At 43.2% G+C, this 99121-nt stretch carries 86 protein-coding genes; 18 read left to right on the forward strand and 68 right to left on the reverse strand.

From position 1 onward, the window contains the following. Positions 1-399 precede the first annotated feature (399 nt). From radA to PGZ10_RS09645, 16 genes are all read right to left on the reverse strand, one after another. Positions 400-1758, reverse strand: a complete 1359-nt coding sequence (gene radA / locus PGZ10_RS09570; protein ID WP_117557034.1) for a DNA repair protein RadA — start codon at positions 1756-1758, stop codon at positions 400-402. Between the two features lie 157 nt (positions 1759-1915). Further along, positions 1916-2326, reverse strand: a complete 411-nt coding sequence (locus tag PGZ10_RS09575) for a hypothetical protein (protein WP_008368562.1) — start codon at positions 2324-2326, stop codon at positions 1916-1918. Positions 2327-2427: 101 nt separating this feature from the next. Then, the gene (locus PGZ10_RS09580) at positions 2428-4875 is read right to left on the reverse strand and encodes an ATP-dependent Clp protease ATP-binding subunit (protein WP_195250850.1); all 2448 of its coding nucleotides are present in this window, start codon (positions 4873-4875) and stop codon (positions 2428-2430) included. 25 nt (positions 4876-4900) lie between these two features. Continuing rightward, positions 4901-5275, reverse strand: coding sequence for a GntR family transcriptional regulator (locus PGZ10_RS09585; RefSeq protein ID WP_008368566.1), 375 nt, complete (start codon positions 5273-5275; stop codon positions 4901-4903). A gap of 196 nt (positions 5276-5471) precedes the next feature. Next, positions 5472-7022, reverse strand: coding sequence for a hydroxylamine reductase (hcp, locus tag PGZ10_RS09590; protein WP_442872546.1), 1551 nt, complete (start codon positions 7020-7022; stop codon positions 5472-5474). A 197-nt stretch (positions 7023-7219) separates the two neighbouring features. Then, entirely contained in the window at positions 7220-8566 is a 1347-nt protein-coding gene (gene glmM / locus PGZ10_RS09595) for a phosphoglucosamine mutase (RefSeq protein ID WP_270541246.1), read from the reverse strand. Positions 8567-8600: 34 nt separating this feature from the next. Next, complete coding sequence (gene trpS / locus PGZ10_RS09600) at positions 8601-9686, reverse strand: tryptophan--tRNA ligase (RefSeq protein ID WP_008368572.1); 1086 nt, start codon at positions 9684-9686, stop codon at positions 8601-8603. Positions 9687-9728: 42 nt separating this feature from the next. Further along, the gene (gene mscL, locus PGZ10_RS09605; protein ID WP_022220518.1) at positions 9729-10193 is read right to left on the reverse strand and encodes a large conductance mechanosensitive channel protein MscL; all 465 of its coding nucleotides are present in this window, start codon (positions 10191-10193) and stop codon (positions 9729-9731) included. A gap of 56 nt (positions 10194-10249) precedes the next feature. Then, positions 10250-11113: a putative manganese transporter gene (locus PGZ10_RS09610; protein ID WP_117557042.1), complete on the reverse strand. Its 864-nt coding sequence runs from the start codon at positions 11111-11113 to the stop codon at positions 10250-10252. 166 nt (positions 11114-11279) lie between these two features. Then, positions 11280-13160: a heavy metal translocating P-type ATPase gene (locus PGZ10_RS09615; RefSeq protein ID WP_270205748.1), complete on the reverse strand. Its 1881-nt coding sequence runs from the start codon at positions 13158-13160 to the stop codon at positions 11280-11282. Positions 13161-13192: 32 nt separating this feature from the next. Beyond that, complete coding sequence (locus tag PGZ10_RS09620; RefSeq protein ID WP_117557045.1) at positions 13193-13411, reverse strand: cation transporter; 219 nt, start codon at positions 13409-13411, stop codon at positions 13193-13195. 182 nt (positions 13412-13593) lie between these two features. Then, a complete protein-coding gene (locus PGZ10_RS09625; protein ID WP_117557046.1) occupies positions 13594-14157 on the reverse strand; it encodes a TetR family transcriptional regulator in 564 nt (187 codons plus the stop codon). An 80-nt stretch (positions 14158-14237) separates the two neighbouring features. Then, the gene (locus PGZ10_RS09630) at positions 14238-15644 is read right to left on the reverse strand and encodes a radical SAM protein (protein WP_270541247.1); all 1407 of its coding nucleotides are present in this window, start codon (positions 15642-15644) and stop codon (positions 14238-14240) included. A 20-nt stretch (positions 15645-15664) separates the two neighbouring features. Continuing rightward, on the reverse strand, positions 15665-16255 hold the full coding sequence (locus PGZ10_RS09635) for a manganese efflux pump MntP (RefSeq protein ID WP_117824543.1): 591 nt from the start codon (positions 16253-16255) through the stop codon (positions 15665-15667). A 275-nt stretch (positions 16256-16530) separates the two neighbouring features. Next, a complete protein-coding gene (locus PGZ10_RS09640) occupies positions 16531-17709 on the reverse strand; it encodes a phosphoribosylaminoimidazolecarboxamide formyltransferase (RefSeq protein ID WP_173688748.1) in 1179 nt (392 codons plus the stop codon). Positions 17710-17738: 29 nt separating this feature from the next. Continuing rightward, entirely contained in the window at positions 17739-18452 is a 714-nt protein-coding gene (locus PGZ10_RS09645; RefSeq protein WP_008373293.1) for an IMP cyclohydrolase, read from the reverse strand. A gap of 214 nt (positions 18453-18666) precedes the next feature. Between PGZ10_RS09645 and PGZ10_RS09650 the strand changes: the two genes are divergently transcribed. The 5 genes from PGZ10_RS09650 (at position 18667) to PGZ10_RS09670 (ending at position 23183) form a co-directional block, all read left to right on the forward strand. Then, the gene (locus tag PGZ10_RS09650; protein WP_270541249.1) at positions 18667-19413 is read left to right on the forward strand and encodes an AzlC family ABC transporter permease; all 747 of its coding nucleotides are present in this window, start codon (positions 18667-18669) and stop codon (positions 19411-19413) included. Beyond that, entirely contained in the window at positions 19403-19714 is a 312-nt protein-coding gene (locus tag PGZ10_RS09655; protein ID WP_022220771.1) for an AzlD domain-containing protein, read from the forward strand. Before PGZ10_RS09650 ends, PGZ10_RS09655 begins: the two co-directional genes overlap by 11 nt. 38 nt (positions 19715-19752) lie before the next feature. Further along, positions 19753-21015, forward strand: coding sequence for a sensor histidine kinase (locus PGZ10_RS09660; RefSeq protein WP_243002787.1), 1263 nt, complete (start codon positions 19753-19755; stop codon positions 21013-21015). After that, positions 21016-21873, forward strand: coding sequence for a response regulator (locus PGZ10_RS09665; RefSeq protein ID WP_270541250.1), 858 nt, complete (start codon positions 21016-21018; stop codon positions 21871-21873). It begins immediately after the preceding gene. Between the two features lie 245 nt (positions 21874-22118). Then, positions 22119-23183: a PTS sugar transporter subunit IIC gene (locus PGZ10_RS09670; RefSeq protein ID WP_270541251.1), complete on the forward strand. Its 1065-nt coding sequence runs from the start codon at positions 22119-22121 to the stop codon at positions 23181-23183. 149 nt (positions 23184-23332) lie between these two features. On the opposite strand, the gene PGZ10_RS09675 is transcribed toward PGZ10_RS09670, so the two are convergent. After that, the gene (locus PGZ10_RS09675) at positions 23333-23467 is read right to left on the reverse strand and encodes an AsnC family transcriptional regulator (RefSeq protein WP_270541253.1); all 135 of its coding nucleotides are present in this window, start codon (positions 23465-23467) and stop codon (positions 23333-23335) included. Positions 23468-23880: 413 nt separating this feature from the next. Between PGZ10_RS09675 and PGZ10_RS09680 the strand changes: the two genes are divergently transcribed. Beyond that, on the forward strand, positions 23881-24084 hold the full coding sequence (locus PGZ10_RS09680) for a cold-shock protein (RefSeq protein WP_008373270.1): 204 nt from the start codon (positions 23881-23883) through the stop codon (positions 24082-24084). A gap of 88 nt (positions 24085-24172) precedes the next feature. Here PGZ10_RS09680 and PGZ10_RS09685 read toward each other — a convergent pair whose 3' ends face one another. From PGZ10_RS09685 to PGZ10_RS09725, 9 genes are all read right to left on the reverse strand, one after another. Then, positions 24173-25174 (reverse strand): dipeptidase, encoded by a 1002-nt coding sequence (locus PGZ10_RS09685; protein ID WP_270541256.1) that lies wholly within the window; start codon positions 25172-25174, stop codon positions 24173-24175. Continuing rightward, positions 25149-25973 (reverse strand): class I SAM-dependent methyltransferase, encoded by an 825-nt coding sequence (locus PGZ10_RS09690; RefSeq protein ID WP_008373267.1) that lies wholly within the window; start codon positions 25971-25973, stop codon positions 25149-25151. The genes PGZ10_RS09685 and PGZ10_RS09690 overlap by 26 nt, the downstream gene beginning before the upstream one ends. A 22-nt stretch (positions 25974-25995) precedes the next feature. Beyond that, the gene (locus PGZ10_RS09695; protein WP_270541258.1) at positions 25996-27228 is read right to left on the reverse strand and encodes an MFS transporter; all 1233 of its coding nucleotides are present in this window, start codon (positions 27226-27228) and stop codon (positions 25996-25998) included. After that, positions 27182-28048 (reverse strand): zinc dependent phospholipase C family protein, encoded by an 867-nt coding sequence (locus PGZ10_RS09700; protein ID WP_118198701.1) that lies wholly within the window; start codon positions 28046-28048, stop codon positions 27182-27184. Before PGZ10_RS09700 ends, PGZ10_RS09695 begins: the two co-directional genes overlap by 47 nt. Before the next feature lie 326 nt (positions 28049-28374). Then, positions 28375-29931: an ABC-F family ATP-binding cassette domain-containing protein gene (locus tag PGZ10_RS09705; RefSeq protein ID WP_117557064.1), complete on the reverse strand. Its 1557-nt coding sequence runs from the start codon at positions 29929-29931 to the stop codon at positions 28375-28377. Positions 29932-30054: 123 nt separating this feature from the next. Continuing rightward, on the reverse strand, positions 30055-32553 hold the full coding sequence (locus PGZ10_RS09710; protein ID WP_270541260.1) for an ABC transporter permease: 2499 nt from the start codon (positions 32551-32553) through the stop codon (positions 30055-30057). Beyond that, positions 32546-33247: an ABC transporter ATP-binding protein gene (locus PGZ10_RS09715; protein ID WP_117557068.1), complete on the reverse strand. Its 702-nt coding sequence runs from the start codon at positions 33245-33247 to the stop codon at positions 32546-32548. The genes PGZ10_RS09710 and PGZ10_RS09715 overlap by 8 nt, the downstream gene beginning before the upstream one ends. A gap of 106 nt (positions 33248-33353) precedes the next feature. Further along, positions 33354-34283, reverse strand: coding sequence for a sensor histidine kinase (locus tag PGZ10_RS09720; RefSeq protein WP_270541262.1), 930 nt, complete (start codon positions 34281-34283; stop codon positions 33354-33356). After that, the gene (locus PGZ10_RS09725) at positions 34271-34939 is read right to left on the reverse strand and encodes a response regulator transcription factor (RefSeq protein WP_270541263.1); all 669 of its coding nucleotides are present in this window, start codon (positions 34937-34939) and stop codon (positions 34271-34273) included. The genes PGZ10_RS09720 and PGZ10_RS09725 overlap by 13 nt, the downstream gene beginning before the upstream one ends. 363 nt (positions 34940-35302) lie before the next feature. On the opposite strand from PGZ10_RS09725, the gene PGZ10_RS09730 reads away from it, so the two are divergent. The 5 genes from PGZ10_RS09730 (at position 35303) to PGZ10_RS09750 (ending at position 40249) form a co-directional block, all read left to right on the forward strand. Next, entirely contained in the window at positions 35303-35623 is a 321-nt protein-coding gene (locus PGZ10_RS09730) for a hypothetical protein (RefSeq protein ID WP_330674263.1), read from the forward strand. 77 nt (positions 35624-35700) lie between these two features. Further along, complete coding sequence (locus PGZ10_RS09735) at positions 35701-36468, forward strand: ABC transporter ATP-binding protein (protein ID WP_118219508.1); 768 nt, start codon at positions 35701-35703, stop codon at positions 36466-36468. Positions 36469-36583: 115 nt separating this feature from the next. Further along, positions 36584-38530 (forward strand): ABC transporter permease, encoded by a 1947-nt coding sequence (locus tag PGZ10_RS09740; RefSeq protein WP_334304122.1) that lies wholly within the window; start codon positions 36584-36586, stop codon positions 38528-38530. Between the two features lie 19 nt (positions 38531-38549). Beyond that, positions 38550-39227 carry a response regulator transcription factor gene (locus PGZ10_RS09745; protein ID WP_117824760.1) on the forward strand — a complete coding sequence of 226 codons (678 nt, stop codon included), beginning with the start codon at positions 38550-38552 and terminating at the stop codon, positions 39225-39227. Next, positions 39224-40249 (forward strand): sensor histidine kinase, encoded by a 1026-nt coding sequence (locus tag PGZ10_RS09750; protein ID WP_270541266.1) that lies wholly within the window; start codon positions 39224-39226, stop codon positions 40247-40249. Before PGZ10_RS09745 ends, PGZ10_RS09750 begins: the two co-directional genes overlap by 4 nt. A 48-nt stretch (positions 40250-40297) precedes the next feature. Here the strand turns inward: PGZ10_RS09750 and PGZ10_RS09755 are convergent, their stop codons facing one another. The 6 genes from PGZ10_RS09755 to PGZ10_RS09780 form a co-directional block, all read right to left on the reverse strand. Then, positions 40298-40525, reverse strand: a complete 228-nt coding sequence (locus PGZ10_RS09755; RefSeq protein ID WP_270541267.1) for a DUF6061 family protein — start codon at positions 40523-40525, stop codon at positions 40298-40300. Positions 40526-40731: 206 nt separating this feature from the next. Beyond that, positions 40732-41124, reverse strand: coding sequence for a 30S ribosomal protein S9 (gene rpsI / locus PGZ10_RS09760; protein ID WP_008373223.1), 393 nt, complete (start codon positions 41122-41124; stop codon positions 40732-40734). A 27-nt stretch (positions 41125-41151) separates the two neighbouring features. Next, positions 41152-41580 carry a 50S ribosomal protein L13 gene (gene rplM / locus PGZ10_RS09765; protein WP_022220779.1) on the reverse strand — a complete coding sequence of 143 codons (429 nt, stop codon included), beginning with the start codon at positions 41578-41580 and terminating at the stop codon, positions 41152-41154. Between the two features lie 185 nt (positions 41581-41765). Next, a complete protein-coding gene (locus PGZ10_RS09770; RefSeq protein ID WP_270541268.1) occupies positions 41766-44309 on the reverse strand; it encodes an HD domain-containing phosphohydrolase in 2544 nt (847 codons plus the stop codon). A 9-nt stretch (positions 44310-44318) separates the two neighbouring features. Continuing rightward, positions 44319-45935 (reverse strand): GH3 family domain-containing protein, encoded by a 1617-nt coding sequence (locus PGZ10_RS09775; RefSeq protein ID WP_270541271.1) that lies wholly within the window; start codon positions 45933-45935, stop codon positions 44319-44321. 17 nt (positions 45936-45952) lie between these two features. Continuing rightward, positions 45953-46525, reverse strand: coding sequence for a hypothetical protein (locus PGZ10_RS09780; RefSeq protein WP_118198709.1), 573 nt, complete (start codon positions 46523-46525; stop codon positions 45953-45955). A 253-nt stretch (positions 46526-46778) separates the two neighbouring features. Here PGZ10_RS09780 and PGZ10_RS09785 point away from each other — a divergent pair, with 253 nt between their 5' ends. Next, positions 46779-48083, forward strand: a complete 1305-nt coding sequence (locus PGZ10_RS09785) for an alpha-amylase family glycosyl hydrolase (protein WP_270541274.1) — start codon at positions 46779-46781, stop codon at positions 48081-48083. A gap of 67 nt (positions 48084-48150) precedes the next feature. Here the strand turns inward: PGZ10_RS09785 and PGZ10_RS09790 are convergent, their stop codons facing one another. From PGZ10_RS09790 to PGZ10_RS09930, 29 genes are all read right to left on the reverse strand, one after another. Further along, complete coding sequence (locus PGZ10_RS09790) at positions 48151-48753, reverse strand: Maf family protein (protein WP_117557080.1); 603 nt, start codon at positions 48751-48753, stop codon at positions 48151-48153. Between the two features lie 3 nt (positions 48754-48756). After that, a complete protein-coding gene (locus PGZ10_RS09795) occupies positions 48757-49266 on the reverse strand; it encodes a flavin reductase family protein (RefSeq protein WP_055156082.1) in 510 nt (169 codons plus the stop codon). A gap of 12 nt (positions 49267-49278) precedes the next feature. Next, positions 49279-50502 (reverse strand): tyrosine--tRNA ligase, encoded by a 1224-nt coding sequence (tyrS, locus tag PGZ10_RS09800; protein WP_008373203.1) that lies wholly within the window; start codon positions 50500-50502, stop codon positions 49279-49281. A gap of 770 nt (positions 50503-51272) precedes the next feature. Further along, positions 51273-52676 (reverse strand): alanine/glycine:cation symporter family protein, encoded by a 1404-nt coding sequence (locus PGZ10_RS09805; RefSeq protein WP_270245919.1) that lies wholly within the window; start codon positions 52674-52676, stop codon positions 51273-51275. A gap of 202 nt (positions 52677-52878) precedes the next feature. Then, positions 52879-53721, reverse strand: coding sequence for a carbohydrate ABC transporter permease (locus PGZ10_RS09810; protein WP_270245920.1), 843 nt, complete (start codon positions 53719-53721; stop codon positions 52879-52881). Further along, complete coding sequence (locus tag PGZ10_RS09815; RefSeq protein ID WP_117557088.1) at positions 53721-54572, reverse strand: carbohydrate ABC transporter permease; 852 nt, start codon at positions 54570-54572, stop codon at positions 53721-53723. Before PGZ10_RS09815 ends, PGZ10_RS09810 begins: the two co-directional genes overlap by 1 nt. A 190-nt stretch (positions 54573-54762) precedes the next feature. Beyond that, complete coding sequence (locus tag PGZ10_RS09820) at positions 54763-56082, reverse strand: ABC transporter substrate-binding protein (RefSeq protein ID WP_270245921.1); 1320 nt, start codon at positions 56080-56082, stop codon at positions 54763-54765. A gap of 165 nt (positions 56083-56247) precedes the next feature. Next, positions 56248-57537 carry an ABC transporter substrate-binding protein gene (locus PGZ10_RS09825; RefSeq protein ID WP_243006427.1) on the reverse strand — a complete coding sequence of 430 codons (1290 nt, stop codon included), beginning with the start codon at positions 57535-57537 and terminating at the stop codon, positions 56248-56250. Next, on the reverse strand, positions 57527-59308 hold the full coding sequence (locus PGZ10_RS09830) for a sensor histidine kinase (protein WP_117557092.1): 1782 nt from the start codon (positions 59306-59308) through the stop codon (positions 57527-57529). Before PGZ10_RS09830 ends, PGZ10_RS09825 begins: the two co-directional genes overlap by 11 nt. Further along, positions 59305-60903, reverse strand: coding sequence for a response regulator (locus PGZ10_RS09835; RefSeq protein WP_270245922.1), 1599 nt, complete (start codon positions 60901-60903; stop codon positions 59305-59307). Before PGZ10_RS09835 ends, PGZ10_RS09830 begins: the two co-directional genes overlap by 4 nt. A gap of 221 nt (positions 60904-61124) precedes the next feature. Beyond that, the gene (locus PGZ10_RS09840) at positions 61125-66236 is read right to left on the reverse strand and encodes a penicillin-binding Tp47 domain C-containing protein (RefSeq protein WP_270245923.1); all 5112 of its coding nucleotides are present in this window, start codon (positions 66234-66236) and stop codon (positions 61125-61127) included. A gap of 67 nt (positions 66237-66303) precedes the next feature. Next, positions 66304-66819: a Gx transporter family protein gene (locus tag PGZ10_RS09845; protein WP_270245924.1), complete on the reverse strand. Its 516-nt coding sequence runs from the start codon at positions 66817-66819 to the stop codon at positions 66304-66306. A gap of 15 nt (positions 66820-66834) precedes the next feature. After that, positions 66835-67233 carry a NusG domain II-containing protein gene (locus tag PGZ10_RS09850; RefSeq protein ID WP_270541276.1) on the reverse strand — a complete coding sequence of 133 codons (399 nt, stop codon included), beginning with the start codon at positions 67231-67233 and terminating at the stop codon, positions 66835-66837. 3 nt (positions 67234-67236) lie between these two features. Next, the gene (locus tag PGZ10_RS09855) at positions 67237-68100 is read right to left on the reverse strand and encodes a 4Fe-4S binding protein (protein WP_270541305.1); all 864 of its coding nucleotides are present in this window, start codon (positions 68098-68100) and stop codon (positions 67237-67239) included. 10 nt (positions 68101-68110) lie between these two features. After that, the gene (locus PGZ10_RS09860) at positions 68111-68545 is read right to left on the reverse strand and encodes an FMN-binding protein (RefSeq protein WP_270245926.1); all 435 of its coding nucleotides are present in this window, start codon (positions 68543-68545) and stop codon (positions 68111-68113) included. Positions 68546-68547: 2 nt separating this feature from the next. Beyond that, positions 68548-70317 carry an FMN-binding protein gene (locus tag PGZ10_RS09865; RefSeq protein WP_270245927.1) on the reverse strand — a complete coding sequence of 590 codons (1770 nt, stop codon included), beginning with the start codon at positions 70315-70317 and terminating at the stop codon, positions 68548-68550. 28 nt (positions 70318-70345) lie between these two features. Next, positions 70346-71437: an FAD:protein FMN transferase gene (locus PGZ10_RS09870; protein ID WP_270541278.1), complete on the reverse strand. Its 1092-nt coding sequence runs from the start codon at positions 71435-71437 to the stop codon at positions 70346-70348. A gap of 177 nt (positions 71438-71614) precedes the next feature. Next, entirely contained in the window at positions 71615-72139 is a 525-nt protein-coding gene (locus tag PGZ10_RS09875) for a GNAT family N-acetyltransferase (RefSeq protein ID WP_270541279.1), read from the reverse strand. A gap of 9 nt (positions 72140-72148) precedes the next feature. Continuing rightward, positions 72149-73300, reverse strand: coding sequence for a double-cubane-cluster-containing anaerobic reductase (locus PGZ10_RS09880; RefSeq protein WP_117557104.1), 1152 nt, complete (start codon positions 73298-73300; stop codon positions 72149-72151). 5 nt (positions 73301-73305) lie between these two features. Continuing rightward, positions 73306-74076, reverse strand: coding sequence for an acyl-CoA dehydratase activase (locus tag PGZ10_RS09885; protein WP_117557240.1), 771 nt, complete (start codon positions 74074-74076; stop codon positions 73306-73308). A 248-nt stretch (positions 74077-74324) separates the two neighbouring features. Continuing rightward, positions 74325-75071, reverse strand: a complete 747-nt coding sequence (gene truA, locus PGZ10_RS09890; protein WP_118198722.1) for a tRNA pseudouridine(38-40) synthase TruA — start codon at positions 75069-75071, stop codon at positions 74325-74327. An 11-nt stretch (positions 75072-75082) separates the two neighbouring features. Further along, positions 75083-75907, reverse strand: coding sequence for an energy-coupling factor transporter transmembrane component T family protein (locus PGZ10_RS09895; RefSeq protein ID WP_270541281.1), 825 nt, complete (start codon positions 75905-75907; stop codon positions 75083-75085). Continuing rightward, positions 75904-76767, reverse strand: a complete 864-nt coding sequence (locus tag PGZ10_RS09900) for an energy-coupling factor transporter ATPase (RefSeq protein WP_022220797.1) — start codon at positions 76765-76767, stop codon at positions 75904-75906. The genes PGZ10_RS09895 and PGZ10_RS09900 overlap by 4 nt, the downstream gene beginning before the upstream one ends. After that, positions 76752-77603, reverse strand: a complete 852-nt coding sequence (locus PGZ10_RS09905) for an energy-coupling factor transporter ATPase (protein WP_118217488.1) — start codon at positions 77601-77603, stop codon at positions 76752-76754. The genes PGZ10_RS09900 and PGZ10_RS09905 overlap by 16 nt, the downstream gene beginning before the upstream one ends. A gap of 140 nt (positions 77604-77743) precedes the next feature. Beyond that, positions 77744-78433, reverse strand: a complete 690-nt coding sequence (locus tag PGZ10_RS09910; protein ID WP_270541282.1) for a GTP pyrophosphokinase — start codon at positions 78431-78433, stop codon at positions 77744-77746. An 89-nt stretch (positions 78434-78522) separates the two neighbouring features. Continuing rightward, positions 78523-80166, reverse strand: a complete 1644-nt coding sequence (locus PGZ10_RS09915) for a PucR family transcriptional regulator (RefSeq protein WP_270541284.1) — start codon at positions 80164-80166, stop codon at positions 78523-78525. 178 nt (positions 80167-80344) lie between these two features. After that, on the reverse strand, positions 80345-80752 hold the full coding sequence (locus PGZ10_RS09920) for a hypothetical protein (RefSeq protein WP_270541286.1): 408 nt from the start codon (positions 80750-80752) through the stop codon (positions 80345-80347). A 16-nt stretch (positions 80753-80768) separates the two neighbouring features. Then, complete coding sequence (locus tag PGZ10_RS09925) at positions 80769-82622, reverse strand: ATP-dependent helicase (RefSeq protein ID WP_270541287.1); 1854 nt, start codon at positions 82620-82622, stop codon at positions 80769-80771. Next, a complete protein-coding gene (locus PGZ10_RS09930; protein WP_270541288.1) occupies positions 82543-85251 on the reverse strand; it encodes a DEAD/DEAH box helicase in 2709 nt (902 codons plus the stop codon). The genes PGZ10_RS09925 and PGZ10_RS09930 overlap by 80 nt, the downstream gene beginning before the upstream one ends. A 276-nt stretch (positions 85252-85527) precedes the next feature. Between PGZ10_RS09930 and PGZ10_RS09935 the strand changes: the two genes are divergently transcribed. The 4 genes from PGZ10_RS09935 to PGZ10_RS09950 all read left to right on the forward strand — a co-directional run bounded on the left by PGZ10_RS09935 (position 85528) and on the right by PGZ10_RS09950 (position 89034). Continuing rightward, positions 85528-86466, forward strand: coding sequence for a phosphate ABC transporter substrate-binding protein (locus tag PGZ10_RS09935; RefSeq protein ID WP_022220803.1), 939 nt, complete (start codon positions 85528-85530; stop codon positions 86464-86466). Positions 86467-86602: 136 nt separating this feature from the next. After that, the gene (pstC, locus tag PGZ10_RS09940; RefSeq protein ID WP_118198729.1) at positions 86603-87478 is read left to right on the forward strand and encodes a phosphate ABC transporter permease subunit PstC; all 876 of its coding nucleotides are present in this window, start codon (positions 86603-86605) and stop codon (positions 87476-87478) included. After that, entirely contained in the window at positions 87468-88301 is an 834-nt protein-coding gene (locus PGZ10_RS09945; protein ID WP_117557124.1) for a PstA family ABC transporter permease, read from the forward strand. The genes pstC and PGZ10_RS09945 overlap by 11 nt, the downstream gene beginning before the upstream one ends. 1 nt (position 88302) lies before the next feature. Continuing rightward, entirely contained in the window at positions 88303-89034 is a 732-nt protein-coding gene (locus PGZ10_RS09950) for a phosphate ABC transporter ATP-binding protein (RefSeq protein ID WP_270541290.1), read from the forward strand. A gap of 83 nt (positions 89035-89117) precedes the next feature. Here PGZ10_RS09950 and gatB read toward each other — a convergent pair whose 3' ends face one another. The 7 genes from gatB to PGZ10_RS09985 all read right to left on the reverse strand — a co-directional run bounded on the left by gatB (position 89118) and on the right by PGZ10_RS09985 (position 97425). Continuing rightward, the gene (gatB, locus tag PGZ10_RS09955; RefSeq protein WP_270541291.1) at positions 89118-90551 is read right to left on the reverse strand and encodes an Asp-tRNA(Asn)/Glu-tRNA(Gln) amidotransferase subunit GatB; all 1434 of its coding nucleotides are present in this window, start codon (positions 90549-90551) and stop codon (positions 89118-89120) included. Further along, positions 90552-92042, reverse strand: coding sequence for an Asp-tRNA(Asn)/Glu-tRNA(Gln) amidotransferase subunit GatA (gene gatA / locus PGZ10_RS09960; RefSeq protein ID WP_270541294.1), 1491 nt, complete (start codon positions 92040-92042; stop codon positions 90552-90554). Between the two features lie 14 nt (positions 92043-92056). Beyond that, positions 92057-92350, reverse strand: a complete 294-nt coding sequence (gene gatC / locus PGZ10_RS09965; RefSeq protein ID WP_117823839.1) for an Asp-tRNA(Asn)/Glu-tRNA(Gln) amidotransferase subunit GatC — start codon at positions 92348-92350, stop codon at positions 92057-92059. 14 nt (positions 92351-92364) lie between these two features. Continuing rightward, positions 92365-93549, reverse strand: a complete 1185-nt coding sequence (locus tag PGZ10_RS09970) for a hypothetical protein (protein ID WP_270541296.1) — start codon at positions 93547-93549, stop codon at positions 92365-92367. Positions 93550-93613: 64 nt separating this feature from the next. Then, on the reverse strand, positions 93614-94945 hold the full coding sequence (aspS, locus tag PGZ10_RS09975) for an aspartate--tRNA(Asn) ligase (RefSeq protein WP_270541298.1): 1332 nt from the start codon (positions 94943-94945) through the stop codon (positions 93614-93616). A gap of 473 nt (positions 94946-95418) precedes the next feature. Beyond that, positions 95419-96687, reverse strand: coding sequence for a chloride channel protein (locus tag PGZ10_RS09980; protein WP_270541300.1), 1269 nt, complete (start codon positions 96685-96687; stop codon positions 95419-95421). Positions 96688-96984: 297 nt separating this feature from the next. Further along, positions 96985-97425: an Rrf2 family transcriptional regulator gene (locus tag PGZ10_RS09985; protein ID WP_117823835.1), complete on the reverse strand. Its 441-nt coding sequence runs from the start codon at positions 97423-97425 to the stop codon at positions 96985-96987. Between the two features lie 127 nt (positions 97426-97552). Here PGZ10_RS09985 and PGZ10_RS09990 point away from each other — a divergent pair, with 127 nt between their 5' ends. Then, positions 97553-98329 (forward strand): 4Fe-4S binding protein, encoded by a 777-nt coding sequence (locus PGZ10_RS09990; protein WP_270541302.1) that lies wholly within the window; start codon positions 97553-97555, stop codon positions 98327-98329. Positions 98330-98436: 107 nt separating this feature from the next. Beyond that, on the forward strand, positions 98437-99051 hold the full coding sequence (locus tag PGZ10_RS09995; protein ID WP_270541303.1) for a hypothetical protein: 615 nt from the start codon (positions 98437-98439) through the stop codon (positions 99049-99051). Positions 99052-99121: the final 70 nt, after the last annotated feature.

The following is a 99121-nucleotide window of genomic DNA, read 5'->3' on the forward strand; positions in this document are numbered from 1 at the left end:
TTTTGCGCAATTCAGAATATTCTGACATTTTTGTGCTTCAGTTCAGTCTTCCGTTTAAGTAAGCTATTTCCTTACTCGCCAGAATCGGAATCTTTAAAGACCTTTAACTTTTATAATTTCGTAATTGCTATGATACCAGGGTCAAAAGGTCAGAAAGCCGATGCAAGCTTGCTTGCAAGAGGATTTTTGACCTCTTGACCCGCCAAAAACATGAGTAAGTAGGCATTTTTCAAAGAAAAATGAGCGGATTACGAATGTTTTTGAGGATTGCGAGAGTGCAAAGCACGTAGCAATCTGGTATCAAAGGGGGCAAAATACCTTTTGGCTCCAACATCATTGCTATGTAAAAGAGGGAACAGAAATTATCACATCTATTCTGTTTCCTCTTTACATGTTCTCCTACTCAATCAGTCCGATTGCCTCGTTAATGCTTTTCACTCCAATGATTTTGATCCCACCAATACTCTTCACGCTATCCAGAGATACTTCTGGCACAATACACGTCTCAAATCCAAGCTTCTTCGCCTCTGCCACCCGCTGTTCCGGCATATTTACCGCACGGACTTCTCCACTTAATCCAACTTCTCCAAACACAATCGTCCGTTCATCAAATGGTCTGTTCTTATAGCTTGATACGATCGCCATCACGATTCCAAGGTCTATCGCGGGTTCATTGATCTTGATACCTCCGGCAATATTCACATAGGCATCATAATTTCCAAGATGATATCCAATCCTTTTTTCCAAAACCGCCATCAGAAGGTTCACCCTGTTGTAATCTGTTCCTGCTGCTGTTCTTCTTGGCATTCCAAAATTGCTTTCGCATACCAGCGCCTGGATTTCCAGCAAGATCGGACGTGTTCCTTCCATAGAACATGCCACAACAGATCCAGATGCATTTTCCGGGCGCCCATTCAGCATAAATTCTGATGGATTTTCCACCTCCCGAAGACCATCTCTTCGCATTTCAAATACACCAATCTCATTCGTCGAACCAAAACGATTTTTCACTCCTCGAAGAATCCGGTAAGATGCATGCCTGTCTCCTTCAAAATACAGAACCGTATCTACCATATGTTCCAATACTCTTGGACCGGCGACAGTTCCTTCTTTTGTAACATGTCCGACAATAAAAATCGAAATCCCAAGCCCTTTTGCAAGCTGCATCAGCGTATTTGTTGCCTCTCTGACCTGCGACACACTTCCCGGTGCGGAACCGACTTCTTCACTGTACATTGTCTGAATCGAATCAATGATCACGGTATCTGGTTTTTCCTTTTCAATCACATTGCGGATCAGTTCCAGATTAGTCTCACAAAGCAAAAGCAGATGATCATTAAATTCTCCCATCCTCTGTGCACGCAATTTAATCTGGCGAAGCGATTCTTCCCCTGATATATACAAAACCTTTCGTTCTTTTTTTGCCAGTTTCTGACACACCTGCAGGAGCAGCGTTGATTTACCGATTCCCGGATCACCACCTACTAAAATAAGGGAGCCCGGTACGATTCCGCCTCCCAGTACACGGTCCAGTTCTTTAATCTCGGTTGTCACCCGCTCTTCATTCTCTGTCTTTACTTCGGACAATGGTACAATATGAATCTCTTTTGCCGCTTTAACCGCTGCCGTTTTCGACGTTGTCACACGCTCTTCCACGAAAGAGTTCCATTCCTTGCACATCGGGCACTGTCCCAGCCATTTTGATTCTTCATGCCCACAATTCTGGCAGAAAAAAACCGACTTTTTTGCCTTCGCCATACTCCATCTCCTTATCTATCTTAAAAAATTACCAACTGCTTCTCTTGCCTGTTCCCAGTTTATATACTTTCGGTAAAGAAAGAGCCTGCCGAAGCAGACTCTTTTACTTTTCTTAAATACCTATGTACTTCAGACAACCCTTGTTATAATCATTGTCCTACTTTCTTACGACCTTGATCTCAACGCTTTCTTTTCCAAGTTCTGCACTTACACTAAGCTTTGCGCTTAAGTTTGTCTTCATATCACCAACATTCATATCATTCATATATACGATATAGTCTGTATCCGGTTCAAGTTCCAGTGTGATCTGTGCATCTCCTGTCCCTGATACCTTGAATGAGATCACATCTTCTGATACTTCAAAATGCTCTACTGCAGTTCCCGGAACAGATTCATATACGAACATTCCATTCTTTTCAAGCTTTGTAATCTCTTTAAATGTCTTTACTTTATATATATCTCCCTGAAATTCAAATCCATCCTTTTTTGTCTTTGTATCCAGAGTGTAATCGCCGAAACTGAGTGTTCCGTCTAATTCACTTCTGATAAGTTCTTTGACTACTGTCATTGTTCAAATCCTCCTAATGGTCTTTCTCTTTCGACTTGTGGACTGTGAATTTTCCACATCCGAACCGTTTTTCTTATTATATAATAAAACTTCTTCTTTTGCTAGCTGTTTATCTCTCTGACTGTAAATTTTATTTCCTTTTTAGAAATACCGGCTTCCACATGGTCTCCACGTTTGATCTCACCATTCAAAAGTGCTTCCGCAAGTTTGTCTTCCAACTGGCTCTGTACTGCCCTTCTCAGCGGTCTTGCACCATACTTCTTGTCACTTCCGGTCTCAACGATATGCTTCTTCACAGAATCACGCACAACCAGTATAATTTCAAGCTGCTCTTTTGCTCTCTGCACAACTTCTTTACACATCAGCCCTACGATCTTCTTCATATTGTCCTCATTCAGCGGATGGAATACGATGATCTCATCAATACGGTTCAGGAACTCTGGGCGGAATAACTGCTTTACTTCATCCATCACATTTGCTTTCATACGCTTGTAATCCGCCTTCTGGTCTTCCTGCTGGGTAAATCCAAGCTTCTTCGGTTCAATGATTGCCTTGGCACCTGCATTGGACGTCATAATGATAACCGTATTGCGGAAATCTACTTTTCTTCCCTGCGAATCCGTAATATGTCCGTCATCCAGTACCTGAAGTAAAATATTAAACACATCCGGATGTGCTTTCTCAATCTCATCAAACAAAATGACAGAATATGGATTTCTGCGTACTTTTTCGCTGAGCTGTCCGCCATCCTCATGTCCCACATACCCCGGAGGCGATCCGATCATCTTGGATACACTGTGCTTCTCCATATATTCGGACATATCTACCCGGATCATATCCTCTTCATTGCCAAAGAGTGCTTCTGCAAGAGCTTTGGAAAGCTCTGTCTTTCCGACACCTGTAGGACCAAGGAATAAGAATGAACCAATCGGACGTGCCGGATCTTTCAATCCCACTCTTCCTCGTTTTACCGCTTTGGAAAGTGCCTGGATTGCCTCTTCCTGACCAATCACACGCTTCTCCAGTGTTTTATCCAGCTTTTTCAGGCGTTCGCTCTCAGATTCATTCAGTCTTGTTACCGGGATTCGTGTCCACATGGAAATTACATCCGCAACATCTTCTTCAGTTACCGGAACTTTTTTCTTTTCATTCTTTTTATTGAAACGCTTTTTCGCCTGCTCTAATTTCTTTTCTGCTTCCTTCTGTTCTCTATGGAGCTCCGATGCTTTTTCAATATCTCCTGCTTTCAGTGCCACTTCTTTTTCCTGCTCCAGCTTTCCACAGCGGATTTCTGTCCCAACAATATTCTCCGGCACTTTAAATCCACGAAGTTTTACTTTTGAACAGCTTTCATCCAACACATCAATTGCCTTATCCGGAAGGAAACGGTCATTGATATAACGGCATGACATATGTACTGCCGCTTTCAACGCATCCTCTTCGATCTCTACATCATGATGAGCCTCATATTTTTCTTTCAGGCCTTCCAGGATCCGGATACACTCATCTTCTGTCGGTTCTTCAACCGTAACCGGCTGGAATCTTCTTTCCAGAGCCGCATCCTTCTCAATATACTTGCGGTATTCCGTAAGAGTTGTTGCACCGATCAGCTGCATCTCCCCTCTTGCCAGAGATGGTTTCAGAATATTGGATGCATCAATCGCGCCCTCTGCACCACCGGCACCGATAATGGTATGAAGTTCATCTAAGAAAAGGATAATATTGCCCGCCGTCTTTACCTCACGGATCAGTTTTTTCATGCGCTCTTCAAATTCACCACGATACTTGGAGCCTGCAATCATCCCCGGAAGATCCAGCACCATGATCCGCTTATCTTTCATGCTTTCCGGAACAATTCCTTCCGCGATCTGTCTTGCAAGTCCTTCCACGATTGCTGTCTTACCGACTCCCGGCTCTCCCACAAGACACGGATTATTCTTGGTCCGTCTGCTCAGGATCTCCATGATACGTGCAATTTCTTTTTCACGTCCAATAACCGGATCCAGCTTTCCTTCTCTTGCTTCCTGTGTCAGATCCGTACTGTACTGGTCTATAATTCCGCCAACAGTTTCCCCATCCTTCTGATTTTCCATATACTCTTTCGGATCGATTCCCGCCGCAAGCAGAAGATCCTGAAAAAGTTTTTGAATATTTACATTCAGGGTCATCAACATACGGGTAGCCACACAATCTCCATCTTTGAGCATTGTAAGCAGAAGATGTTCGGTTCCGACTTTTTCAGATGCAAGCTGCACTGCCTCATTCTGGCTTTCTTCCAGAATATATCGAAGTCTCGGACTGTACTCCAGATGCTTTCTTTCCTTCTTAGCTGCCTCAGGAGCAGATACAAGGATATCCATTGCTTTTTCCATCTGTTCTTCATCGACTTTATTCTTATCAAGCACCTGCCCTGCAACTCCGGTAAAAACCCTCTTAAGCCCGAAAAGAAGATGTTCTGTCCCAACATATGGATGCTTCAGTTCGGCTGCAATCTTCCGTGCCATATTCAGCGCTTCCTGCGCCTGCCTTGTATATTGCTTTTCTGCCATATAATTTTAGTCTCCTTTTTTCAATCTATCTCTGTTCATAATCTGCATAGATCTCGTCTACCAGTTCATGAACTTCTTCTTTCGTAATGTTTTTGCAACTTCCTTTTGCCAGAAGTACCCGAAGCTGCTCTTTCAGATCCTGCAAAGCTTCCAGCTTATCTTCATCAATACAGATCACCGCACCTCTTCGTCTGTCAAGCTGAAGAAAACCTTCCTGCCGCAGGACATTGTATGCCTTATTCACTGTATGCATATTGATTCCGATATTATCTGCCAGCTGTCTCACAGACGGCAAAGTATCTCCTTCATGAATCGTCGAAGTGGCAATTCCCATAATGATCTGATTCCTGAGCTGTATATAAATCGCCTCATCACTGTTAAAATCAATTTCAATCAGCATAAAACGCACTCCTTTTTCTATTGTACCGGCATCGCCATTGTTATATTTATGTTAGCACAGACGACACTTTTTGTAAAGGAAACAGTATGTAAAAAAGCACTACCTCTTCTTACTCACACTTTTTTGTGCTTTCCGTTTCAGAAGTAATGCTTTTCATTTCTTATTTCCGCTTTCTTTCTCTCACGTTCAAACCTCTTCAACCTAAAATTTTCTTCAGATCCTCATCTACTGTACTGATCGGGGTAATCTGATACTCTTGTACCAGGTAATTTAGAACATTCGGTGACACAAACGCCGGAAGCGTCGGACCCAGGTAAATATTTTTGATTCCGAGCGCCATAAGTGTCAGCAGAATCGCAACCGCTTTCTGTTCATACCATGACAGAATCATAGACAGTGGAAGTTCATTTACCTCACACCCAAACGCTTCTGCAAGAGCAATTGCAACTTTAATCGCACTGTACGCATCATTACACTGTCCCATATCCAAAATTCTTGGAATTCCCTCAATTTCTCCGAGCCTCAGATCATTCAATCTGTATTTTCCACATGCCAGCGTCAGGATGATCGTATCCATCGGTGTCTTTTTCGCAAATTCCGTATAGTAGCTCCGGCCTGGTGCTGCGCCATCACAGCCTCCGATCAGAAAGAAATGCCTGATTTTCCCCTGCTTTACCAAATCCACGATCTTTCCTGCATTTTCCAGAACTGCGTTGTGTGCAAATCCGGTCATCACGGTTGTTCCTCCATTAATCCCTGTCATCGGATGATCTTCCGGATATCCACCGCATTCCAATGCTTTTGCAATAACCGGTGTAAAATCTTTGTCCGCACCAATATGAACCATCTCCGGATAAGACACCACCGAAGTTGTAAACACCCGGTCTGCATAGCTCTGTCTGACCGGCATCAGACAATTTGTCGTAAATAAAATTGGCGCAGGAATATTATGGAACTCAAATTGTTGACTCTGCCAGGCCGTTCCGAAATTGCCTTTCAAATGCGGATATTCCTTTAATTTTGGATATCCGTGTGCCGGAAGCATTTCACTGTGCGTATAAATATTGATGCCTTTATCTTTGGTCTGCTCCAGAAGCAGCTTCATATCATGCAGATCATGGCCACTGACTACAATAAACGGTCCCTTTTCTATCGTAAGTGGAACTTCTGTCGGAACTGGATCTCCATAGCTTTCCGTGTTTGCTTTATCCAGAAGTTCCATGCAGCGCAGGTTGACTTTACCGGTTTCTATGACTACCGGAAGCAGTTCTTCCATCCCTTTTTCTTCTCCCAGAATCCGCATTCCCTTATAAAAGAAATTCATAATCTCCGCATCCACATATCCCAGTGCCCATGCATGATAAGCATATGCTGCAGTTCCCCGCAAGCCAAACAAGATCAATGACTTTAACGAACGGATATCTTCCGGTGCCTCCCAGATCTTCTGTACATTATAAGCTTCTTTTCCTGGTTTTCTGTTTTCTGCTTCTTCTCTGATCTCATCTGACAGTTTTTTCACTGTATCACTGTTGAAATTTACATTTGTAATCGTGGTAAACAGACCTTTTAACATCAGTTCATCCGAAGATCTGCTTCTTTCATTTTCAGCAACTGCCCTTGCCAGCCGGATCAGTTCACCAGTCAGTTCATCTTGAAGATTTGCTGTGTCCGACTTTTTTCCACATACACCTGCATGTCCTTCGCAGCCCGTGTTATGAGCGGTCTGCTGACATTGAAAACAAAACATTTCATCCATTTCTTTTTCCTCCATGCTTTTTTAATAGCATGTCAGAATATAGAAAATCTATACAGGCAGAACATTTTTCTTTTTTATTCAAATAATATTTTTCAAACATCCAGACTATGGTTCACAAACTAAAAAGGATGGCCCACAGACTTTCATCTGCAAGCTATCCTTTTCTGCACGATTCTATTTCAGATTTTTTATTCTACGATGAGCCCTTCTTTTTCAATCACATCGATTACCTGAGTCACATACTTTTCGCAAAGCTCGTCCGTCGCCGCTTCAACCATGACACGGATTACCGGTTCCGTTCCACTTTCACGGACAAGGATTCTTCCGTCATCTCCAAGTGCTTCTGCAACTGCATCGACTGCTTTGACCACTTCCGGATTCTCCCTTGCTGTCTTCTTATCTGCCACACGCACATTTTTCAGAAGCTGTGGATAGATCTTCACTTCTTCTGTCAGCTGTCCGAGGGACTGTTTGGTCTCCATGATAACTTCCATCAGCATCAGAGAAGTCAGAATACCATCTCCTGTCGTCGCATGCTTACTGAAAATAATATGTCCGGACTGTTCACCGCCCAGCATGAATCCATTCTTAACCATGTTCTCATAGACATATTTGTCGCCGACCTGTGTCTTTTCGTACTTCATGCCAATCTTGTCGCATGCTTTATAAAGTCCAAGATTTGACATGATAGTAGTAACGATGGTATCGTCTTTTAACTGACCATGTTCTTTCATATATTTGCCACACACATAAAGGATCAGATCCCCGTCAACAACATTTCCATTCTCATCAACAGCGATGCAGCGGTCCGCATCTCCATCGTATGCAAATCCGACATCCAGTCCTTTTTCTTTTACATATTCCTGAAGAACATTAATATGTGTAGAACCGCAATTTGTGTTGATGTTGGTTCCATCCGGCTCATTATTGATCACATAAGTCTTTGCTCCCAGTGCATCAAATACGCTTTTGGCAATACTTGAAGAACTTCCGTTGGAACAATCTAGTCCGACTTTCACATCTTTAAAAGAACGGGTTGCCAGACTGATCAAATGTCCGATATAACGGTTTCTTCCTGCTGCATAATCTACGGTTCTTCCGATCGCCTCTTTCTTAGCAAGCGGAATTTCTCCGGATTCCCCATCAATATAAGCTTCCACTTTGGCTTCTACTTCTGCTTCCAGCTTCTGACCTTTACTGTTGATCACTTTGATTCCATTATCATAGTACGGGTTATGGCTTGCGGAAATCATGATTCCGCAGTCAAAATCTTCGGTTCTTACCACGTAAGACACGCTTGGAGTTGTTGTCACATGAAGAAGATATGCATCTGCTCCGGACGCAGTAAGCCCTGCTGCCAGCGCATATTCAAACATATAGCTGCTTCTTCTGGTATCTTTACCGATCACGATTCTTGCCTTGTGTTCCTGTCCGTAATACCAGCCAAGATAACGTCCTACCTTAAACGCATGCTCTACCGTCAGTACTACATTGGCTTCTCCACGGAATCCATCTGTTCCGAAATATTTACCCATAATTATTATCTCTCCTCCGGCTTAAAGCCTTTCTTTATTCTGCAAATCTTGCTGTCTGTTCCCGGATCAGCTGCTGATCTTCAAAATAGTTGATCTTCATCGCATCTTTTACTTCTTTTAAAGTCTGTGCTGCCACTTTTTCAGCTTCAATACTTCCTTTATGAAGGATCTCGTAGATCTCCGGAATCTTCTTCTCCAGTTCTTTTCTTCTTGCACGGATCGGTGCAAGCTCTTCCTGCATAACCGCATTCAGGAACTTCTTAACCTTAACGTCACCAAGTCCACCACGTCTGTAATGATCCTTCAATTCATCCAGATTCTTATAATCCGGCAGATATTTTTCAAAATGTTCATCTGTACAGAATGCATCCAGATAAGTGAAAACGGAATTCCCTTCTACCTGTCCCGGATCAGATACCTTCAAATGATTCGGATCTGTATACATTCCCATGATCTTCTGTCTTACTTCTTCCTCGGAATCAGACAGATAAATACAGTTACCAAGGGATTTACTCATCTTTGCTTTTCCATCCGTTCCAGGAAGACGGCAACAGCTTTCGTTCTCCGGAATCAGCGCTTTCGGCATAACCAATGCTTCTCCATATACACTGTTGAATTTGTGTACGATCTCACGGCACTGTTCGATCATCGGAAGCTGATCCTCACCTACCGGTACAGTCGTTGCCTTAAACGCTGTGATATCTGCTGCCTGGCTGATCGGATAAGTAAAGAATCCTACCGGAATACTTGCTTCAAAATTACGCATCTGGATCTCCGATTTAACTGTTGGGTTTCTCTGAAGACGGGATACCGTAACCAGATTCATATAATAAAAAGAAAGTTCTGTCAGTTCCGGTACCTGTGACTGGATGAAAATCGTGGATTTCTCCGGATCCAGTCCGCATGACAGATAATCCAGTGCAACCTCAATAATATTCTGACGTACCTTTTCCGGGTTATCTGCATTATCAGTCAGTGCCTGTGCATCTGCGATCATGATAAAGATCTTGTCATATTCTCCGGAATTCTGCAGTTCTACTCTTCGCTTTAAGGATCCAACATAATGTCCGACATGAAGCCGTCCGGTTGGTCTGTCACCTGTTAAAATAATTTTCTCCATTGTTTTTATGTTCCTCTCTGTCGTATTATTCCTGTCTTTTCTTTATTCTTCCTTGTCCGTATCCTCAGCCGGAAGCTCAGATGTACAGTATGCACATCTGGTTGCTGCGATCGGGATTTCTGACATGCAGTACGGGCAGATCTTCGTAGCCGGTGCTGCCGGTGCTTCTTCCTCCTTCTTAAGCAGTTTTTCTGTTCTTGAAGCAAGATTGTTCATCACTTTTACAAAACAAAAAATAACAAGTGCCATCAGAAGAAAGTTGATTACCGCTGTAATAAAATTGCCATATTTGATCGTGTCATTCTCACCAGATCCGATTCGGATCACCCAGTTGGAAAAATTGACCCCACCAGTCAGAAGACTGATCACCGGCATGATCATATCATTTACAAGAGAATTCACAATCGACTGGAATGCACCACCAATAATAACGCCGACTGCAAGATCCATTACATTTCCCCTTGCAATAAACTCTTTGAATTCTGCAATAAATCCTTTTTTAGCCATCTCAACTCCTCTTCTTGCGTTCCTTTTAGTCTTCTGCGCCATATAAGGATATTGTACTACATTCCAAACAGGATTTCCACTATAATTCCGCACACTACACTGATTCCGTAAAGTGTTGCGACGATCATCACATTCTTCTTCCAACTATGGTTCGTCTTAAAAAGCACGATCAGTCCGATTCCGGCACATGACAAAAGTCCGGCAAACATACTGCCGACATTTAAGACTCCCTCAAGATAAAATTTCGTAATTGTAATAGAAGCTGCGCAGTTCGGAATCAGGCCGACAAGACCAGCCAGAAAAATTCCGGCAATTGGATAATGCGTCACCACGTTCATGACCTCTTCCATTCCAATCCACTCCACAACTGCATTTAACGCAAAAGAAATTACATATATAAATACCAGAATCTGTACCGAATGGATGAGTGCTGATTTTACAATGCTTCCCTCTTCACAGTGACAGTGGTCATGCTCACAGATATCATGAATGTGCAGTCCTCTCTGGTATCCTTTGCCTAGCACCCGCACTCCGATATCAACCAAAATCCCTGCAACAATACCAACGATGATCTTTCCGATTAAAATTGCCATGATCTTACGGACATCCGCCTGCTCTGAGATCAGGATCGGAAGCATCTCATCTGATGTAGACAGAAAAACAGCGATCATCGTTCCAACTGTGATGACTCCGCCGGAATACAGATTTGCTGCTGCTGCCGAAAATCCGCACTGCGGAACAACGCCCAGGATTCCACCGATCACAGGTCCTTTTTTCCCTGCTCCAAGAAGCATCCGCACCGTCTTCTGACCGGCTTTATTCTCCAGATATTCCATCGCAAGGTATGTCAGGAAAAGGAAAGGTATCAGTTTCACAGTGTCAATTGTTGTATCTTTTAGTATATCTATAAACAGTTCCATCTTGTATCTCCCTTCTTGGTTTCACTATTCTAATCCGTTTTGTCATTTTACACTGTCGCTGACAAAAATGCAAGTAGAATAAATTAGTGTGGCAAAGCAACAAAAAAGAATTATCCCCATCACGTTAAGGATAATTCTTTCTTGTTTTACATTATGCTTTTGACATCTATTTTACTTTCAGTGTTCTCATGGAGTTCAGGATTGCGATTACGGATACTCCTACATCGGCAAAGACGGCTTCCCACATATTGGCCATGCCGAGGGCTCCCAGGATGAGGACCAGAACTTTGACACCGAGGGCAAAGACGATATTCTGATGTACGATCTGGAGAGTTTTTCCTGCAATTCTCATAATGGAGGATATCTTAAGGATATTATCATCCATCAGAACAACATCTGCGGCTTCGATTGCTGCGTCGGATCCCATGCTTCCCATTGCGATTCCGATATCAGCTCTGGAGAGTACCGGTGCATCATTGATACCATCACCAACAAAACCGAGCTTTTCTTTCTCACCGAGTTCTCCGAGAAGTGCTTCAACCTTATCTACCTTATCCCCCGGAAGGAGATCTGTGTAGACTTCATCGATTCCAAGGCTTTCTGCTACTGCTTCACCGACATCTTTTCTGTCACCGGTAAGCATAACTGTCTTTTTGACACCGCTTTGTCTGAGCTGCGCGATCGCACGTTTGGCTTCCGGTTTGACCGTATCAGAAATTACGATGGTCCCGAGGAATTCTTTTTCAGCTGCCAGATATACGACCGTACCAGGGACTGTGCATGGCTCATATTCCACGCCTTTTTCTTCCATCAGCTTTGCATTTCCGGCATAGACAACTCTTCCGTCGATCTTTGCCTTGATTCCGTGGCCGGCGATTTCTTCAGCCTGTTCCACCCTGTCCATAGACAACTCACCAAGCTCCGCTTCTTCGTACGCTTTCTTGAGTGCTGCTGAGATTGGATGATCGGAATAGCCTTCCGCAAGGGCTGCCACTTCAAGAAGTCCTTCTTTTTCCCATCCGTTCGGAATAACTTCTGATACAACGAATTCACCTTTTGTCAGTGTACCAGTCTTATCAAATACAATCGTTTTCATCTCAGAGAGTGCTTCCAGATAATTGCTTCCCTTTACCAGAACGCCCTGTTTGGATGCTGCTCCGATTCCTCCAAAAAAACCAAGTGGAACAGAGATCACCAGTGCACATGGGCAGGAGATTACAAGGAAAATACATGCTCTCTGAATCCATTCTGCAAATCCACCGCCAAGAATGATTGGTGGAAGGAATGCAAGTACAACTGCCGCACAAACCACGATCGGCGTATAGTATTTTGCAAACTTTGTAATGAAGTTCTCTACATGTGCCTTTTTGCTGCTGGCATTTTCAACCAGTTCCAGAATCTTCGCAACTGTAGAATCATCAAACTCTTTCGTTGTGCGCACCTTAAGAAGTCCGCTTCCATTTACACAACCACTGATAATCTCGGAACCTTCTGTTACTTCTCGCGGAACCGACTCTCCGGTCAGTGCAGAAGTATCTACAAAGGATGTTCCCGATACAACCACACCATCGAGAGGAACTCTCTCTCCTGCTTTGATGACGATCTCTGTACCAATCTCTACATCATCCGGATCAACCTGTTTGAGCTTTCCGTCTTCTTCAATATTCGCATATTCCGGACAGATATCCATCATTGCACTGATTGACTGGCGGGAACGGTTGACTGCATAACTCTGGAATAACTCCCCGATCTGATAGAACAACATAACCGCTACCGCTTCCGAATATTCCTTTACTCCAAGTGCACCAAACGTTGCTATACACATCAGAAAGTTCTCATCAAATACCTGACCATGACTGATATTGCGCACAGCCCGGTAAATGATGTCCCATCCCACGATCAGATAAGGTATCATAAATAACAAAAACTGCACCGGAATTTCGGACTTAAATTCCAGTTTTCCCATATGTTCCAGTACAAAAAGAGGAACATAAATAACTGCCGCTGCGATAATACGGTACAGCATTATTTTCTGTTTTTTCATCATAGAAGACTCTCCCCTTTCATACCTTTCCGATTTTACAGCTGAATCTGGCAATCCGGCTCTACCTTCTTGCATACAGCAACGACTTCCTGCATAATTTCATCAAACCTTACATCATCTGCATCGATCGTAAGCTTCTGCATCATAAAACTTACCGTTGCATCATTTACACCATCAATTTTTTTGATTGCATCTTCCATTTTTGCTGCACAGTTTGCGCAATCAAGGTCTACCATTTTAAATTTTTTCTTCATCTCTTTTTCCTCCTGAAAAATATTTTTCTCACTGAACATATGAGCAACTGTTCATATGTTCATAATAACTCTGTAATAGAAATCCGTCAAGCAATTTAAATAACATTTTTTATTTTTTGACAGTAAAACAAAAAGAAGAACCCGGAATATCCCAGATTCTTCTCAAATTTATATTTTGTTCTTTACTTTTCAAGTAGCTCCAAAATAGGATGCGACATCAGAAACAGATAATACTCCATCGCTTCATCCGCTGTCAGGTGAATCTCCCGGCTGGTCAGCCAGTATTTAAGCCCGTTTACAACGGTAATCGTATGAAACTCCAGAAAGATCTTTTTATCTTTGATACCCTGAAGCTTTTCGATCTTGATCTTATGCCTGCTTACCAGTTCTTCAATCAGCTGGCGAATCTTTTTTTCAAGAATCTCTTCAAATCCATTCTGACCGGTAACTTCAAACGCTTTCAGATAATAGATCCGGTCTTTTTCCATCTTCCGGAACAGCAGATAGATCGCTTCTTTTTCCATCCCGTCTTCCATCATCTCACGGGCATGCCGGAATACCTCTGTCTCCAGAAGCCACTCCATCACTTCATATTTATCCTGAAAGTAATTATAAAATGTCGGTCTGATAACTCCCGCCTGATCTGTGATCATCTTAATTGTTATCTTATCAAAAGATCCTTTGATTAGAAGCTCCTTGAAGCTCTCTGCAAGCAGGTTCTTTGTCAATTCTCTTTTTCTCTCCATGTATCGTCCTCTTTTTCCTGCCCATTTCTCTTGACGAACATTCTATCACAACCGAAACGCTTTTTCAAACCGATTTTCTTTTAGTTTTCTGTGCGTTTTTTATAGTTTGTGTAGCCTTTCTGCTGATGCGGATGCTCTTTCCAAAGTCTGTCTGCCGTTTCTTTCCATTCACAGGCATATGCTTCACATTTGCTGCATAAATGCTCTGCACTCTCCGGTGACTGCAGATCTGTTGATTTTGCACCAGTCTCCTTTATCATCTCCTGAAGGATTTCCGGATTCTCAAGCATCGGACATGGCCGCAGATGATTATCATTAAATGGCTGCCGGTCTCTGTATGCCATAAAGAGTGGCTGTTTGAGAGCTTCCAGGAGCGTAACTTCCCGGATATTTGCAGAAGAGTAATGAATAAATACACATGGTTCTACATCTCCATTTGCATTGATATGGCAATAATTTCTTCCTCCTGCGATACATCCTCCGACAAACTCTCCATCATTCTGGAAATCCATCGCATAAATTGGCTTTCCGCCTGTCATACTGCGGATCTCTCTTACCCGGTGGTACATATATTCTCTCTGTTCTTTTGTCGGCAGCAGATCCGGTGCTGCATCATTTCCAACCGGCATATAATGGAAATACCAGGTGAAACGACATCCCTTTCCGATGATCATATCCAGGAATTCATCCGATGTAACCGTTTCAATGTTCTTTCTGGTATAACAGATAGACGTACCAAAGATCAGACCATATTTCTTTAACCGATCCATGGTTGCCATAACCTTGTTGAATACACCCTCTCCACGGCGCATGTCATTGACCTCTTCAAATCCTTCCAGACTAATTGAAAGGGACAGGTTGCCGACTCTTCTCATCTCTTCGCAAAATTCATCATCTACCAGTGTTCCATTTGTAAATGCATGAAATTCGCAGTCATAATGCTTTTCACAAAGTCTGATAATATCTTTTTTTCTTACTAACGGCTCCCCGCCTGTATACATATAGAAATAAATTCCAAGTTCTTTTCCTTGTGTAATGATGCTGTCCATCTCTTCATATGTAAGATTCAGTTTATGCCCATATTCTGCCGCCCAGCATCCGGTACAATGAAGATTACATGCACTTGTCGGATCCATCAGGATCAGCCACGGAATATTGCACTGATGTACCTTTCTCATACTGCGGATTGTTTTCGTTCCATGGAACGCCGCTTCAAATCCAAGGTTTAATGCTGTCTGTTTAATAACATGCGGGTCAATTTCATCCAATGCACGATTCACATAACTCATCCACTTCGAATCCGGATCCTGTATCATCTTTCTTGCGCCTTCATAGGAGCTCTTCTGGAAATTGTCTCCCATGAAACGCTCGGTCAGATCAACAAGATCAAGCAGACCTTTTTCTCTGTCTTTATCCATTTTTCGCATTGCCAAATCAATTGCTCCGCCAAATGCTGCCCTTGCTGCTTTATGTGTCAATTCGCCCATACTCTTTTCCTCCTGCTATTTTAAAATAAAAAATGCGTAACCACCATATCTGCCCCGGCGATCAGGAATAATATCCCACCGATCCAGTAAGCTTTGCAGTTATATTCACAGCCCAGTCTGTATCCAACCTCCACGCCAAGAAAACACTGAATGATCGTAACCGGAAGCAGTACCATCCCCTGTTCCAGAATCTCTACACTCCAAAAGCCGATTCCCATTCCGGCAAAAAGCGCATCTACGCTGGTAAGTACTGCCAGTTTTCTAAGCCGTTTCCAATTTATCTCATCGTTTCTACGCTCAAAGATCTGTTTATTATTTCTTGCTTTACAGATCATATAGATACCAAGTCCGATAAATATCAGCACCGACAAAATTTCCCAACCGCTTGCCGCTGTTGAAATCGTTTCATTCATCTTCCTGTCCGGCTTCAGAATATCTGCAACAACATTTCCCAGGATCAATGCAAGGAGTTGTGCCCCTCCAAAAAGCAAACTGGATAAGAGTATGTCTTTTCCGTGCTTTCTTGAAAATCCTGCTCCGACACAGATATGTACGACAAATACGTCAAACGAAAGCCCGATTGAAATTAAAAGAATTTCAAGAATCCCCATAGATTCGCCTCCTCATGCTGGCTGTTATATATATATTATGTAATTTCCTTCCGAATAATAAATCTTCAGATTACCGGTTCTGTTTATTTTTTAACGACATTTTTCCACATTTGTCGCATATCTTTTTATTTTTTCAATAGATTCGTGCGAGTGCGCATCTCCGGCACGCAGTGCCTTTTATTTCCTAGGAAGTTCTTTCGGAATTTCCTAGGAAATAAAAAATTCCCGCAAAGGTAGATCTTCTACCTCTGCAGGAACTTTGCTTTTTTATTATCTTAGTGATGGAATAAACGGATTCCGGTAAATGCCATCGCCATGTTGTATTTGTTGCAGGTATCAATTACATTGTCATCACGGATTGATCCACCCGGTTCTGCAATATATGTAACACCGCTCTTATGTGCACGTTCGATGTTATCTCCAAACGGAAAGAATGCGTCTGATCCAAGTGCCACACCCGTCAGCTTATCAAGCCATGCTCTCTTTTCTTCTCTGGTAAATACTTCCGGTTTTTCAGTGAAAATATTTTCCCAGGTTCCGTCAGCCAGTACGTCCATATATTCTTCACCAATGTACAGATCAATTGCATTATCCCGGTCTGCACGCTTAATTCCTTCTTTAAATGGAAGAGCAAGTACTTTCGGGCACTGTCTCAGCCACCAGTTATCTGCCTTCTGTCCGGCAAGACGGGTACAGTGGATACGGGACTGCTGTCCGGCTCCGATTCCGATTGCCTGTCCGTCTTTTACATAGCATACAGAGTTTGACTGTGTATATTTTAAAGTAATCATGGAAATTGCAAGATCTCTCTTTGCGTGATCCGGAATTTCTTTGTTCTCAGTCACTACATTTGAGAAGAAATCATCATCAATCTTCAGTTCATTTCTTCCCTGCTCAAAAGTAATACCAAATACATCCTTGTGTTCAGTCGGTGCCGGAACATAATTCGGATCGATCTGGATCACATTGTAATTACCTTTCTTTTTCTGTGCAAGAATCTCCAGTGCTTCCGGTTCATATCCAGGTGCGATCACTCCATCCGATACTTCTCTCTTGATCAGTCTTGCCGTATCAACATCACAGACATCAGAAAGCGCAATAAAATCACCGAATGAAGACATACGGTCTGCACCTCTTGCACGTGCATAAGCGCTTGCAAGCGGAGAAAGTTCTCCAAGGTCATCTACCCAGTAAATTTTTGCAAGAGTTTCATCCAGCGGCAGTCCGACTGCAGCACCTGCCGGTGACACATGCTTAAAGGAAGTTGCTGCCGGAAGTCCGGTTGCTTTTTTTAATTCCGATACCAGCTGCCATCCGTTAAATGCATCCAGAAAGTTGATATATCCCGGACGGCCCATCAGAACTTTGATCGGGAGATCACTTCCGTCTTTCATATAGATACGTGACGGCTTCTGATTTGGGTTACATCCATATTTGAGTTCTAATTCATTCATGATTCCTGCTCCTTCTTCACCTTTGTATACTATTTATTCTTATTGATGATCTTGCTTTCGTATGTTCCTGTCTCAATATCAATATATCTTACAAACAGAGATACTTTATTATCTGCATTCAGACTGTTCCAGAGTGTGTCTGCAAATGTGTCCATATCATCCGGAATTGCAACAAGCTTTGGTTCTCCTTCAAAACTCGGAAGCGGATTTCCATCACACTTGTATGTGTGGATAAAATGTCCTTCTCCGGCTACCGGATTCTCATATGCAAAGGTGTAACGGTTGCATGCATCCGGATTTCCGTTATTGCTCTTCAAAATGGACATTGCATAGTTATATTTTCCGTTCTCAATGTGCATGATACCGGAAATACGAGGTGTGTAGTTTGGTCCATCCGGTTCAAATTCACGGCTTCGAAGGGACTGTTCAAACGTCATCTGTCTGTCCATACCTTCATAAATTGTATCAGTCTGATCTCCGTTTGTAACGATCGTCTTATTGCCGAGTACACGCACCGGTGCGTAGATAATTAAGCTTGGGTCTGTCAGCTTTGACTCGTCAAATGCCTGTGTGCGGATTCCTTCTCCTTCTTCTACAAAGACACGATTACGGCTGTTCTCACTTCTTCCCATGATAAAATAAGCTGTGACCGCTTTGCTTCCGTCGGCAGACTTTCCGATGATGATCCCTCTTCCAGGATAAGAATTGCTCTGCAGTTCTTTTTCAATAGATAACATTTCCATGCTTCAATCTCCTTTTATAACTTGTACTTATGTTTGCACATTTATTTATCACTATTTATTATAACTCATAATACCACTATATTTCCAGTCTTTCTGTAAATTTTTTTTCAAGTTCTTTTAAAACATCATTTTCAAGACCACCGTTCCATGGTAAAATGTTAGTAAAATAACAATTCAAATTTGGGGATTATTTACAAAAGAGAGGTTTTACTTCATGAGTAGAAACAGAAAAATGGATTTTGCAGCCGGGATACAGGATGGCATTCCCATCTGTCTCGGCTATATTGCGGTATCATTTACCTTTGGTATCATGGCAAAAAATGCAGGACTTTCCACCTGGGAAGCCGTTCTGATTTCCCTTACAAACCTGACCAGCGCCGGGCAATTTGCTGGTCTGTCACTGATTACGGCATCCGCATCCTATTTTGAAATGGCATTCACCCAGCTCATCATCAATCTCAGGTATTCGCTGATGTCCTGTGCCCTTTCACAGAAAATTGATAACCACTATCCTTCTTTCCACCGTTTTCTTATCGCATACGGTGTAACGGATGAAGTCTTCGGCGTATCCGTATCCCGCCCCGGAAGGATTACTCCATGGTATTCTTACGGTGTGATGGCACTTGCCGCACCTGGCTGGACACTTGGCACTTTCCTCGGAGTAGTATCAGGAAGTATCCTGCCTGACCGGATCGTCAGCGCACTGAGCGTTGCATTATATGGAATGTTTATCGCAATCATTATTCCTCCGGCACGTGATAACAGGATCATCGGAACCATTGTCGTGATTTCCATGGCAACAAGCTTCCTTTTCACAAAGGCTCCTGTACTATGCCAGATTTCTTCTGGCTTCAGAATCATTATCCTTACGATTCTGATTGCCGGAATCGCAGCGTATTTCTTCCCTGTAAAAGAAGAAACAAATCCAGAAGATAAGGAGGATTCTTCCGTTGAAGCATAATCTATATATGTATATCTTTGTCATGGCAGCCGTCACCTATCTGATCCGTATGCTGCCACTGACGCTGATCAGGAAAGAGATCAAAAATACTTTTATAAAATCTTTTTTATATTATGTACCTTATGTAACTCTGGCTGTTATGACCTTTCCGGCCATTCTGACAGCCACCGCCAATATCTGGTCTGCCGCCATTGGTTTTGCAATCGCACTGATCCTTGCATGGAACAGAAAAAGTCTGATCTGTGTTTCCCTTTTTTCATGTGCCGGCGTATTTCTTGTTGAATTATTAACCGGACTGTAGACTGTAAGACAGATGATCTGAATAAAGGAGGCTTTCTTATGTGGACTAAAAGTTTTTCACGTTATACCCGCATTTTGCTGGTCAGCGCTGCTGTTATCATTGGCGCACAGATCAGCATCTCACTTTTTGAAAGCGATTTTCGTGTTTCCATCGGAATTTTTGGCATTTTCATGTCTCTGATCCTTTTTGGGAAATATCCGGTTCTTCCGGTCACAGTGATAAGTGCCCTCTGTGTTTTCTTTTCCCGTACACTGATGCACTGGCTTCGCTTTGGCAGTTGGAATCCACAGAGCTATTTTCCGGAAATGTTTTTCTATCTGGTCTACGGAATCCTTTTTTTCCTCTACTGCCGTAAAAATGACTATGAACTTTCGACGTATTCCCTACCCTGGATGTTTCTTTTTGACTATCTGGCAAATATAACAGAACTGCTGTCCCGTATGGGTATGGACGCTTTTTCTTTTCAGTCCCAGGCAGGTGTCCTTCTGGTTGCGCTTCTGCGTACTGCACTTGCAGGTCTTCTCCTGTTCTGTCTCAGCCATTACAAGTTCAGTCTTCTGAGTGCTGAACATGCACGGAGATACCAGAATCTTCTTCTTTTGATCTCTGAGCTTAACGGCGAAGTTGTTCTGATGCAGAAAGGCACACATATGATAGAGGACACCATGAGCACCGCATACCGCCTTTACCACGATATGAGTGAACGGAATATAGACGAATCCCTCACCCGCACTGCACTTCAGATCGCACGGGATGTCCACGAGATCAAAAAAGACTACAATTTGATCGTAAGAGGACTTTCCTCTTCAATGAAAGTAAATTCTGAAAATGACGGAATGAGCCTGGATGATATCCTCACCATTCTGAAAAGCAGCCTGGATGCATCCCTTCCAAAAGGGAAACGACTTTCTTTTAATATACAGCTGGAAGAAAATCTTTATACACAGAACCATTATCTTCTGCTCTCAATCTTCCGCAATCTTTTCAACAATGCAATTGAAGCAACAAACGGAAATCTGGTCGAGCTTTCTGTCCGTCAATCCTCCACGGATTCTTCTTATGTTATTGAAGTTGAAGATCATGGGCCCGGAATCGATCCGGAGGATATGGAACAAATTTTTGAACCTGGTTTTTCCACAAAGATCAATTACGAAACCGGCGAAGTCAATCGGGGACTTGGCCTTAGCCTGGTAAAGGATTTTATCGAATTCCGCCTAGGCGGAACCATCCGGGTAACTTCCGTTCCCGGAAAAACAGTTTTCACACTTACTATACCAAAAGAGAAATGGAGCGGTTTATAAATGAAATTCTATCTCATTGATGATGATAAAAATGTACTGCATATATTAAAACGTATTATACGGGACCGGGGACTTGGAGAGATTGCCGGAACTGCAGAAAACGGTGTGGATGCACTCACGGATCTTCCTCTTATAAATCCAGACATCGTAATTGTTGATCTTCTGATGCCGGAAATAGACGGAATCACTTTCGTAAAACGTGCCCGCTCTTATGCACCGAATCTTACTTTTATTATGCTTTCCCAGGTTGCATCCAAAGATATGATCGCAGACGCCTATTCTGCGGGCATTGAATTTTATATTCATAAGCCGATCAACAGTATCGAAGTAGAATCCATCCTCCGGAAGGTCAGTGAATCCCTGACCGCCCGCCGGACATTGCAGCAGGTACAGACGATTTTCCAAGCCCAGCAGAATTTTGTACAGCCACAGGGATTTATAAATGATACAGCTGAAAAACCTTATATTATCCGGTTAAAAGGAATTCTCCAAAAGCTTGGCATCACCGGCGAACGTGGCAGCAAGGATATCATTTCCCTTGTCGATTATCTGATCCAGCATAACCAGAAAGTTGACAATGTCACTTTAAGCGAACTTTGCAGCCGGTTCAGTGACAATCCGAAATCCATGGAACAAAGGATCCGTCGGACAGCCAACATGGGAATGGTCAACCTTGCCAACCTTGGTCTTGAGGATTACGCCAATGACACGTTTACAACCTACTCCAACTCCCTGTATAACTTTGAACAAGTCCGAAGGGAAATGGATTTCATCCGTGGAAAAAGTGTACGGCACGGCAATGTGAAAATTAAAAATTTCCTGAATGCACTGATTCAGGAATGCACCGAGAGGGCCTGATTTTCAGGTCCCCTCCTGCTTCTTATTTCATCTCTTTACGTAATTTTTTTATTTATATATTTTCCCTATAATTCATTATCACTTATAGTTACCGTCATTATATACAATAAATCCTTCCCGTATTTGTAGTTTTTTCCAAAAATAAATTTCATTTTGATACTTTTTGTATCTTTTTGTAACTTCCATTTTATTATGTTATCACGATAACTGATGCGAATAAATATAAATTTTAAGGAGGATATCATATGTTAACAATCGTAAAAGGTATTGGTTTACTGCTTCTCACTTTAGCCTGCTTCTCTGTATTCAGCCTGAAGTTTCCAAAAGGATCAGAAGCAATGTCTGGAATGGCTAATGCAGCTGTTGCTTCGTTCCTGGTTGAAGCTGTTCACCATTACATCACAGGTGATTTATTAGGAATTGCATTTTTCTCAGAACTCGGAACCGTATCCGGCAGCTTCGGGGGAATCGCTGCAGCTACTTTAGTTCCGATCAGTATGGGATGTAATCCGGTACTTGCAGTCGTTGCAGGTGTCGCAGTTGGAGGATACGGAATCCTTCCTGGTTTTGTAGCAGGTTATATTGTAGGCTTTGTAGCTCCGTTCCTGGAAAAGAAACTTCCAGAGGGTCTGAATCTGATCGTTGGTGCTCTTGCAATCGCACCGCTCGCAAGAATTATCGCCATCGCAGTTGATCCGGTCGTTAATTCAACACTGCTCAACATCGGACGTATGATTTCTGCCGCTGCTGAACAGTCTCCAATTATCATGGGATTCCTGCTCGGTGGTATTATGAAGATGATCTGTACCTCACCACTCAGTTCTATGGCCCTGACTGCTATGCTCGGACTTGATGGACTTGCAATGGGTATTGCAGCAATTGCATGTGTTGGTGGTTCTTTCACAAACGGTATCATTTTCGACCGTTTAAAACTTGGCGAACGCAGTAATGTTATCGCGGTAATGCTTGAACCTCTTACACAGGCTGATATTATTACACAGAATCCGATCCCGATTTACGGATCAAACTTCTTTGGCGGCGGACTTGCCGGACTTGCAGCAGCTATGCTCGGCATCATCAATAACGCCCCTGGAACAGCATCTCCGATTCCTGGGCTTTTAGCTCCATTCGGATTCAACCCACCGCTTAAGGTTGTAGCTGCAATCGTACTTGCTGCGATTGGTGGATCTTTAGCTGGATTTGTTGGTTCTATCGTATTTAAAGGTTTTGCAAAAACACCTGCAGATATCAACGCATCTGAAAGAGTTACTGAAACAATTGCTCCAGAAGTTGCTATCGCTGCTGAATAATCAAAATGACTATTTCAAACTGCTTGTTTATATAGCCCTTAAAGAAGAAAAAGACTCGAAAACTTTTGTTTCCGGGTCTTTTTCGATTTACGGAAAATTATATTTCTCACTCCAGTGTTTCTTCTATATCTGCGTTGATTCCTCTGTGTTCAATCGGAGTTGAAAATACGATCAGTGTCTTTGTCCTTCCAAATCGCTGCAATCTCTTTCAATGGGCATTTGGCATTTCTCTGTAAAATATTCAAAATTATACGATCCACTGCATCCAGTTCATGATTTTTCATTTGCACTACCTCTTTCTGACATCCCATTTATACTTTTGACACTCACATCAAAGAATGCACCTCACAAAGTATTTTCGTTTTACAAAAAACACTCCTGCAAGTCAAAAAAAGAGGTACTCTCTGCGTTCTTCTCCGCAGTAAAGTACCTCTTTGTACAAATATTTTCACTCTTTAAATATGTTAAAAATAATAGCATTCCTTTTTCTTCCTGTCAATAAAAAGACATTTATTTTTTCCTATTTTTCCTATTTTGATTTGACATTTGTCCTACCACGTGATATTCTGAAATTGTGTTTTAGATAAGATTTAGATTTCACATATTTTTGTAAATCATTAACATCTGTCTGATGACTTACAAAAATATGTGATTTTTATTTTTATCGGCATCATCAATTTTTTAGGAGGTACTACTAATGAACAAGGGTACAGTTAAGTGGTTCAACGCACAGAAAGGCTACGGATTCATCACAAACGAAAGCACCGGAGAAGATGTATTCGTACATTTTTCAGGAATCGCAGGAGAAGGATACAAATCTCTTGAAGAAGGACAGAACGTTACTTTCGATATCACAGAAGGAAACCGCGGACTTCAGGCTGTTAATGTAACAGTTGCGTAATCACTGCAAAAGATGCTAGAGTAAAAAGCCCGGCTTGTGGATCACTCCACAGCCGGGTTTTCTATGTTATAAATGTGCTTTGCTGGAATTACCCAAGCATTTCTCTATATATCCGCATTACATTCTTATAGAAGATTTTCTCAATCTCGCTCTCTGTAAATCCATTCTTTTTAAATACCTCTTCCAGCTTTTCCATATCTGCCGGGGATGCGATCTCCAGTTCTCCATTCATACCATCAAAGTCTGAACCAAGTCCTAAAGCCTCTATTCCCGCCATATCACGGATATATTTTGCATGTGCCACAATATCCTCCGCTCTGCTCACAACCGTCTCTCCGTCTTTCCAGTCGCGCAGGAAATATGCATAATAATTCAGCCCGATCACACCGCCTCTTTCCCCGATCGCTTTCAGAAGTTCATCATTCAGGTTTCTCGGATGACTGCACAAATGTCGCGCGTTGGAATGGCTCGCTACAAAAGGCTTCTTTGTGAACTTTAATACATCCCGGATTCCTGCATCGTTTAAATGTGCCACATCGATGATCATTCCCAGTTTCTCCATCTCTTCCAGAAACTCAATCCCACGCGCTGTAAGCCCATATCCGGCTTCTGAAAAGGCTTTTCCGGCAAATTCTCCGCCAGTCGCTTTTGCCGGATATCCAAGCTGATTCGGATAGTTCCAGGTCAGAGTCATCATCCTTGCCCCCATCCGGTAAAAGTCTCTTAAAAGGGAAGGATCGCCCTCACAGATTTCTCCTTCTTCCAATGTCAGCAACGCTGACATCTTTCCATTTTTCCGGTTTTCTTCAATCTCTTCATACTTCGTGACCGGTCGGATCCAGTCTTTATTTTTCTCCATTTCCTGATAAAATACATCCGCCATTTTCATTGCATAACGGAATGGACTTCCTGCAAGTATCGGATCCTCCAGATCCAGAAAAAGGGCAAAATTCTGAATCAGATAATCCCCCTTTTTCATCTGTTCAAGATCCACATTTAAATTATTTTTACGAAGTGAAATCTCTTTTCCCTGTTCCTTTCCTCTCAGAATCGCTAAAATCGTATCACAATGCATATCTGCTACTTTCATTTTCTATTCCTCCATCTTTTTTCTTTCTTATAATATCTACCGTATGTGATCCCGCACCAACCAGTTCCGGGCGTTCACACGTAGTCAGATGATAGTCAATAAACGTCTGGAAGGTCTTTTCATCCATCGTATTTAACACCTGACGCATATAATCGGATGGTCCATCCGCCGAAATAATCTGGATCCGTTCCATTCCTGCTGCTTCATTGTAGCTGTCAATATCCTCCAGGCGCACATAATCATACAAATCCTCCGGTGAAGGACATACCCGGTAATTCGCATCCAGCTTGCCATTTTCCAGGCACTCCTGAATATGGTTCTCCCGGAATCCATACACCAGAACACTATACTCATTCATTGTATAAGCCACCAGGATCGTGCCCTCATCTTTCAGAACACGCTTTGCCTCCATCAGCGCCTTTACCTTATCTTCCTTTGTATAAAGGTGATACATCGGTCCGAACAGGATGATCAGGTCAAATTCCTTATCCGGAAAACGTGACAGCTTCAGTGCATTTCCCTGATATGCTTTCACAGAGCTGTTCTTCTTTTTCAGAATTCCCAGATTGTATTTTACCAACTCTACCGCCGTCACATCGTACCCTTCTTCGGCAAGCGCAACACTGTAGCGCCCGGTTCCGGCTCCTACATCCAGAATCTTTACCTGTCCATGCTCCCGCTTAGGAAGATATTTGTGAATGTACTTCATTGAGGTGATAAATTCTACCTGTCCGTGGCGGCTCTTAAGCCGCTTCTCTTCGTTGAATTTGTTATAATATTTTTCAAGCTCTGTCATCATAAATCTATTGTATCCTTTATTTTTATTCTAGCGCTGCCGCTCTCCGGAATAAAATAATTCCGATCACGAACAAGACAGCGATCATCCCCACACCAATATTGATATTGCCGGTAAGCTGCGAGATCAGGCTCACGATCGTTGTTCCCATAAAGGACGCGCCTTTTCCGCAAATATCCATTAAGCCGAAAAATTCACCTGACTGGTTCGCCGGTATAATTTTCGTAAAGTAAGATCTTGAAAGCGCCTGCACACCTCCCTGGAACATGCCTACCCAGACAGCAAGAACCCAGAACTGCCACTGGTAATGCAGAAAAATCGCAAAAATTGCCACTCCAAGGTATGCCACGATGCATACTGTGATCAACTTTTCTGCAGAATATTTCTGCGCCAGTCTTCCGAAAATAATCGCAAACGGAAAAGCTACGATCTGCGTAAGCAATAATGCAAGAAGAAGTCCTGTGCTGCTAAGCCCAAGTGCAGATCCGTATGCAGTTGCCATATCAATAATCGTATAAACCCCATCAATATAAAAGAAAAACGCCAGAAGGAACAGAAAAACCTTCTTCTCCTTCTTTACATTTTTCAGTGTAATGCCGATTCTTTTGAAGCTTTCTGAAAAAGCATGCTGCTTCTTTTCTACATAATACTTCTGGTGATAAGTTTTCAGAAGTGGTAATGTCATAATTACCCACCATACCGTGATGATCACAAAGGAAACCATCATTGCTGTTTCCATTGTAATCCCAATCTTCCCTGCATTTAACACAACCAGAAGACAGATTACAAACGGTACACAGCTTCCGATATATCCCCACGCATACCCCTGGGAAGAGACTTCATCCATCCGGTCTTCCGATGTCACATCGACAAGCATGGAATCATAAAATACCAGTGTTACGGAATATCCGACCTTTGCAATGACAAAAACTACCAGAAAGGCCAGCCAGTACTTCGCAAATCCCAGAGCAACTGAAGCAATTGTCCCGATTCCAAGTGCAATTGTAAAAACTGGTTTTTTATAGCCTTTTGTATCTGCAACGGTTCCAAATACCGGTCCTGCAAGTGCCGTAAGCAAGGTTGCAATGGATACTGCATATCCCCAGTATGCCAGATACTGTACATCCGAAAGTCCCTGCTTTCCTGCGATATAGTTGAAATAAATCGGTAAAATGGTTGCTGCCAGAAGTGTAAATGCAGAATTTCCGACATCATAAAGTATCCAGTTTTTCTCCTGTTTTGTCAGTTTTGTTTTCATTCAACGTATCCTCCTTGCCCGGAAGCTGAGAACCAAATGTGTAGGCATATACAGAATCTAATGTAGCGCTTCCTTCCAAAAACGGTTTGTATTCACAGATCAATTTGTCTGCCAGTGGAACTGCTTTTTCATAAAGATGAAGCAGTCTTCTTATCTGTTCCCTGCAGGATCCATTCTCATGATACTTGATAATAAACCCATGAAAATCATAATAAAGTCCTGCCACTTTAAGTGCTGCATAAAGTGCCATCCGCTTTATTTTAGATGGACAGACAAGAATCCTGTCATAAAATACCATTCCATTCAGTGCTTTTTTGACTTCCTTTGCTGTAATTCCGCGATAAAAATCTTTTATAATTACCGCATTTTTCATAGAAGGAACAATATGTCCGGTCAGCCTCCTGCTCACTGGATTTTCTCCATTCATAATCATCAGCTTACGGTCCAGCTCGCCCTCCACTGCAATATGTGCAAGACCAGTCTCTTTTACTGTCTGTTCCACGTAACCATGGCAGGTCACATCCAGCGCAAAATGGCAGAGCACTCCATATACATAAGCCAGATGCTTCTCATACTGGTCGTGTGTATGTAAAACCTTTGCTGCATGAACGAAGAACTTTGCTCCGCTCTCGCTATGCATACGGCTTCCCAACTGATTGACCTTGTTCTTGCAGAGTGGTCTGTAATAAAAAAGAATATCCGGTCCATGAAGTCCAATATTAAAAAGCTCCGGGTATTTATCAATAACTTTTCTCTCATATCCGCTTAATCTGCCTCTGATCTGCTGTCCGAAAATGTAATGTGCATAGGTTGACGGCATATTATCCCATCCTTTCTTTTCTGAAACACGTTTTATTATAGACGTTGCACTTTACAGGCTCTATCTTACTTCTGTAAAGCTTATATAACGGCTTTGTAAAAAAGAATGTACCTCGGTACATTCTCGCGCCGAGCGCAGTCGCTTGCGACATTCTTCATCTTCGTGCGAGTGCGCATCTCCGGCACGTAGTGCCTTTTATTTCATAGGAAGTTCCTTCGGAATTTCCTATAAAATAAAAAGTAATAACTAAAATGATACGCTCTAAATAAATAGTAACACAAAAAGGCCTTTCAGGATAGTCCCGAAAGGTCTTCTGCACAACACTTTTAAAATACTTTCATTGTCCACTTGCTCATATCCCACACTTCATTTACCACATCCTGATAAAATTCCGGCTCATGGCAAATCAGAAGAATACTTCCTTTGTATTCCTGAAGCGCTTTTTTCAGAGATTCCTTTGCATCCACGTCAAGATGATTGGTCGGCTCATCCAGGATCAGCAGATTCGTGTCCCTGTTGACCAGCTTACAAAGTCTTACCTTTGCCTGTTCACCACCACTCAGTACCCTTACCTGGCTCTCAATATGCTTGGTAGTGAGTCCGCATTTTGCAAGGGCGGAACGCACTTCATACTGGGTAAATGACGGGAATTCCTGCCACAGTTCTTCAATACAGGTTGTCTTGTTCTCTCCTTTAACTTCCTGTTCAAAATAGCCGATCTGAAGATTTTCCCCAAGCTCACACTCGCCGGAAATTGCCGGGATCAGACCAAGTACACTCTTCAAAAATGTAGTCTTTCCAATACCATTGGTTCCGACAATCGCAATCTTGTGTCCTCTTTCCATCTGGAAATTCAGCGGCTTGGAAAGTGGTTCATCATAACCGATTACAAGATCCTTTGTTTCAAATAACATTTTTCCCGGAGTCCGTCCGTAACGGAACTTAAATTCCGGTTTCGGCTTTTCCGCTGCCAGCTCAATTACATCCATTTTATCCAGCTTCTTCTGTCTGGACATCGCCATATTTCTTGTAGAAACACGGGCTTTATTTCTCGCCACAAAGTCCTTCAGTTCACTGATCTCCTGCTGCTGTCTGCGGTATGCTGCCTCAAGCTGTGCTTTCTTAACTGCATAGACCTCCTGGAAATGTTCATAGTCTCCCACGTAGCGGTTCAGTTCCTGATTCTCCATATGATAGATGATATTTACCACTTCATTCAGGAACGGAATATCATGGGAAATCAGAATGAATGCATTCTCATAATCCTGCAGATACCGCTTCAGCCACGTAATATGTTCTTCATCCAGATAGTTTGTCGGTTCGTCCAGAAGCAGGATATCCGGCTTCTCAAGCAGAAGCTTTGCCAGAAGAACCTTTGTTCTCTGACCTCCGCTTAGATCTGTAACATCACGGTCAAGTCCCAGATCCAGAAGTCCCAGTGCTCTTGCGACCTCTTCTACCTTTGCATCGATCGTGTAAAAATCATGCAGTGTCAACTCGTCCTGGATCGTTCCAAGCTCTTCCATCAGAAGATTCATCTCATCCTCATCTACTTCGCCAAGCTTCTCACAGATCTCGTTCATCCGCTGCTCCTTCTGTAAAAGCGGATCAAATGCACTTTTCAGCACGTCCTGGATCGTCATTCCACTCTGAAGGACTGCATGCTGGTCCAGATAACCTGCGCGCACATTCTTTGCCCATTCTACCTTTCCCTCATCTGGCGTAAGTTTCCCGGTAACAATACTCATAAAGGTGGATTTCCCCTCTCCGTTTGCTCCTACAAGACCAATGTGCTCCCCTTTTAAAAGGCGGAACGATACATCATCAAAAATGGCACGGTCACCAAAACCGTGTGTCAGATGTTCTACATTTAATATACTCATATTTTATTATTCTCCCTGCTTCATTTTTTTACACATTGTCTTTTATTATATGTGGAAATTGGGGTTCTTTCAATATAAACAGACAAAAAACCCCAGTTCTATATCTATATCTAAAATCCAAAATCACTCAACTCCTTTAATCCTCTCGACAACAGTTCCATTCTTTTCCAAAACGATCCAGGTAAGCACTGGAACCATAGTACAAACTAGCAAACTGATTCCCACTGCAAATAAAAGTGGAAGTAATGGCACTGAAAACGCAATCCCACGATAATTCATTGATTCATAAAGAAGATACGTAGCTCCCATTCCTACTGTTAGCGTAACAAGCCATGCGCCGCCTGCATAGAGAACTCCTTCCCTGACCAGCATTCCAAGAATCTGCTTCGGAGTCATCCCGATACTCTCCATAATCGAAAGCTCCATCATCCGGCTCTGCACATTTACTACAAAGGTGTTCATGTAGTTCATGATTCCGATAAAAGCCAGAATCAGCACAATCCCGATTCCCAGTTGCGGCATATTACCTTGTGCTTTTTCAATCTCATCTGCATCTTCGATTTTGGATTCCCAGGAAAAGTCTTTTGCATTGTCATTTTCTTCTAATAACGCCATGATTTCTTGTTCTGTATCTCTATCATATTCTTTGTGATATTTTATGCTGGTCTTTAATATAATTGGATGATTGGCAAATGTTTTCACTACCTGATCACTGGCTATAATCGTCGGTGGGTATCCAAGGAGTGCCGTATAATAATTCTCGTCCGTAACTCCTTCTATGGTAAAAGTTTTTGTCATTTGTTGATCTTCATACAAAGCACAGGTCACATTTTTTCCTATTATATCAGCATCTGAGAGATCCAAACCATTTCGATAAACAATACATGCTTTTCCCGAAAGGAAGTCCTCTTTATTGATCGGATGCTCAAGACTGTTATTTAAATAATCAAATTCCTGTTCATCAATTCCGATCAGAGAGGATCCAAAATTCTCAGGATGATTCTGATACTCGTCCTTGTCCTTACTATATGGAGTACTCATCCACTTTGCATAAAATTCTTTCATCCACATCTCAGCAAAATCCGGTTCCCATGGAACTGTAATCTCGGCAAATATCATAGAATGTACTTCAGAGACTCCGGCATTTTCTTTGATTGACTTCACGAAAGAATCATCCAGAATGTCTCTTCTGTCTTCTGATTTTTCTTTACATGCCGTATCATTTTTAATGACCATATCCGTATCCATATAATTTGACACTATGGTTCTTGCTGCCTGACTGTCCAGCATGGTCACAATACAAAGGTACACAGACAGACTGGCTGCCAAGGACAACAGTACCACCGCAGTTCTTTTCTTATCCTTTGTAAACTGCTCCATAGAAAGTCTTGCTATTACTTTCCCCTTTCCTGCTCTTCTTACTTTTACGGTTTTGTGGGTCGGACAATAACCAAGCGCTTCTATTGGAGAGATATCTGCTGCCATTTTTGCTGGTTTTCGGCTGGCCAGAAAAATAGTAACTCCAACCAGTAAGATGGTTGCCAGCAGAACTACCGGATGAAAACGAACCATATCTGCTCCTACATAACCACTTTTGATTCCAAGTGATTTTACTACAACAGGAATCAGGAAAAAGGATACCATCCCACCTGACAGACATCCAAGTACTGTCCCTGCAGATCCGATCAGAAGCATCTGTTTTTTCATCATCCTTTTTATCTGCTTTTCCGTCATTCCGACCGTCTGAAGCAAACCATAATAACGAACTTTTCCAGCTACGGAAAGATACATAATATTATAAATAAGCAGATATGCACACAAACAGGTAACTGCAATCAAGCCAATAAGACCTGCCAATATCTGAACCGATGCGCCAAGATCTTCCATAAAGAAAAGATTCTGCTGCTTTCCAAGGTTCATACTTTCGATAAAAGCATTCTGCTCTGTTTTTGTCATTATTTTTTGCTTAAAATCCATAAGGTAACGACCTGAAGCTGCCTGCGAAAGCTTCCACCCCGATTGATCATAGAATTCTTTCGAAACATAAAACTGCTTCTTGGGTCCATATCCGTCCCAGATCCCACAGATTCGAAAAGTCCCTGTAAAGATTCCCTCATTTGTTCCATAAGACATAGCAAGGGTATCGCCTACATCAAGATCTTCGTAACCACATTCTTTTAAAGCGGATTGTGTTACCATTATCTCATCCAAAGCTGTCGGATATCTTCCTTCCAGCTTTTCTCTGACCGGCTCCATCATCTGTGTCCAATATCCATCATCTGCCCAGATCAGTCCCACATTCGGGGTGGAATCCTGATCTGTTTTTTCTATCCATCCACAGACTCCCACTGTACCTGTCAGAACGATATCCGGGTTGTTCTCACACATTTGCCTCTGTTCATCCGTCACTCCATACATGATTGCATCAAATTCTGCTCCTGACATACGGATGTTCTGAATTTTCTGAAGCCTAAAATAAGAATCTCCAACTGTGAATATTGTAAATACCAAAAAGGAAGAAAGAAGAACCGCAAGGAGCAAAGTAATGGTCTTTCTCCTGTTTACTTTTAAAGCGTTCCATGCCATCCTTTTGATCACTTTCTGATTCGGATTCTTAAGCATAGGAATCACTTCCCTTCCCGGTATCTCCTACAATCTTTCCGTCCTCAATATGTACGATACGATCTGCAAGCTGTGCAATGTCTCTGTCATGCGTGATAAGAATCAAGGTCTGGCTGAACTGTTTTGCTGCCATTTTCAAAAGTCCAAGTACATCATGGCTGGTAACCGAATCCAGATTTCCCGTCGGTTCATCAGCCAAAATAATGGCAGGCTTCGACGCAAGCGCCCTGGCAATCGCAGCCCTCTGCTGCTGTCCACCAGATAATGTCCCAGGAAGAGCTTCCCTCTTCTCTGACAGCCCTAAAAGTTCGAGTATCCCATCCACATACTCCACATCAACCTTTCTTCCATCCAGTTCCACCGGAAGAATGACATTCTCATATACATTAAGATCCGGGACAAGATTATAATTCTGAAAAATAAACCCGATCTTTCTTCTGCGGAATATGGCAAGCTGTTCTTTTTTCAATCCCAGAAGGCACTTCCCCTCTACCAACACTTCCCCTTCTGTTGGCACATCCAGTCCACCCAGCATATGCAAAAGTGTACTTTTCCCGGATCCGCTTTTTCCGATAATGGCAACAAATTCCTGATCTTTCACACGAAAATCTACGCCATCCAATGCCTTTACCGTATTTTCACCCATTTGATAGTATTTTTTTAAGCTTCTTGTCTCTACAATGTATTCTTTCATTGGTTTGCCTCCTTCTTTTGATATTCTATAGAATATCTCCTAAAAATCACAAACCTGTCTCAATTTTCAATTATCACAAGATTGTGACAATCCCCGATCGGTTATGTTACGATTCATTCACCGGTAAATACAAGCGAAAACACGCTCCTTTTCCCACTTCAGACTGTACTTCTATGTAGCCCTTCTGAAGTTCCATGATTGTTCTTGCAAGATATAATCCGATCCCAACCCCTGGTTTATCATGCACCTCCGGCTCACGGTAAAATCTTGTAAAGATCTCTGCCTGCCTCTCCGGGGCAATCCCTTTTCCAGTATCAGAAATGCTGATCTTTAAAAATAATTCCTGTCTTTCTGTCTGAATATGGATCTTTCCACCTGGTTCAGTATACTTGAGTGCATTATCCAGAATATTATAAATTGCTTCCTCCGTCCATTTGCTGTCATGACGAATCATCATATTTTCTTCGCAGTTCACATATAGATCAATACCCTTCAACGCCGCCTCCGGAACCACACCGGCAACTGCGTGGCGGATTGTTTCGTATAGATTTTTGTCTTCCTTATGTATTTGCAGAATTCCCGTTTCAAGCCTTGACATTTTTACCATGCTCTGCATTAAAAAATCAATTTTTTCCATCTGCCCTTTGATTTTTCCCAAAAACTCCTGACCGCTTTGCGAAAACTCCTCGTCCTCAAGAAGTTCCAGGTATAGTTTAATATTGGCAATGGGCGTCCTTGTCTGATGGGATATATCAGAAATCAAGCCCTTTACTCTTTCTTTCTCACGAAAACCGTCTTCTTCTTTTTTCCGAAATACATGCTCGGCTTTCTCTAATTGTGTTCCTGTTCTTCCCCAGAGGCTATCCTCCAATTCCTCTTCCATATTCCATTCTTTTCCTGTTACGATAGCATCCAGAGCATCTTCCACCTTTTCAGCAAACAACTTCGCTTCTTTTTTTATCCGGTAGTTTTTCCATAACAATACCAGTACTGCTGCAAATAAAATTATCATCATGATACACATCAGCCAATCCATTGATATCCCATCCCATATACATTTGAAATATACCTGTGATTCTTATCTTCAATCTTTCCTCTCAGACGATTCACATTTACCGCCAGTGTGTGCTTGTCCACAAACTGTCCTCCACTGTCCCACAACCGCTCCAATAACAGATCATAAGTCAGAAGCTGTCCTCGGTTCATAAGAAATTGACGAAGCAGACGGCACTCTGTCGGTGTGACGGGGCATTCCTGACCTTTTACCGTTACTCGTGCATTATCCAAATCTATATATAAATACTCATCTGCAAAAATCAGACGATTGACCGAAGCAGTTCTTTTTAAAATGACTTCTATTTTTCTAAGTAAAATCTTCATTGAAAATGGTTTAGTAACGTAATCTTCTGCCCCGGATTCATATCCTGCCAGAGCATCCTCCTCCATATCCCTGGCTGTCAGGTAAATGACCGGAACTTCTCTTTGCTTTTTTACCCACTGGCAAAAAGAGAAGCCCTCGCCATCTGGAAGATTCACATCCAAAAGGACCATATCTATCTGATTCTCAAAAAAAATCTGCTTCCCTTTTTCCATAAAAGTCACACCATAAACTCCATATCCTGACTTTTTCAAAGAATAACAGATCGCCTGATTCAAATCAAAATCATCTTCTACAACTAATATATACTGCATATCCTAATTCCTCCGATACAGATTCTCACAAAGAAATCTCTGCATAGCAATGATACCTTTCAATATTGTACCACAGACTTTTCCTGGGTATGGGAAAAAAAGAAAGAATCTCAATTTTGTGATTATTCAGTGCACAAAAAAAGAAAATATTTTATAAGTCTTTTCATATATCGTTTGTTTTTTTGTTTACCTTATTAATTTCCTCTCTGAAATTCTTTTTTGCCATGAAAGTTTTCTGTCTTTCTTCTGCCACCTGATTCAAAGCGTCATCTCTTTCTCTTCTCATCTTTTCGTATGCAGTTACGTTCGACATATTTGTTTTCCTTTTGTCTCAATCACTTATAAAAAGTTGCTCTACACTGTATGACCTGCAGGCGAGTTGGCTCATGGAAGAACCGCCCTACTTTTGAGGAACTGGCAGTTATGTTCGAGGGCAGTACTGCCAGCGGTGCAGAGCGAGCCTACCGCAGAGCAGTAGACAAACTGACGGAATTGTTAGTTGCCGAGGGCGCAATTCATGCTGATTTTGAGAACGGCACAGCCGAAATCATTCGGCTTGCTGATTGGGATACAATTAAAACGAACTGGTTTGCCAATGAGGCGATCCGATATATTTTATCATTGTTGCCTAATGCTCTCACAAAATATATGCTCGTCCCCCTTGAGCCGCCACTTATATCTTGAATCCTTACAACAACTGTAAGTGGTATTTGCTGTGTTCTCATGCTATCATTTTATTACAAATGATAGGAGGTATTCACATGAAACCCATTTTGAATATTGAAAATTTAACAAAAATCTATGGCAATGTGCCAAGTCAAACAAAGGCACTGAATGGGATCACCTTCCAGGTGATGCCGGGAGAGTTTCTTGGCATTATGGGAAGCAGCGGTTCTGGTAAATCCACACTGCTCAATTGTATTGCGACTGTGATTCAACCCACAGGTGGAAGCATTCAGGTGGAGGGCGTTAATCTGCAAGCACTCAAGGGAAGGGCTCTTGCAGATTACCGTGGAAAAAAAGTTGGTTATCTATTTCAGAATTTTGAGCTGCTGGATAATCTGACCGGACGTGAAAATATACTGCTTCCAACTTCTCTGCATGGTATACCCGAAAAGGAGAGCAGCCAGCGTCTAAGCCAGTTGGCGAAGTATCTGGAAATCAACGATGTTCTGGACAAATTTCCCTCCAAGATGTCTGGAGGGCAGCGCCAGCGTGTAGCAGCAGCAAGGGCGCTAATCCTGAACCCCAGAATGATTCTTGCCGATGAGCCTACCGGTGCTTTAGATTCCAAGAACGCAAGAAACATCATGGAAAAACTGTCCGGCTTGAACCGTGACGAACAGGCAACGATCTTGATGGTGACCCATGATTCCAATGCCGCCAGCTTTTGCAAGCGTATTCTGTTCATCCAGGACGGTGTGATCTTCCATGAGCTTCGCCGTGGAGATGAAAGCCGGCAGGAGTTCTACGGACGCATCCTGAAGGTGATGGCACAACTGGGAGGGGGGAGTTCCAATGTTCTCTAATCTGGTTTTTCGAAACAGCCGCCGCAGCCGAAAGGAAAACGGTCTGTTTTTCAGTTCCTTGGTGATTTCTATTATTGCTTTTTATATGATTCTTTCCATCTCTACTCAGGATGTTATGATCTTTTTGCAGAAGATAGAGAGCGATGCAGTGAACAGGCTCTTGCTTCTGATTCCTGTGTTTTACGGAATGACCCTGGGTATTCTTTTCTTTTTGATTTACTTCGCCTGCAAGTATCAGTTTGAACGCAGACGTCATGAGTTTGGTGTCTACTTGATGCTGGGAATGCGCAGAAGCAAACTGTTCGGTATGCTTTTGGCGGAAGATTTGTTAAGCAGTATCCTGGCACTGCTCATTGGTTTACCTACGGCTATAGTGCTTTCGGAAATCGTTAGCCTTGTCACCGCTAAGCTTGTGGGTATGGGGATCATCGACCATCATTTTTCTTTATCTTGGTCTGCAATGAAATGGACACTGGCAGGATTCTTGGGTATTAAACTGCTGGCACTTCTGATTTTGAGCGGAAAGATTAGCCGACAGGAGATTGGAACTTTATTATCCCAGCCGACGAACCGCTCAAAAAAGCAAATGCCCTCTGCTATCTATGGGCTGGCTGCTGTATGCGGAAGTGTGATGTTGGCAGCGACTTACTACATGGCGATTCAGGGAATTGCATGGACGAAGGTAATTATGATGGGGCTGACTTTACTGTTAGGTTCGGCTGGTACGATGCTGCTGTTCTACGGAATGCGGGCACTGATTGCACTGATTGTTAAAAAAGGCAAGGGAAATAAGCAGCTTCATGTATTTACCTTCCGTCAAATTCAGGAGGATGTCATTCATCAGTCAAGCTCCATGGCAATCAGCTCCCTGCTGATTCTGGCAGCACTGTGTTGCTTTGGTGCAGGCGTGGGAATCGCAGGAACAAACAATCTATCCACTGGTCATGTAATCGACTATACCTTTGAAGATTATACCGTTGAAGATTCGGCGCAGGTTCTTCCAAATATACAGGCAGCACTGAAAGAAAACGGTTTGGAAAATCAATTTTCAGAGCTTTTTGAAATGAAGGTTGGGCATATTCGCACCACAGAAGATTATGAGAATGCCTACAGCATGGACGCTGTTATGGACTCTCTTCGGAGCCTGCCCCAGTCGGAAGATCGGGATGTCCTTCTGAACAATCTTGGTTATGCCACATACCCGTATTTGATTTGTCTGTCGGACTATAATCGTTTACTGGAATTGTCTGGCAGGCCTGTCATTAAATTAAGTGAAGATGAAGCCGCTGTTTATATAGGTTCCGACTATACTACTGTAAATCGTACCGCAATGCTGAACGGCATACTTACTGAACAGCCTGAAACGGAACTGGTTGGCAGTCCGATTTATCTTACTGGAGAGGTTCAGTCTGTAAATTTGATTACGGATCGTTCTATTACTTTGTCCTTTGCATTGATTCTTCCGGATGAAGCCTTCCTCTATCATACCCAAGGAATGTATGATACGTATGTGAATGCGGTACTCAGTGAGCAGGCTATGGAAGGAAATAGCCTTATGACTGCCTATTCTGGTCTGAACGAGGAGCTGGACGAAATAGGTATCGAATATGAAAGCTATCTTCAGAACATGGGACGCCAACTTTTCTACACCGTAGCATCCAGCTATATTACCCTCTATCTGGCGATTGTGTTCCTGGTGGTTGCCAACACCATTGTGGGTGTTCAGTTCCTGATGAGCCAGCAGAAAGCCGGGCGTAGATACCAGACCCTGATCCGCCTGGGAGCCACTTACGAAAGCCTTTGCCAGTCTGCCGGAAAGCAGATTGCGTGGTTTATGGGACTTCCTGTATTGGTTGCAGCTGTCAGCAGTCTGTTTGGAGTCAGAGCGTTGTTTACAGGGATACTCTCGTCCCGAACCCGTGGGACAGTGTCTGAAATGCTGCTTGTATCTGCTGCTATGATTTTGCTGCTTTGCGTGATAGAATATATTTATATGAGAGTGGTCAAGCACTCCAGTGATCGGTATTTGCTGACACTGATGCAGCCGCAGAGAGAAGAATAATTGGGAAGGAGGTGCTGTCGTGAAAAGAATTGCTGTTGTGGAAGATGAAGTCTATATGCGGGAAGAACTCTGCAATATGCTCCAAAAGGACGGGTATCTTGTGGAGGCAATCACTGAGTTTGAAGATGCCGCTCGGCTCTTGGCAGCCCTCCGTCCTGACCTTGTGATCTTAGACCTGAATTTGCCGGAGATTAGTGGCTTTCAAATCTGCCAGGAGCTAAAGAATAAAACCGCTATCCCCGTCCTGGTGCTGACTTCCAGAGACCAGGTAAAGGATGAACTGCAAGCGTTCCAGTTGGGTGCAGATGAATATTTGACGAAGCCGTGCAGAAAAGACCGGCTTCTTGCCAGGGTATCCAATATTCTCAAAAGGTATGAAGGCCGTACCAATCTCATAGAGGGATTGGATTTCTTGTTGGACCAGCAGACTTACACACTTTATATTCATAACACCTCTGTGGTGCTTCCCAAAAATCAAGGAAAACTGTTGGTTGCTCTTTTGGCCAGTGGTGATGCTCTGGTCACGACGGAGCAGCTTTGCTTAGCACTATGGGGAACCACAGAATACATAGACGAAAATGCCTTGCAGGTTAACCTGACCCGGTTGAAAAAGACGATGTCCGGTCTGGCGATGAAGCAACGAATCGTTGCGGTTCGTGGGATGGGCTATCGTTTGGAAGCGGAGGTATCTCCATGAAGCAGTTTTGGCGCATAATAGAACGGTACTACCCTTGGCTGCTGTTGCTGCTGGGTGTGGATTGCTTTTGTTCTATCATTCTTTGGATTTCTGACATTCAGGCATTTCAGACCTTGATTGGGTTAGTGGTTCTGACAAGCATCCTTCTGTTTTCAGTGATCCTGTTTGTACTAAACAAGCGGGAGACCACCCGCCGGGAGCTGTTCCGGGATTTCCTCAGTGATCCTACCATCTGCAACGAGGAAAGGCTGCTCAGTGTCATCAGCCGGGAAGAAGGAGAATCTATCCGGTTTCTGGCCTCAGTTTTACAGGAACACAAAAATGAGAACAGCAGTATGGCAGATGCCCTACGGGACTATGAAGAATATGTGGAAGGCTGGGCACATGAAGCGAAAACGCCCCTGTCGTTGCTGACCATGCTTTTGGATAACCGAATCGACGAAATATCGCCTTCCCTGCAAGCTAAGTTGGATTATGTCCGTAGTCAACTTCAGGAGAATGTCACGCAGATGCTTTACTATGCCCGGTTAAAGAGCAGTACAAAGGATTATCGGTTTGAAGATGTCAATTTGAATGACTGCTTGGGGGAAGTTCTGGAGGACTATGCCCCACTTCTGGAAGAAAAGCAGTTTGTAATTCTCAACAAACTGCAATCTGAAACAGTTTATACAGACCGTAGAGGGCTTCAGTTTATGTTGGGACAAATCGTGAGCAATTCCATCAAATATAGCAGCGATAGTCCCATGCTAACGATTTCCATGATACATTCGGAGACCGCAGATGTCCTTTCTGTTGAGGATAACGGCATTGGTGTAAAAAAATATGATCTGCCGTATATTTTTCAAAAGGGCTTTACCGGGGATTCTACTGACAGCCGAAAGAAAGCTACTGGTATAGGGCTTTACCTGGTTAAGAAGATGGCTGACGATCTAAACCTTCGTCTGGAAGCTACTTCCCAGTGGGGAAAGGGCTTTAAGATAGTCGTTTTCTTTCCAAAACTGGGATCCAACGGTGGAAAATAATATAAACATAAAAACGCCGCAGGATTTTCTCCTGCGGGCAGCATGTTGTCAGCTATCCAAAGGATTGTATTCTGTTACAGTTTTCAAATAGGTTTCGGGATCGCCGTTCAAGATAAGGTCTGCATATCCAATTGGGTCATTGTACCGTTGATACATATTGTCGGCAACCTCGTTCTCCACTGAAATGGTATCAATCGCATTCATGATGCCATCGGCGAATTTTAGTTCTACACAGCAGTTATCCATATTGTAGGCACAAGATATTAAGGTTTTCATGGTATGTCTTCCATAATTCGTAATATAAAGCGAAAATCCCGTCTGACTTCCTGTTAGAAATCAGACGGGATTTGTCCGTATGCACCCCGGAAACCGTCAGCTAACAGTTGATAAGTAAATTAGTTCCTTATCACTGTTAAGCCAAGGTTTCTGAGGTTTTGTATGCATTTTCTCGTTCCAAACGATTATCGCTTTGTGAACAGAAATTAACGTTTGCTGAACTGTGGTGCTCTACGAGCTGCTTTGAGACCGTATTTCTTACGTTCTTTCATACGTGGGTCACGTGTAAGGTATCCGGCTTTCTTAAGTACCGGTCTGTAATCAGAATCTGCTTCAAGAAGTGCTCTTGCGATTCCGTGACGGATTGCTCCTGCCTGTCCTGTGTATCCACCACCACGTACGTTAACGAGAACGTCAAATTTATCAACTGTTTCAGTTGCAACTAATGGCTGACGAACTACAACTTTAAGAGTTTCAAGTCCTAAATATTCGTCGATATCTCTTTTATTGATTGTGATCTTACCTGTACCTGGTACAAGGTATACTCTTGCGATAGATTTTTTTCTTCTTCCTGTTCCGTAGAATTTAGCTGTTGCCACTTTTATTTCCTCCTTTCAAACCTCTGACTAAAATGTTAAAACTTCTGGTTTCTGTGCCTGATGAGCATGTTCTGCTCCAGCATATACGTGAAGCTTCTTGATCATTGTTCTTCCCAAAGGTCCTTTTGGAAGCATACCTTTAACAGCAAGTTCGATAACCTGTTCCGGTTTCTTTGCCATCATTTCTCTTAATGTAGTTTCTTTCATTCCTCCTACATAATCTGAGTGATGATAGTATACTTTCTGATCTAATTTCTTTCCTGTAACTTTGATCTTTTCAGCGTTGATAACAATTACGTTGTCACCTGTATCAATGTGCGGTGTAAATTCCGGTTTATTTTTTCCTCTTAAAACTTTAGCGACTTCTGCTGCAAGACGTCCAAGTGTCTGTCCTTCAGCGTCAACTACATACCATTTTCTTTCAATCTTATCTGGATTAGCCATGTAAGTTTTCATTGGTTGACCTCCTATGAATTTCAGTTTACTAATTATTTTCATTGTAGATTCTATAGAAAACAAGTTCACTCCGGGGCTTTGGTGCAAACTGTTTCTTCTCACGTCATACTTGCATATTATATTATACCAACAGGCTTTTGTCAACTGTTTCTTGCTGATTTTCATCACTTTTTTGTAGGAATTTTCTACAGTATTTCTTTCAGATTGTCCACAGTTTCTTCTGCCTTCACCAGTGTAATACTGCCATTATCCAGGCATTCAACAAACTTATATACCAGGTCAGGATCAAACTGTCTGCCTGCATCCTGAAGAAGCTTCTCCCGTGCCACTTCAATAGGAAATGCTTTTTTATAACATCGTTTGGATGTCATGGCATCAAAAGAATCTGCCACGCACAAAATCCGCGCAGTCAGTGGAATATCTTCTCCTGCGATCCGGCGTGGATATCCTTTTCCATCATACCGCTCATGATGACCGATGACTGCCGGAATTACATAATCCAGCGATGGAAGGTGACGGATAATATCGATCGATGCCTCTACATGCCCTTTGATGATCTCATATTCTTCATCTGTCAGTTTTCCCTCTTTATTGAGTATATACTCCGGAATACCGATTTTACCGACATCATGCAGAAGTGCTGCCTGCCGGATAATCTCTATCATATCTTCGTTCATTCCAAGGGTCGTCGCCAGTGACGTTGCATAATAAGCTACGTTGTTGGAATGGCTGAACGTATAGTGATCCTTCGCATCAATTGCCGCCGTCAGCGCATAAATCGTAGACTCATACTCCTGATAAATATGGGTGTGATTCCTTGTATTGTTCCCCTCACTGTTGTTCCGAAACATCATATCAAAGACCTGGATCCCATTTTTTCCATTATGTTTCACATGATAAACTGCCAGATCTACATTTTCCATCAGCTCTTTCACGTTCCTTGCCGCATAAGGAGCCGCACTGATACCGGCACTCACAGTTACCGCTTTCAGCTTCATATCCGTTCTGCGGTTATTCATAACATAAATCTGTTTTGCAATAGATTCCACCATATTTCTGGCGGAAAAAAGATCATATCCCGGTAAAAGAACCGCAAATTCCTTTCCTCCATAGCGGGCCGTGTATCCACTTTCTCCGACACTGCTTCTGATAATATCTGCAATCCGCTGCAGACACAGATCTCCTTCTTTCACCCCATACAACTGATTATACAATTTAAAATCATCTACATTGATGATCGCAAGTGCCAGCGATGCCTCCTTGTTTTTCTCAAGCTCTTCATTCAGCACTTCATAGAAATATTTCCGGTTCAGTAATCCGGTCATCTCATCTGTTCTGGCTTCCTGGCGGGCTCTCTCGTACAATCTTGAATTCTTAATCGCAATCGATGCAACCGACGTAACAGATGAGATCAGCTGCACCTCATCATATACCAGCCGTTTTTTTGCCGAAGCATCTGTGATCAGAATCACACCAACCAGACATTCTCCATCTTTCAGCCCTGCACAGTAACGGATATGCGTCTTATCCAGCCGGTGTTTTTCACTCTCCCACATCGACTTATACTCCACGGTATAACGGAAATCCCGGTAAATGATCGGCTCTTCATGTTCTTTCAGCCACTGGATCATCGGGTTTTCTTCTTCCATCGTAAATGTCAGATCATTCAGTGGCTGATCACTTGCCACTCCCCGATATGGCTGTCCCGGTGCATCCTGCATACAAATATAGATATTTCCAACATCCATCAGTTCTTTCATGACACTGATTGTTTTGTCCAGAATTTCATTTAAATCCAGCGTCTTCGAAATCGCAGAGCTGAACTCCCTGATTTTTTCTGTCTGATAATTTTCTTCCCGGACAAACACACTGCGTACCAGAAGCTTCCACAAAAAAGTAAACAGCGCATAAATCACCAGAAACACAATTGCAAAAGCAAGGGCATAAAGCGTTGTATTCTTATTCATCTGTATATGGAAGATTTTCTGCAGATATGGAATTACATTCAAAAATACAATAACAGAAAACAAAAATCCCACACCGTAACACAGACTGGGCGATGCCAGCATCTGCAGCCGGAACAGACGTCTGCGGATCAGTGCATAAAACAGGAAAAATACATTTACAACACCACTTAAAATATCAATCGGAAATCCACTGAAAAATGGTATTCCAAGCAACATATTCCCTGCAAACAACACCAGAACCCCTGCCATGACCGGTTCATACTGTACTTTCATATTGGGATTTGCTTTGCAGATCCGCACAAGGATAAGGAAAAGATAAATCAAAAAAATCCCAGCCGGGAAAAAGAGTACTAATATAGTAGGTTTAATCTCATACACAAAAGTAGGAAGCCCATTCTTTTCCACCACATTCGGGCATCCCAGGAATACCCCATGCCGGATATTTACCACAAAACAGATCAGCATAACAGCCAGATATATTTTCCCTGGCAGACCTTTTTTCACCCCGCCAAATGCCAGAATAAAACAATAATATGCATACGGCAGTAGTAAAATTCCAAGCAGGGAAACCTGATACCAGAATTCATAACTTGGCCACAGATGAACACGCATAAATGCCGATCCTCCAGCCCAGAAAAGCAGTCCAACCAACACTACCAGAAAGCTATTTACAATTTTATTTCGCTTCGCTGTCAGAAACATCAGCAGCATAAATCCATAGCACACCATTGCTATGATTGAAATATATCCATAGGTTCCCATAATTCCCTCTTATCTCACTTTGTTCAAACATTCCTGCACTTCCAGCAACGCCTTCAAATCATAATAAGAAGGATTCATCTGATGCAGTTTTTTTCCAGTCTGTTTTTCATAAGTTTCAAATGTTCCGCACGTAAAAATTGTAACCTGTAAAGGATCCATTCCCAATATTTTCTTCAAGTCACGGTAATCCTGATCAATATATTTGAAATATGTACTCAGTAACTCTTTTAAAATATCGGCGCTCATGGCACTGTTCAGCAAGGATTCCCGTTCCAGTTCTACATACATATGCAGATATGGGCGCTTCTGTTCATTATATTCCTTTGCCGCAACCCAGTTTGTGATCGGAAGCTTTGACAGACGAATCACATTTCGGATCCCATTTTCTGAAATCCTTGTAAATCCTGCAATATCAATGATCCATGGTACCCGGTCCACATATTCAAAACGGGGGATCTGCGTTTCGTCTTCCCTGTTTTGCAGTCCAACGCACCGGTACATATCACCACAGCGATATCTCGCGAATGCACCGCCTTTCAAAATTGTAAATACGAGCTCATATTTTTCTCCTGGCCGGACTTCATCCATCAGATATGTCGGTGGAATATAAGACGGATCCTCATGATTTTTCAACATATCCTTCTCTGTGATAAATTCATAAAATGCCGTATCCGGGAAGAAATACATTCCTTTTCTCGTCCAGGTCTCTGTCCCCATTATAGATGGTTCCGTACCGGCAAACAATTCCATCGGCCGGATTCCCCAGAGTTCTTCCAGATCATCTTTATAGCACTGATTATCCGTACCCGCTACCATGAACCCTTTTAAATGGAATAAATCCTTTGGAAGTAATTTCCGATTCTCCTTTTTGCAGCGGTACTTTGCCTGTATCAGGCGGAAAATCATATGCGGTCTGCATTTCAGAAGACTTGATAGTTGGATACCACCGCCACCGGTCAGCGAAGAAAGGCTCAGGCTTACTGCATAAGCCACACTTCCAAGGCCAAAGAAAAATCCCAGATCTTTTTTCATCGCCATTTTAAATCCCAGCTTGTTTCGTTCGCTGAAACTCATATTCACAGCATCTTTTACTGCCGGAAGGAACTCGATATCGATTTCTTCCCCGAGTGCCAGTGGAAAAAGTCCGGTAGCATACGGAAGCGGTGCCAGCGCATACAGAAATTTGTCCGTAGATGCAACATCAAAAGATCCCTTTTTCCTGCTGGTCGATAAAATCAGACATGCTGTCACATTATTCCGGTAGGTATCCAGCATACTTCTTGTATACGGCGCAACCTTAATCGGATGTTTCCCGCCTTCCCAGGTTGTCTGAATCCAGATCACCGGATTCCCAGGAAGCATATCAGGCTGCTTGGTCAAAAGAATATCTGCATAATCTTCATACTCTGTCAGTGGTACCATTTTACGGAATTCATCCAGATTTCGGGGATGTTTTCCTTTCAAAATCGACTGTCCAAGTCCACAGTTACTCCACAGCTGGATCTGTTCTTCCATCAGCCGCCGCTGGATTTTCATGTAGCCGTCCATCGACAGATCCAGAAATCCACAGTATTGCTGCCATATTTCATTATACTGTTGTTTTTTTAATTTTTCTTTTAAATTCATAGACTGTCCGCTCCAGATCAATCATTTTTTCTGATAGTACGCAGGCACACCAGTATGCTTTTTCTGTTCGGTATCAGAAACGGCGTACTTTGCTGATATTCTTTATAGTTAAAAAATGTCCGTGGGAATGTCCACAGATCCTGAAAAATAATATACAGATAATTCCAGAAAATCATAAGTAAAAAATAAATCCCATGCTTCCATCCACCGACCATTCCCCACATGCACAGATACGCTCCCGCAAACCATAAAACACCAGGATGGCGGCACAATCCATACATACCTTCCGTATAAGCCGCACGCAGTTTATTTTCTTCACAATAGGTTTCTTCAAAGGGAAGCGCAAAAAACAACGTATAAATGAGCAGACAAAAGAAAAGGAGTCCTCCTAATCCAAATCCGGTCATTGTTCCGATCTTCCGATGGCAGCTCCCCCATGCTGCATAAAGCTCTGCAATCAGCGATACTACAACGAGAATACTCCCAACTGCAAAAAATTTTTGTAATACGGCATTCTTCATACGAACACTGTTAATATCATAAATAAAATACAGAATAAATCCTGTACTTCCTAGTATAAACTGCCACATTTTTCTCTCCATGATTTGTGCATTATTATGCACAAATACCTTTTCACGCACTATAAATTATAATAAAAGCAACTATAAATTGCAACAAAAAAAATAGCTTCCCTTTCTCCTTTTTTCAAAAACATTACCATATCATTACATTTTTACAAATTCCACTTTTGCTTTAAATAGTATACCATCATTTGACTCTATCTGATACAATAGATATATGGGATTTTTATCCAAATTTTGACTAAAAGGCAGGTACTAGAATATGTGGGCTTATGAAGGAATTTTTTATCAGATCTATCCAATTGGATTCTGTGGCGCTCCGACCGCAAATGACGGCAAAACCGTATCCCGGATTTTAAAATTAAAGGACTGGAGCAGTTATCTGGAATCCTTAGGTATCTCTTCTATATTATTAAATCCAATTTTCGAATCAGACAATCATGGTTATGACACCAGGGATTATAAAAAAATCGACTGCCGTCTCGGAACCAATGAAGATTTCGAAGAAGTATGCAAAGATCTCCATGCACACAATGTAAAAATCGTTCTTGACGGTGTGTTTAATCACGTAGGACGTGGCTTCTGGGCATTTAAAGATGTACTGGAAAAGAAATGGGATTCTCCATACAAAGACTGGTTCTGCATCAATTTTGACGGCGATTCCTGCTACAATGACGGATTCTGGTATGAAGGATGGGAAGGACATTTTGAACTGGTCAAACTGAATCTTGCCAATCCTGCTGTTGTAGATTATCTTCTGGAATGTGTAAAGGGCTGGATCGATGAATTTGACATCGACGGTCTCCGGCTTGATGTTGCATACTGCCTGGACCGCAATTTCATGAAACGTCTGCGCAGTTTCTGTCAGGAATTAAAACCTGACTTTGCACTGATCGGAGAGGTTCTCTTCGGGGATTACAATCAGATCGTCAATGACGAAATGTTGCACAGCTGCACCAACTATGAATGCTATAAAGGCATTTATTCCAGCTTCAACAGCATGAACATGTTTGAGATCGCGCACTCTCTGAACCGTCAGTACGGACCGGAACAGTGGTGCATTTACCGTGGAAAACATCTGATGTCTTTTGTTGACAACCACGATGTGACCCGAATTGCAAGCATCCTGACCAACAAGAACCACCTGCCGCTGACTTACGGTCTTCTTCTTGGTATGCCGGGTGTTCCTTGCATTTATTATGGAAGTGAATGGGGTGAGGAAGGAGTAAAAGCTCCGGACAATGACTATGCTCTCCGCCCATGCTTCGATGCGCCAAAACCGAATGCACTGACTGAACAGATCAAAAAAATGATCCATGTCAGAACCGGAAGCAATGCTCTTTGCCATGGAAGTTATCGCAATGTTGTCCTTACTAATCATCAGCTCATCTTTGAGCGCAAAACAGATGATGAACGGATGCTGGTTGCAATTAACGCATCGGATACACCATTTACCGCACACAACGGCGAACTCGGGGGAACTATGACTGATCTGCTCACCGGAAATGAAATCCAGATGAACGGCCAGCTCGAAATGCCACCATACAGTGTGCAGTATCTGAAATAAAACTTTTTCTTCCTAAAAAACCGGGAGAGATGACTTTTCCAACAAGTCATCTCTCCCAGTTTCTTTTTTAATAAATATATTCCTTCATTTCCTGATAAACTCTCGCAAGAGGAAGACCCACGATCGTATTATAATCGCCTTCAATCCCACGGATATACATGCCAAATGCACCCTGGATCCCGTAGGCTCCTGCCTTGTCCATCGGCTCTCCTGTTGCAATATATTCCCGGATTTCTTCCTTGCACATCGGATATACATGCACATCACTGCATTCATGAAATGTCTTCCGGATCTTTTTCCCATCCTTCTTTATCAGAAGCGTAACACCGGTGTAAACCTGATGCGCTTTTCCCTGAAGCATGGAAATCATCTGATATGCCTCTTCTTTATCCTTTGGCTTTCCGAGAATCTTTCCATCTGCTGCAACCACCGTATCCGAACCGATCACCAGAAAATCCCCTGCATTTTTCTTTTCATACTGCTGGTAGACATCTTCTGCTTTCTGCGCAGAAAGTTCTTCCACAACCTGGCTTGGAACCTGGGATGTAATTACTTCCTCACAGTGTGACGGCATGACTACATGCTTTATATTTCCCTGTTCCAGCAGTTCTGTCCTGCGCGGTGATGCAGAGGCCAGAACTACAGTCAGCTTCTGTATTCTACTACACATAGCTTAATCCTCTTTCACAAGAATCTTCTTAATTTCTCCCATATACATGTTATGCATATCTTTGTCAGCATACCATTTGTCAAGATTTGCTTTCTCAACAAAATTTTCTTCTCCCATGCGCTGTACATAAACCTTCTTGCATACAAAGATCATTTTTGCTTCTTCAAACGCAACTGTTCCATCTACATAATATGGTGTCAGACCGGCTTCTTTGATCTTATCTTCGTCCCTTCCGGAAACTCTTCCACAGAGATTTAACGCTTCTCTATGCTCTTCTCCAAAGAATGCCAGCGTAAAATAATCTTCTCTGTCCACAAATTCTTTGGTATAACGGGAATCACGGATATAAGCTGTCGCAGTCGGCTTGCCCCACATAATTCCAACACCACCCCAGCTTGCTGTCATGGTGTTACATTTTTCTTCATTTCCTGCTGTGATCAGCATCCACTGTTTTCCGATCAGGTCAAATGGATTATCCTTTAATTCTTCTGCTTTTATTTCTGTAAAACTCATTTTTTTGTCCTCTTATTTTGCGATTACTTTACGGAAATTCTTCTTTCCTTTTCTTACAACTTTTCCTTCACCTTCAAAGTCTGCTTTTGCAAATGTTGTCGCAATATCGGAAACCTTTTCTCCGTCAACGGCAACTCCACCCTGCTGTACGGCACGGCGTGCTTCTGACTTGGAAGCAACCAGTCCACTCTTGTGAAGCAGTGTCAGGATATCGACAGACCCGTCTGCAAAATCTTCATCAGAAAGCTCTGCTGTCGGCATATCTGCTGCATTTCCTGAACTGAACAGTGCACGTGCGCCTTCCTGTGCCTTTGTAGCTTCTTCTTCGCCGTGAACCAGTTTTGTCAGTTCGAATGCAAGGATTTCTTTTGCTGTGTTAAGCTGTGCGCCTTCCCATTTGTCCATCTCATCAATCTGCTCAAGCGGAAGGAATGTCAGCATACGTAAACATTTAAGAACATCTGCATCTGCCACATTTCTCCAATACTGGTAGAATTCAAACGGAGAAGTTTTTTCCGGATCAAGCCATACAGCTCCAGACTGTGTCTTACCCATCTTCTTTCCTTCTGAATTCAGAAGCAGTGTGATTGTCATCGCACTTGCATCCTTGCCGAGCTTACGACGAATCAGCTCTGTACCACCAAGCATGTTACTCCACTGATCATCTCCACCAAACTGAAGATTACATCCGTATTTCTGGTATAACATATAGAAGTCATAGCTCTGCATGATCATGTAGTTAAACTCAAGGAAGCTCAGTCCCTTTTCCATACGCTGTTTGTAGCATTCTGCTGTCAGCATACGGTTTACGGAGAAGTGTGCTCCAACTTCACGAAGTACTTCCACATAATTCAGATCCATCAACCAGTCTGCATTATTAACCATCAGTGCTTTTCCGTCTGAAAAATCAATAAAACGGCTCATCTGCTTCTTAAAGCAGTCACAGTTGTGCTGAATTGTCTCAGGAGTCATCATCTGACGCATATCCGTTCTGCCAGACGGATCCCCGATCATGGCAGTACCGCCCCCGATCAGAGCGATCGGCTTATTTCCAGCCTCCTGCAGTCTCTTCATCAGGCACAGTGCCATAAAATGTCCAACATGCAGACTGTCTGCCGTCGGATCAAACCCAATATAAAACGTAGCCTTCCCATTATTCACCAGATCCCGGATAAGCGGCTCATCCGTAACCTGCGCAATCAATCCTCTGGCCTTAAGCTCTTCATAAATACCCATTTCTAATCTTTCCTTTCTTTTTTCAAAACCTATATCTTAGTCACAGCCAATCTTCTCCCCCGGAGAAGGAGGCGTCCCGTCTGGAACTCTTTGAAGTCTTCAAGGATGTCAGCCATCCGGAAACCATTTCTATTTGACTGCATGTGCAGGCGGATGCTCATACTTCTTAGGTTTTGGGAATTTGTGTTATGATTGAAAATCCATCTGTCTGAGCGCAGCGAGTTATGGATTTTCAATCATGCCCTTAACAAATTTACAAAACCTTAGAAGTATCAGCCGCCGAACCCGCAGACAAATAGAAATAGATTCCGGATAGCGTCCGTCCTGAACCCCTTCAATTTTTCCAATAAAAAAACCTCGTCCTCCGGCCAATCAGCCTTTAAGGACGAGGTATATTCTCTCGTGGTACCACCTTAATTCACATCCGGCTCGCACCGAATGCCTCAGTCAGTAACTAACATTACCGTAGCAGGTATAACGTCCGCCACTCCGTCACAGCTTACTTGCGCTTCCGCGCGTTCGGTGTGAAGCTCCAAGATGTATTCACATCTGACTCTTCGTGCACCTCTCATCAACCGGTTACTTTCTGTCTGAGCCTTGTCATCTGCTACTTGTTCTCTTCATAGCCTGTAATTTTCTCTTCTTTTGTCATACTACCGTATCCTTCAAAATTTGTCAAGCCGGATTTCACGCCAAATTATCACAAAACAACTTTTGTCAAATCCAATTCACAGCCTTCCATCATTTTCCGAACCACTCTCGCAGATTCCCTAATTCCAGAAATCCGTCTTCTGCTCCAGCTCAATATCTGCACTTTTAAACACCGGATTAACTCCCCGCTTCAACTGATCCTCATAATCCCGGATTGCCTTAAATGCCGTCCCGGACAGGATCAGGATCACCGGAATATTGATCAGTGCCATCACGCCCATCAGTACATCGGAAAGATCCCACAAAAGCGACATTTCCATACCTGCTCCCAGAAATACAACAAATGCCGATACCAGGCGGAATCCGCGCATAAATTTTTTCCCCGGTTCCTTTTTATGGATATAGGTCAGAAGATTGTCGCAATAGAAACAATTTCCAAGCAATGTTGTAAACGCAAAAAATACCATAGCCACCGTGATAAATACCGGGCCAAAGGTTCCCAGGGATTCCTGAAGAGATGCCTGAACCCACGGTGCCCCCTGCATCTCCCTGGTTGGATCAATGCCAGACGACATACACATCATCGCCGTTGCCGTGCAAAGAAGAAGTGTGTCGATAAAGACAGACAGCATCTGAACCAGTCCCTGTTTGACCGGATGACTAACATTTGCAGAAGCAGATGCATTCGGTGCCGAACCAATTCCGGCTTCGTTGGAATAAAGCCCCCGGCGGATTCCCTGCATCATAGCAGAACCCGCAAACGCTCCGAAAATTGCCTTGAAATCAAACGCTTCCTCAAAAATGCGTAGGAACATTTCCGGCACATTGCGGATATTGATGATAACCACAATCAGCGCAATCCCGATATATGCAAGTCCCATCACCGGCACAATCATCGATGTCACCTTTACAATACGGCTACCGCCGCCAAGCAGACACCATCCGGTCAGAACTGCCAGAATCCCGCCAATGATCCATGGGCTTACCTTCGGATCATAAAAAGAAAATCCGGAAAATGTAGACTGCAGATTATAGGATGCCAGCATATTGAATCCAAATGCATACGTCATGATCATGGCAATACAGAACACGATTGCCAGTGGTCTGCAATGCAGCGCCGCCTCGATATAATAAGCCGGACCACCATAGCATTTCCCATCCTCTCCCTTTTTCTTATAAATCTGTGCCAGCGTACTTTCAATCAGTGCTGACGCACTTCCGATGATCGCAATCACCCACATCCAGAATACAGAACCAAATCCCCCAATACAGATTGCTGATGACACCCCGACAATATTTCCTGTTCCTACTCTCGATGCCGTTGAAACCATCAATGCCTGGAATGATGAGATTGCCTCTTTATCGTCCGGCTTCTCCATCACGGACTCACAGGCTCTCTTAAATAAACGCGCCTGTGGAAATCTTGTCCGGATTGTAAAATATAAACCTGCTCCGATCAGCATAATCACCAGAAGTTTGCTGTACATAAATGAGCTGACCGCCCCAATAATTGTCTGAAACATACCCTTTTTCCTTTCTCAATGTTTTCTACCATTTTCGCAATATCTTAACGGAAACTCTCAAAATTTGCAAGCTTTTTCTATTTATTTCCTGTCATTTCGTCCCCAATCACTTTGTAAAAATATTACTTTTTTCAATCAAAATGTCAAACCTGAAAAAAAGCGGACAAGCAACACCTGTCCGCCAAATTTATACTATATTTTTCTAACCCTTTACAGCTCCTGCAGCAACACCCTTGATGATGTACTTCTGTCCTGCCAGATATACAATGATGATCGGGATTACTGTAAGCATGATGCTTGCCATCATCGGTCCCATTTCAACTCTTCCGTAACTTCCGCGGAAATACTGGATCAGCATCGGGATTGTTTTATATTTCTTAATATCAAGTACAAGAGTTGGAAGCAGGTAGTCATTCCATACCCACATTGCCTCCAGAATACCTACGGATATCATAGTAGGCTTCAGGATATGGATATCGATCAAAAAGAAAGTCTGCAGCGGATTACATCCGTCGATCATGGCAGCTTCTTCGATTTCTACAGGAATCGATTTTACAAATCCGCAGAACATAAATACCGCAAGACCTGCGCCAAATCCGAGATAGATCACCCAGATATTCCATGGCATATTCAGATGTAAGGTATCTGCTGTCTGTGACAAGGTGAACATAACCATCTGGAAAGGAACAACCATGGAAAATACAAACAGATAATACAAAATCTTTGAAATCACACTATTTACACGGGTTATATACCATGCACACATGGAGCAACATACAAGAATAGCAACTACAGAAGTAATCGTAATAAATGTACTGTATCCAAGACTGCTTAAAAATCCTTTTGAAGCAACGGCATCTACATAGTTTGCGATTCCTGCAAATGCATCTGCAGTCGGAAGTTTAAATGCAGTTCCTGTACTGATCGCTGATTCTTTTTTCAAAGAGTTCATCAGGATCATGATGATCGGATAAACCCAGGCGAGCGCCGCAATTGTTAAAATGACTGTCCATATTGTATTTGCAATACTTTTCTTCTTTTTCATTACTGCTGCACCTCCTTAGATCTTGTTGCTTTCAGCTGTACCAGTGAAATAATGATAACCAGAGCACAGAAGATCACTGCTTTTGCCTGCCCATAACCTTTCCACTGCATTCCGGCACGTGCGTAGAATGTCTGGTAAATATTCAGTGCCAGCATTTCTGTCGCATGGTTCGGATCTCCACCTGTAAGAGCCAGGTTCTGGTCAAACAGTTTAAATGAATTGGTAAGTGTCAGGAATACACAAATCGTGATGGAAGACATTACCATCGGAACTCTGATCTTCCAGAGGATATCCCACTTTGCTGCTCCATCAATCTCTGCTGCTTCGATCAGATCATCCGGTACATTCTGAAGACCTGCGATATAAATGATCATCATATATCCGATCTGCTGCCAGCACATCAAAATGATAAGTCCCCAGTAACCGGCTGAAGAATTCAGTGCCAGGAGCGGCTGACCGATGATCGTAAGCAGACAGTTGATCAGAATCTGCCAGATATATCCAAGTACGATTCCACCGATCAGGTTCGGCATAAAGAAAACAGTTCTGAAAATATTGGTGCCCTTTAACTTCTGTGTCAGAAGCAGTGCCAAGCCAAATGCCAGTACGTTAATCAGTAAGATCGATACAATCGCAAATAATACTGTAAATTTAAATGAACTCGTAAAGGATGTATCCTTGATCGCTGCTGTATAATTTGATATTCCAACAAATGTTGCATTTCCTACTGTTGTAAATTTACAGAAAGAAAGATAAAATCCCTGTGCAAACGGAATGATAAATCCGATCACAAATGCAAGAAATGTTGGGAGAACAAATATTGGTGCATGTTTTTTCAGTGCCTTTTCCATAGAAATCCTCCTCTTTTCCTTTTGCCCGGAAGGATCTTCCTACCAGGTGGCTCTCATTTCACTTTTTATTTTTATATGGAAAAACGTAGTTTCCCATATCCAGAAAACCCGCTTCGTACAGGCTCTCCTCTCACTTAAAAGGGGCAGGCAAGCCGCCTGCCCCTAGGTCAGTTCTTTTTATGCAACTTATTTATTCATTTGCAAGCTTGTATTCAGATGCCCATCCATCTACGAATGCACTTACTACTGCATCCCAGTTAGCATCTGTCTGATCTGCCGCATAAGCTGTCAGTGCAGATCCAACACCATTTTTCCACTCTTCTGAAGGCATTGTTGAGAAGTTCCATGCTACCGGAGTCTTTCCGTCTTCGGTCATCTGTTTGTCTTCTTTGATAAAGAGATTCTGAGATTCCTGAGCTTTCTTAAACGGAATGTTGAATCCCATATCGTCTGCCATACATTTTGTTCCTTCATCTGAAGTTACACACCAGTCCATAAAATCTAATGTAGCCTGAATATCAGCTTCGTCTGCGTCTTTATTTACGCACCAGTAATTTTCTGTACCTGTGCAGAGTCCCTGGTTTGCTTCATCGCCTACACCAAAGTAAACCGGAAGCATGGTCATGTCATCATCTGTCAGGCCGCCATCGATCAGCTGTGTATATTCCCATGTACCATTTTGATAGAATACAGCTTTTTTATTCAGGAATTCATTTCTTGCATCGTCACCTGTCTTTGCAGCAAGATCCTTTGGATCGCATGTGCTGTTGTTGATGTACAGATCCCACATATCGCGATAATTGTCAAGATATGTGCCTTTGATTGCATCTGTTGTGTTAATTCCTTCATCCTGATATTCAAAGTAGATCGGAAGGTTTGCAAGGTGTGTCTTGAATCTCCAGTCAGAAGATCCGTCCATACCTGCTGAAGTAAATGCAGAAAATCCAAGTTCAGAAGTTCTATTTGTAATGTCTTCTGCTACTTTTTTCAGATCTGCAAAAGATTTGATGTCATCCGGTGTATATCCTGCTTCTTTTAATAATGTCTTATTTGTGATAATTCCGTATGTTTCAATAACATATCCAATACCCGCTACAGAATCTCCGTCTTTCAGTGCATAATCATCACTTGTGAGTTCTTTGTAAACATCAGTGTCAGATAAGTCGTAGCAGTAATCTTTCCAGTTTGCAAGTCCTACCGGTCCGTTTACCTGGAATAATGTTGGTGCTCCGCTCTTTCCCATTTCACTCATCAGAGTGGTTTCATAGTTTCCGGAAGCTGCTGTAACAACCGTTACATCTACACCCGTCTCTTTTGTGTAATCCTTTGCCAGCTGCTGCCACTGTTCATCCTGCTCCGGTTTGAAGTTCAGATAATATACAGATCCTTTGCTGCTGTCCCCTTTACCGTCTGCACTCTTGCCATCGCTCTTGCTTCCACATCCTGCAAAGCATCCAAGTGTCATGATTCCTACCAGCCCCAGTGCCAGCCATCTTTTTTTGTTTTTCATAATTTCCGTTCCTCCTCGTCTGGATTTCTTTTCTATGCTTAAATAATAGCAAGAATCCAATCAAAGGCTGTAACAAATCGCAAACCTCCTTTAACAAAAAATATACTTTTCGAAATGTAAAAAATTTGTTATTGATAAAATGACACCAACAGCCTTCTCCTCCCATCATCTCTCTTTCTCATACTCCCGGATACTTTCATCGGCAGTCTCCACCATCTGCGCAAGCGTCATTTTCCCGGCGGCAAGCTGTGGCAGGCACTCCCCGATCGTCTCTTCCTGAAGGATGGAGTTCCATTTCACCTGATAGTTCGGAACGATCTGCGGATTGTTATTGTAGGCATTTACATAATCCTGAAGGAGCTGGCTGATTTCAGTGCGTCCGTTCTTGTCCATCAGCTCTTTCTTCTCTTCCAGATTGAATTTCGTGCGAAATTTCAAAAATTCAACCGCTCCTTCTTTGACCTCCTCGCTGTAAGTGGAAACCACCGCCCAGCCAAAGGTTTCCGGTGAGGCGATCAGTTTATTTCCCGGAAATGCGGAAAATCTTACCTTTTCTTTCCATTCTTCCGGCAACTGGTCGATCATCCAGTATCCGTTCGGAATCATTGCCACCTTTCCTGTGACAAAATTATTGTATGCCACATCGTAGTCAGCATGAATTGCATCTTCTGTTGTATACCGAAACAATTTCTGCAAGGTTTCTGCAATTTCAAGACCGGTATCATTGGAATAGCTTTCTGGGAGAAGCTCTTTCATAAATGCATAGCCTTCTTCCGTGTGTGCTGCCTCTGCTGTTGCAATCAGCATCGGCGCCCAGCCGGTTCCTTCAGTGTGAAGTCCAAGCGGTGTGATTCCGTTTGCCTGCAGCCGGTCACAGCAGTCCCAGAATTCTTCCCATGTCTCCGGGAATTTCTCAATCCCTGCTTCCGCAAAAAGCTCCGGATTCCAAAACATGCCGGCGCACGCAAATGCCGCCGTACTGATCGGTCCAAGATAGATATTGCCATCCTCATCCGTACAGCCTTCCATCACCGCCGGTTCGATCATATTCCTCCACTCTTCATCCTCTTCCAGATACGGACTCAGATTCTCGATCCGTCCATCCGCAACCATCATCTGATAAAAGGACGGCAGGGTGCGCACATCATAGATCACAGCCGGAAGCTCGTCTGTGACATTTAACCGTTTCAGATTTTTTCGGTATTCCTCTTCCGTCTCCATGATCCATTCCACTTGCATATGATATGTACCGGCATATTCTTCATTAAATGCATCAACGACATCCTGTTCCGTTTTCTTGCCGGAAGTCGGATCTACCGTCAGAATGATCGGAATATCAATCTCCTTTTTTTCTGTGCTCCGGCTTGTCTGCCCCGTATTTTTACCACATCCGGTCAGCACTGTCAGAACCAGTGCGATACAAAACACCGATTGCAAATATTTTCTATAAATCACGTTTCTCCTTTCCGTCATCCGGAATTTGGATTGTACACCGGGTTCCATTTTCTTCTGCCTCATAGTAAAACAGCACATCCTCTCCATATTTCAGCCGCAGTCTGGTCAGTACATTCACCACTCCATATCCGTGTTCCTTATCCTGGAAGCATTTTTTCGCCTCCAGAATCGGATGCCCGTTTAAGGCATTGATCTTTTCCATCATTTCCCGGTCAATCGGCTTCCCATTATTGAATACCACGATTTTCAGTTGGCTATCCTCCCTCGCAATCTCAATCCGGATTAGACCATTCTCATAAATTTCGCAGAATCCGTGCTTGATCGCGTTCTCGACAAGTGGCTGCAAGATCAGCTTCAGCATCCACGTACTCTTCTCTTCCACCTTACACTCAATCTCATACCGGAACAGATTTGCATTCCGGATCTGTTGGATTTCCATATAACTCTTTACATTTTCCAGTTCGTCCTCCACCGTCACGATATCACTGCCCTTGCTGAGTGACAGACGCAGATATTTGGAAAGTGCCTGAATCATCTTCATGGTTGTCTCTTCTCCGTTTATCCGCGCAAGCATGTAAATTGTATCCAGCGTATTATAAAGGAAATGTGGGTTGATTTGTGCCAGAAGCATGTTCAACTCCGTCCGTCTGAGCACCCCTTCCTGTTCTTTGATCTCTGCCAGAAGATTCTCAATATTTTTTAGCATCTTATTGTAGGAATGTCCGATCTGATCCAGTTCTGTATTGGTATTCAGTTCAATCAGGCGACTGAAATCATTTCCGTCAAACTGTGTCATCTCTTCACTGATCTCCCGGATCGGACTGGTGAACCGCTTGGAAAAATAGATACTGAGCACAACCGCTACCACTGCCACAAACAGATAAATCCCGATCAGCACCGTAAGTACCCTCATCGTTCCCTGTGTCATTACACTCGACGGAACGACTGTGAACACCGTCATTTCAGAGCTGCTTTCTTTGTAAATGGAGCAGACACCACCGCTCACTCTCCGGCTTTTTGCAAGAATACCACTTGTTTCCTGTGCGCTGATCTTATAGACTTCCTGTTTTACCGCATCCGAAATCTTCGTCCCTTTCGGGCACCAATCAGCACATAAATTCCCCTTCTTATCCAGAATTCCGATCTGCACTTCATCTGTCATACTCCGATCCTTTCCAAGTATCGTTTCCAGAAAGCTGTCATTCATCTTGATGAGCAGCAGTCCTGGTTTGCTGGCGTATTCCATGCTGTGTACATATCTTCCGATAAACAATGCTTCTTTCTCCGTCCCAAACAGAGTATCCTTCGCCCAGAACCATTGCGTTTTCGCATAAGAATCTCCCATGTAATCTTCCAGATGACTGTCTGAAAAATCTTCATAATCAATATGCGAGTAGGATCTGGCATAAACATTATTTTTATTATCCACATAGCAGTATTCTGCCACATGATCCAGATTCATATAGGCAAAATATTTCTGAAGAGAGTTCTTTTCCACATCTGCAAATGAAGCTTTTTTCAGACTTTCCTGAACCTGATCGTAAGTAATACATTCTGCTGTCCCTTCATCCGCCTCTTTTGACAGTGTATCCAGAGCCAGCCCCATCTTCTCATTTAAAAATTCATATTTATCTGTAACCTCTGTGGTCAGACTCTGCCTTACATAAATCCAAACACCGATGCTTGACAGCAAAATTGCCAGCAACAACAGCCCCATTATATATCGAAGGTATTTTCTCTGTATTCCGGATTTAATCACCCATTTCTTCATTCTTCGTAATCCTTTTTGTATTCACTCGGTAATTTTCCTGTATATTCTTTAAATAAATGTGAAAAATAGGATGCATTGCTGATTCCCACCTGCTCACATACCGTTCCTATACTCTCACATCCATCCTGGATCAGCCTCTTTGCTTTCTCCATTCTCTGCTGTAAGAGATACTTTTTAAAGGTTATATGAAATGTATTTTTAAATACACGCCCGAAATATACCGGATTCAGATAAATCTGCGTTGCCACCTGAACAATAGAAAGTTCTTCCTCCTGCAAATGCTCATCGATATAAGAAAGTGCCACTGTCATATATTCCTTTGCACATTTATTTTCTCCGCTTTCTGCGTATTTTTCCCGTTCCTCAATTGCTTCTCCGAGGATCCTATAACTGACATCTACCGCCTGTGCCGCTGTCAGGCTCTCCATATTCGAATAATAATTCCGGAACTGTTTCTGCAGTTTTTCCGTCATTCCGTAAGTATCGTTCAGCATCATCTCTGCTTGCAGCATAATCTTATGTATATAACGAATCTGTAGCTCTTCCTCATGCGGAAGTGCGTAGATCAACGCAATAAAAGCCTGTTTTAACTCTTTAAACGCATTCTTCCGAACAGCATTGACGATCGTAAGTCCTGCCTCTTCACAATCACTTTTTGCCGCTTTTTCTTCCTTTTTCACAGGTATGGAAAAAGTATTCTCATTTGTGGCACTGCTGCAGATTGGCTCGAAAAGTCCCTGCGCCTCTTCGTAACTCCGGCGGATTCCATCCAGTCCTTTATACGGTTTGGAAATCGATGCAGTAACCGGACTTTTCTGTTCCCTTTTAACCTGTTCCAGAATCTGCGCAATCTCGCGCACTGACGCATTTTCCTTTGTCTTGATCAGAAATACATGACAGCCTTCTGCCTTTTCAAAATGCCAGAAAAAATACCGCTCTGAAAACATTTCTTCCAGAGATTGTATCAATTCCAGCCTGGCTGCTTCGTAATTCAGTGCATCCGTAATCTTATATGTAAGATCAAGATCCACACACATTGCAATAAAACGGTCGCCCTCTTCGATCACATCTTTCAAGATTGCAAATACTTCCTGCATTTTTTCATAGGAAATTTTATTCTGTAAATATTTCTGTACAACAACCTGGAGAAAACTGGTGGAATCTTTTCGAACCATATTTTCCCAGCTTTCATAACGCTCTTCGCTCTCCAGTTTCTCCATACAGGTCTGGTATGCGCCCTGCATGGTCTCCTGCAGTTTATCTTCCTCGATTGGTTTCAGCAGATATGCATATGCACCAAGATCACACGCCTGCTGTGCATAATTAAAATCACGGTACGCACTGAGCACAATAAAAACCGGATCCAGCTCTGTCTTCTGGATCTCTTCCATCACCATCAGACCGGAAACCTGTTTCATCCGGATATCCGTCAGTACGACATGGGGCTTCACTTTTTTGATCACTTCGATTGCCTGCTCCCCACTCTGTGCCTGACCGGCAACTTCAAATCCCATCTCATTCCAGTTGTACGTCTTAACCAGTCCCTGCAGAAGGATTGGTTCGTCATCTACAATCACAAGTTTTAATAATTTCATACCATTTTCCCCATTCCTGATAATCTTCCTACTTCTTATTTTAGATAAGACATGATAAAGAATTTATCAAAAACTATACTTCTGATGCAAAAAATCATACTTTTACCAAAAATTATACATTCTCGTTCGGTAAATAGCAAGAAAAGCCGGCAGAACTGGCTTTTTCTTGCCGTCTGCCGACTTTCCGGATCCTATGATTTGTTAAAAATCATATCTTTTTATTATTTTCTTTTTCTGCGTTTCCAAGCAAATCCACCCATACCAGCTCCGAGTGAAGAAACTGCAAGTCCTAACCATCCAAATACGCTTGCCGGATCTCCGGTCTTCACGGAATCACTTCCGCTTGTCTTGGATTTATTTGTTGTACCATCTGTCTTTTTTACAGATGAGCTGTTTTTCTTTACAAGTGCCTTGATTGCTTTGTTCAGGCTGTTTGTTGCATTATCTACTGCTTCCTGGCTTTCTTTTGCTTCCAGTGCTTTCTGGGCATCTGAAAGTGCGCTCTGCAGTGCTTTCCAGCTATCTGCTGTGTAATCTGCTTCTTTAAGCGCTTTTGCATCTGCAATTGCTTTTTCAAGAGAAGCAGTATTGATTGTAACCGGTTCTTCTTCAGCTTTAACCAGTGCATCTTTTGCTGCATTTAAAGCAGCAAGTGCCTGATCAACTGCATCCTGACTTTCCTTTGCTTCCAGTGCAGTACGTGCGCTCTGCAGTGCTGCCTGGTATACACTCCAGCTTTCTGCTGTGTAGTCTGCTTCTTTAAGGTTATCAGCTTCTGCAATTGCAGCTTCCAGTGCTGTTGTATCAACCTCTGCCGGTGCCGGAGTCTCTGCTATCTTGTAAGTAAATGTAAGAGGAGTTGTATAACCTGTTGAAGCTACTGTAATCTGGAATTCTGTTCCAGCTACCGCATCTTTAAACGGATCTGCATCTGTCTTGATCGTACCATCCTTATTGATAATAACTACGGAGCCTCTTCCACTTGCTGCATAATCTTTACCATTTACATTTACAGAAGTAATATTTCCAAGATAAGCTTTAAGCGCATCTGTGTCAAATCCTTCTGCCTCTACAAGTTTCTTATTCTCTGCATCATATGCTGCAGGCATATCTTTTGTTGTCAATGTAAATGTTGTAACAACATCTGCATATTTTTTCTTCTTATCTTTAATAGTAAGTGTATATTTTCCAGGTTTTACAGAAGCTGCTGCTCTGCTCTCTGTCACTGCTTTAAAACTCAGTACATTACCTTCTACCGACACATCCAGTCCATCCACACTGTATTCCGGTTCAAATTCATCTGGAAGCTGTACATTGATTGTAGTTTTGCCTGCTGTAATGTCTGCATCTGCAACTTCTACTTTTGTAGTTTCTGATTTTACAGGAACATAGATATCTGCAATGTCCATTGTGTACACGCCATTTGTTGTATAGTACTCAATGCTGTCAATCGTCTTACCCATCATAGTTTTATAATGTTCAGATGATGTCGGGCAACCATGCACTTCTCTTGTAAATCCGGTGCTCCATGCGAGCTCATTACCCCTCCAGATATTTTCCAGATGACGCATACCATAAGCGGTTCCGTCTGTTGTCTTTACTACAACTGCATTTACATTCGAAGCAGTAATTTTATCTTCCGGAAGTCCATCAAGGTTCAATTGATAATCCCCGTAAGAAGACTTGGTTAATAATTCTGCTTTGACACCTGTCAGTGCCTCCGCTTCCTTTCCTTTTACTTCACCGAATACAAGCTTTCCATTTTCATCAGCAGAAACTTCTTTGTAGTTTGCCGGTTCTTCTGTAAGTGGATAGTATGCATAAGATGCATTCTCAAATAATGTGTCTTTTCCAGTCAGAGTTGTAGTACTTGTCTTTCCTCTGTTTGTAACTGTAATCTCCACCGAATCGCTGTCTTTTACTTCTTTGTATTTTGAAAAATCTACCGAAGGATCTACTTTTACAGCATAAGTGATACCATCAATCTTGGATCCATCCGCGTTTTCATGGTATGATCCACCTGCAAGACCTGTTGTTCTGGTTTTGTTCTTTGTTGCAGAAGTAAATGCATCTACGGCAATATCATTATTTGTTGTCTCAGCTTTGTAGAATTCTGCGTATGGGATGTTCATGAGAACATATTCTTCAGCTTTCACAAGAGCTTTAATTGCTTCTGTCATATGGAGCGTTTGCTCTTTCACAGCTGACTGTAACGGATTCTCCTGTGCAAGAAGCTCTTTCGATTCTTCCAGTTCACTCCTCATCTTATTCCAGCTGTCTTTTGTATAATCAGATTCGTTTAATGCGTTTGCTTCGTCAATTTTGTCCTGTAATGCTTTGATATCTTCTTTGGTTGCAGTTTTTGGTGCCGCAAGATTTTCTGTTCCGATCTGGAAACTATAGCTGTAATCTGCATAACCAAGTCCATAGACTGTCAGTTTCCAGTAACCTGTTCCATCCGTTCCCTCCGGAAGCTGGCATCTGAGAGAGTCTGTCAGTCCAAGCTGGATTCCCATAGATTTATGCATCCAGTTATCTGCCGCAAATTTTGTTCCAAATGTTCTTACCGGTGTTGTATAGCTTGCATCATCTCCATAATAGGTCCATTCAACAGCCTGCATCGCAGAACCAAGCCCACCATAGTTTCCATTTAAATCTACACGGATGAATTCTCCATAGCTTCCCACATCTTTTGTCTCTCTGACATTCGGTGTGATATCAGATGCCACTGTCAGCTGTGTGTCTTTTAAGCCTGAATAGGAACCTGTTGTTCTTTCAGAGAATGCAAAGCTTCCATCTTCCTGTTTTTCAGCACTCTTAAGACCATTCGTATTCGCTGTTACATCTGCAATTGCTGTATATGATTTAAGCTGGTTTTCAGAAAATCCGCCAATCAATGTGCCTCCATTTTCTACAACCACATATTTTTCTTTCAATGCACTTAAATCTGCTGTTTTCACTTTAACAGGAACATATTTTATACCAGTCACTTTGTAATCTGCCTGAATAAATGAGCTTCCATCTTCTGAAGTAAATACAGCCTTCTTTTCTGCATTTGTAGTTCTTGTATAAATGCTGCCATCTGTCATCACTGCTTTTCCATTTTTGTCCCAGTAAGACAGGTTATATTGATTACCATCTGTATCTTTAATCACTGCCGTACACTGAAAACTTCCTCTATGTAAGCCATGATTTGCAGTTGCTCTTGTAACGGTATCAAAAGCGCCTTTATCATATTCATTACGAGAATCAGTAACACCAGATGCTTCGGCATTTCCGGCTGCATACACACCTTCATTTGCCCAGTATTCTGACCAGTTCATTCCTACATAAACATAGGAATACGCTCTGTCCTCTCCTGCTACTTTATAAGTAAATGTGTATGCTTGATATCCATTTGCTGCAATTGTTACAGTAAATGCGTCTCCTGCCTTTGCATCTTTAAACGCATCTTGTGTAAGATCAAGTTTTCCATCTTTTGTAATTAGTTTTACTGCTTTCTCTCCAGATGCTGCATATTCCTTTCCGTTCACTGTAACAGAATTAATACTTTTTAAATATGTCTGGAATTCTTCTTCATTAACATCGTCATTCTTTACAACTGCCGGTGCTTTATTATCTTCATTATATTTCACCGGCATTGTCTCTGTATAAGCATTAAAAGTAGTTGAAATCGGTACATAAGTGCCACTCCTATCGCTAAGTGTAACGGTATATCGACCTTTTGTAAGAGCTTTTTTGAATTTAATTGTTCTTGTAGTAGTCTTACCTTCTGTTTTAATTTCCACAGAATATGCATCTTCATCGATTCCGATTCCATCAACTTTGTATTCTTCTTCAAAATCACTTGGAAGTCCACTTACCACAACAGATGTTGTATCTGATTTGGTAGAAATATCTGCCACTGATACTTCGCCATCAAATTTCTTCGCTACTTTCTGGTCCATCTGGATTTCATAAATACCATCATTTGTGTAGTAAGTTACTTTATTAATCGTCTGTCCCATCATGGTAGCATAATCTTTGGAATCAAGTTTGTTTCCATGTGATTCTGTTACAAATCCAGTGCTCCATGCGAGCTTCTGCTTCTGCTCCTTAAGCTTCCAGATATTTTCCACATGGCGAAGTCCATAACTGCTTTCTTCTTTTGTGCTAATTACTACACCATATACTGTTTTAATACTTTCTGGAAGACCATTTATATTTAACTGGTAATCACCATAATTAGACGAGGTTTTAAATTCTGTTGTAGCATCGGACAGAGGCTTTACTTTGGAAGCTTCTCCTTTTACCTCACTGAAGTTAAATGTTCCATCTGCATTTACCGTTGCTTCTTTATAATAAGATGGTGTATCACTTAATGTGTAATAAGAATAGCTTGCGCTTTCAAATAATGCATCTTGTCCTTTATATGTAACAGTATTTTCTTTTCCTTTAATATTTGTTGTAATCGTAACTTCACTGTCATCTGTAATCTGTGTATATTTTTTTAATGCAGATACATCACTAATCTTAACCGGAAATGTCACACCAGTAATATCGGAACCATCACTGTTTACATGATAAGAGCCTGACGCCAGCGAAGCTCTGGTTTTCTGCTTTGTTGCTGATGAAACGGCATCTGCACCTGTCACTCCTTCTGCTTTATAAAAATCAGCATATGGGATATTCATCAATACATACACGTCTTTTTGTACTTCCGGAGTTTTTTTCACCAGTGCACCTGCTGCATCTGTCAGAGCTTTTGCTGCCTGATCCACTGCATCCTGTGATTCTTTCGCTGCAAGCGCTTCTTTTGCCGCCGTCAGTTTATCCTGCATATTTTCCCAGCTTTCTGCTGTGTAATCTGCTTCTTTCAGTGCTTCTGCCGACGCGATTGCCTCACTTAATGCTGTTGTATCTACCGTTTTTTCCTCTTTTTTTGTTGCATTTTCCAACGCATTATTTACTGCATTAACAATTGCCTTTGATGAGCAGGTTGCTTCTGACACTGCATCGATTCCATCTGTTCCATTAATTGCTACGATTTTCGGTACAACTCCATCCACCGCATCCTCAATATAGCTTATATTTTTTTTGCTGCCGTCACCGACAATATCCGTGATCGATTCTATTTTTCCGTCCTTTATGGTAACAGATAAAGATAAATTATATTCATCAAAATCTGCATCCGCATCCGGTGTACACTCTGCAGTCCCTGTATATGTTCCATCCTGAACCTTCGCTACATCCTCACTGTTTGCCGCAAACACCGTCGATGGACAAAGTCCAGCTACCATCGACATCGCCACAGCCATTGTCATAGCTTTTGTCTTAATTGTTCCCTTTCCCATAATTACCTCCTTGTTGTTGATAAAATTTATTATTAAGTTAGTTTCTGCTAACCCATAATCAAAAAAATTATCCTATCTGTGCCACTCTCTCCGATTCTCTTTTTACGATCGGAAGCAGCTTTTTACTTATCATTCCCATCACAAATCCGGTCACTGTACCGGCGATCAGAAGTGCCGGCAGATAATAAATCAGTTTCAGATTCTCTACTACAACGGATGCCACGATAATCTGACCGATATTGTGCGACACGCCTCCCGCGATACTGACTCCGGCTATGGAAAATCCTTTCAGCCTCTTCATCAATGCCATAACCAGAAAGCTTAAGATTCCTCCTGCCAGACTGTAGATGACCGACATTCCATTTCCAAATAAAAAGCCGGTCAGCAGGATCCGCATAACTACCACCAGAAATACTTCCGGAAGCTCCAGGAAATACAGCCCGGTCACAGTCACCAGATTGGCAACTCCGAGCTTCATTCCCGGTATCCCGAAATTGATCGGTATTAAGCTTTCCACATAACTGAATATCATTGCCAGTGCAACCAGCATTGCCATATTGGCAAGTTTTCTGTTTTTATTCATCTGCTGTTTCCTTTATCATTTTGCGATCGTGTCAGGGACTATATCTTCGGAATCCGAAGTTTCCAATCCCTGATCATTCTCATTTTCCAGAACCTCTACTACAAGCTTATGTGGCAGACAGACGATCGTCTGTGTATGTCCACTGATTTTTCCCTGTTCCTCGCAGTAACCATCCGGACAATTCGCCTCTTCCATATACGCCTTTCCATCTTCGATCCGGATCCGGTTATAGAAATCGCCATCCTTTACTTCGATGGTCTGATCCTTCGACAAGGAATAGGTTCCATAGATTTTGCCATTCAGCGTAATCTGGATCTGGTTTCCTTCTTCCCCTCTCGTCAGCTGCATCACAAGCAGCATCGCAAGCGCAATCACAATAATTCCTGCTCCAAGTATCAGATCTTTCTTCTTCATCTTCTATACACCCAGCCAGAGCAGAAGAATCAGTAAGATTACTGCCCGCAAAATCGTAAACCAGAATTCATTTCCACGAAGTCCTTTTACTCCGGTATGAATATTTCCTTTCGGACAGGTATCGATGCATTTCTGACACTGGAAACAGTCCCCTTCTATCTTCGGCGATCCATCTTCCGGAAGTCCGATGTTAGAAGGACATTTCTTCGTACATGCCTTGCATCCTTTGATGCAGTTTTCCCGGTCTCTGTGAAGTGCGAAAAACGGAAGCACCGGAAGCAGGGAAAACACAGCTCCCATCGGGCAGAAATTTCTGCAGAAAAACCGTTCTTCAAAACACATTCCCACAAGGATCAGAACCAGAAGAACGAGTCCCACCAGATATCCGCCAAGCTTAAAGTTGCCGGCATGGAGCATGGAAAATACATCCCACGGGCTGGTTCCTTTTGCCTTGCTGTAGACGCCGGCAAAGCACAAGATTGAAATCAGTGCCAGTACAATATATTTCAGATAACAGAGCTTTTCTGTCCACGCTTCTGCAATCTGAAACGGTTTCTTTTTCATTTTTTTACAGATCCACACATAGAGTGCATGCACGCCGTCTCCCATCGTACCGAACGCACAGGCAAATCCGCAGAAGAATCTTCCGAACAGGATCGTATAAATGCAGATCACAACCAGCACTGTCACGAAAGTGGTCATGGCAACCTTTCCCCCTGCACCGATCTGTGTAAATATGTATTTCACTCCGGCAAATGCCGCTGTATACACAGATGGGATAAACAGGAAATACAGTATCTGGATCAATGCTCTCAGCCATATATGTAATTTTTTTATATCTTTCGCCGTTAAATTATGAATATCCATCTTTTTCACGTTACTTTACCGCCTTTTCCAGAGCCTGTTCCGATGCATTTTTGATTCCGGTCGAGCTAAATGTCGCACCACTGATCGTATCTATATCTGCGCTCTGTGCATCGATGATTTGGGGAATAATATCCTTTGCCATGGAAAGGTATGCTCCGTCTTCTTTCTCTGCAGATATCACATTGATTTCCGCGATCTTGCTTTTCTCAATCTTTACTTCTACCTGGATCGTTCCGCCAAATCCATCAGCTTCCCCGGTATAGGTTCCGTCCTTGTAGTTTGTGGAACCTCCATTTTCGCTGTCTGATTGTCCGTTTCCGGCAACCTGTGCGGAAAGCCGGGCGATCTCGTCTTCTTTTGCACGGGCATCCAGCACCGAATTGTATCCAAGAAGAATCCCCACGATCGCGAGCATACTTACCAGTCTTACCCAGAATTCTCTCATTGTTATTCAGCCTCCGTATCTGTCGGTCTTTCTGCTGCTTCCAGTACTTTTTTGCATCCTTCCAGGATCGCATTTGAAGAGCAGGTTGCACGGGAAACAGTATCAATATCCTCCGGCATTCCTTTATCTATGATCTGGGATACCACACCTTTTATGCTTGAAGTACCATTTGCAGCTTTCGTGATATATCTGTCATTACTGCTGTCCCCATCGCCCGTGATATCCGTGATTGCCATAATCTTGTCGTCGCGGATCGTCACCGTCATCGTCAGATTATATTCTTCAAAATCTTCGTCATCATCCGGCTTACAAGGAACGGTCACCTCATAGATTCCACTGATATACTTTGTATTTTCCTCATCTTTTCCGTCTTTCGACTCAAGCTGTGCGATTGCTGTTTTCAGCTTTTCCACCGCTTTATCAACCGCAGTCTGTTTCGTTTCCTCAAGTGCATCTTTTGCGTCCGCAAGTCTGGTCTGCAGAACTGCCCAGCTTGTTTCTGTGTATTTATCTTCTTCCAACTTTTCTGCTCTCTCGATCAGCTCTTTCAGATCAGTCAGATCCGGCTTCTCATCAATGGGTTCTCCATTTGTCACTTTCTCTGCCTGTTTCAGTGCATTCTTGATTGCATTTAACAGTCCTTTGGAACTGTAGGTTGCTCCTGACACAGTATCTACATCGTCTGTCTTCTGTGTCCTTATCACCTTTTTCACAATATCCATTGCCCGATTGAAGAACGCCTCATCATCGGAATTTTCTGTGATCAGGATTGCTTTGATCGTCTTTTCCTGGATCACGACTGCAACGGATACATCGCCGCTGTAGCCTTCTGCTGTTCCGTAATAGATTCCTTCCTTGTACGGAACGGTTCCGGTCACAGTAGAATTATTGTCGTCTGACGAACTATTGTTATTGCTGTTATTACTATTGTTATCCTGTGTGCCATCCGATGTCCCGTTTACCGCCGCCTGGCTCAGCGCATCCCGCACTGCCTGAATAATTCCGACCGAACTGTAGGTTGCCCCGGACACCGTATCCACATTGGTGCTCTGCTTCGCGATAATAGAATCGATCAGAGAAGCTGCTTTGGAAATGTAATCGCTTCCGTCACTGTTCTCCACGATCTGGATGGATGCGATCTTTCCTCCGCTGATTTCTACCATAACCTTCAGTGGACCACCAAATCCGGTTCCTGAACCGTAGTAGGTTCCATCCTTATATGCTGCCGCATCCTCTACTTTTGCCACACTGGTCGAACTTCTTGCTGCCGCCGCTGTCTGGCCGGACTGTGCCTGTCCTGTCGTGCTGTTATCCTTTTCCCCGGTCAGCGCATTTTTCACCGCACTGATGATTCCCCTGGAACTGAAAGTTGCTCCCGATACAGTATCCACATCCAGTGTCTGTCCTTCGATAATCTTGTCGATCACTGCTTTTGCCCGTGAAAAAAATGCCTCATCATCGGAAGAACTCAAAATGTCAATCGAAACAATCTGCTTATCCTTGATCTGTACCGATACGGTAATGTCTCCTGCATACCCGGTTCCGGTTCCTTTATATACGCCATCCTCCAGATCAAACGAACCTTTGGCTGCTGTCTTTTTTTCTTCTTTCTTCTCTTTTGTCTCTTCTTTTATCGGTGTTTCTTCCTGCGTCGCTGCATAGACCGGCGCTTCATATCCGCTTAAGGAGCCTGCCACGCACGCCGTAACCAGTGCAACTGAAAGAACGGGTGCAAACGGTTTTAATTTTTTACCGGTTTCTTTGATGTCCATCTCTCATTATCCTCTCATTTCACGCAAATTATTTCGTAATAACCTTCATGTCAAGATCCGTTGTAAAGCTGTCTTTCAGACCTTCTGTCACATAAATCGTTCCGTCATCTGTCTCAAGGATCGCCTCAAACTCATCACTGTGCGCCTTCCAGAACTCTGCCGCTTTTTCTTCTCCCATGATAAAAAGCGAGGTAGAAAGTCCGTCTGCAAGGGTTCCGTCCGAGCTTACAATCGTGACAGATACTAGTCCGTTCTCTGCCGGATATCCGGTCTTTGGATCAATAATGTGATGATAGGTCACACCATCCTGTTCAAAATAGCGTTCATATCCACCAGATGTGATCACCGCTTTATCCCGAATGGATAAAACTCCCAGATAATCCTCTGTGTCGTCCGGACTCTGTACCGCAACCCGCCAGTTGCTTCCGTCTGTCTTGGTTCCAAGTGCCTGTACATTTCCACCCAGATTTACCAGACCGCTTGTAATCCCGTTTTCTTTGAAAATATCCATAATCCGCGAAGAAGTATAGCCTTTTGCAATTCCTCCAAGGTCGATTTTCATCTGGTCATCTTCAAAAGAGATTTCTCTTGTATCCTTATCGTATGAGATCTTCGCTGCATCCACATGCTTCAGAAGCCCTGTCAGTTCGTCAGCTGACGGGACACGGAAATTCTGTGTCGGAAATCCCCACGCCTCCATAACCGGATAAATTGCGATATCAAATGCCCCATCCGTTTCCTTATTCAGTTCCAGTGCGCGCTTCACAAGATATCCGCCATCTTCTGAAAGTGCTGCACTTTTCTGTTCATTCAGTTTCGCAATCTCACTGTCTGCATTTCCCGTTGATAAAAGTGTATCTAATCTTTCAATCTCTGCTTCAGCGGCATCCACCGCATCCTGTGCTTTTTCTCCATATGCTGTCACTGTCATATAGGTATCCATTGCAAAAATGTCTTTTGATGCCTCGGTATCCGAAGAAGCCTGCTCCATACTCTTTTTCGAACTGCCTGTACTTTCACTTTTTTTACTCTTTGTCGTATCCTGTCCACTTTGACCGCATCCGCCTGCAAATACAGATGCACACAAACAGACCGCAATGATCTTATTTATGAATTTCATTTTGTTTCCTCTTTGTTTGTATATTCTAACTTATAGTAGTTTATATTATCACTAGTTAGCATGTCAATATTAAAGTTATCAGTTAAGAAACTTTCTCATTTTAGCTCTTTTTGCTGTACACAAAAAGAGCTTACAAAAAATGTTTCATTACACTTTCTGCAAGCTCTTTCACTTTTTCTAATATTCTAATGTTTTACTCATAACATATCTTCGTTGCCCGTCATACTTCTTTGTCTCGAGAACTGCCTTCATCCCAAGCTTTTCCATATTGCGAAAACTATATATATTATCCGGATGAACTGTTGCCATCAGATACCGCATCTGCTTATTTTTTACGATTTCTTCTGCCCGACAGAAAAGCTCATATTGCAGTCCGTATCCCTGATACCCCGGTTCCACAACAGTAATCTCCAGATGCGCAACCCTCTTCATTTCTTCCCTGGAAATCTTCAGATATTCTCCCAGGTTGTCCTCTGCCATTCCGGGAATACGGACAATCATGATCGCTGCAGTCTGTCCATTCTTCTTTGCCATAAGGGTAAATCCTTCCTCGCGGATATGCTTTGCAAGAAATTCTTCATTCTCTGCCTCAAACCATTCTTTCACGGGAACAATTTCTCCGGCAAGCTTTACCATACGACAAATTTCAGGAAGATCCTCCTCATTCGCCCTGCGGAACTGAAACTCATTTTTCTTCGTCATACTCTCCATTTACAGCATCTCAACAAACGCAGCAAGTCTGGTGTTCAGCTGTCCGATGTCTGCCTGAGAGTAATCGGTTTCCACACTGATATACGGAATTCCCTTTTCACCTGTCACAAACTTGCGGATCGTATTGGTCTCCACATTGTAAGTATGACATGCCTGAAGGATCATATCCACTACACCGTCTACCTGATATTCATCGATCAGTCTTCCAAGAAGCTCCAGACGGTTCGGGTTCGGTGTCATAACCGAACATCCGATGTTGAGATATCTTCTTGCGATTGCATCATAAATATCCTCTGCATCTTCATCCACCATCTTATCGATTGATTTGGCACCGCTGCAGTTCTCAAAAGTCACAACAATACCGCCATTGTCTTCTACTGCTCGGATCACTTTTTCTGTTGCTCCTCCGATCGGACATCCTGTGATCAGAATACGCGGTTTCTTCTCTTCCATCTTGCCTTCTGCATATTCTTTTTCAATCTTCGCAGTAAGAGCATCCACTTCGCCCGGGATCAGGGAACGGTCAAATTTGAAGGTGCTTCCGTACAGAACTTTGAACAGATCCTGTCCTTTGATCGGAGCCGGATCATGTTTCATCACTTCATAAAGTTTCTTTAAGGACTGGCGTGCCTGATTCTCTGTCTTTACAGCTTCACGGATCTGCTCTTCCGTGATCGTCACGCCAAATTTCTGTTCCAGATATTCCTTGAAACGGATGATCTCGCCTTTCCAGAGCTGAAGTCCCGGTTCTCTCTGGCTATTCGGAAGTTCCATGATAAATACATCTTTGAATTCTGACATATATTCATACATCTTCTTCTTTCCATCACAGGTTGTTTCCCCAACTACTACGTCTGAGAAATAGAAGAATGGACATTTGTCTGTCTTTGCAAATCCATAACTTGATTTGATCAGCGGACAGAGATTCTTCGGAAGATCCTTTTCTGCCTCCGGAATCGTCTCGTCCGAAGTCGAGCAAAGGCTTACACATCCTGCTCCCATCGCCATTGCAATCTCTTTCGGGAAATATGTACAGTAAGATCCCACAACTGGAACACCTTTTTCTTTCAGTTCCTTAACAGCCAGAAATGATTTCTGTCTCTGCTCCGCAAATTCTTCAAATACCTCTGGCAAATCTTTAATCAGTTCCATCTTCATTATCTCCTTTTGTCTTTCTTTTCTCTGGCAAGAAGTGCTGCTCCGTATGCCCCCGCAAAACGGCCAAACTCTTCTGATTCCACTTTCTGATCCAGCTTGTCTGACAGGATTCCTGTGAAATAAATGCTGTGACTGAGTCCTCCGGTCAGGATCACTCTGTCTCCAAGTTCCTTTTTCTGCGCAAGCTGCACTACTTTATTGGCAACAGAATCTACAACTCCGGCTGCAATATCTTCACGCTTTTTTCCTTCTCCGATATAATTGATCACCTCAGATTCGGCAAATACCGTACAAAGTGAGCTGATCGGAATAACTTCTCCTGCTGCCGCCATATCAAATAATTCATTGATCGTAACACCCAGGCGGTTCGCCATGATCTCCAGAAACTTTCCGGTTCCCGCCGAACATTTATCATTCATCTGGAAATCGGCTACCATTCCATTCTGTACAACGATCACCTTCGTATCCTGTCCTCCCACATCAATGATCGAACAGTCCCCCCCTGCAAGCTCACGACCACCTCTGGCATGGCAGGTAATCTCTGTAATTACATGATCTGCAAAATCAACTGCGATTCTTCCATATCCTGTAGCAACTACCTTTGTATCATCTGAGGTAACATCTATCCCCATCTCAAGCAGTTTATTCTTGATCTTTTCGCACGTCTCTTTGCTGCTCCATCCTGTCGGCAGTACGAAATGTTCTTTCTTATCTCCTTCAACAACAACCTTGGATGCTGTTGATCCGATATCAATTCCTACATAATTCATATTTTTTCCCTTTTCTCTCTTTAATGACATCCTGTTTCTATGCTGTTTTTCCAAAATGCCTCTGATTATTAGGATAACATTTTCACAATATTTCTTCAATAAAACTGCCTGTTTTACTTATTGTTTATCCGAATAGGTTAACTTCTCTATAGTTTTTTTCTATCGCAAAAATTTCTCCGATATGTAGTACCTTCTATTCGGAATTTCCTGTTAAAAAAATGAGCCTGCCTAAAAAGCAGACTCATGCACTATTCTTCATTCTGATAGCTGATTTCCATCAGGCAGAGTCCTTGCGGCGGTGCCGTGACCGCTTCCCTGGTTCTTTCTCCGCCTTCCAAAAGTTCCTTTACCTTTTCCGGTTCGTAAAATCCTCTTCCGACACGCACCAGTACCCCGGCTATGATGCGCACCATGTTATACAAAAATCCATTTCCCGTAATCCGGATCGTAATATGCTCTCCGCTTTGCAGAATCTGCAAATCCGTGATTGTCCGCACCGTTGTCTTTGCATTAGTACGGATACAGCAAAATGGTGCAAAATCGTGTTCTCCTACCAGATAAGCCGCTCCCCGCCTCATCTGCTCCACGTCCAGATCAAAACTTACAAAGTAATTATAAAGCCTCTCTGTCGGAATCGGCACTTTTGTATTGATGATGTGATATTCATAGGTTTTCAGAGTATCCTGATAACGCGGATGCCAGTTAAGATCCACCTCATCTGATTTTACAACTACAATATCTTTCGGAAGACGCTGATTCAGGGCATAAGAAAAACGTTCTGCCGGTATCCTGCTTTCCGTGTCAAACACAGCAATATTTCCTCTTGCATGAACCCCGGAATCCGTCCGGCTCGCCCCTATCACCTGAATCTCTTCTCCGGTGAGCTTACAGATTGCCTTATTCAGCACTTCCTCAATCGTAATTCCATTTGGCTGGATCTGCCAGCCACAATAATTTGTTCCATCATAAGCCACTGTTAATCTGATTCTTCTCATCTTCTGACTCCTTAAAAGATCCACAGCTTGAATGGAACATATCTTCCAACAACAAATGTGATCACCACATACAGGATCGTAATCAGGTATGCCATGTGGTCAGCACTTTTATAAATCAGAGGTTTCATCTTGGTTCTGCCATTGCCGCCGCGATAACATCTTGCTTCCATTGCCATTGCAAGATCATTGGCACGGCGGAATGCGGATACAAAAAGCGGAACCAGGATCGGAATCATTGCCTTTGCCTTCTGGATCAGATTTCCACTTTCCATATCCGCACCCCTGGCAATCTGTGCCTTCATGATCTTATCCGTTTCCTCCAGAAGGATCGGAATAAAACGAAGTGCGATCGACATCATCATCGAAATCTCATGTACCGGTACATGGATCTTATTCAATGGGTGAAGAAGCTTCTCCAGACCATCTGTCAGTGAATTCGGTGTAGTTGTCAGTGTCATAAGTGAGGATCCCATAATCAGATAGATCAGCCGGATCGCCATATAAACCGCTGTGCTTAAGCCGTACTCCGTGATCTTGATAAAGCCCACATGGACCAGTGTCTTTCCGCCCGGTGTCAGAAATAAGTTGAAACCTACTGTGATCAGAAGCAGAATGATAATTGGCTTCAGTCCTCTGACAATGAATTTAAACGGTACCTTCGCCAGCTTAATGCATCCAAACAGGAACACAGTCGCAAGTACATATCCCAAAATACTTTTAAATGTAAAAAGAGAAATCAGATACAGCAGTGTGCATACAATCTTCACACGCGGATCCAGCTTATGGATACGGCTGTCAGCCGGATAATATTGTCCAATCGTTATGTCTCGAATCATTTGGCTGCCCTCTCCTTCTTCAGTGCTTTCATAATGCCATCCGCTGCTTCTTCTATCGTGGTTGCATCTGTCGGAACATCCATTCCCTTTTCCTTCAGCGCATGCATGATGTACGTTACCTGTGGTGCCGCAAGTCCCACACTCTCCAGTTCTTTGTAGTGTGCAAACACTTTCTTTGGCACATCATTAAACATGACGCTGCCTTTATTCATCACAATAATACGATCCACATATTTTGCAATATCTTCCATACTGTGGGAAACTAAAATGACAGTCATGTCTGCTTTTTCGTGCAGATAGGCAATCTGATCCAGGATCTCATCTCTTCCCTTCGGATCCAGTCCTGCAGTCGGTTCATCCAGAACCAGTACCTTCGGACGCATTGCCAGTACACCTGCGATCGCTGCACGTCTTTTCTGCCCGCCTGACAGATCAAACGGGGAATGATCGAAATATTTTTCTTTGAGACCAACAAGCTGCAACGCCTCTCTTGCCCGCTTTTCACATTCTTCCGGTGAAAGTCCCTGATTCTTCGGTCCAAAACAGACATCCTGAAGTACATTGACCTCAAAAAGCTGATGCTCCGGATACTGAAAGACCAGCCCGACCTGATTTCGCAGCTCACGTAAGTTATAGTTTTCTCCGTAAATATTCTCTCCGTTGTAATAAAGTGCTCCGCTTGTCGCCTTGATCAGTCCGTTCAGGTGCTGGATCAGTGTCGATTTACCGGAGCCGGTGTGACCAATGATCCCGACAAATTCACCGTGTGGAATTTCCAGGGATACATCCTTCAGCGCATGCTTTTCATATGCAGTTCCTTCACTGTATACATAATTGATATGTTCTAATTTAATCGACATAATATCTCCACCAATTCTTCCTTCTTCAAAACTCCCGCCGGAATATCAAGTCCTCTTTTTCTCAGTTCATCAGCAAGGATCGTCACCTGCGGCACATCCAGTCTGTAGTGCTTTAAAGTATCCACCTGTGAAAAGATTTCTCTCGGTGTTCCCTGCATTACCACATGACCGTGATCCATTACGAATACGTGGTCTGCATCTACAACCTCTTCCATATAATGGGTGATCAGAATCACCGTAATGTGTTCTCTTTTTCTCAGCTCCATCACACTTCGAAGTACTTCTTTTCTTCCATTCGGATCCAGCATCGCAGTTGGCTCATCCAGTACAATACACTTTGGACGCATTGCCATGACACCGGCGATCGCAACCCTCTGCTTTTGCCCCCCGGACAATTTATTCGGTGAATGGTGACGGTATTCAATCATCCCAACCGCTTTCAGGCTGTCTTCCACTCTCTGCCAGATCTCCTCTGTCGGCACGCCCAGGTTCTCCGGACCAAATCCCACGTCTTCCTCAACGACCGTTCCTATGATCTGATTATCCGGATTCTGGAATACCATTCCGGCGCTCTGACGTACATCCCACAGATGCTCTTCTTCCTTCGTGTCCATTCCGTCTACCCACATGGTTCCGTCAGACGGAACCAGCAGGGCATTCATATGCTTTGCAAGTGTAGACTTCCCAGAGCCATTATGCCCCAGGATCGCAATAAACTGTCCCGGCTCGATATCCAGCGATACCTCATCAATAGCGCGGCTTTTCCCTATAATATTGCCTTCTTCGTCACGCTTTGCATATTCAAATACAAGTTTATCTGTCTTAATCATTTTCATAGTATTTCCTCATATCCATTCTGTAATATATCTGTCCATACTGTACTAGATTATAACCTAACTGCAATGCCTATGCAATTGATTTCCTGATTGTATCAAAAAAAGAATGCGCCTTCGCACATTCTTTCCCTGTGTTTCTACTACATTTTTTCAATCTTATCCCTGAGTTTCAGCATTTTTGCATCCAGCTCAGAAATTTCATCTGCATAGGTTTTTAATTCCTTTGCAACCTCTTCATTCTCTGTCTTCTTATAAAATATCTGGTACTCGAGCACAGACCAGTAATCCATTGCCACCGTACGGAGTTGGATCTCCACCTTTTCCTTCAGTGGTCCTTTGGATGAATAAATTGGGACCTCCACGATCATGTGAAGACTCTTGTATCCGTTCTTTTTGGGATTCTTAATATAATCTTTCTCACGGATGATCTGTACATCTCCCTGCGCTTTCAGACGGTCTGCGACCTCGTACACTTCATCTTCAAATGGACAGACCACACGGATCCCGATCAGATCCTTCAGTTCTGCTCTTGCCGTGTCAAAATCCGGCTTCAGACCTTTCCGGATCAGTTTTGTATAAATACTCTCTGCCGTCTTCACTCTGCTGCTGATCTGATTGATCACAACATGGCGTTTCTTGCGTGAAAGATCTGCATTTATCATATTCAGCTTTGCTGTAAGAAGATCGATTGCAGCTCTGCATCTGAGCTGATACTTCTGATTCTGAAGCGAACGGTCTATCTCTGCAATCTCTTTTGCAGCTTCTGTCCGGATCAGCTTTTCAGGGCACTTATTTTTCTGCTTTATCTTTGCCTTCTGTTTCTTTGGCATAGGCATCTCCCACTTTGTCTTTTTTTTCACACAATATACATTGTATCATATTTTACCCTGAAAATCATCAATTCCTGATCAAAGAAATGTTAAATTTTTTCTTCCAGATTCAAAAAGCGCAGTAAAAGCTCTGCATTCATCCGTGCAATATTGTCGCTCCAGTCAATCTGCAGAAGTTCGTTTACCTTGTCGATCCTCTTCCTGATCGTATTGATATGTACATATAATTTCTCAGCTGTTGCGCTGTAGTTCATATTATTTTCCAGATATACTTTTAAAGTCTTTAAAAGCTCGATATTCTTTTCATCTTTCAGGAGTACACTGTAAGTCGAGAGCATATGAGTAAGCTCTTCTTCCGGGATATCCAGCCATGCAAGTGCACCAAGCTGAGAATACTCCCATGCAAAAAGGCTTGGATAAATCATTTTCCCCATATTCAGTGCTTTCTGGCATTTTTCTATGCTCTGACGGATACGTCCAAGAGAAGCGGCATCCAGTGAATAACCAAATTCCAGTGCCGTCTCCGGACAGCTCTTCAGAACTCTTCTCCGGAATTCTTCCAGAAGTGCAAGGATATGACCTTTCTCCCAGTCTTCTTCTCTGTCTTCCAAAAAAAGAATTCCCACATTTTCTCCGATCATTGCGATTCTGGCATATTTGATCAGACTGCTTTTCCTGTAAGCCTCAAGGATCTCTTTTCTCCGGTTTGGAAGTTCTTCCTGATTGTCCGCGCTCCGGAACAATACATACCTGTATTTTGTACTCATAGAAATCCCCTGTACATTCGCCTGAAACATCATCTTCTGTGTATCATCTTCCGTTGCACTCAAAGCGTATAACACAAAGTTCTCAAATCCGATATTTCCCATGTTCTGTGCCGCTACGATCTGCTCATATAATCCCTGCAGCATCAGATAGGCAATCCGGATACTGTACTCATCATAATAATCCAGGAATTCCCGCGCTTCCATCACGGCAAAATACGCCTGTACACTTCCATTTACAGAAATCGGAACCCGTATCCAGCTGATTCTCGGTCCCTCCTGGTGACTCGGATTCACAAGACGGTACCTCACCATGTCCATGTAATCACAAAGCGTATGCCGGGTATACGGCATTGACGGCTCCCAGAAATCCTCTGTTTCAAGTCCGAATCCTTTCGCTATCTTCTGAAAATTCGTCGAACTGTAATACGCCTCTTCTTCTACAAAATCATATAAAAATGCCGGGAAGCCCATCTCAGACTCCATCGCCTGCAGGATCCGTTTGATTTTCTGCTCTTTATATGAAAAATTCGACATCTGAAATGTCATATGACTGGTATTGATCCGCAGCCTGCGTATGGTCCGGTTCAGCACAGCAGTATTAATCTGGCTCATCACTTCCATCCATGGGGCTGAAAACGGCATGGAGATAAGGGGTACCTCATATTGATCATAAAGCCTCAGTATCTCCTCTGGTATCTTCTCCAGATACCGTTCTCTTTTGATCATCATTCCCGCCGATTTCTGGATACTTCCTTCCCGGAACGCTTTTTCAATACAATCTGGTTCCTTTGCAATAACGTACCCTGATGAAAGTACCAGTTCCTTCCCTTTGGTCCAGTGAAATGCATCCGGTGCCTCCATAACTGTGATCCCCTGGATCTCACGGTGCAGTCCCTTTGCCCCCGCCAGAACGTAAAAATCTTTAAAATATTCCTGCGATAATAATTCCTGTATTGCAATACCCATTTTTGTCTCCTGCCTGACTGCACTTATCCCCCTCGCACAGTCCGTTTTTCTCCTATTTTTCTAGTGTAACATTCATGAAAATCCTTGTCAAATCCAGTCACACACTTACTTTTTTTCCTCATAAAAATCCCGGAAACCTTACGGCTCCGGGACCTTTTTTCTTTACTTTTTCTTGTTCCTATTCACCATCATACATCGGTGCATATGGTTCTCTATCCTGTGCATCGAATTCGTCCTGAATTTCTTTTCGCAGTTCCGGCTGTGTATACAGGTCATATGCTGTTGCTGCAATGACTTTCGCTGCGTAGAATGCACCTTTCTGTCCAATCGTGCTTCCGGCAGATGCACAGCTCTGCCAGGTATGCGGTGCAACACCAACAGGCCAGCAAACTGCGGTAAAGAGGTTCATCGGCATCATCTGGCTCACATCTCCACTGTCCGAAGAAGCAGTAAGCGGTGCTTTTTCCCAGGCATTTCTGGAAACAACACCATCTGCTAATGCCTTTTCTTTTGCTTCATACATTCTCTGATCTCTATCTTTGATAGCCGGATCAACGGTAGCCTGCAACTGTCTTGCAAATTCCATTTCCTCTTCCGTTTTTCTATAAGTCTTTCAAAACTTCCACTTCGCCAAATGCTTTCAGAAATTGTTTTTTCCCATATCCCGGAAATTCCAGTTCGATCATCATCTCGTCCTCAGAAATAATCTCCCCTTCCCCGTACTTCGGATGTCTGCCTTTTCGCTTTGGCTTCCGTGTTTCTTTCTGTTCTTCTTCCTCCTGCTTTTTCTCCCTGATCAGCTCCCGCGTATCTTTCCGCAGTTTCTGCAGATTCGCTTTCCGCGACTCACTTCCCGGCTTTTCTTCCCATTCAAGCAGCTCCTCCGGCAGCATCCGCAGATAATTGCTTGGTGTCTCATATGTCCCCGGGATCGTCGGATTTGTATAATAGGAAAGTTCCAGATTCTTCCTTGCACGGGTCAGTCCTACGAAGAACAGACGGCGCTCCTCTTCTTCCTGTTCTATGCTTTTGCAGCGAAGCGGAATCAGTCCCTGATTCATTCCGATGATGAATACATAGTCAAATTCCAGACCTTTTGAGGCGTGCAGTGTCATAAGATGAACTGCGTCTTCTTCCTCCGTCTGTCGTTCTGTATCTGCCGCTTTTTCCATCGTATGTTCGCCTGAAACCGCATTCAGCTTCCCTTCTGCAACATACTCCCGGATCATATGAGGTCTTTCCGGAACCGGATCCTCATCCTCTTTCTGTTTTGCCGGAAGAACATAAGAAAGTTCTGCTCTTTCAAATACTTTTTCCAGAATCTCTGCCTGCTTCTGCACCCGGTAGAAAACCGCAATCTCCCGGTAAGGAAGTCCCTGCTCATGAAGCTCACGGATCCGCTCTGTCAGATACTCTGCCTCGATAAATGGATCATAATGATTCCTTACCAGAATCTTCTCCCCTCTTTCGCCTCTTCCCTCAATCTTTCCTCCAAACTGAAGAAAACGGTTCGCCGCTTCCAGGATCACTTCATCGGACCGGTAGTTAACCGGCAGAGTCAGTTCTTTTGCGCCAAATCTGTGCTTGATCAGGAAGAACATATTCGGTCCGGTTCCTCTCCAGCTGTAGATCACCTGATTCGGATCCCCCACCGCAAAAAAGTGGGTCTGTGTGCCTTTTAACGCCTCCAGAAATTTCAGCTGTTTTTCGTCACTGTCCTGTACCTCATCGACAATGATCCACTTAAGATCCAGCACCTCTTCCTGCTCTTTTGCCACCTGCGTTCCTTCTTCCAGAAGATCTGCAAAAGACATTTTATTCTGCTGTCTTTTTGCCTTCTCAAGAAGCGGAAAGATCTGAAACAGATCATCTTTGTATTTTCCCTGTGTTCTTCCTTTCCGATATGCCGCGTAATCCTCTTCCATCCGCTTTTTCAGACGGTTCTGGTATTTGATCTTATAACTGCCTTCTTTTGCGATGGCAAGCACCATTTCCATTTCATCTTCCGGTGTGATAACGGTAAATTCCCGGTTCCATTCTTCCAATTTTGTTCCGTCTTCTGCCTTTTCCGGAAGAAATCTTCGCAGAATCCTTAAGGCAACACTGTGAAAGGTTCCAAATCCCCACAGTTCTTCTTCCGTAAGCTCTGCTTCCTTTCTGGATAGACGTTCTGCGATCTCATCTGCCGCCTTGTTGGTAAAGGTAAGCACTGCCATTTTCTCATACGAAACCTGCTTTTTCTCATGCAGATGCCGCACTTTCTCGATCAGCACTGTTGTCTTTCCGCTCCCTACATTTGCATTTACCAGACATGCCGGGCTTTCATCCAGCACCGCCTCCTGCTGGTAAGGATTTAAAGTTTTTATTTCTTCTATATTATTCATTTCCAAGCTGTTCATCATATCGCCTTTGCAAACGGTCTCTCTTCTTCTGTCGTTCTTTTTTCTCCTGCTCATCCATTTTCGCTTCATACCGTACCCGGATCTGCATATCCGCCGGACAGATCACATGATACCGCAAGGTATTGGTCAGACTTTGGAGGTTATCCGGCTCCATCAGCCATTTTGCATAAAATTCATTTTCCATCGTCAGGATCAGCTTGTGTCCTTCTGTACTGACTTTTTTAATGGTCTTCAAGAACTGCCCGCCTGCCTCGCCATTTTTGACCACGGCATAACAGACCTTCTCCCACTCATCCGGCAGATTGAAGAAAGAAAATTCTTTCCGGATCACAGGCTGTGGCTCTTTGATATTTTTTTTCAGATATACCGGCGGTTCGCTCTCTTCCAGAAGATTATCAAGTCCCCACAGAACCGTCTTCTTATCCAGATTGTAGTCACCTACGCATGCCGGACAGCCATCCTCACACGGACAGCCGCTGACCATTTTAATCGCACTTTCCAGAATTTCCGGAATCAGATCATAGATCTTCTCCGAATAACCAAGTCCGCCCTCATATTTGTCATAAATGAAGAGGGACACCTTTTCCTCCCGAAACTCATCCGGAATGGTCGCATTGTTGGACATGGTCACATCGATATCATCCCGTTCCGTCATCGTCACCATCATTACCGCATTCTTGATCGCATACTGCATTCCGTCAAAATGATTGTTCAGCACCAGCTCTCCCATCCGATTTGGCAAAAGAAGACTCCGGTAGACTCTGACAACATTCTCCGGCATTGTAAGCCAGGTGCTTTCCGTGCCATAATCCTTCTGAAGCGGCTGTGTCAGCGTCACATAGCCCAGATTCTGATGGTTATGGAACTGCAGTTTCTTGTACATGGCAATGATTTCGTTTACATTGATATCTCCAAAACGGATTTCCGTCCTCTGGTAAGCGTCCTCCTGAAATACATGCAGGATACGCGTCTCTTCCTGTCCTGCCGGTACCGTATAATAATCCCCTGTAAACGGAATGGCGTAAGCTGTCCGGCTGACCAGATCCATCTTCGTGATCTCATAGGATGCACCATCATGCATATATACAGCACCCGGATGGATCTCATGGTATGCCTGGGATTCGTCCATCTCCGTGATCTCATGTCCATCCTCCTGCGCGAGCAGCTTGAACCTGGTCTTGTCCATATTACGCAGGCTGTAATCCCCTGCCGGAAATGCAGGTCCCGCCCAGGCAAATCTTCCGGCAAGGCTTTTTACTTCTCCGGCGCTTAAAAGCACCGGGATCATTTCTCCAAGATCCGGAAAAAGCGCAATATCATCCAGTGAAAGTGGCATCTCAGCAGCCGCTGCGCGCAGATGTGCAAGCTCGATCAGAAGATTGTCCGGATCCACGATCGCATTTTCACTTTCTCTTGAGAACAGCCATTCCGGATCGATGGCAATGTACTGGTCAAACGGTTCATTTTCCAGGATCAGATAATTGACACAGGCACTGCCGCTTCGTCCGGCACGTCCACTCTGTTGCCAGAAGGACGCCCTTGTCCCCGGATAACCGACGATCACAGTTGCATCCAGCTTTCCGATGTCGATCCCAAGCTCCAGTGCATTCGTCGATACCAGCCCGGTCAGTTCTCCCTCCGTCATCTTCCGCTCAATCTCTTTTCGCTCCAGCGGGGTATAACCGCCACGGTATCCTGCGATCAGATCTGCCGGATTCTTGCCGCCCACCCGCGCCATTCCAAGAAATCCGGCAGCATCTAATTTATCCTTTGCTTCTTTTAGAATAACTTCTACATTTCTTCTGGATCGTCCAAAGGTGATAAAATGATGATCCTCTTCCACCAGCTCCGGTATCAGTCCGGCTGCCACGGTTGACGCCGCAATCCTTCCATATACTTTGTCATTATTCCCCTTGATCTCCGGCGGCTGGATAATACAGTATTCCTTCTCCGGTGCCGGCGATCCATCCCGGTCAATCAGCGTAAATCCGCTTCCACAGATCTTTTCGGCAAGTTCTACCGGATTGGCGATCGTCGCGGAGCTGCACAGAAAATGCGGATTCGAATGGTAATACCGGCAAATCCGGTGCATTCTCCGAAAAATATTTGCCAGATGTGCTCCGAAAGCACCGCGGTAAGAATGAAGCTCATCGATCACTACATATCGTAAATTTGCAAAAACCGCGTCAAACCCGTAATTGCTGTGATTCGGAAGGAATGCCGAGTTCAGCATCTCCGGATTGGTCAGGATAATATTTGCACTCTTGCGGATCCTTGTCCGCTCGGCAGGTTTGGTATCTCCATCGTACACGCCTGCTGAAACTCTTCCTTCTCCGAAAAATTTCAAAATCGACTGCATCGCGCGGTACTGGTCACTTGCCAGTGCCTTGGTCGGGTAAATAAAAATCGCACGTGTCAGCGGGTCTTCCAGAATTTCCTGCAATACCGGGAGCAAAAAGGCAAGCGTCTTTCCACTTGCCGTCGAAGTCGTAATAACCACATTTTCTCCGGCTCTGACCTTCTCAAACATCTCAACCTGATGTGCATAGAGTCTGGAAATATGGTTGCTTTCCAGATATCCCCGGATTTCTTCCCGGAACTCCTCCGGGTAGTCCCGGTACAACGGCTCCCTTTTCTTCATTTTTCTTGTATAAATGATCAGCTTTTTAATTTCTTCCGTCATGAATTCCTCCATAATTTAAAAAATGTGCACCTATGGCACGCAATACCTTTTATTTCACAGGAAGTTCCCGTAGAATAAAAACCAAACACATATTCGTATGTACAGTATAGCATGGCTTTCCCATTCCTTCCATAGATATTTAGTGTATAGATATATTCTATGTCATTCATGTAAATTATCTATAAAAAATGTTGTCCATGCAACATACATTTTATTAAAAGAATGTTAGATTCATATTTTGGATATGCAAATTTTATTCAGGGAGGAATACATACAATGAAAAAGAGATTTTTATCAATCGCTCTTACACTTGCTATGGTATCATCTATGGCAGTAGGATGCGGAAGCAGCAAGTCAGATTCTGCTGACAGCAAAAAAGAAGAGGGTGCAAAGACAGAAGCTTCTGCCGATACAGAAAGTAACCAGATCTTATTTAACGGATCTTCTACTTTAGCACCGGTTATCACTTCTATGGCTACTACTTTCTTTGATACTTATGGAACATGGGATGCATATGATTCATCTCTTCCAAAAGAAGATATCGCAATCTACGTTTCAGCAGGCGGATCCGGACAGGGAACCAAAGCCGTTATCGATGGAACTGCAACATTTGGTATGGTTGCAAGAAGCGTAAAGGATGAAGAAAAAGAAGCAATCAAAGATGAAAAAGAATACCAGGTTGGTATCGATGCTCTGACGATCGCAGTAAACCCGGCTAATCCAGTAAATGATGTTCTTGATAACCTTACAACGGAACAGATCGTAGGACTTTTCTCCGGCGAATATGCTACATGGAAAGATCTTGACTCATCTCTTCCTGACGAAGAAGTTGTTGTTATTACACGTGATATCAACGGTGGAGCTCACGAAGTATTCCAGAAGAATATCATGGGTGACACAGAAGTAAAAGCGGATGCGATCCAGGCTTCTTCTATGGGTGAACTTGTTCAGGATATCATTGATAACCAGTACGCAATCGGATATGCTTCATTTGGTGTTGCTAACCAGAATGAAGGAAAAGTAACTCCACTGAAAGTAAACGGTGTTGCTGCAACAAAAGAAAACATTCTTGATGGATCTTACATCATCCAGAGACCACTTCTTCTTGTAGGTTCTGGTGATCCGACAGATGTACAGCAGGCTTTCCTTGATTACGTTCTTGGTGATGAAGGACAGAAAACTGTAGAAGATATGGGATTCATTCCTATGAAATAATCTTCCGATATTGAAGGGGTGTGCAAAGACACACCCCTTTTTCTTGCTATATGTCGCTGGTTAATCCCAGGGATCAATTTTGATTTGTATCCGGACAGCGCTGTCTGTCCTGCATCATACCTAGAAAGGATTTACTATGTTTAAGAAACTTTCAGATAAATTCAGCAAAGGAATCATTTATCTGGCTGCCTTTCTCGTAACGGCACTGATGGCAGTCATGATGATCCATATTGTGAAGGAAAGTATTCCTGCCATTTCACAGCTTGGAATCAAAATGTTCCTGCCTACCACTGAATGGCGCCCTGTCAGTCAGAAACCGCAGTACGGACTATTACCTGCGATTGCCGGTACCCTTTATGTCTCAGCGATCGCAGTTGTCCTCGCACTCATCTTCGGCGTTGCCTGTGCCTGCTTTCTGGACTATTACCTTCCGAAAAAGGTGGCATCCATATTCCTTGCGTTCATCGATCTGGTTGCAGGAATCCCGTCCGTCATCTTCGGATTTATCGGACTTACGGTTCTTGTAAAAGCCTTTGCCACCCACCTCCATATGGCAGCCGGTCAATGTATCTTGGCAGCCGGGATCGTGCTGGGGATCATGCTTTTACCATTCGTTATTTCCACCTGTCATGAATCTTTACAGACTGCACGAAAGACTTACGAGTTCAGTGCGATCACACTTGGATTCTCCAGAGAATTTACCCTGCTGCATTTTATTCTTCCGGCAATCCGGCCGGGAATCATTGCAGGTGCCATGATGGCATTCGGCCGCGCACTTGGCGAGACAATGGCCGTCATGATGGTAATCGGTAATTCCCCGATTTATCCCAAACTCCTTGGACGTGGTCAGACACTTCCTGCCCTCACCGCACTGGAAATGGGAAGTATTGAATACGGAAGCCTTCACCTCTCCGTACTTTACGTTGCAAATGCTGTGCTACTTGTGATTCTTTTCATCGTACTCGGTATCAGCTATCTTCTGAAAAGGAGGCTTGCCACCCATGAGAACTAAACTGCAGAAATTTTTCACACGCCTGATTCTCAGTATACTCGGACTTTGCGTGATCGTTGTTACACTCTTCCTTTTCCTTTATGTCTTCTGGAAAGGGAAAAAAGTATTTAGCCTGTCCTTCCTTCTGGACAAGCCTGCCGGTGTTCCACTTGGAACTGCAGGCGGTATCTATCCGGCACTGATGGGTTCCATTTATCTTGGCGCACTTTCCGCACTGATCGGCGGTGTCCTTGGTATCGGCGCTGCCATTTATCTTGTATTTTACAGCACCGGAAAACGATTTTCCGTCCTTGTAAATATGGCGATCACCGGACTTTCCGGAATCCCTTCGATCCTGTTCGGGCTGGTTGGATATACGCTTCTGATCTACCGTTTTGGACTTAACCGCAGCCTTCTGTGTTCGGCACTGTGTGTTGCAGCAATGATCATTCCTTTTGTTGCAATCCGAGCAGAAAAGATTCTGGAAGAGAAGGGGCGTGAATATATGAAGAACTCCCTAAGTCTCGGACTTTCCCGTGAGTATGCCCTCCGGAAACTGATCCTTCCGGTCTGCTCTGTAGAACTTCTCGGAACCGTTGCGCTTGGAATGGCATACGGCATGGGTGCCGTTGCACCGATTTTATACACCGGAGCTGTCATGCAGGCAGATGTTCCGCATTCTCTCTCCGATCCGTTCATGTCACTTCCATATCACCTGTATATCCTTGTGAACAACGGATTTTCTTTGGATTATGCTTATGGAACCGCATTTGTACTGATGCTCTTCCTGCTCATCATCCAGTTAATATGTAAATTTATCACCTATCTACGAAAGGACAACTGATATGCTGAATATAGAAAATCTAAAATGTGGATTTGGAAAACACGAAATTCTTCACGGAATCAGCCTGACGATCCCGAAAGGACAGATTATAGCCATCGTTGGTCAGTCCGGCTGCGGAAAAACAACTTTTCTGAAAACCCTGAACCGGATGGTAGAAGAAGAAGGCGGCTATCTCTCAGGAACAATTACTTTAGAAGGAACCGACATCAAATCTCTTCCGAAAGAAAAACTCAGAAGGCGTGTTGGCATGGTTTTCCAACAGCCGATCGCTTTCCCGCACAGTATCGAAAAGAATCTGTCTTATGTACTGAAATACCACGGTGTCCGTAATAAGAAAGAGATTGCTGAGAAAATTACAGAGTCTCTGCAGAAAGCAAAACTCTACGATGAAGTCAAAGATCAACTGAAAAAATCCGCCCTCAAATTATCCGGCGGTCAGAAGCAGCGTCTTGCTATCGCACGAAGCCTCTGTGCCGGTCCGGAGATCCTGCTCCTTGACGAGCCGTGCTCCGCACTGGATATGAAGAATACAATTGCAATCGAAGAAACGCTTTTGGAGTTGAAAGACCAGTATACTTTCGTCATCGTCACACATAATCTGGCTCAGGCAAAGCGAATTGCCGATCAGGTGATCTTCATGGATCAGGGAGAAGTACTGGAAGTGACAGAAAAAGAGAAATTCTTTGAAAATCCGGCATCGGAACCGGCGAAAGAGCAGATACAGTATATGTAATAAAAAACGAGCAAATGTCTTTTCACATGACATTTACTCGTTTTTCTTATTTATTCCGCAAAGGATTTCTGTCAGTCTGATTTTTATTTCAGCATCTCTCTGAGCAGTTCATTAACCATACCCGGATTTGCTTTTCCTTTCATTGCCTTCATGATCTGTCCAACCAGTGCGCCAAGTGCTTTTTCTTTTCCACCCTTGAAATCTTCCACTGCCTTTGGATTCTTTGCAATCACTTCTTCCGCAAGTGTGCGGAGTGCACCTTCATCGTTGACGGTCTTCAGTCCGTGATCCTCTACATATTTTTCCGGATCCACATCCTCTGCAAATACCTTTTCAAATACCTCTTTTGCTACAGAACTGTTGATGGTTCCCGCGTCTGCAAGTTCGATCAGTTTTGCAAGGTTCTCCGGTGAAAATTTAATATCTGCCGGCTCCTGTCCGTTTTCATTTAACAGACGCATGGTTTCTACCATCAGCCAGTTGGACACTTTTTTCGGCTTGTTGCAGATTGCACAGGTCTCCTCAAAGAGATCTGCCATCTTCTTCGTTCCGGTAATGAGCTCCGCATCATAACGTGGAATATCATAATCTTTCTCATAACGTGCAAGTTTTTCACTTCTCAGCTCCGGCTGTTGGTCTTTGATTTTCTGGATCCATTCATCACTGATCACGATCGGCACCAGATCCGGTTCCGGGAAATAGCGATAGTCCTGCGCATCCTCTTTGGAACGCATCGCATAAGAATATTCTTTATTATCATCCCATCTTCTGGTTTCCTGAATGACTTTCTTTCCTTCTTCGATGAGTTCGATCTGTCTCTGTCTCTCTCCTTCGATCGCATGTGTAATCGCTTTAAAGGAGTTCAGGTTCTTCATCTCAGTACGTGTTCCAAACTCAGAAGCACCTACTTCACGAACCGAAAGATTGACGTCTGCTCGCATGGATCCTTCCTGAAGCTTACAGTCCGATGCTCCCAGATACTGGCAGATCATACGCAATTTTTCCAGATAAGCAATGACTTCATCTGCCGAACGCATATCCGGCTCTGATACAATCTCGATCAGCGGAACCCCACTTCGGTTATAATCTACTAAAGAGCAGTCCTCCCACTCATCATGGATCAGCTTTCCGGCATCCTCTTCCATATGCATCTCATGGATCCGGACTTTTTTCTTCTGCTCTCCGACTTCAATCTCTACATAGCCGTCTCTCGCAATTGGCAGATAGAGCTGTGAAATCTGATAGTTCTGCGGGTTATCCGGATAGAAATAATTCTTACGGTCGAATTTGCACATCTGTGTGATCTTACAGTTTGTCGCAAGTCCTACTGCCATCGCATATTCTACTACTTTTTTATTTAATACCGGAAGGGAACCCGGCATACCGGTACATACCGGGCAAGTATGTGTATTCGGTGCGCCCCCGAATGCGGTACTGCATCCACAGAAAATTTTTGTCTTTGTTGCAAGTTCTACGTGAACTTCCAGACCGATTACGGTTTCATACTGCTTTGACATCTATGCTTCCTCCTTTCCGGCTGCTTCTGTTTTGTCGTACATAGATACCCATTTTTTCTCTGTCAGGCACTCATAGGTATAAGCTGCCTGAAAAAGCTTCTTCTCCTGGAAGCAGTCTCCGATGAGCTGCATTCCAACCGGAAGTCCTTTCGCATCCCGTCCAACCGGAATACTAATCCCCGGAAGTCCTGCTAGGTTGACGGAAATCGTATAAATGTCGCCCAGATACATTTTGATCGGATCACTTAAGGAAGCTCCAAGCTTCGGTGCTGTCGTCGGTGCTGCCGGCGCCAGGATCATATCATATTTTGCAAATGCACTGTCAAATGCCTTTTTAATCAGTGCTTTTGTACGGAGTGCTTTCAGATAATAAGCATCATAATATCCGGAACTGAGTACGAAAGACCCAAGCATGATACGGCGCTTTACCTCCGGTCCGAAGCCCTCGGAGCGGGTCTTTTTGTACATCTGGTGAAGCTCTTCATAATCCTTTGTGCGGTATCCGTATTTCACACCGTCAAATCGGGACAGGTTGGAGCTTGCCTCTGCTGATGCGATGACATAATAAGCCGGAATCGCATATTTTACAAGTCCAAGATCAAATTCTTCAATCTCAGCTCCTGCATTTTTCAGAACCTCTGCGGCTTCCAGAATCGGTTTTTTCACTTCTTCGTCCAGACCTTCTCCAAAATAATCTTTTGGAATACCGATCTTCATCCCTTTTACATCGTTTACCAACGCACTTGTAAAATCCGTGTCCTGGCGTTCTACCGAAGTGCTGTCTTTTACATCATGGGATGCGATGGTCTCAAGAACCGTCGCACAGTCGGTTACGTCCCTTGCAACCGGTCCGATCTGGTCAAGAGATGATCCGTAGGCGATCAGTCCATAACGGGATACCGTTCCGTAGGTTGGCTTGATTCCAACGATTCCGCAGTAAGAACTTGGCTGACGGATCGATCCGCCGGTGTCAGATCCAAGAGCATATGGTACTTCCAGAGCCGCAACTGCCGCACAGGAGCCACCGGAAGATCCACCCGGTACATGCTCCAGCTTCCACGGATTCTTTGTCTCTCCATAATAAGAAGTCTCAGTCGTGCTTCCCATCGCGAATTCATCCATATTAGTCTTTCCGATCACAACTGCACCTGCTTTTTCCAGGTTCAGAACTGCTTCTGCTGAAAATGTCGGTACAAAATTACTCAGAATTTTTGAACTGCAGGTGGTCGTCACACCTTCCGTACACATGTTATCCTTGATCGCAACCGGTACTCCTGCAAGCGGTCCGGTCAGTGTTCCGTCATCGATCAGCTTCTGCACTTCTTCCGCTCTTTTTAAGGCAGCTTCTTTTTGAAGTGATACAAAACTGTTGACTTCTTTTTCTACTTTATCAATCTGTGCGAAGCAGGCTTCCACTGCTTCTTTTACTGTAACTTCTTTTGCCTGAATCTTTTTTCCAAGTTCAACGGCAGTAAGACCTTTCAAATCCATCTTTCGATTTCCTCCTATGCGAATGTTCTAGGTACTTTGTAGCTCTGTTCTTTCTGCTGCGGCGCATTTGCCAGCATTGCTTCGTGATTGTCTCCATTTGTCACTACATCCTCACGGAATACATTATTTACCGGAAATACATGTGACATCGGTTCAATTCCTTCTGTATCCAGTTCATTCAGGGTATCAATATAATCAAGCATGGTTTCCACATCTTTCTTTGCCTGCTCTTTTTCTTCGTCAGAAAGCTCCAGCTTTGCCAGGATTCCAACGTATTCGATTGTTTCATCCGAAATCTTGTTTGCCATTGTACTCGTCCTTTCTAATAATAATTATCGTAAAAGCTTTCGTACTCCTCCGATTCAATCCACTCACTCGGTGTAAGTTCTACTGTAAGTCCTTCCAGATCAACTTCTGTTCCATCGATCAGGACAATATTTTTCAGCTCCTGTGGAAATCCCGACTCTTCATTACCGATCAGCATTCCCATATAATTTTCGTATCCGGCGCTTACTGTCACGTCGTAATCAAAAATCCCAAAACCTTCCACACATTTCACATCATAGACACCTGCAGGTACGTCTTTTCCTACTGTAAATTTATCCGATACGGTTTTCGATTCTGTAAGCGGATTTACAATTGCTGTCAGATTCATCTGTGCATTCTCTGCTGTCATGTGAAGCTCCAGTGTATCCTCTACTATCACATAACATCCCGGAAATACTTCAAAGTCACTGACTTCTTCTTCCGTATTATCGTAGTCATCACCAAAATTGTACTGCACCCAGATATTATTTTTGCTGTCTGTCAGCTCTACCTGACCACTTCCACTTTTGCAGGTCAGTGTATAGGTCCCCTGCGGAAGATGTACACCGCCTTTATAAATTCCGGCTGTCAGGTCTGCTTCATAAAGTTCTCCTTCATCCGGCATCACTTCCTGCACATCGCTGTACGGATCATCCTCGGTGTAACTGTCACTGTCATCATATGTATAGTCTTCAAAATAATTCTGAACCTCATGAATGATCGTTCCACCAAGCTCGCCTGCAAGTGTGGCAATGATCACAAAACCGGCCAGAAACTTTCCAAACTTCTTTTTCTTTTTTACCGAACGGCTGCTTTGTTGCATTGAAGATGATGTATAACTGTAACTCTGGTTTCCTGTCTGGCTGTAGCTTGTGCCTGCGGTATTGTAGCTCGCATTTGCTGCAGAATATCCATTTCCCGCCGGATTTACTTTTCCTGCTGCCGCATTCTTTGACGCCTTTTTTGCAGCTGCTTTCTTTGCATTTTTATCTGCATTCTTCGCCTTACGCACATTTTCCCGAGTCATGGTCTTTCCTTCATACGGCTTTTCCGCTTCCGTATGTATATGTGTCAGCGATTCTTCATGACCGGAATTTCCAAGTGTCACATACTGATCGTCATTCTTTGAATTGTCAAGCCCACACTCTGTGCAGATATTTCCGTTTAATTTTCCTCCACATAAGGAACATCTTCGTCTCATTTTGACCTCCCCCGCTGCCTCTTGTCAGCTTCCTTTTTTACCTGCCAGCCAGGGAGCTTCGTCTCTACGGAGTAAGTCTGCTTAAATCTCTCGGGAAGAGGGTTGTCTCACGGACGTTATCTTCACCAAGAAGCTGCATTGTCAGACGTTCCATTCCGATTCCAAGACCTCCATGCGGCGGCATACCATGTTTGAATGTATCCAGATAGGTCTCCAGTCCTTCTTCCGTCATTCCCCGCTTTGCAAGCTTTTCCATCAGCATGTCGTAGTCATGGATTCTCTGTCCTCCGGTCGTGATCTCAAGTCCACGGAACAAAAGGTCAAAGCTGAGTGTGAATTTCTCATCCTGTGGATCGTCCATTGCATAGAACGGACGCTTCTTTGACGGATAGTAGGTTACAAATACAAAATCAGAACCCCATTCTTCTTTTGCATACTGTCCGATCAAATGCTCCTCCTCCGGTTCCAGGTCATATGGGTTGCGGATCTTACGATCGTATTTTTCTGAAACCTTCTGCTTTGCCTCATCAAAACGAATTGCCGGAATTTTAGAGACATCCGGAAGTGTCACGTCCAGGATTTTAAGTTCCTTCGCATAATCCTTTTTCAGAAGCTCCATCGTATACTGAAGGAAGCCCGTTTCCATCGCCATGATATCTTCAAAGCTGTCGATATAACCCATTTCAAAATCCAGACTGGTATATTCGTTCAGATGACGCTTGGTGTTGTGTTTTTCTGCTCTGAATACCGGTCCTGTCTCAAATACTCTGTCAAAAACACCAACCATCATCTGTTTGTACAGCTGTGGACTCTGTTCCAGCACTGCCGGACGATGGAAATAATCCAGTCGGAAGAGGTTAGATCCTCCTTCTGCTCCTTTTGCTCCGATCTTCGGGGTATGAATTTCTGTAAAACCTTCTTTATACAGGAACTCTCTGAATCCTCTTACGATTCCTTCCTGAATTTTAAACTTCGCTCTTTCCCTTACGTTCCGAAGAGAAATGGAACGATAGTTCAGCTTCGCTTCCAGGGAAGTATTCAGTTTCCACTTTGAAACAGCAAGTGGAAGGCTGTCTTTTGGCATACTGAGTACTTTTATCTCACTCAGACGGATTTCAATTCCGTTCGGTGCCTTCTCTGATTCGGTCAGTTTTCCTGTTACTTCTACTGTAGCGGCTTCTCTTAAATCTTTCAAGTCAAATTTTGTAACGCCTTCTTCGTATACACACTGGACCAGACCTTCCCGTTTTCTCAGAATCACGAAAGCAACTGTTCCCATGTCACGAATTGTATGAACGGCTCCATTTACCTTCACTTCTTCTCCAAGTCTTCCCTCTTCCAGTAATCCACTAAGCTCCAGCGTTTCTTTTTCTTTTACACCTGTCATAAATTCCATGTCACAATCCTCCTAAAATATGTTTTGCTTTTGTCAACCTCGTATTCCGGATTGGTTTTGATATGCATAAAAAAAAGCCCCGGAATACTTTTTCGTATTCCGGGACGGATAATCTGATGATCCGCGGTACCACCCGCATTGAATCCTTTGGGATTCCTCTCTTACATGCGTAACGTGCATGAACCGTATTACCCTACTAAAGCACCTGTGCTTTCCATTCAGATAATCTGCTCCAGAGTGTTCCCTTCGCCTCATTCCTCAAACAGCGCTCTCAGTCGGTGACGCCGTATTCCTGTCAAGTTCCAGAAGCAAGAGTCTCTTTCATCGCTTTGCTTTACTAAATTATTTTTAGATATTAGCACACGTTCTTTACTTTTTCAAGTATTTTCTTCTATTTTTTAATTTTTTCTCGTTAATTGTCAGCTTTTTTGCTTTTAAATCATCAATTCACTTTGTTTCTTTTTGTTTTTTGATTATTTCGTATGTTTATCCACGTATTTATTCTCTGTTTTGGAATAAACAATTTTCTGTTCTTTGTATAAACTGTAATATCCTGAAAGCAGATAACTTACCGCAACAACAATACAGTAAAATGGCATTCCATTAAAGCCAAACAACTCTGATGCAATCAGAAGTGAAGCAATCGGACTGTTTGTTACTGCACAAAAGACACCGACCATCCCGCATGCTGCACAGATATCTGTTGGTGCGACAAGGATCGTAGACATGAAAGATCCTAGCGTCGCCCCGATAAACAGGGACGGTACGATCTCCCCGCCTTTAAATCCTGCGCAGAGTGTAAGTGCAGTAAACAGCATTTTCAGAAGAAACATCTGGGGTTCTACCGCCTCTTTAAAGCTTGCAGAGATCACGCCCGTTCCTAGTCCCAGATATGCATCCGTTCCGAGCAGGAAATATAAGATGATCACACCTGCTGCCCCTGCAACCACACGCACATACGGATTCGGAAACCATTTCTTCAGATAATGTTCCCCATTATGCAGCACAATACAGAACAGTGCTCCGGCAAGCGCACACGCAATTGCCAGAATGATCGCTTTGATCGAATCCACACTGTAAAAATTTGGAACCGATTCTACCAAATACGGCGGAGTAACGGTCCTCACTTTCAGAAGCAGCGCAATCCCCTGTGCGGCAAATGCAGAAAATACACATGGCACCAGCGCGGCATAATACATCACACCAACACTGATCACTTCCATTGGAAATACAACCGCCGCCATCGGTGTCCCGAAAAGTGCTGAAAATGCGGCACTCATACTTGCCAGAATGATGATCTTCTTGTCACTCTCATTCAAATGCAGATATTTCGCACATACATTTCCTACACTTGCTCCAAACTGAAGTGCTGCACCCTCTCGTCCGGAAGATCCTCCAAACAGATGTGTGATCGCTGTCGATATCAGAATCAGTGGTGTCACCCATCCCGGAACCTCTTCCTCATCCGACCGGACTACTGTCAGAACCAGGTTCGTTCCGGAGTTCTTCTCCTGCCCGGTAATTTTGTACAGCCAGACGATCAAAAGACCTCCTAGCGGTAGTCCAAGAATGATCATCGGATTTGCCTGTCTAAACGAAGTCACCCATACAATCGCATAGGAAAATCCGCTGGCGATCAGTCCGATGAGACTTCCGATCACCCCGGACAAAACGATCCATTTGAACAATGAACCATACAGATTTTTCCATGCTTCTTTCATTTCTTTTAATTTTTCATTCATCCTTTGTTCCTCGTACTCTTATTTTCTTAAAAAAAGAATGTACCTTGGCACATTCTCGCGCCGAGCGCGTTGCTGAGCGCCAGTGGCGCTCGTTAAGCAACGACCGAAGCAGAGCGTAGACCGCTTGCGACATCCTTCATCTTCGCGCGAGTGCACATCTCCGGCACACGGTGCCTTTTATTTAACAGGAAGTTCCTTCAGAATTTCCTGTTAAATAAAAAATGCTGTATACACATCCTCATTTCACTTTTTATTATAGAAAATTTTTCTTTTTTTGACAATTCCAACTGACAAAGATTATTTCTCTTTTTCTAGCTGCATATGATAATCCCGGATCATATCTGCAAGCGTAACTGTCTTCAGGCTGTCTTCCAATGCAGATTCAAATTTAGAATAGGAGTTTTGCAAAACCGCCCGGATGTTACGTCCAACTGGACACAATTTAGAAGCTTTGGTATGTACGTGAAATATATTTTTACAGAACTGCGGTTTCACGGCATTGCAGATTCTGTATACTGTAATTTCTTCCGGCGGCATATTTAAAGTCGTTCCACCGGTACCGTTTTTCACATTAAGGATTCCAGCTTTTTTTAAAGCACTCATGATACTGCGTATCGCTACCGGATTCGTTCCCGTTGATAAAGCAATCTTTTCACTTGTGATCTTATCCGTCTCTCCAAATTCGCTGACCAGTATCAGACAATGAATTGCAAGCGATGCCCTTATTGATAACTGCATACTCTGACTTCCTCCTTTGATTTCATTTTAGCTTATCATATTTTTCTATAGGTGTAAATATTGACATTACATCTATGAAATGATAGTCTTGTTGTAAATTCAAAAATTACACCAAAGGAGTAAAAAAATGAAAACATATCCAGTTGTAGAAATTACATTTAGTCCTACCGGAGGGACCAAAAAAGTTGCAGACCAGATCAGCTGCTATCTGGGAAATATTACAAATACCGTGAATCTTATCCGGCACGATGTCAGCTTTTCAGATGTAACAGTCCCTTCTGATTCACTTGCTGTCATCGCAGCTCCTGTATTCGAAGGCGTTATTCCTGATATCGCCATTGAAAGGATGAAAGAGATACAAGGGAACCATGCAAATTGTGTAGTTATTGCCGTATATGGAAATCGCGCATATGACGATGGTCTGATCCAGTTAAAAGATACCGCCGAGTTATGCGGTTTCAATGTTATCGCCTCCGTTGCAGCTGTTGCAGAACATTCTATCATGCGCCAATTCGGCAGTGGACGACCAGACGAAGAAGATAGCAAAGAGTTAAAGAAATTTGCAGAAGAAATACTCGAAAAACTTTCCTCTGAAAAAGAATTGTCTACTGATTATTTCGTGCCTGGCAGTCATGAGTATAAACACCTTGGCAACCTGAATGTTGTTCCAAAAGCAAGTGCTTCCTGCACTGGCTGTGGAAAATGTGCCGATGCCTGCCCAACAGGTGCAATCAATAAAAATAATATCCGAACCGGCGATAGCAGCAAATGTATCAGTTGTATGGGATGTATCGCCGCCTGTCCAAAAGGTATCCGGAAGCTAAACCCTGTCTTTTTGGCTGCCGCATCTCTGAAAATGAAAAATCTGTTATCCGGACGAAAACCAAATGAGATTTTCTTATAATCCTCAGCAGACATTTCCTTCTCTCTGTTGATTGAAATTTTTATGCGAAACTGGTATTCTATAAGAAAAGAAAATCGATCGTTTTCATGATCGAAGGAGGTTAATATATGTCCGAAATTTTAGCTTTCGCAGAATCTGCCAGTTCTGATCCAAAGCTTTCTGCAGAACCAGTTTCCGGATCCGGAGACATCCATACGTCCACTGATGTACCACCACAGGAAGCTCCAGCTCCGGAACCAAGCTCCTCTGAAACAATTTCAAAAGATGACTCCGGTCAAATTGCTCATGAATCCGCTTCTGAGGCAGAAACCATTTCATCGGAAGAAAAAAAGAATACTTACACGGATTTTTCATCGGATGATTTCAAATCTCCTGACGATTCCGAAAAAGATCCGTTTACCGGAGAAAAGAAAAATTCCCACCACCACATTTTCCATACAGCAAAGGAACTGAACTATCTGCGTGAAAAATACATTCTGGAAAAAATTCCGGATGACCAGCTTCTCGAATATCTGAAGCTTGAAGAAAAGCGCCACGAACTCCAGGTACAGGAACGCAACATCCGCGAAAAGCGGATCATGAATGCCTTTATGCTGACAGTAATCCTTGCTGCAATTGTGGCTGTAGTATACAGTCTGCATGAGAATCCTACAGTACTCATCAGTATTCTGTATATCGGTGGAATCCTTGCAGGAATTCATGTCTGGAACAAGAAAAAATGAAATGTAACTGTTCAGAGCCAAGCAAAATTTCATAAAACAGGTGTAAAATGCTTGCATTTTTAAGACTGTT

This window comes from Coprococcus sp. AF102-57, from assembly GCF_027686195.1.
GTDB lineage: Bacteria > Bacillota > Clostridia > Lachnospirales > Lachnospiraceae > Allocoprococcus > Allocoprococcus comes.

Bases quoted from the DNA above. Each gene is read 5' to 3' on its own strand.
- radA (WP_117557034.1), bottom strand. From the start codon at position 1,758: ATGGCGAAGGCAAAAAAGTCGGTTTTTTTCTGCCAGAATTGTGGGCAT.
- PGZ10_RS09575 (WP_008368562.1), bottom strand. From the start codon at position 2,326: ATGACAGTAGTCAAAGAACTTATCAGAAGTGAATTAGACGGAACACTC.
- PGZ10_RS09580 (WP_195250850.1), bottom strand. From the start codon at position 4,875: ATGGCAGAAAAGCAATATACAAGGCAGGCGCAGGAAGCGCTGAATATG.
- PGZ10_RS09585 (WP_008368566.1), bottom strand. From the start codon at position 5,275: ATGCTGATTGAAATTGATTTTAACAGTGATGAGGCGATTTATATACAG.
- hcp (WP_442872546.1), bottom strand. From the start codon at position 7,022: ATGTTTTGTTTTCAATGTCAGCAGACCGCTCATAACACGGGCTGCGAA.
- glmM (WP_270541246.1), bottom strand. From the start codon at position 8,566: ATGGGTAAATATTTCGGAACAGATGGATTCCGTGGAGAAGCCAATGTA.
- trpS (WP_008368572.1), bottom strand. From the start codon at position 9,686: ATGGAGAAAATTATTTTAACAGGTGACAGACCAACCGGACGGCTTCAT.
- mscL (WP_022220518.1), bottom strand. From the start codon at position 10,193: ATGGCTAAAAAAGGATTTATTGCAGAATTCAAAGAGTTTATTGCAAGG.
- PGZ10_RS09610 (WP_117557042.1), bottom strand. From the start codon at position 11,113: ATGGAACTGTTTATAGATATACTAAAAGATACAACAATTGACACTGTG.
- PGZ10_RS09615 (WP_270205748.1), bottom strand. From the start codon at position 13,160: ATGATGAAAAAACAGAAAATAATGCTGTACCGTATTATCGCAGCGGCA.
- PGZ10_RS09620 (WP_117557045.1), bottom strand. From the start codon at position 13,411: ATGAAGAAAAAATTTAAAATGGTAGACCTTGATTGCGCAAACTGTGCA.
- PGZ10_RS09625 (WP_117557046.1), bottom strand. From the start codon at position 14,157: ATGGAGAGAAAAAGAGAATTGACAAAGAACCTGCTTGCAGAGAGCTTC.
- PGZ10_RS09630 (WP_270541247.1), bottom strand. From the start codon at position 15,644: ATGGGCGAATTGACACATAAAGCAGCAAGGGCAGCATTTGGCGGAGCA.
- PGZ10_RS09635 (WP_117824543.1), bottom strand. From the start codon at position 16,255: ATGGGGATTCTTGAAATTCTTTTAATTTCAATCGGGCTTTCGTTTGAC.
- PGZ10_RS09640 (WP_173688748.1), bottom strand. From the start codon at position 17,709: ATGAATGAATTAGAACTCAAATATGGATGTAACCCAAATCAGAAGCCG.
- PGZ10_RS09645 (WP_008373293.1), bottom strand. From the start codon at position 18,452: ATGGAAATGTTATCTATTGAAAAAGAACTGCAGAGCAATTCTTATCCT.
- PGZ10_RS09650 (WP_270541249.1), top strand. From the start codon at position 18,667: ATGAGTAGAAACAGAAAAATGGATTTTGCAGCCGGGATACAGGATGGC.
- PGZ10_RS09660 (WP_243002787.1), top strand. From the start codon at position 19,753: ATGTGGACTAAAAGTTTTTCACGTTATACCCGCATTTTGCTGGTCAGC.
- PGZ10_RS09665 (WP_270541250.1), top strand. From the start codon at position 21,016: ATGAAATTCTATCTCATTGATGATGATAAAAATGTACTGCATATATTA.
- PGZ10_RS09670 (WP_270541251.1), top strand. From the start codon at position 22,119: ATGTTAACAATCGTAAAAGGTATTGGTTTACTGCTTCTCACTTTAGCC.
- PGZ10_RS09675 (WP_270541253.1), bottom strand. From the start codon at position 23,467: ATGAAAAATCATGAACTGGATGCAGTGGATCGTATAATTTTGAATATT.
- PGZ10_RS09680 (WP_008373270.1), top strand. From the start codon at position 23,881: ATGAACAAGGGTACAGTTAAGTGGTTCAACGCACAGAAAGGCTACGGA.
- PGZ10_RS09685 (WP_270541256.1), bottom strand. From the start codon at position 25,174: ATGAAAGTAGCAGATATGCATTGTGATACGATTTTAGCGATTCTGAGA.
- PGZ10_RS09690 (WP_008373267.1), bottom strand. From the start codon at position 25,973: ATGATGACAGAGCTTGAAAAATATTATAACAAATTCAACGAAGAGAAG.
- PGZ10_RS09695 (WP_270541258.1), bottom strand. From the start codon at position 27,228: ATGAAAACAAAACTGACAAAACAGGAGAAAAACTGGATACTTTATGAT.
- PGZ10_RS09700 (WP_118198701.1), bottom strand. From the start codon at position 28,048: ATGCCGTCAACCTATGCACATTACATTTTCGGACAGCAGATCAGAGGC.
- PGZ10_RS09705 (WP_117557064.1), bottom strand. From the start codon at position 29,931: ATGAGTATATTAAATGTAGAACATCTGACACACGGTTTTGGTGACCGT.
- PGZ10_RS09710 (WP_270541260.1), bottom strand. From the start codon at position 32,553: ATGCTTAAGAATCCGAATCAGAAAGTGATCAAAAGGATGGCATGGAAC.
- PGZ10_RS09715 (WP_117557068.1), bottom strand. From the start codon at position 33,247: ATGAAAGAATACATTGTAGAGACAAGAAGCTTAAAAAAATACTATCAA.
- PGZ10_RS09720 (WP_270541262.1), bottom strand. From the start codon at position 34,283: ATGGATTGGCTGATGTGTATCATGATGATAATTTTATTTGCAGCAGTA.
- PGZ10_RS09725 (WP_270541263.1), bottom strand. From the start codon at position 34,939: ATGCAGTATATATTAGTTGTAGAAGATGATTTTGATTTGAATCAGGCG.
- PGZ10_RS09730 (WP_330674263.1), top strand. From the start codon at position 35,303: ATGACCTGCAGGCGAGTTGGCTCATGGAAGAACCGCCCTACTTTTGAG.
- PGZ10_RS09735 (WP_118219508.1), top strand. From the start codon at position 35,701: ATGAAACCCATTTTGAATATTGAAAATTTAACAAAAATCTATGGCAAT.
- PGZ10_RS09740 (WP_334304122.1), top strand. From the start codon at position 36,584: ATGATCTTTTTGCAGAAGATAGAGAGCGATGCAGTGAACAGGCTCTTG.
- PGZ10_RS09750 (WP_270541266.1), top strand. From the start codon at position 39,224: ATGAAGCAGTTTTGGCGCATAATAGAACGGTACTACCCTTGGCTGCTG.
- PGZ10_RS09755 (WP_270541267.1), bottom strand. From the start codon at position 40,525: ATGAAAACCTTAATATCTTGTGCCTACAATATGGATAACTGCTGTGTA.
- rplM (WP_022220779.1), bottom strand. From the start codon at position 41,580: ATGAAAACTTACATGGCTAATCCAGATAAGATTGAAAGAAAATGGTAT.
- PGZ10_RS09770 (WP_270541268.1), bottom strand. From the start codon at position 44,309: ATGGGAACCTATGGATATATTTCAATCATAGCAATGGTGTGCTATGGA.
- PGZ10_RS09775 (WP_270541271.1), bottom strand. From the start codon at position 45,935: ATGAATTTAAAAGAAAAATTAAAAAAACAACAGTATAATGAAATATGG.
- PGZ10_RS09780 (WP_118198709.1), bottom strand. From the start codon at position 46,525: ATGTGGCAGTTTATACTAGGAAGTACAGGATTTATTCTGTATTTTATT.
- PGZ10_RS09785 (WP_270541274.1), top strand. From the start codon at position 46,779: ATGTGGGCTTATGAAGGAATTTTTTATCAGATCTATCCAATTGGATTC.
- PGZ10_RS09790 (WP_117557080.1), bottom strand. From the start codon at position 48,753: ATGTGTAGTAGAATACAGAAGCTGACTGTAGTTCTGGCCTCTGCATCA.
- PGZ10_RS09795 (WP_055156082.1), bottom strand. From the start codon at position 49,266: ATGAGTTTTACAGAAATAAAAGCAGAAGAATTAAAGGATAATCCATTT.
- tyrS (WP_008373203.1), bottom strand. From the start codon at position 50,502: ATGGGTATTTATGAAGAGCTTAAGGCCAGAGGATTGATTGCGCAGGTT.
- PGZ10_RS09805 (WP_270245919.1), bottom strand. From the start codon at position 52,676: ATGTTTCAGACAATTATTGGGGCGGTCAGCTCATTTATGTACAGCAAA.
- PGZ10_RS09810 (WP_270245920.1), bottom strand. From the start codon at position 53,721: ATGAAAAAGAAGAAAAGTATTGCAAATACAATATGGACAGTCATTTTA.
- PGZ10_RS09815 (WP_117557088.1), bottom strand. From the start codon at position 54,572: ATGGAAAAGGCACTGAAAAAACATGCACCAATATTTGTTCTCCCAACA.
- PGZ10_RS09820 (WP_270245921.1), bottom strand. From the start codon at position 56,082: ATGAAAAACAAAAAAAGATGGCTGGCACTGGGGCTGGTAGGAATCATG.
- PGZ10_RS09830 (WP_117557092.1), bottom strand. From the start codon at position 59,308: ATGAAGAAATGGGTGATTAAATCCGGAATACAGAGAAAATACCTTCGA.
- PGZ10_RS09835 (WP_270245922.1), bottom strand. From the start codon at position 60,903: ATGAAATTATTAAAACTTGTGATTGTAGATGACGAACCAATCCTTCTG.
- PGZ10_RS09840 (WP_270245923.1), bottom strand. From the start codon at position 66,236: ATGGGAAAGGGAACAATTAAGACAAAAGCTATGACAATGGCTGTGGCG.
- PGZ10_RS09845 (WP_270245924.1), bottom strand. From the start codon at position 66,819: ATGAATAAAAACAGAAAACTTGCCAATATGGCAATGCTGGTTGCACTG.
- PGZ10_RS09850 (WP_270541276.1), bottom strand. From the start codon at position 67,233: ATGAAGAAGAAAGATCTGATACTTGGAGCAGGAATTATTGTGATTGCG.
- PGZ10_RS09855 (WP_270541305.1), bottom strand. From the start codon at position 68,100: ATGGATATTCATAATTTAACGGCGAAAGATATAAAAAAATTACATATA.
- PGZ10_RS09860 (WP_270245926.1), bottom strand. From the start codon at position 68,545: ATGAGAGAATTCTGGGTAAGACTGGTAAGTATGCTCGCGATCGTGGGG.
- PGZ10_RS09865 (WP_270245927.1), bottom strand. From the start codon at position 70,317: ATGGACATCAAAGAAACCGGTAAAAAATTAAAACCGTTTGCACCCGTT.
- PGZ10_RS09870 (WP_270541278.1), bottom strand. From the start codon at position 71,437: ATGAAATTCATAAATAAGATCATTGCGGTCTGTTTGTGTGCATCTGTA.
- PGZ10_RS09875 (WP_270541279.1), bottom strand. From the start codon at position 72,139: ATGACGAAGAAAAATGAGTTTCAGTTCCGCAGGGCGAATGAGGAGGAT.
- PGZ10_RS09880 (WP_117557104.1), bottom strand. From the start codon at position 73,300: ATGGAACTGATTAAAGATTTGCCAGAGGTATTTGAAGAATTTGCGGAG.
- PGZ10_RS09885 (WP_117557240.1), bottom strand. From the start codon at position 74,076: ATGAATTATGTAGGAATTGATATCGGATCAACAGCATCCAAGGTTGTT.
- truA (WP_118198722.1), bottom strand. From the start codon at position 75,071: ATGAGAAGAATCAGATTAACAGTGGCTTATGATGGAACAAATTATTGT.
- PGZ10_RS09895 (WP_270541281.1), bottom strand. From the start codon at position 75,907: ATGATTCGAGACATAACGATTGGACAATATTATCCGGCTGACAGCCGT.
- PGZ10_RS09900 (WP_022220797.1), bottom strand. From the start codon at position 76,767: ATGTCGATTAAATTAGAACATATCAATTATGTATACAGTGAAGGAACT.
- PGZ10_RS09905 (WP_118217488.1), bottom strand. From the start codon at position 77,603: ATGAAAATGATTAAGACAGATAAACTTGTATTTGAATATGCAAAGCGT.
- PGZ10_RS09910 (WP_270541282.1), bottom strand. From the start codon at position 78,433: ATGCCAAAGAAACAGAAGGCAAAGATAAAGCAGAAAAATAAGTGCCCT.
- PGZ10_RS09915 (WP_270541284.1), bottom strand. From the start codon at position 80,166: ATGGGTATTGCAATACAGGAATTATTATCGCAGGAATATTTTAAAGAT.
- PGZ10_RS09920 (WP_270541286.1), bottom strand. From the start codon at position 80,752: ATGGAATTTGCAAGACAGTTGCAGGCTACCGTTGATCCGGCTATCAAA.
- PGZ10_RS09925 (WP_270541287.1), bottom strand. From the start codon at position 82,622: ATGAGCAGGAGAAAAAAGAACGACAGAAGAAGAGAGACCGTTTGCAAA.
- PGZ10_RS09930 (WP_270541288.1), bottom strand. From the start codon at position 85,251: ATGACGGAAGAAATTAAAAAGCTGATCATTTATACAAGAAAAATGAAG.
- PGZ10_RS09935 (WP_022220803.1), top strand. From the start codon at position 85,528: ATGAAAAAGAGATTTTTATCAATCGCTCTTACACTTGCTATGGTATCA.
- pstC (WP_118198729.1), top strand. From the start codon at position 86,603: ATGTTTAAGAAACTTTCAGATAAATTCAGCAAAGGAATCATTTATCTG.
- PGZ10_RS09945 (WP_117557124.1), top strand. From the start codon at position 87,468: ATGAGAACTAAACTGCAGAAATTTTTCACACGCCTGATTCTCAGTATA.
- PGZ10_RS09950 (WP_270541290.1), top strand. From the start codon at position 88,303: ATGCTGAATATAGAAAATCTAAAATGTGGATTTGGAAAACACGAAATT.
- gatB (WP_270541291.1), bottom strand. From the start codon at position 90,551: ATGTCAAAGCAGTATGAAACCGTAATCGGTCTGGAAGTTCACGTAGAA.
- gatA (WP_270541294.1), bottom strand. From the start codon at position 92,042: ATGGATTTGAAAGGTCTTACTGCCGTTGAACTTGGAAAAAAGATTCAG.
- gatC (WP_117823839.1), bottom strand. From the start codon at position 92,350: ATGGCAAACAAGATTTCGGATGAAACAATCGAATACGTTGGAATCCTG.
- PGZ10_RS09970 (WP_270541296.1), bottom strand. From the start codon at position 93,549: ATGAGACGAAGATGTTCCTTATGTGGAGGAAAATTAAACGGAAATATC.
- aspS (WP_270541298.1), bottom strand. From the start codon at position 94,945: ATGGAATTTATGACAGGTGTAAAAGAAAAAGAAACGCTGGAGCTTAGT.
- PGZ10_RS09980 (WP_270541300.1), bottom strand. From the start codon at position 96,687: ATGAATGAAAAATTAAAAGAAATGAAAGAAGCATGGAAAAATCTGTAT.
- PGZ10_RS09985 (WP_117823835.1), bottom strand. From the start codon at position 97,425: ATGCAGTTATCAATAAGGGCATCGCTTGCAATTCATTGTCTGATACTG.
- PGZ10_RS09990 (WP_270541302.1), top strand. From the start codon at position 97,553: ATGAAAACATATCCAGTTGTAGAAATTACATTTAGTCCTACCGGAGGG.
- PGZ10_RS09995 (WP_270541303.1), top strand. From the start codon at position 98,437: ATGTCCGAAATTTTAGCTTTCGCAGAATCTGCCAGTTCTGATCCAAAG.